Origin of the sequence: Williamsia sp. 1135 (genome assembly GCF_002095395.1) — a bacterium.
Lineage (GTDB): Bacteria > Actinomycetota > Actinomycetes > Mycobacteriales > Mycobacteriaceae > Williamsia.
This window is the reverse complement of record NZ_MJEI01000101.1, coordinates 57469-170514: the sequence shown is the minus strand read 5'-3', so window position 1 is coordinate 170514 and position 113046 is coordinate 57469. Positions and strand designations below refer to the sequence as shown.

Below are 113046 nucleotides of genomic sequence, written 5' to 3'. Positions count from 1 at the left end.
CGGACTCGAGGTGGCACTCGGTGCCGACCGCCGGATCGCCGGGGACAACGCCAAACTGGGAGTGCCCGAGATCTTGCTCGGCGTGATTCCCGGTGGCGGCGGCACCCAGCGTCTCGCTCGGCTGATCGGCCCCGCGAAGGCCAAGGACCTGGTGTTCACCGGGCGCTTCGTCGGTGCCGCAGAAGCACTGGAGATCGGGCTCGTGGACGAGGTCGTTGCACCGGACGAGGTCTACAACGCTGCGCTCAAGTGGGCGTCGAAGTTCAGCGGCGCCGCGAGCGTGGCGCTCGCCGCCGCCAAAGCCGCCATCGACGAGGGCCTCGACGTCGATCTGGCCACCGGACTCAAGATCGAAGAGCACGTCTTCGCGGCACTGTTCTCCACCGACGACCGGAAGATCGGAATGGCATCCTTCGTCGAGAACGGCCCGGGCAAGGCCCAGTTCACCGGCAAGTAGCCTCCCTCTACGGAAAGTGGTTGTAGACCCATGACTTCGTCTCCCAGCGATCCCGCTCCCAACCCGCACGCGAGTGCCGATGAGGTGCAGGCCGCGCTCAAGGACACCAAGCTCGCCCAGGTGCTCTACCACGACTGGGAAGCGGAGACCTACGACGACAAGTGGTCGATCAGCTACGACGAACGCTGCATCGATTACGCTCGCGGCCGATTCGACGCGGTCGCCGGTGACCAGCCGTTGCCCTATGGGCGCGCCCTGGAACTCGGTTGTGGCACAGGCTTTTTCCTATTGAATCTCATGCAGGGCGGGATCGCTGCCAAGGGGTCGGTCACCGATCTCTCGCCCGGCATGGTCAAGGTTGCCCTGCGCAACGCCGAGAACCTCGGCCTCGACGTCGACGGCCGGGTCGCCGACGCCGAGACGATTCCGTACGAAGACAACACCTTCGACCTCGTCGTCGGGCATGCGGTCCTGCACCACATCCCCGACGTCGAGAAGTCGTTGCGTGAGGTGCTGCGTGTTCTCAAGCCCGGCGGCCGTTTCGTGTTCGCGGGTGAACCGTCGACGATCGGCGATTTCTACGCCCGCTGGCTCTCGCGCGCCACCTGGGCCGCGACCACAAACCTCACCAAACTCGGTCCGCTGCAGGACTGGCGCAGGCCGCAGGCAGAACTCGATGAATCCTCTCGCGCCGCAGCACTGGAAGCCGTTGTCGACATCCACACGTTCGACCCCGCAGATCTCGAGACGATGTCGCGGTCGGCGGGCGCCGTCAACGTCAAGACCGCGACCGAGGAGTTCGCTGCCGCGATGCTGGGGTGGCCCGTTCGCACCTTCGAAGCCGCGGTGCCGCCCGAGAAACTCGGTTGGGGCTGGGCCCGGTTTGCCTTCGGCGGCTGGAAGCGGCTCACCTGGGTGGATGAGAACATCCTGCGAAAAGTGGTGCCGCCCAAGTTCTTCTACAACGTGATCGTTACCGGCGTGAAGCCGGGTTAGGCCTGGTCAGAACCACTGCCGGTCTCGTCCGTCCGCAGTGCGTCCGCAGTAGATTCGAGGTACATCTTCGATGACGCCTTGCGGGTCCGGTCCTCGGCCCGCGGCCACAGGTGCGAGTAGGTGTTGAGGGTCGTGGTCGCGTCCTTGTGGCCCATCGCCCGCTGGACGGTCACGACGTCGCAGCCATCAGCGATCAGTCCACTGGCGTAGAAATGCCGGAGGTCGTGCAGGCTGTAGTCGCCGCCATTCTTCTTCCGCAATCGGCCGAATCGGGGCTCGACGACATTGGCTGTCCAGGGACCGTTCGCGTTACTCCACAGCCACCGGTCGGCGTCGTCGCCGGGGGAGTGGATTCGCACGTGCTCGGCCAGCTCGGCGATCAGCTCCATCGACACATAGACCGTTCGGACACTGCCGTACTTCGGAGCCCGTATCTCGCCGGGCTGACTCTGGCGTTCGACGCGGATCTCACCGCGCAGGAAATTGATATCCGAGACCCGGAGCCCGCACGCCTCACCGAGACGGAGGCCGGCGAACGCGCACACCGCGACGAACCCTCGCATCACGTCATGGTGCTCGGTGCACGCTGCCATCAGCTTGCCGACCTCGACGGGCGTCGGGATCTTCATCGTGTGCTCGGATTTGATGATGCGCGGCAACTTCACGTTCTGCGCCGGGTCGCGGGCCAGGAGGCGATCGCGCTCGGCAGCCCGGAGCACTGACCGCACGTTGTTAAATCGCGTCTTGATGGTCGACGGCAGCAGCTTCTTGTCCTGCATCGACTTCACCCACGCCTCGACATGCGACGGACGCAGCTCCATCAACGGCAGATCGCTGAACGTGACGCCGTTCGCCGCCAGGTCCATCGCGGTCATCGTGCCCGTCACCCACACCTGCCGCTGAGACCACTCGCGGTAGAACGCCGAGAAGGTGATCGATCCACGCTTCGGGTCGACGTAGTTTCCGGTGATGTGCGAAGCAGTGATTTCGTCTAGCCACGCCTGGGCGTCGACCTTGACGCGGAAACTCTTCGAGTGCTCTTGGCCGGCCTCGTCGACATATCTTGCCCGCCAACGGTTTCCCTTTCCGTAGCTCGCGGTACGGGTCTTCTTGTCGGTCTTCAGCCAGCGGTCTTCGACGCCAGCGCGCCGGTTACGTTTCTGGATCATCTGAGGGCTTTGGCTCTAGTCCGATCACCAGTGCATCGAGAAACGCTGAAACGTCAAACGCTGCGTTGTAATCCCATCGCCAGTACGCGGGTTTTCGTGCCATCTGTTCTTCTCTGCCGGGCAGAGATGAGATGTATTCCAGGAAGTATGCAGCGAACTCGGCGCGCGTCTTCTCGTCCTCATCCTCGTTTGGCGCCCAGGTACCGATGGCCATGAAGAGGGCTTCAAGATATTGCGAAACAGCTTCTCGCGCATCGTAATAGGTCGCAGTGGCAAGTTCTTGCCAACCTTGATTGCTGATCTTCTCGTCTGGTCCGTAGCTGACCATACTGATATCGAAATGAAGAAAATCGGCAATCTGCATGGCTTCCACGAGCTTTGGCTCCCGTTGTCCGGTTTCCATCCTCGTGATCGCCGCCTGGTCGACCCCTATTCCGAGGGCCTGCAATTTCTCTGCCAACGCGCGCTGACTGAGACCAATACGCGTCCGGTGTTCTCGAAGGACGTCCCCGAAGGTTTGATTCACACACAACATCGTAGGTGCTTGACAGCATCACCAACAAGTGCCAACCTGATGATGATTCACTCACTGAATCGTGATGCAGCCAATGAATCTAACGGAGGCCACTGACATGACAGAAGAGTTTCTTTCCACCAAGCAGGTCGCGGAGCGCTGGCCGTTCCTCATGGAGGCCACGCTGAGGTACTGGAGACATACGAATGAGGGCCCGAAGTCATTCCGTGCGGGCCGTCGGGTGGTGTATCGGCGCAGCGAAGTTGAAAGCTGGTTGTCAGAACAGGAGGCCGTGACCAGTCGCGGTGGTGCGGCGTGACCGAAGCCTCTATGACCCCCGAGCAGATGGGCGCCGCCGCCGTGGCGTTTGGGCTCAAATGCGACGACTGCCTCGGGCACCCTGATGTCGCCGAGGGTCGGGTGGCTGGCGAGGCAGGGCCGATCCGACTTCTGTACTTCCGCCACGATCCGACGTGCCCGCGCGAGGTGACCCTCAATGATCAGTGACCTCGCACCCCAGATGTCCGAGACTCTGAACTCGGCAACAACCGTGGGCCTCAGCCTCACAGTTGACGAAAGAAATGCCCCCGGATCTGCAGCAACAGAGTCCGAGGGCGATCACCGCAATCCCCTGATGGAGGAACTGAACGATGTCATCCCATTATACAAGACCCACCGACAAGCACCGGCGGTCGCATCTCGGCGACCTGGAGCGCGATGCGGCAATCGACCTGCTCGCGACGATTCAGCCCGAGTGCCTCGGCGACCTGTTGGATTACGCGCGAGCGATCGAGCACCGGTCCATTGTTGGACCGATCTTGATGCCGACCCGGCCGTCGGGGTTGTCTCCGCGCACCCGCGCTCGGCGCCGGAACGGCGGTGCGTGATGACCAGCACGCAACCGACCCACTTCGCGCCGATCCTGCCCGGCAAGTTCTCGATCAACGAGGTCGACGACTTCCTCGACAACAACTATCAGCGGGCGCTCGGGATCGACGCCATTAAGCGAATCGTCAAAGCGCTGAACAAGCTAACGTTTACCGACGCAATCGCTCGAATGACCGCGCTCGATGAACAGGTCCGGGCTGAACTCGACGCCCTGCCGCAGACACCGGCGGCAGTCCACCAGCTCCGCACCCTTGCCCCGCCCGAGGACCTGGTCATCGATATCGACCCGTATGGGACCGCAGAGCACCCGTGGTTCACCAACCGGCCAGCCTGGTCGGACCCCGGCAACGATCATCTCGACCTCGACGACGGAACGACCTGCCGATCGCGGTCGTTTTGGAGCTCGGAACAGTTCTCGATCCCGTGCCCTCGATACGCCAGTAGAGTCGCCAAAGGCAAGCACCAATTCGCTTGTCTCACAACAGCACTCGTGCAACCGATAGATGCTGCAGAGCCGTACATCACGCTTGACCGGAAAGGGTGGAACACCACGACCGGCGAGCCAATCCACCCTATCCATCACAAGTTCGAACTCAATGAAGCTGTGACTTTCGCTCACCTGCTACTGAGTTTGGTGGACCTCGCGAGCGGAGATGATGTCGGTGAGTGAACCGATTCGCTTGACGTCCACCGTCGACGGCGAACCCTTTCTGTCGACGGATGCTCTGTCGTTGCTGCTCGGTGTGGACGAGGGCCTGATTGCTGAGCGGTTCAAGCAAACCGACCCCTCCACATCCGCCGGAGTCATGCTCCTCCCCGAAGCCTGGATGAAACAGGGACGACGGCGGGCACGCGAGGCGATGGCACACACCGGATCGAACGACATGCTGTCCGCGCTCCGCTACTGGGCGCGAAAGAAGGGCCTCGACGTGATTCTCACCGAGGACCCCGAAGGTGGTGATGCGCACCAGGTTTGATCCAGACGGTTTTCATGCAGGCCCGTTCCGAAAACAACTGCTGAAAAACCAAAGCGGTGGGGGTGCGCACTAGTGCGCACCCCCACCGAGAAAGCCGACACCATCACATGTCCGTTACCCAGAATCCCACCAGCCCGTGGCTGTTGCAACCCGCCCCGCCCTACCGCCCGCTACCCCCCAGCGGCGAACGCCGCCGCGCAGCCGCCGCGCAACGAATGCCCGCAATGGACTGCTCATGCCGAGATCCATGGACCTGCCGCCACAACCGCGACGACGACAGCGACGCCTACCTCGACGGCTGGATCGACGCCGCCACACACCTCCTGGACGCCGGCGTCTGCCCCGTTGTCCCCGTTGACATCGCCAGGCAGCTCTGGCGCCGCCGCGAACGCAGTGGCCGTGAACTGGTCAACGAACTCATGGAAAGAGGCGCGATCCCGCAATGACCCTGTCTCTGCCCGACGACGCCTCGCCCGCAGACTTGGAATACGCCCAGCTCGACGACATCCACCGCGGCCAGGTGAGAATGGCCTACCGACTTGCGCGCAGGTTCGCCGGTGAGCTGCTGCACGTCAGCGGCATCGGCTGGCACACCTGGGACGGCCGACGGTGGACCTGCGACGACGACGGGACCGCTCGCCGCGCCGTCCTCACCGTCCTCCGCGACGCCCTGGCCAACGCGCTCGGCGACAAAGAGCTGAATGCGGACGTCCGGAGATGCGAATCGGCGGCCGGGATCTCCGGGGTGCTCGATGTCGCGTCAGCTTTAATGCCATTCGCTGCGACCGTCCGCGATCTCGATAGCGATCCGTACCTGCTCAATTGCGCGAACGGCACGCTAAATCTCCGGACAATGCGGATGTGGCCACACGACCCCAGTGACCGAATCACGAAAGTGTGTGCCGCCAGATACGATTCAGACGCCAAAGGGGCTGACTGGTCAGGGTTTCTCGCACGTGTATTACCCGACGTCGACGTCCGCGACTACCTGCAGCGATTGGTCGGCGTTGGTCTGCTCGGCCTGGTACTCGAGCACGTTCTTGCGATATTGACCGGCACCGGCGCCAACGGCAAGGGAACGTTCTACAAGGCGGTCAACCACGCTCTCGGCGACTACGCAACCACTGCCGAACCCGATCTGTTTATGCACCGCCAGGGTGCCCACCCGACCGGCGAAATGGACCTCCTCGGCGCCCGGATGGTCGTCGTATCAGAGTCGGAGAAGGACCGCCGACTGGCAGAAGCGACGATGAAACGGCTCACCGGTGGCGACACAATCCGTGCCCGCCGCATGCGGCAAGACTTTATCGAGTTCACCCCGTCTCACACGCCTCTACTCATCACGAATCACCTACCCAAGGTGTCCGGCGACGACCCCGCGATCTGGAGACGACTGCGAGTTATCCCTTTCGACGTCGAGATTCCACCAGCTGAACGCGACAAGCACCTCGACGAACAACTACAAGCTGACGCCGACGCGGTCCTCCTATGGGCCATACGGGGCTATGAGTCCTACGCCGAGCGCCAGAACCTGGCCGAACCACCGAGCGTTCTCCGGGCGACTGAGGCCTATCACCAAGACTCCGACGCGATCGCACGATTTATCGCCGAGGAGTGCGTGACATCCAGCCCGGCAGTCAAAGCCACAACAGCCAAGTTGTTCGAAGCGTGGACCCATTGGGCCGCGAGAGATGGCAGCGAGGCACTCAACCAGAAAGCATTCGGTCTGGCGCTCGACAGACACGGCTATCCGGTCACAAACCGCACAGCCGCTGGACGGTGGCGAAGCGGGATCGGCGTCAGGAGTGACGCCCACGAAAGCGATGACGCATGACGCAAATGACGCACCATATGTATCGCACTACACGCACGCGCCTATGGCGTCATACTTTTCGTCTGTCATTAGCGTCATTCGTGCAGGTCCAAGGTTTCTGCGATGGCTGACGACGAAGAGACACCCTTCCGGCCCGTAAAGCAATGGCCGCCGTACCGGCCACGCAACGTGGCCAGCTTCAAGCCACCGTCTGCCTACCCCAAGTGCAGTGTGTGTGGTCGCGCGATGATGTGCGGTCAGCGAGGACACCACCTCTCATGCGCAGGGGTTACATCGGAAATGCGACCCAGCGAATGGACTGGATCATGATGCGCCGCGTGCCCTCGCTTGCCGGCTATCTCGGTCCGATCCCAGACCTCGCGCTGGCCCAGTGCATCGGCCTGGGCGGACTCTTCGATCCCAGGGGGCAGAACGAATCCCGATCAATCCGTCGACGCGCGGCACGGACGTGCGCTCGATATCTGTCGACGCTGCCCCGTCGTCGAGGAGTGCGCGCGGTGGGCCAGTGCTCTCCCACGCAGCAAATCCCCGGGCGGAGTCGTCGGCGGCATCCGCACCGTCAGTCGGCCAGTCGGTCGACCACCCACATCCGAACAACAGAAGGAGACCCCGTGATCGAGGACATCGGTCGTCGGTTCCGAGCAGCCTGCCCTGACGTGAGCCGATTCGGTCGCCGCGGCGACGAGTGGCCCACCCACCGCGCGAAGTCCCGCGGCCGGCGCCTACGCGCTTCGCTACCCGACGAGACACCGCCCATGATCGGCATCGTATGAGACGGCTGCTGGTCACGATCGACTCCGATGGCGAGGTCGCGTTTTCGATGAACTTCCTGTCCCTGATGATCGGCGTACCGCTGGCTGAGTTCGCCGACCACTACGCCGAAGATGCCACCCAGGTTGCCGAGTGGCCAGAGGAGTGGAAGCAACGCATGCGCCGGAGATATCAGGAAGGTTCCGCCCACACGAACAGCGACAACCTTCTTATCGCGTTCGATTGGTGGGCCCGCCGCGCAGGCCACTACATGGTCGCCGAGGGCGCCGACGTGTTCCTCGATCCGCTTCCCTGATGGCCGAGCTGACACCGCGCCAGGTCGATGCCGCTCTGTATGCCGTATCCGACATGGTCGCCAGGCGGATGCTGGAGCGCAAGGAAATACCGATCGATGTGATTCTGTTAGAGCGTCTCTTGCTGGGCATTTCCGGTACCGGAAGGGGAATCAGTTGCGCTGAAACAGAATTGGTTGCAGACCCCTTGATCGGGCCCGACGAAGCGGCAGCAATCCTCGGATGCACACCGCGTCGAGTCAGACAGATCCATCAGGATCTCGACGGCGTTCAGGTCAACAGCTCGTGGGTCTTTCGGAGGCGAACAGTCGCCGAATACGCGACCGCGAAGGCTATTCGAGATGTCCGAGACCGACTACTTGCGACTCGGGATGGAACAGACCATCCGGGAGCTGTCGACTGAGGAGTTCCTCAACCTCGTCCGTCGGGTAAGACCGCCATCTGAGCGTGAACTATTCACCGCCGTAACCTCTTCCGAGGTGCGCGCCTGATGGCGATCGAAATTGGAACTGCTTATTTAAGCATTGTTCCAGAAACTAGTCAGATTCCCCGCGGGATCAACGCCGCTCTGGGGCAGGCGTCCCGCGGCGCTGACCGGGCAGGACAGGACGCTGGTAACCGGTTCGCGAATGGACTGCAGGGCGCCGTCCGGAAAGTCGGCCCGAGCATGCTCCGGCTGGCGGGCATTGGTGGTCTGACCGCCGCCCTGGGTGCGGTCGTATCGACCGGCAACACGTTCACGAACTCGATGAACACCATGCAGGCGGTGTCGCGGGCGTCTGCGGCGCAGATGCGTGATGTGTCCGAGGCCGCGAAGGACCTCGCGAACGACACCAGCTTGCCGGCCACTTCGGCGACCGACGCGGCATCGGCGATGGTGGAGTTGGCCAAGGGTGGCTTCACCGTCGAGCAGTCGATGAAGGCTGCGCGCGGGACCCTGCAGCTTGCGGCCGCCGCGCAGATCGATGCGGCCTCAGCTGCCACGATCCAAAGTCAGAGCCTGCAGGCGTTCGGTCAGAACGCCAGTTTCGCGGGCACTGCCGCTGACATCCTTGCGAACGCCGCGAACGCGTCGTCCGCTGAGATCACCGATGTCGCCGCCGCTCTGCAGCAGTCGGGCACCGTAGCGAACCAGTTCGGCCTGTCGATGCAGGACACCGCGGCCGCGATCGCGATGATGGCGAACGCCGGTATCCAGGGCTCGGACGCCGGTACTTTGCTGAAGTCCGCGCTCCTGGCGCTCACGGACCAGGGCAACCCGGCTCAGGGCGCAATCGAGGAGCTCGGCCTCACCGTCTACGACGCGCAGGGCAAGTTCGTTGGTCTGTCGAAGCTGTTCGGTGAGCTCGAGACGGCGTCGAAGTCGATGTCGGCTGAGCAGTATCAGGCAGCGACCGCGACCCTCTTCGGGTCGGATGCCATGCGTATCGCTGGTATCGCCGCCCAGCAGGGCTCCGAAGGCTACGACGCGATGGTCGACGCCATGGGTCGTCAGGGGTCGGCCGCCGAGGTTGCCGCCGCGAAGACCCAGGGCCTCCCGGGCGCTTGGGAGCGGTTCAAGAACTCGATGGAGACTGCGTCTCTCGGGATCTATGACGTCATCGACGGTCCGCTGATCGGTGCCGCTGATGGTGCTTCTGGGCTCGTCAACAAGCTCATGGAGATGGCGACCACTGCGGGCCCGAAGGTCGGTAGTTTCTTCGCTGGCATCGGCTCCGACATCGCTGGGGCGTACCGCACCCTGGCTGAGTCCGGGAAGATCGAGGAGTGGGGCACCCGCATCGCGGGCATCTGGGCTCAGCTCTCTGAGGCTGGTTCCAACCTTGGCCCGATCATCCTTCAGTTTTCCGAAGTCGCCGCCAAAGCGGCTGGAGCGATGGGGTTCGCGGCGTGGGAATCGTTGCTCGCCGTTGTCGAGGCCACCACCGCGATTCTGAGTGTCGGCATTGTGCCAACCCTGCAGCTGGTCGCCGATCTCGCGAACAACAACCAGGGTCTCGTCATCGGGCTTGTCGGTGCGTTCCTGTTGTTCAAGATGGTCCCTGCCGTAATTGGCTCTGTCCGTAGTTCGTTCGCTCCCCTGACTCAGCAGATCCAGAACGCAAACGCGGCGACCGCCGGTATGCGTGGGTCGCTGACGTCGATGGCTGGTGACTTCCGGAACCTGCGGCCGCAGATTGGCGCGTACGGCGCAGCGATGCAGTCGCTGACCAACAACTCGCAGACGTTCCGCAACATGCAGGCCGCGTTCATCAACTCGTCGACTGCAGCGGGTGGTTTCGCGGGTGCACTGCGCGCCGGTGTTGCGCCAGCTATGGCAGCGATGCGAACGGGCGCAACGAATCTCGTGAACACCCTGGGCGGAATGTCTGGCGTGATGATCGCGGCGGCCGCCATTCTGGCGATCACGATGGTGTCGTCGTACCAGAAGTCGAAGGCGGCGTCGGAGGGCTACAACAAGTCGGTCCAGGACCTCGAGGCGAGCCAGACCGCGTTCACGCAGGCTTTGATGGATTCGCGTGGCGCGGTCAACGATCAGGTTCTCGACAAGGCCGGCGCCAACATCGACGCCTACCTCGCCACCCTTGATGCTGCGGAGCAGAAGCGCGGCTCGTTCATGGACACCCTCACCGCCAACCCGATCGACGGTGGCGTGTTCTCAAAGGTCTTCGGCGGCGATGTCGAGAAGACCAAGATCAACGAGACTGCAGACGCCTACGGGCGGATGGCCGACGCAGTCCGTGGGCTGGGCTACGACAACGACCAGCTCGAGGCGAAGCTCACCGGCGGAACCGCCACCTGGGCTGACTTCTCTGCGAAGCTCCGCGCGACCGGCGAGGACGGCAAGAAGGCCGCCGACGGAATGCAAGAGTTCCGCGACAACTTCCTCTCCGACCAAAACATGGCGAAGCGCCTCACCCCCGGATTCTCCGAGTTGTCTGCGGCGATGGCCGAGTTCCGCGACGAGACGGCATCTGCGGAGGACAAGGCGTCGGCGCTCAAGCGGGCACTCGATGCGCTCAATCCTGCTGCTACAGCACAGGAGTCGATAGCTCGGCACAACGAAGTGATCCGCCAGATCACCGCGTCGACGAAGGAAGCGGCCGACGAAACCCAGGGCCTCGGCAACGAACTCCTCAAGGCGAATGGCGAGATCAACACCACCACCGGTAACGGCGGCGAGTTGTTCGACGAGCTGATGAAACTCCGTGATATCACCGCGGAGGTGGCCGCTAACAACGGCAACATGGGTGAGGCCTGGCAAAAGAACGAGGAAGCGTTCGCTCTGCTCGCCGGGAAATACAAGCTCACCGCCGACCAGATCCGTGCGGCCGGCGAGACCATAGGCCTGGACAGAACCACCGTCGACATGTTCGTCAGTCTCCAGGGTGCCGACGAGGTGACCCAGCAGCTGGGGTTCGTCAAAGAGATGTTCGACAGCGTCCCCGGCCAGAAAACCATCGAGGTCCAGTCCGACCAGGTCACCGAAGCAACCCGGGAGAAGTTGCGTCAGTTGGGTTTCGAGATCACCACGATGCCCGACGGCAAGACCGTCAAGATCGAAGCAAACGACGGTGCGAGTCCGGCACTTGCCGCGGTCATCAACAGACTCGTCGCTATGGGCAACACCACCGGCGTTGCGAACCTCGACCTGAATAAGACCCAGTTCGACCTGAAAGACTCGGCGGCGCGCGCGCAGCTGCAGGGCCTCGACACCACCGGTGTGAGCCCCGAAGTCGGCCTGACGATTCAGAAGCTGTTGGACGGCAAGTCCGTATCGATGTCTGAGTTGCAGGTTCTCGATCAGACGACGTCGAACCCCAAGGTCGACATGGCGATCGACATCATTCTGCAGAAGCTGGGGATCGTCAACGGCGAGATTGATAAGACTGCCAAGCCTCGGCAGGTCATCCTCACGCCCACGTATCAAACGGACCCCAATCTCAGCTACAACACCGGGACATCCATCGCGAATACTCCGGGCGCTGCTGCGGAGTTCCATGCGATGGGCGATGTGGTTCAGGGTCTTCCGCATAACGCACAGATCCTGCGCGCTCAGAAGACGTTCGTCACCGCAGGAGAGCGATCGACTGGTGGCGAGGCGTACATCCCGCTGGGCCTTCGCAACCGTGATCGGTCGCTCGATCTGTGGCGTCATACCGGACAGCTCCTCGGCGCCCAGTTCCAGGAGTTCGCCGACGGCGGTATCCGGGTCGACGACTTCGACAAGCTCGCAGAAGGTGGGCTCGGTGCGTCTCGGCCGTTGCAGGGCGCTCCGTACGACTGGGCAGGCGTCAACTGGGGCGACTGTTCGGGCGCCATGTCCGCATTCGCGCGGCTGGCAGCAGGACTCCCGATCTTCGGTGGCCGGTTCTCGACCGCGACCATGGCGGGCGATCTGGACGCGATGGGCGCTGCATCTGGTAGCGGCGGACCTGGAGACCTGCGTCTCGGCTGGTACAACGGCGGTGAAGGCGGTGGTCACACCGCTGGCACGCTCCCGTCGGGTAAGCCCGTCGAAATGGGTGGCCCGCACGGCGGCGGCGCATATGGCCAGGGCGAGGGCGTCGACAACCCGAACTTCACCGACTTCCGGCACTTCAAGGTCGGGCCGTCGTGGACGGATCCCGGCGCCGCACCGGGTGGGTTCGTTATCCGTCCGGACGGGACGATCGGCCCCGCGGGTAACGGCGACTTCAGCGCTGGCGGCGGATCTGGTTCCGGACTCTCGGGCAGCGGTGAGCAATCCCCGGAGCAGAAGATCGCCACGTCAATTTCCGAGAACCTCGGGACCGCGGCCAGCGCACTGGTCAAGGGATACACCTCGGACATTCTCGGCATGTTCGGGCTGTCGGACTCGCCGGGCTGGCTGGGCGCTGCGAGCAAACTTCAGGAAGCGAACCAACCCCGGAGCGGCGGCACCAGCCAGACGACCTCGACCGATCCAGGTACGAAGCTGCCGAAGGAGGGTGAGGACCTCGGCGGTACGTCGGCTCCGCAAGCAGCTGGACCACCCGCCTTGCCGGCAGCGGCGTTCACCCCGACCGGGGATGCGATCAAGGATGCGGTGAAGCGAGCGTTCGCGCCGAAGGGCTGGGCCGACGGTCCCCCGTGGAACGCCACCGACTTCATCGTCACCAAGGAATCGGGCTGGAATCCGCTCGCCCGGAACCCGCAGTCAGGTGCGTTCTCGCTGTTCCAGTTCCTGGGTTCGACTAAGGACCAGTATCTGCCGGACGAGAACCCCGATCCGTACATCCAAGGTCTCGCGGGTGCCAGGTATATCGGTGACCGCTACGGCGATCCCGAGAAGGCGAAAGCCGCGTGGGACATCCAGGGCTGGTACGCGAACGGCGGAACTGTCGGTGGACGAAAAGGCAAGGACAAGAACCTCATTGCTGCCACATACGGGGAGAAGATCACCAACCTTGAGAGCTCGCTGCGCGCGGGTGGCGTACTCGATGCGATCAACTCCTCGCCCGAAATCGCCGGACGAATCCAGAACCTGTTCGCAGGGACACCAGCCCCCGCACCCGCGATGGCAGGAGCGCTCGCTGGCGGCGAACGGATCGTCACCGAGCAGCACAACCACTACGAACAGATCAACCACAACCCCACGTACCAGTCGGAATCCGAAGCGCACCAACGCTATATCAAGTTCCAGAGGATTCAAGCGATGCGGCACGGGGGCTGAGTCATGGCGTTCAACACCGCAACCCCAGGCTGGTCGGAGCGGATCTCCCGGCACGTCAACGACGATGGCTCCGTCGTTCTGCCGGCCCGCATCGCAGCGTGGCTCGAGGAGCAAGCCGGGCTGACCACTGCCCACGAACGGCGCCTCGCGATGCGCGACACCGACCCCTTGGCCTATGAGGTACTCGCCGCTCTGCACCTGTCCGCACTCGCACACCGTTCCGGAACCGGAACAAAACTGGCCGCAGTGCCTGCCCAACCGTCACCCTCAGAGTGTTGGTTGACGACAACCGAAGCAGCCCGTCAGCTCGGCATGACCGACCGCGGTATCCGCAAATGGATCACCACCGGCCGACTCCCCGCCCAGCGACACGGCAACCGGTGGCTCATCAACCGCACACACCTACCCGTCAGCCAGACAGCAGCGTAAGGAGCACAACCAGATGGCCAACCTCGCAGCATGGGCGCCCGCACAGAAGCGCGTCGCGAGCATCCAGGACGAACTGAACAAGAAGCTCGACACCATCCGCGACGACCGCCGGTATTCCGAAGCCGGCCGGGAATCACTCATGGCCCGCGCGGTCATTGAAGCCAAGCAGCGCGTTAACCAGATGCGCAACGAAGCCGTCACCGAACGCGAAAACTCACGCCGCGATCTTCAACGTCGACTGTTCGGCATCTCCGGAAACCCCGACCCCCAATCGATGATCGCCCTGCGCGACGCCCAGGACCGCGCCGACCAACTCGAGAACATCGAGGCGGCACAGCGCGTCTACAACCGAGCCAGCGAATCCGGCGATACCTACCTCGCCCAGGCTGTCGCGCAGGTCGCCGTCCGCAAGGGATGGCGAGACGTCGTCGACGCCTTCTCAACAGACACCGGACAGAGTGAACTACTCGAACAACTCAGCGATCTTCCCACCGGAGACGGGGTCAACCTCGCAGACACATCCGTGTTCAGAGTCAGCAAGCCACGCGAACTCGCAACCTGCTCGGACATTCGACTTGAGTTCCTCGCGAAACAGACTGACGACGACGGTGATAGCTCGGACGATGGGAGTGAGTAGATGGGTCCACATGCACGTAAACGCGAAGTGACCGCTGCGATCCGAAGGCTCGGATCGGAGGGGCGAGAAGAGCGCGTCAGCGCAGCGCTCGCGCCGTCAGGGATCGGGTCGCTGCATTCTGGTGCCTCAACCAGTTCACGGTTCAGCTGCGACTACCAAACCGTCAAGGAGCGCGCAGCCGACGCACTACGCGAAGCCACAAGCGCAGGCCGCGGCGGCACACCACAGACCGACTGGTGGCGCGACTAGAGTGCTGAGCACCGTACAGGTCGGCGGCATAACCGCAGGTCAGAGAGGGGTGGGGGGAGGCCCCCGTGCCCCCCTCGACGACCGCACGGTAGGCATAGGGTCTGCCAGTCTGTGCATTGCAACCGAAATTCTCGGGATCGGGGTCTGAAAATGGGGCCCCGTCGACCTCGCACGGCCGCTGGGCGGCGTCTCCTCGACGACCTCGATGAGGCCTTGAACGACTCTGCGAAGGAGTCCAAGAAACTGCTCGAGTGGTCCGAAATCGAGATCAAAACCCTCGATATGCTGGGACAAACGGTCGATCGGGCTGAAGATCTACGTCGGGTGTTCGATGCGGAGCGCAAAGGTGAGGGCCGACCGGCGATGTTGGTAAAGATCAGTGCGGAGATCCGTTCGTTGGACCGCCAGATCAGCACGTTTATGGCGGAAATTCAGGTCGATTCGGGACCCAAGGTGTCCTCGCGCCATCTGAAGGCGGCAACGGCGCGTTGGGACCCGGCGCGCCGGGCCGGTGAGTACTGATGCCGCGTGAAGTTCGAGGGAGAACATTCGGCGATACCCGGGAGTTCACGACTGCTGAGATCGATCAGATCGCCGAGTTGACTGCCGAGATGTGGCCGTCGGGTCCGCGCCACGACGGGCTTACGTCATCGATCGCTGACCGTGCACTCGACGAGATCTTCGCGGCCGCCGGATGGCTCCGAGGGTTCCGGCTGTGGCCGCTGGGCGGCGGAGCTCACGATCCGGAGCGCGCGTTCGACGAGGAGGTCCACGGCGACCGCCACCCGATCACGCAGCGGTCCCGTGGGCGTCGTCGTCGATGACAGCCGGGTGGTGGTCGATCAGGTTTGCGGGGTCCCCGGAGAACCTCTCACGGCGGTTGCGGTCTTCATCACCGCAACTCGGGTTCGCGCTGAACCGCTCTCAGCCTTCGACTTGCCGGCGGAGGTTGTCGAGGTGATCTTGTGCTTCGGACACTCGCTCTGAGGCGGCGTCGGCGACGTCCTGCTTCTCGGTGAGGTCGTCGGTGATCGCTTGGGCGTTCTTGACAACGTCGTGTTGGCCGCGTCGAGCTGCTGCCGCCTGGGTCGCTTTGGCTTTGGCAATGATCGCGTTGGCATGACACGAATCGTCTCACGACACCCGACGCGCAGTCCGAACGATTGATCTGCGTTCATATCGGACGCTTGGAGATCTGCAGCACGCTATGTTTTGCGCATGCAGGATATTCAGCTCGACGACGACGGCAACTTTCGGTGCGCCGCGTGCGGTGGCAGAAACTTCAGCGAGAAGCGGACCCGTCGAGCCAAGGTGATCGGTGTGACCGCCGGCGTTGCGACGCTGGGTGTCGCGGGGGCTGCTGCTCCATTGGTGGCGAAGAAGAAGCTGTATTGCCAGGCGTGCGGCACCTACAACCAGATGGGCAACGCTAAGCCGTACAAACCGACGACGGTTCCTCCGACGCAGGGCGCGGCATCCAAGCCGCGGAGTGAACCAAAACAGAACACCCCTATGGACACGCTGCTGACAATGCTGGGGATTGTCGCCATAGCCGCAATAGGACTGGCTGTGTCCATCTCGTCCGGCTCAGTGGCCTGGGCGATCATATGTGGTCTCGTGCTGCTGCTGAGTGGCTTCGGTGCATTCGTGACAGCGATCAACATGCGCGCCGCTCCGCCGAAAAAAAGTCGTCCGGCGACGCCACGGCCCGCACCGAAAAGGACACCCACGGAGGATGATCTGGGTTCCTCTCGGCAGGGCAAGTACCTCGAGGTGAAGAAGCGACCCCCGCCTCGCCCGAAGAGCGTGGACTAGACTCACCGCCTTTGAGGGCGGTGCTCACCAGAGGGTTCTCGCGCACTTTTCACTGTCAACCGTGAAAAGTGTCAGGTTTTTACCGGAGCCGGGAAGAACCTGAGCATCCGCCAGGCGGATATCAGGTTTGTTCCTGAAAAGGCGCTTCGAGGAGAGTTCGGAAGGGTCGCGTTTGAAACGCGCCCCTCGCAACCGCTGGCGGGCACTCAGCGCCGCCGTCCGCAGTGCGTCCGCAGCTGGCCTACAAGCCGCCAACTGCAACCAACGCAGCTAACGCCCCTGACCTGCCCCGATCGACGCTTGTCCGAGACAGCCAACGTCACAAACGTCCAGCACGTGATTCTTCTACAACGTGATCGTCACCGGCACGAAGCCGAACTGAGATCGGTCCGAAGGCACAGAAGAAGACCCCCACCATCTCCGGTGGGGGTCTTTTCTTCCCGGCAAGCGATCAGACGTCCTCGACTGACAACGCATTGGAGACGAACGCCTCGACGCGTTGCCTCAGCCCCGCCACCGCTTCGGCCCGCAACCCATCGAGGTCGGTGGCTTTGTGGAAGGCCGGCGGAAGTCGACGAGCGTTCCGTGGACAGCTGAAGTCCTCACACACGAGGACGCCGATCGTATCGCCGCGTCGCCCGGCCTGTCCCGCCCGACGAGTCGAGAACATCACTGCCACGCTGGTGAGGTTGACGTCGCGGCACCAAGCGCACATCGCTCGCCTCTTCGGTACGGCGTCAGCCTGCGTCAACAGCAGCGTCACGAGGTCGCCCTGGTGGGGCACACAGATGTACCCGCGGCGCGGGATCTTGCGGTCCCGCCATCCGTAGAAATCGAGTGCGTCGAAGTCGGTCTCGTCGAAATCGGCCGGAAAGGTGACCCGCTTGATCTCGCTGCGCGTCGCGCCACGAAATGAGTCGATGATCTGTTGGTGAGTGAGGTGCTGCATGGTGCATCCATCCCGGCAAGCATCTGCTGATGCGCGATACCTGCCATTGGAGAGCCGCGTCCGTGACGCGGTGAGTCGAATCCCCGACGGCGTCGGGGCGAGGACATGGCTACGCAGCCGACCGTTGGGGTCGGCTGCGGGGCGCAGTCATCTCGATGCGGCGCGCGGGGCGCCGGCACCTGCTTCGTCTCGATGGATCACGTGGCCACCGTACCGCGGGGCAGGACGATGATGCATCCCGATTACCGACGGCTGCCGGCCATCACAGGAGCATCGAATCGGCGTAGACAGCCATCGCGTCGCGGTAGTACGCCGCCAGCCCGAGGGCGATCTTGTCGTACGTCGCGGTGAACCGCGGATCGTCGACGTACATGTCTCCCAGGCACTTGAACGCTGTGGCGTCCGGGGTCCACATCGTGCAGATCGTCCGGTAGGCGGCATCGATCTCTGCCTGGACCGCGGGGTCGCCGACTTCGGTTCCGGCGCTCATGAGTTCGGCCATGCGGATCATCGCGGCGGTCTGCTCGTGTTGCAGCCGCTCGATGTCCGCGGGTGTCATCGCAGCTGTACGGTCCTTCGACTCCTGCCACTGTTCGGGCCAGCGTTCCCTGGCCTCGTCGTCGTACTCGGTGGGGTCGAACCCCTCGAAGAGATTCTCCGGTCGGTTGATATGTGACATCTCGCTGTCTCCTGAATGTTTTTCGAGTTCTTCGATGGTGCGCGCAACGGTGTGCGCCACCAGCGTGAGCCGGTCGCGTTCACGCAGCAATCTCGCGTGGTGGCCGCGCAGGGCCTCGACCTGGTCGGACTGCTCGTCGAGTATCGCCTGGATCTCGGCGAGCCCGAGATCGAGTTCCCGCAACACCCGAATCTGCTGCAGCCGCAACAGATCATCCGATTCGTAGTAGCGGTAACCGTTGCTCCGCACTCCGGCGGCCGGCAGCAGGCCGATCTCGTCGTAGTGACGCAGGGTCCGCGATGTGACCCCGGACATCCGGGCGACCTCCACTATCGACCACGACATCTGCCACCTCCACCTGAACTCGGCCGGTATCTCCGACCCATCATGACGCTAGAGGTTGACGCTGCGTGAACGTCAAGCCCGAAAGTGGTGGGTTCTGGCGAACGCCACCAGGGAAAACGCTCGCCAAAACCCACCAAGATCGGGTCAGCAGGTGGTCAGTACCTTCGCCATCGCGTCCTTTTCGGCAGCGGTGACCCAGAGCCCGTAGCGGGCTTTGACGTCGATCTGCCTGCTGACGTACGTGCATCGGTAGGTCTTGTTCGGCGGGAGCCAGGTGGCGGTGTCGCCGTTGCCCTTCTGCTGATTGGTCGGCCCGTCTGTGGCCTGCAGGTTGGTGGGGTCATTGGCGAAGTCGGTGCGCTTGGCCTCGTCCCACTGGGCGGCGCCCTTCTGCCAGGCGTCTGACATCGCGACGACGTGGTCGATCTGCACTGCGGGAGAAGTCTTTTCGCCACGGAGGAAGTCAATGGTCTTACCCGAGTAGGGGTCGACGAGGACTCCGGAGAGCACCACGCACCCCCGGGACCCGGGTTTGACGGTGATGGCTGAGAGGTCGCGGCGCAAGATGTCGTTGCGGGTGTCGCACCCGTTGTGGCCGTCGGGGACGTTGACGTCGTCGGTCCAGGCCTGCCCGAACTCGCTGCGTTCATAGCCGGTTTTCGGGGATCGCCCCTTGACGACGAGCGTGTCGAGTTGTGTCCGCGCAGAGGAGGGCGACGAGAGCGGGGGAGGGGCAGCCGATGTCGTCGGTGACGCGGCCTCGTCCTGGTCGCCGCCTCCGACGTTCAGGCCGACCCAGGTCAGAGCTCCAATGACGACCAGTGCGATCAGCCCCACGGGACCGGCGGCCCGGCCCCGCAGACGGTGGGATCGGGGTTTGCGTCGGTTCACGTTCTCCTCTTCGGTGGCATCGATACTGTTATACCTGTGGGCTACGACTTCACGATCGACGACGTTGCGTTTCTGCGTTCCGAATCCGGGCGCAGTGCTTTGGAATTCGCTGATTCGCTTGCATTGCAATCCGACACGATGCTCGCCGACATCGAGAAGCTCTCGCGCCGGTTTCCCGACCATCAGGCGGCGTTGGTGGAGACCATCATCTGTCGTCGGAAGGCGGCCGGAAAACTCAGGGATCCCGGACGGCTGTTGCTGACGAACGATGCGCTGCAACAGGCCACTGCATATCCGGTCGCCGAACACCGCGCCGCCGAGATCGCGGATCGGTACCCGGGTGCCACCGTGCATGACGTCACCTGTTCGATCGGCGCTGATCTCGGAGCCCTCACCGTCCAGGACGGTATCGGGCGCGTGATCGGTAGCGACCTCGATCGCGTCCGCCTGGCGATGGCGGCCCACAATGTTCCCGGCGCGACTCTGGCTCGCGCCGATGCACTCACGCCGACGAGTGACGCCGACGTCGTCATCGCCGATCCGGCCCGCCGCAGTGGTGGCCGACGCAGCTTCCGCCTCGAGGACACAGAACCGCCCCTGCTGGACGTGCTCGCCGTGTACGCGGGCCGGCCGCTGGTGGTGAAGTCGGCACCCGGGATCGACTACCGGCTCCTACGCGACCGCTACGGATTCGCGGGTGAGGTGCAGTTGGTGTCGTTGAACGGTGGTGTGCGAGAGGCCTGCCTGTGGTCGGAACCACGGACCGGGGTACGCCGCCGTGCCACGGTGATCCGCACGGGAGGCGCAGGTTTCGAGATCACCGACGCCGCCGACGATTCGGCGGATGTGGATGACGTGGGTACCTGGATCATGGATCCCGACGGCGCCGTCATCAGAGCCGGACTCGTTCGTCACTTCGCCAAGATGCACGGTCTGTGGCAACTCGATCCGCAGATCGCCTACCTCAGCGGCGACGAACTCCCGGTCGGAGAGCGTGGCTGGCGGGTGATCGAGCAGATGGGGTTCTCCGAGAAGCATCTCAAACGCCGCCTGGCCGAATTGGATTGCGGGACTGTCGAGATCATGGTGCGCGGCGTCGACCTGGATCCCGATCGACTGCGTAAACGACTCAAGCTCAAGGGGTCCCGATCGCTGGCAGTCGTGATCACCCGCATCGGCAGGGCCGGGGCGATGTTCATCTGCGAGGCCGGGGTGCGGCAGACCTGACTTCGCGCCCGTGTGCGCGAAGGCCGGGGCTACTGCTGCTTCGGCAGGTCGTAGAAGTAGACCTCGCCCAGGTTGGTGGCGGTGGCGACCTGACCGGACGCCGACACTGCGACCCCGGTGGTGAAACCGACCGAACCCGGAATGGCCAGTTCGCGGTTGGTGGTTCCGTCGGCGGCGTTCAGTTCCATCAGGGTGAGCTCGTCCTCGCCCTGTTTCCGGACCACGGTCCAGGCGGTGCCGTAGTTGGTGAGGGCCGAGAGGCTGACCGACCGCAGATCCGTGCGCTGCCACACCGGAACCGCTTTGTCGCCTTCGTCTTTGAATGCTCTGACCGGTGAGTCGAGGACTCCGGTGGGGATGAGCAACCCGTCTGGTGTGATGGTCATGGTCGCGAACCCGTAGTTGTCGACGAAGTAGTCCCACTTCGGGGTCCCGGTCAATGCGTCGAGGGCGTATATGCTGCCGAGCCGGTTGAAGACGTACACCGTGCGACGGTCCGCGGACAACGTCGGCGGGCCGATGACACCGCCGGGGATCTCGGCCTGCCACGATTCGCGGATACCGCGCCCACCGTCTTGCTCGGCGTATTCGTAGCCGCGCACCTGGGACGCGATGGCACCCTCGGGCCAGTAGTTCAGATAGAAACGTTCCCGGTCCGAGTCGACGGCGGGCGGTGCCTGCACGGGGCAGCGGGGGCCGCCGGACACGCAGTCACCGAGGCCGTACAGCGGCTGATTCGGGTCGGCATCCGGGCGCAAGGCGATGCCCGGAGCCGCGAGTTTGCCGGTCTGCGAATCGAACAGCAGGATCTGGCCCAGGTGACTGGTCATCAACACCAGTCCGGGTGCCGCGAACTTCGCCGAGAGCGGCACTCCCACGGTGCCGAAGCGCCAGCGGACGTCCCCGGATCCGGTGAGCCCGAAAAAGGTACCCGCCTCACCGAGGTAGATGTTCTCGTACTGATCGACGAGCATGGCATTGAGCTGAACACCGTCGGCGAGGTGCTTACAGAAGTTCTTCCGGCCGGCGCGAGGGTCGAACAGGAATGTGTTGCACCCCGACTCGGTGCCGGCGGTGACGCCGACACTGGAGCGTCCGGAGATGGTCAGCGGAGCCGAGATCGGTCCTCCGACCGGCCGCGACCAGGACAGCGTGAGTTCATCGCTGACCTCGGGATAGACGAAGTTCGAGTTCTGGGCGTTGCCGCCGAAGCTCGACCACCCTGCACTCGGGATCGAACGGACGTCGTCGACGCCGTCCGAACAGGAGCTGATCAGCACCGCGAGCAGTGGCACCAGCACCAACAGGGCGCGTGTGGTGGTCCGGCGGCGCATCGTGCTCCTCATCGTCACTCGCACTTCTCTTGATCGCCCGTGAGCCTATCGCGAACGACCAGCACGACCCGGTAACGGTGTCGATTAGGGTTCCTAGACATGACGAGCATGTGGAATGCCCCGCTGCATCGCCGGTGGCGGGCAGGCCGGCGCCGAGACAAAGCGCAGGCCAGGTTCCTGACCCGGGAGTCGTTGCACTGGGTGATCGCCAATCGGGCGTACTCGCCCTGGTACCTCGTGCGCTATGCGCGACTGCTGCGGTTCCGGCTTGCCAATCCGCATGTGGTGCTGCGGGGAATGGTGTTCCTGGGCAAGGACGTCGAGATCCACGCGACCCCGGAGTTGTCGCGGATGGAGATCGGGCGCTGGGTGCACATCGGTGACGGGAACTCGATCCGATGCCACGAGGGCTCCCTCAAGATCGGCGACAAGGTCGTGTTCGGCGAGAACAACGTCGTCAACACCTACCTCGACATCGAGTTCGGCGCGTCGACGCTGGTCGCCGATTGGTGCTACATCTGCGACTTCGACCACAAGATGGACGACATCACCGTCGCGATCAAGGATCAGGGGATCGTCAAGGGTCCGGTCCGGATCGGTCCCGACACGTGGATTGCCGCGAAGGTCTCGGTGCTGCGCAACACGGTGGTCGGCCGTGGGTGCGTGCTCGGTTCACACGCCGTCGTCAAGGGCGTGATCCCCGACTTCTCGATCGCTGTCGGCGCTCCGGCGCGAGTGGTCAAGAACCGCAAGGACGACTGGGCCACCAACGCACAGGAGCGCGCAGAACTGGAACGGGCCCTGGCCGACATCGAGCGCAAGAAGGCTGCTGCTAAGGGAGAATGATGTCGACCGGCTTCGCCGGATCTCGTTCGGGCAGCGGACGTTCGACGATGTTCGGCCGTCCCAGTGGACGGCGGATGCGGCGTTTGGCGCCGAGATAGACGCCGGCCGTGCGCTGGGCGACCTGATTCCACGCGAAGCCCTCCGCGACACGATGGCGTGCGGCGATCGCGCGATTCTGCGCGGCCTCGGGGTCGGTGAGGGTACCGCGGATCGCGGCGGTCAATCCGGTGACGTCGCCGGGGGCGAAGCTCATGCCGGTGACCCCGTCGGTGACCGCCTCGCCGAGCCCGCCCGCGGTGGAGGTCACCAGCGGTGCCCCGGTCGCAGCTGCCTCCAGTGCGACGATTCCGAAGGGTTCGTACCGGCTGGGGAGCACGATGGCGTCGCACCGATGCAGCAGTGTGGTCAGACCTGTGCGGTCGACGCTTCCGACGAAGCGGACCGCCCGCGAGACACGATGCTTGCGTGCGACCTCCTGCAGCCAGGCCAGCTGGGTTCCGTCCCCGGCGACGGTGAGCGTGGTGCCCGGGTGTGTCCGGCGAACGCGGGCAAGCGCCGCGATCGCGTCTTGCAGGCCCTTCTCGTATTCGAGCCGGCCTGCGAACAACAGCTCGGGGCCACTGGTATGTCGGGTTCGCGCGGCGAACGGCCAGGCGTCGATGTCGATGCCGTTGTGGATGGTGTGGATTTCGGCGAGCTCGGGCCCGAAGAGCCTGTTGACCTCATCGTGCATCGACACAGAACACGTGATCAGAGCGTCCGATTCCGCGGCGAGCCACCACTCGACCGAATGGACCTGCTTGTTGACCCGACCGCTGACCCAGCCGCTGTGCCGGCCGGCTTCGGTGGCGTGGAAGGTACTCACCAGGGGTACGTCGAAGTGTTCGGCGAGTGCGATCGCCGGGTGCGCCACCAGCCAGTCGTGGGCGTGTACGACATCGGGGATCCAGGGCCCTTTGACACCAAGGTTTTTCGAGTCGCCGAGCTTCAAGCCTGCGCGGATGAGCGAGTGGCCCATCGCCAGTACCCAGGCCATCATGTCCTCGCCGAACACGAAGTGCGGAGGATCCTCGGCGGCTGCGATCACCCGGACGCCCTCGGAGACGCGGTCGCTGCCGGGGTGGCTCAGACCATCGCTACCGCTGGGCTGGCGGGAAAGCACCACCACATCGTGGCCGGCGCCGGCCAACTCCACCGCCAGGTGATGGACATGACGACCGAGGCCGCCGACGACCACCGGCGGGTACTCCCACGACACGATCAGGACTCTCATGCAACCCCCAGCCGGCGGGCGTCGAGGCCGGGGAAAAGATTGTCGGCGACGTTCCAACGCGCCGAGAGGTTGTCCGCCAGCGGTTCTCGGCCGCGGTCGGCGGCATCGCAGATCTCGCGGGTCGCGTGGGCGTGGGTGTAGAGCCGGTTGCGGGCGTAGTCGGCGGCGGTGTCCTTGGAGACCATGAACGGCCAGTCCGACGACGCCGTCAACAGTGCCTCGCGCAGAATCTGATCGCTGACCCGGTCCCGGGCCACCAGGCCGCGGTCTCCTCGCTTGGTGACGGTGGCCAGCGCGCTCTGCACGACCTCGGCGTTGATCTGCACCAGGTCCGCCACCTGGGGGCCGTTCCACACGCGCCAATCCTTGCCCGATCCCCAGGACGATCTCTGCAGGGCAGCAGGTGCGCCGACGTATCCCTGTTCGCGCGCTGCCCCGAGCGTGCCGACCCGGATACCGGCTTCCGGGAGCGCACGCAGCACCGCCTCGAGCCATTGCGGCCCCTCATGCCACCAGTGCCCGAACAGTTCGGTGTCGAAGGCGGCGACCACCAGCGCCGGCCGGCCGATGCGCGCACTCTCGTCGATCAGACGGGCGCGGACGCAGTCCACGAAGTCGGCGGCATGGCGCTCCAGCGTTGCCTGTGCGCGGTCCGGTTCGTACGGCTTCTTGTCGGACCCGCTGACGCCGCGCCCCGTGACCCGGGCTGGTTTGAGTCCGAAATGATGGTCGTAGGTGTGGAAGTCGCGGTACGCCGCGTGGCCCGGGTAGCCCGATTTCGGCGACCAGACCCGGTAGGACACCTGCAGGTCGCGTCCGAAGGCGACGACGTCGCTGTCGTGCACCGGTCGGCCCAGCGAGGTGTCCCCATGGAGCGCAGGGCCATCGACCATGAAATGACCGACGCCCGCCCGCTGGTAGTCGATCTCCATGCCCGGCGCATAGGCACATTCCGGGGCCCAGATCCCGCGGGGTCCGGAGCCGAAACGCTGCGCTCCGTCGGCGAGACCCTCGCGCAGCGAGAAGTCGCGCAGTCGTGGATCCAGCAGTGGTCCGAAGGGATGCGCGAGTGGACCGCCCAGGAGCTCGATGGTGCCAGCGTCGAGCATCGAACGGACCAGAGCCGAGCCACCGTGGCGCCAATGGGTCTCGAAATCGGTGAGTGCCGCTGCCGCGGCGCGGTATTCACGTCCGCCGAGGGCGTTGATCGTCGATGCCGGCCGAGCGTCGGTGCCGGCTTCGTCTCCGGCCACCGCGGCCTCGCTCGCCCGCACTTGCCAGTCGCCCAGCCACTGGTGCATCGCAGAGAGGCAGTGCGGGTCGTCGAGCTGGGCGGCGAGAACAGGGGTGATACCGAGGCTGAGCTGGTCGGTGAATCCATCCGCGGCCAGCCGGCGCAGTGCCGCAAAGACAGGTTGATACGACCCCGCCCACGATTGGTAGAGCCATTCCTCGCCGACCGGCCACCTGCCGTGGTTCGCGAGCCAGGGCAGGTGAGAGTGCAGTACCAGAGAGAACATCCCCGGAACTGCGTGCCCATCTGTGGTCAAGGCTTCACCGCGACGAACAGCAGATCCAGACTGGCGTCGAGGTCGGAATCACTGATGTCGAAGTCTGCGGTACGGATCGCGGCGACGTCGGCGGTGAGCTCCGGCGGCCACGGCTGCCCCGACAGCGCGCGCTCGATCTGGGCGTCGATGAACGACCCGCCCCAGGCCGCATCGAGCTCCCGCAGAACTGTGCCGTGCGACACACCCAGCATCTCGGTCACGGCGAATCCGGGGGTGGTCAGGAGCTCGCGCAACTCCGCCGGATTCAGTTCGCGGGTGTGAAACGGATTGAGCGGGGTGTCGCGGCCGGGGGAGAAGGTGATGCGGTTGGGGGTGGAGATGAGCAGCTCCCCGCCGGGGCGCAGCACCCGCAGGCATTCGGAAATGAAGGCCTGCTGGTCCCACAGATGTTCGATGACCTGGAAGTTGACCACGGTGTCGACGGAGGAGTCGGGCAGTGGCAGATCGATCAGGTTGGCCTGGTGGATCGTCAGATGTGAGTAGCGGCTACGGGTGTGTTCGACCGCCGAGAGGTCGTAGTCGACGCAGGTCACGGCGGTCGCGACGGCGGAGATGAGGTTCGCTCCGTACCCTTCGCCCGATCCGGCTTCGAGCACCGTACGGTCGCGGCACCGTTCGAGGATGTACTCGTATGCCACCTCATGTCGCCGGAACCAGTAGTTCTCCTCGGCTATGCCGGGCACCGTCCTCTCGCCGGTCAATGCAAGCGTTTCCTGCTCTGTTTGCACTGGCTGCGGCGTTGAAATGGTGTCGTGTGATCCACGCGGTCCTCTGGCCATGAGGGGAGCCTAGTGGGCGGCGAACGAGACCTGAAGCAGCAGCTAGAACCGGAGTACAGAACTCGGGAAGAATGGCGCGAATGTGACGCACTTCATTGCGCGCGTAATCTGGTGTTCGACCTGGCATTAGGCCGCGCTAAGGTGGTTAAGACCCCGGAGTACTTACCGCTTAGTAAGTTCCTTTCGGTAAGTTGTCCAGAACCCTACGCAGGAGGTCGACGAAGACCCATGACAAACATTGTCGTTCTGATCAAGCAGGTCCCTGACACCTACTCCGAGCGCAAGCTCAGCGATGGTGATTACACCCTCGATCGTGAAGCTGCCGACGCCGTTCTCGATGAGATCAACGAGAAGGCCGTCGAAGAGGCGCTGAAGATCAAAGAAGCAGGCGAAGGCGAGGTGACGGTGCTCGCAGTCGGACCCGATCGCACCACCGATGCCATCCGCAAGGCTCTCTCGATGGGCGCCGACAAGGCGATCCACATCAAAGACGACGCGATCCACGGCAGCGATGCGATCCAGACCGCATGGGTCATCGCCCGCGCCCTGGGCACCGTCGAAGGTGTCGAGCTGGTCATCGCAGGCAACGAGGCGACCGACGGCCGCGTCGGCGCCGTGCCCGCGATCATCGCCGAGTACCTCGAACTGCCGCACCTGACCCACATGCGCAAGCTCAGTGTCGACGGCGACAAGCTGTCCGGTGAGCGCGAGACCGACGAGGGCATCTTCCACCTCGAGGCCACTCTCCCGGCCATCGTCAGCGTCGGCGAGAAGATCAACGAGCCTCGCTTCCCGTCCTTCAAGGGCATCATGGCTGCGAAAAAGAAAGAGGTTCAGGTTCTTTCGCTCGCAGACATCGGTGTGGAAGCAGAAGAAGTCGGACTGGCCAACGCCGGCTCGACGGTCACCAGCTCGACCCCGAAGCCGCCGAAGACCGCGGGCGAGAAGGTTGTCGATGAGGGTGACGGCGGCACGAAGGTCGCCGAGTACCTGGTCGGTCAGAAAATCATCTGACGGCCGGCCACACCACCCATCGACCACAGTCCCAAGGAGTAACCACCATGGCTGAAGTACTTGTCCTCGCTGAGCTGGACGCCGAAGGTGCCCTGAAGAAGGTCACCTCTGAGCTCATCACCGCTGCCCGTGCGCTGGGCAGCCCGTCGGTCGTCGTCGCGGGTAAGCCCGGGACCACCGACAGCATCGCCGACGCACTGAAAGAGGCAGGCGCAGAGAAGATCTACGTCGCCGAGTCCGATGACGTCGCCGGCTACCTGATCACCCCGCAGGTCGACATCCTCGGCACCGTCGTCGAGCAGGCATCGCCCGCCGGCGTGATCGTGGCCGCGACCGCGGACGGCAAAGAGATCGCCGGCCGTCTGGCCGCGCGCCTGGGTTCAGGCGTGCACGCCGACGTCATCGAGGTGAAGGAAGGCGGCGCCGGTGTGTACTCCATCTTCGGTGGCGCCTTCACCGTCGAGGCAACCGCCGGCGGCGACGTTCCCGTGTATTCGGTCCGTCCGGGTGCCGTCGAGGCCGCACCGCAGGCCGGAGCCGGCGAGCGCGTCGATGTCGAGGTGCCCGCAGCGCCCGAGAACGGCGTCAAGATCACCAAGGTCGAGCCCAACGTCGGTGGCGATCGCCCCGAGCTGACCGAGGCCACCATCGTGGTCTCCGGTGGCCGCGGTGTCGGCAGTGCCGACAAGTTCTCGGTCGTCGAAGATCTGGCCGACTCGCTCGGTGCCGCTGTCGGCGCATCGCGCGCCGCAGTCGACTCCGGGTACTACCCGGGTCAGTTCCAGGTCGGTCAGACCGGCAAGACGGTCTCGCCCCAGCTGTATGTGGCGCTCGGCATCTCCGGTGCCATCCAGCACCGCGCAGGCATGCAGACCTCCAAGACGATCGTTGCGGTCAACAAGGACGAAGAGGCCCCGATCTTCGAGATCGCGGACTTCGGCATCGTCGGCGACCTGTTCAACGTCGCGCCGCAGCTGACCGAAGCGGTCAAAGCACGCAAGTGACACCGCTCGGCTGCTGACAGCCTGAACAGTCGAACGACCCCCTGGCCCCCGGCCCGGGGGTCGTTTGCTGTTCACGCACCTTGCATCGACACGTCACGCCGCCGCTGCCGCGAGGTACATCCGGGTCGATACACCTGTGCCTATGAGGACTACCGCAGAGACCACCACTGCCGGAGACGCAGCGCAGCGGAGCTCGACCAGAATCACTGCAGCACTCGTATCCGGCTCGACCTACAGCCTGTTCCTGAGCACCGACCTCCACGACATCGACCTGATCACCCGCCTGCGCTATCGCGTGTTCGCCGGCGAACCGGGCTTCGCCGATTCGATGGCGGCGGTCACCGACGGCCGCGACACCGACCGATTCGACGAACACTGTGACCACCTGATCGTGCGCCACAACCTCACCGGAGAGGCGGTCGGCTGCTACCGGCTGCTGCCACCGCCCGGCGCGATCGCCGCGGGAGGTCTCTACACCGCAACGGAGTTCGACCTCGCCGAGCTCGATGACCTCGCTCCACAGACGGTGGAGATGGGCCGGGCCTGTGTGGCGGCCGAGCACCGCTCGGGTGCGGTGCTGGCGCTGATGTGGGCCGGCATCCTCGTCTACCTCGAGCGCACGGATTACCGCTACCTGATGGGCGCGACGTCGGTCCCGGTCCTGCGGGACGTGGACGGCGGGATCGCGGGGTCCCAGATCCGGGGGATCCGCGACTTCGTCTCCGACCGCCACCGCGGGCCCTGGCAGGTTCACCCCCATCGGCCGGTGGTGCTCGACGGCAAGTCACTCGATGAGATCGTTGCACCCGCGCGGCTGGCGTTTCCGCCCCTGCTGACCGGATATCTGCGCATGGGTGCCTGGATCTGCGGGGAGCCCGCCCACGACCCGGACTTCGGGGTCGCCGACTTCCCGACCGTGCTCGACCGCAGGCGGGCCAACACCAGGTATCTGGAACGACTGCGCCAGATCACGGCAGGCGCGCGATAGTGGGCGCGTGCGCGACGCACAGCTGGTTCCCGTCCAGCTCGTGCGACAACAGTTGCCTCACCGACGAGTCGGTGGCCGGCCGGGTCCGGCAAGGATGGCGGGTGTTCGCTCTGCTGACCACCGCGGTTGTGGTGCTGTCGGTGGGTATGGCCATCGGCCTGCTGCCCCGCAGCGCCCGCGCACGCTACGTCCGGACCGCCGCGCACCTGCTGATCACCTCGCTCGGTATCCGGATCGAGGTCCATGACGATCGACCGGACCACCTGGATCACCCGGACCACCAGACCGGTTCGGGCCCCCGGGATCGATCGGACCACGGTCTGATCGTGTCCAACCACATCTCGTTCCTCGACGTGCTCGCGATCGCTTCGGTGAGGCCGGCACGTTTCGTGGCCAAGGCGGAACTGGCGACCTGGCCGGTCATCGGCCCCATCACCCGCAGGCTCGCGGTGATCCCGATCCGGCGGGAATCGTTGCGCGAACTCCCCGCCGTCGTCGACACCGCGCGCGGTGGTCTGCTCGCCGGGGACAACGTGGGCGTCTTTCCCGAGGGCACCACGCGGTGCGGGCGGGGCGGTGGCCGTTTCCGGCCCGCGCTCTTCCAGGCGGCGGTCGATACGGGTGTCCCCATCTACCCGGTGGTGGTGAGTTTCCACACATCCACCGGCGAGCTGAGCACAGCTGCGTGCTTCATCGGCGCCGACGACATCGGCGACACGATGCGCAGAGTCCTGGCGGCGAAGGGCCTCGTCGTCCGAATACAGATGTGCGAGCAGCAGCTTCCCGGGGACGACCGTCGTGAGCTGGCGTTGCGTTGCGAACGAGTCGTGTTCGGCCATCCGGTTGCGCTGACCTCGGAGGACACCACCTCGGTGGCCCTCGCGGCTTGATCCGGGCACGGCAGCTACCAGCGGGAACAGAACCACCTGCAGATGTGGTTATCCTTGGTTGGTCATGTTCTCAGCCGATCGAAGCCCGATTTACCTCGACCACGCCGCCGCGACCCATATGGTTCCCGCCGCAGTCGTGGCGATGAACCAGATCCTGGGCACGGCCGGCAACGCTTCCTCGCTGCACGGATCTGGTCGCCGAGCGCGCAGGCAGCTCGAGGAATCTCGCGAATCGATCGCCGCGTCGCTGGGTGGGCGTCCGTCCGAGGTGATCTTCACCGGCGGTGGAACAGAGAGCGACAACCTGGCCGTCAAGGGAATCTTCTGGGCGCGCAACAAGCCCGACGCCGCCCGCCCGAATGGCAGGCCGCGCATCATCGCCTCCGCCATCGAGCACCACGCCGTGCTGGACCCGGTGCTGTGGCTGGCCGACTCTGCAGGCGCCGAGGTGACCTGGCTGCCTGTCGACAGTCGCGGACTGGTCGATCCCGCGGACCTGCGCGCCGAACTCGCCGCTCACGCCGACGAGACGGCTCTGGTCAGCGTGATGTGGGCCAACAACGAGGTCGGCACGGTCCAGCCGGTCGTCGAACTCGCCGCGATCTGCCGTGAGTTCGGTGTGCCGATGCATTCGGACGCCATCCAGGCTGCCGGCCACCTGCCGATCGATTTCACGGCGAGCGGCCTCTCGGCGATGAGCGTGGCCGCCCACAAGTTCGGAGGCCCTCACGGCATCGGTGCGCTGATGCTGGGTCGCGATGTCGACTGTGTACCCCTGCTGCACGGGGGCGGACACGAACGCGATGTCCGGTCCGGTACTCCGGATGTGGCAGCTTCGGTCGGAATGGCTGTAGCGCTTGATCATTCGGTTCGTGAGCTGACGACGACGATGCCTGCTGTCGCGACACTGCGGGACAAGCTTTTCGACGTGCTCACGCGGTCCACGGATGACTGTGTGATCAACGGGCCGCTCGGCGATGACAGGTTGCCCGGGAACGTGCACGTCTCGTTCCCCGGCTGCGAGGGTGATTCGCTCCTGATGTTGCTCGACGCCAACGGCATCGAGTGTTCCACCGGGTCGGCGTGCACGGCGGGGGTGGCGCAGGCCAGCCACGTGCTGACCGCGATGGGCGTTTCCACCGCCCGCGCCCGCAGCTCGCTGCGGTTCTCGTTGGCCCCGTCGACGACCGCAGAGGAGATCGACGCCGTCGGAGCGGTCATCGGCGAGGTGGTGTCGCGGGCACGGGCGGCAGGAATGGCGACGGCTATGGCGGGAGAGCGCTGATGCGGGTACTAGCGGCGATGAGTGGCGGAGTCGACTCTGCCGTGGCGGCAGCACGTGCCGTCGACGCCGGTCACGACGTGGTCGGCGTGCATCTCGCCTTGTCCACCGCCCCGGGCGCCCTACGCACCGGTTCACGAGGTTGTTGTTCGCGCGAAGACGCCGGAGACGCCCGCCGCGCCGCCGACGTGCTCGGAATCCCTTTTTACGTATGGGATTTCGCCGACCGCTTCAAGGACGACGTGATCGACGAGTTCGTGGCGGCCTACGCGGCCGGCCAGACCCCGAATCCGTGCCTGACGTGCAACGAGAAGATCAAGTTCTCGGCATTGTCAGAGCGCGCGGTCGCGCTGGGTTTCGATGCCGTGGCCACCGGACACTACGCACGGCTCGAGGACGGGGAACTGCGCCGGGCCGTCGACGAGGACAAGGACCAGTCCTACGTGCTGGCCGTGTTGACCCCGGAGCAGCTCTCGCGCGCGATGTTCCCGATCGGTGACACCCCGAAGGACCAGATCCGCGCCGAGGCCGCAGCTCGCGAGCTGTCGGTGGCGAACAAGCCCGATTCCCACGACATCTGCTTCATCCCGACCGGCGACACCCGAGCCTTCCTCGGTGCCACCATCGGTGTCCGGCCCGGAAAGGTGGTCGACGCCGACTCCGGTGCCGAACTCGGCGACCACGAGGGTGTGCACGGATTCACGATCGGTCAGCGCAAGGGGCTGGGTATCGATGCCCCGGCCGCAGACGGCAAGCCTCGCTACGTCACCGAGATCGACCCGGATTCCGGCACGGTCACGGTGGGATCGTCTGAGCACCTGCAGGTCTGGACGATTGTTGCGCGCCGTGCCATCTGGACCTCGGGCACGACGCCGACCGAACCCTTCGAGGCGATGGTGCAGGTCCGCGCACATGGTGGGCTGGCTCTCGCCGACGTCGAACCGATGAACGGCGACGGCACCGACGGCGTGGAGGGGCCGGCATTCCGGATCAGGCTCCGCAGTCCGTTGACCGGAGTCGCCCGTGGACAGGCGGCGGTGCTCTACCGGCCCGACGCCGACGCGGGCGATCTGGTGCTCGGCAGCGGCCGGATCGCGGTCACCGGTTCGGTCCCTGGCGAACTCGCCACCAGCGCGGGCAAGTGACTTCCATCCCGGTGGGCACCGGGACCGGCGTCGGGTCGATGCCGGGGCTCGACCCGCTTCGAGCTGCCGAGATCAGCGTAGGCGAGTGCGAGTTCGCGTTTCTTCCCGAGTTACCTGCGCGTGGGCTCGGCGCCGACATGGTCGGTCGTGCGGCGGCACTGCTCGTGGACATGCCGATGGACTATGCCGCGTCGGGGTACCGACTCTCGACCAGGCAGTCGGTCATGGGCAGGCGGAGTCGTGACTTCCTCAGCGCCGACCTCGACGCGTTCGAGGAGGCGTGGGAGCGGGCGGGCCTGCGTGGCACCGATCGGACGGTGAAAGTGCAGGCCTGTGGACCGTTCACTCTCGCCGCGTCGGTTGAACTCACCAACGGGCACAAGATCTTGCACGACCGTGGGGCCTGGACCGATCTCGTCGATTCGCTGGCCGAAGGCCTTCGCGTGCATGCCGATCAGGTCCAGAAACGGACGGGTTCCACGGTGGTCGTGCAGATCGACGAGCCGATGATCAGCCGGGTGATCGAAGGTTCGGTGACTCCGCTGACGCGGTTCAACATCATCAACCCGATCCCCGAGCAGGTGCTCGCCGAACAGTTCGACAACTTCATGACCGTGGTCGACAGGCCTGTGATCCTGCATGACTGCTCGGCGAACGTTCCCTGGAATCTGCTGGCACGCACTCGTTTCACCGGCGTCAGCGTCGATCTCGCGCAGATACGGACGGCAGACCTCGACGGCATCGGTCAGCTCCTCGACGAGGGCCGGGACGTGATCATCGGGGCAATACCCGGTACCGCCCCGGACCCCATACCCGCGGCAGAGCAGGTCGCTGCCTCATGTGCAGAACTGACCGATCGGATCGGTCTGTCGCGCAAGGTGCTTGCCGAGCATGTCGTCATCAGTCCGGCCTGCGGACTGGCGGGTGCGGACGAAGAGTGGGCCAAGACGGCTCTCGCGCTGTGTTCGACTGCGGCGCAAGGGTTACTGGCGGACCCGACCGCAGTCTGAACCACTGCCGGGAACATTTCGCCGCCGGGTCGACTCTGACCTGTATGAGCTATTACGAACGGACCTGCGGTCGCCCGTCGAGGTGCAGCCCGCGCCGCCGGTCAGGCGGCCGAGCGCTTTTTGTACCAGAGCCACCCTGCTGTCACCAGTATCGCGCCCACCAGCGAACCGATGATGCCGCTGGGCCGGAAATCGAGGCCGTCGCCGGCGATGAGGCTGATGAGCAGACCGCCGATGAATGATCCGACGAGGCCGGCGACGATGGCCAGACCCCAGTTGATCCCACCTTCGGGTCTACCGACGATGAGTTGGGCGCCGGCGCCGATCAGCATGCCGAACAAGATGAGACCGATGATGAGCATGCGAGGAGTATATGCAGGTGAGGTCGCGTGTCCTGCCGCCGCCACACCCATCGATCAGCGAAGTTCTGCAGGTCGCTCTCCGTCATCGAGACGGGCGATCAGCTTTTTCGGAGCGATCAGACGGTAGCTCGCGTCGAGCAGTTCTGCGACCTCCCGCCAATCCGGTTTCTTCGACAAGTCCAGACCCAGCCAGCCGTACGGACCCACGTACGCCGGATAGAAGAACCGGGCATCCTGCTCCAGGGCGGCGCGGTCGGTCTCCTCGGCCTTGAACAGCAGGGAGGTCTCGAACTGTGGCCCTCCCTTGACCCCGCCGCCGTACATCCCGAACATCTTGCCGCCGCGAAAGGTGGGCCGACCGTGTGCGACGACCTCCGTCGCGTCAGGAAACGCGAGCGCGACCTCGCGAAGCCGGATCAAGACCGGGTCGTCGTCGGAGAACATGATCGGGTGCGGCATGGGACCAGCGTAAAAGACCTCGGATGATCTGTCGGTCCACTCGACTATCTTGGTTGAGTGGCCGACAGTGCAGATATCACCGAAGAGACGCCCGCTGAACCGACGCCGTCCGCGGCCAGGGAGACGTGGTCGAAGCTGGCGGAAGAGCTGCGTGATCACCAGTTTCGTTATTACGTGAAGGATGCGCCGGTCATCACCGATGGCGAGTTCGACACGTTGCTGCGCAACCTCCAGGCGCTCGAAGAGCAATACCCGGAGCTGGCGGTCGCCGATTCGCCGACCAAGCTGGTCGGCGGTGGTTTCGCGACCGAGTTCAAAGCGGTCGACCATCTCGAGCGGATGATGTCGCTGGACAACGTTTTCGACGCCGACGAGATGCGGGCGTGGGTGGCCAGGGTGGAGGCGGACGCTGGGACCGGCCTTGACTACCTCTGTGAACTCAAGATCGACGGGGTCGCACTGAGCCTGGTGTACGAGAAGGGTGTGCTCGTCCGCGGCACCACCCGCGGAGACGGACGAACAGGGGAGGACGTCACCCTCAACGCCAAGACCATCGACGACGTCCCACATCGTCTCTCCGAATCGGACGAGTACCCCATCCCCGACCTGCTCGAGGTCCGCGGCGAGGTCTTCTTCCGGGTCGAGGATTTCGAGGCGTTGAACGCGTCCCTCGTAGAGGCCGGCAAGGCGCCGTTCGCCAACCCGCGCAATTCCGCCGCAGGTTCCCTGCGGCAGAAGAATCCGCAGATCACCGCGCGGCGCCGACTCGGCATGATCTGCCACGGGCTGGGCCGGCTCGAAGGGATGACGCCGAAGACCTTGCACGACATCTATCTGGCACTCGGGGCGTGGGGGCTACCGGTGTCGAAGCACACCACCAAACTCGTTGGCGCCGAAGCCATCTTGGAGAAGATCGAGTACTGGGGCGAACATCGCCACGACGTCGAACACGAGATCGACGGCATTGTCGTCAAGGTCGACGACTTCAGCCTGCAACGTCGACTCGGATCCACCTCGCGAGCGCCGCGCTGGGCCATCGCCTACAAATACCCGCCCGAGGAAGCGACCACGAAGCTGCTCGACATCCTGGTCAACGTGGGCCGGACGGGCCGCGTGACCCCGTTCGCCTCGATGACTCCGGTGTTGGTGGCCGGGTCCACCGTCTCGATGGCAACGCTGCACAACGGATCCGAGGTCAAACGCAAAGGCGTGCTGATAGGTGACACCGTCACCATCCGCAAGGCGGGCGATGTCATCCCGGAGGTGCTGGGGCCCGTCGTCGATCTGCGCGATGGCACCGAGCGCGAGTTCGTGATGCCGACGCACTGCCCCGAGTGTGACACCGAGTTGGCGCCGCAGAAAGAGGGTGACGCCGACATCCGTTGCCCAAACAGTCGATCCTGCCGGGCGCAGCTACGCGAGCGGTTGTTCCATATCGCCGGCCGCGGTTCGTTCGACATCGAGGCGCTGGGTTACGAGGCGGCGTCCGCCTTGCTGACCAACAATGTCCTCGACAACGAGGGTGATCTGTTCAGTCTCACCGAGGACGACCTGCTCAAGACCAATCTCTTCACCACGAAGGCCGGGGAACTCTCAGCCAACGGCAAACGGTTGCTTGCCAACCTGGCGGCAGCCAAGAAGGTACCGCTGTGGCGAGTGTTGGTGGGTCTGTCGATCAGGCATGTCGGGCCGAGTGCGGCGCGGGCGCTGGCCACCGAGTTCGGCAATCTCGCGGCGATCGAGTCCGCGACGGTCGAACAGTTGGCTGATGTCGAAGGTATGGGAAACACGTTGGCGCAGAGCGTCGTCGATTGGTTCGAGGTGGATTGGCACCGGGAGATCGTCGAGAAGTGGCGGGCCGCGGGGGTGCAGATGGAAGATGAGCGTGATGCATCCATCCCGCGCAACCTCGAGGGTTTGAGCATCGTCGTGACCGGGTCACTGCAGGACTTCTCGCGCGACGGAGCAAAAGAAGCGATCCTGGTCCGCGGCGGCAAGGCGTCCGGGTCGGTGTCGAAGAAGACCGCGTTTGTCGTCCTCGGTGAATCTCCCGGCTCCAAGGCGGCCAAGGCGGAGCAACTCGGGGTGCCGATCCTCGACGAGGACGGATTCAAGAAGCTGCTCGCCGAGGGGCCCCCGGCGGCGGAGCCGGACGCCGCGGACTCGGACGAAGAAACCGAAGACGCGGACAAGACGGTCGAGGACTAGGGCTGGGCCAGCACCGTCGTCACGATTTTCGAGAGGTAGCCCAGGCGGGTGATCTCCGAGGGGCGGAAGTCGGGCCCACCGGGACGGCCCAGGAGCAGTGCCTTGCCCGGCGAACCGATTGGTGCTGCGGCCAAGCGGGTGTCCATGTCCCGCCATAGTGCGGGCACCCAATCCGATTCCGGATCGAGTTCCTGAGCGTGGGTGATCGGCAGCCAACTCGCATCGGTCACTTGGGTTTCGGGAGCACTGGAGCTGCCGAACAGTTGAATGGCGCCGGCGCCGCCCGAGGTGATGATGGTCGCCCAGGCCACGCGCAGTACACCTGGAGCTGCGTCGACGAGCACCTGCAACCGTTCGCGGCCCGCACCGGCGATGTCGTTGACGAGTTCGAGTTCGCGATGGGTCTCGAGGACTCCGGTGTAAGGCCGAATCGAATCGACCCGGACACCGTCCACCTTCTCGGCCGCGGTGATCAGGGTGTCGGGTAGGGCGCCGCGCGGTACCTCCACGACGATGTCATCGACCGCGTAGCCCTCGCCGCGCTCGACGACATCGAGCGACAGGATGTCGGCACCGATGGAGCCGAGCGAGACAGCGAGCAACCCGAGAGATCCGGGGCGGTCTTGGAGGTAGACGCGCAAGAGGTATGACACGCCGGATATTGTCGCACCGCGCGCTCACCCGCGCCGCGCGCCCGGTCGCGACCGCCGTCGGACCCGGTCAGAACTCGCTGGGACCGGGGACCGTTCCGGGCAGGGGTTCGATGGCGACAGCGGTTCCGTATGCGCAGACCTCGATGCCGGTACCGCCGAACTCGGTGGTCTCGAAACGGAACGCTGTGACCGCGTTGGCGCCGCGTTGCTGGGCTTCGTTTGCCAGGCGCTGCAGCGCTTCCTGGCGGCAGTCGTGCAGCAGCTGGGTGATGCCTTTGAGCTCACCGCCTGCCATGGCCTTGAATCCGGCGCCGATGTTCGAACCGATGTTTCGGGAGCGAACCGTGAGGCCGAAACACTCGCCGAACGCGTAGTTGATCCGGTAGCCGGGGATCTCATTGGATGTGACGATGATCATTCGTCGACCCTACCGAGCAGGCGCGATGTCGGCAGGGTTATGCACTCGCACCCAGAAGGCGGGACCATGACGTCATGGTTACCGAACGCAGTCCACAAGACTCCGGTGATCCGACCGAGCAACAGTCGAATCTGCCCGATCGGCAGGACGATTCAGATGTGACCACATCCGTTGCCCGACGGATCGAACCAGAGCGCGAACACGACTTTGTCGCCTGGACCGATGCCGGCATCGCGCTGGCCCGGACTTTCCCCGGATTCCTGGGTGGCGGCTGGGTCCGCTCGTCCAAGATTCGCGACGAGTACTACGTGATGTACCGATTCGAGACCCACGCACAGGTCGACGACTGGGTGTCCTCGCCGGTCCGAAAGGCGTGGTTGTCGCGCGGGGAAGGCATCGCCGTCGAGTACGCGACCCATCGTCTGTCGGGTATCGAGGGTTGGTTCGAGCCGCAGTCGACGTTGACGAACGCGGTTCGGATCCTCAATGCCCCGCCGCCGCGCTGGAAACAGGCGATCACCATTTGGCTGGGCTTCTTTCCGTTGAGCCTGGCCATCAACTTCCTGGTGATCGCTCACCTGGGCGCCCTGCCGTTGGTGGTCAAGACCCTGATCGCGACGTTGATCAACACACCGCTGATGGTCTACCTGGTCCTGCCGTGGATCACCGCCCGGCTCAAACGGTGGTTGTGACCGGACGGCCTGCCGGGGGAGTGCGCTCGGCGACTAGTCTGGTTCGGGGTCCGGCCCACGGCCGTGAGCCACTCCACCGACTTTAGAAAGGGTGCATCTGCGTGTCTGCCATCTCGCGCGATGAGGTTGCGCATCTGGCCCGGCTGTCGCGGCTGGCGCTGACCGACGACGAACTCGACCACTACGCAGGACAGCTCGATTCGATCCTGTCGCACGTCGCCAACATCTCCGAGGTCGCCGCCGCCGACATCCCCGGAACCGCGCACCCGGCCGATCTGGCCAACGTGCTGCGGCCCGATGTCGTTGTTCCAGGCCTGACTACGGAAGAAGCGCTGTCCGGCGCGCCCAACGTCGAGCAGGGACGATTCGCCGTACCGCAGATCCTCGGAGAAGACGAATGAGCGCCGCTACCCGCGAGTCCGGTGCCATCACGGGACAATCCGCCGCCGAACTCGCCGAGAAGATCCATTCCGGCGACCTTTCCGCTGTCGAGGTCACCCAGGCCCACCTGGATCGCATCGGCGAGGTGGACGGTGAGCTCCACGCCTTCCTGCACGTGAACTCCGGTGAAGCGCTCACCGCTGCCGCCGAGGTCGACAAGGCTGTCGCGGCCGGACAGCCGCCTGCCTCGCCACTTGCGGGTGTTCCGCTCGCGCTGAAGGACGTGTTCACGACCACCGACGCACCGACCACCTGCGGCTCGAAGATGCTCGAGGGTTGGGTGCCCCCGTACGACGCGACGGTCACCGCACGGTTGCGTGCCGCCGGGATCCCGATCCTCGGCAAGACCAACATGGACGAATTCGCGATGGGGTCCTCCACGGAGAACTCGGCGTACGGCGTCACCCGGAACCCGTGGGACACCACCAAGATCCCCGGCGGATCCGGTGGCGGCAGCGCTGCGGCGCTCGCATCGTTCCAGGCTCCGCTCGCGATCGGCACCGATACCGGTGGTTCGGTGCGTCAGCCCGCGTCGGTCACCGGCACCGTCGGCGTCAAACCGACGTATGGCACGGTCTCGCGCTACGGCCTCGTTGCCTGCGCGTCGTCTCTGGATCAGGGCGGGCCGTGTGCACGCACCGTGCTCGACACTGCGCTGCTGCATCAGGTGATCGCCGGACATGATCCACGTGATTCGACGTCGATCAACAAGCCCATCGCCGACATGGTTGCGGTTGCGAAAGCCGGTGCGGCCGAAGACCTCTCCGGTGTCAAGATCGGGATCGTCACCGAACTCCAGGGCGAGGGCTATCAGGCCGGCGTGCTGAGCTCGTTCAATGCTGCCGTCGAAACCCTCAAAGAGCGTGGCGCGGAGATCGTCGAGGTCTCGTGCCCTCACTTCAGCTATGCGCTCGGCGCGTATTACCTCATCCTGCCGTCGGAGGTGTCGAGCAACCTCGCGCGGTTCGACGCCATGCGGTACGGGCTGAGGGTCGGCGACGACGGCAGCCACAGTGCAGAACAAGTGATGGCCTTGACGCGGGAAGCGGGCTTCGGTGCAGAGGTCAAGCGGCGCATCATGATCGGAACGTACGCACTGTCGTCGGGGTACTACGACGCGTACTACGGCCAGGCCCAGAAGGTGCGGACGCTGATCGCCCGCGACTTCGCCAAGGCCTATGAGTCGGTCGACGTCCTGATCTCACCGACCACCCCGACGACCGCATTTGCGATCGGCGAGAAGGTCGACGATCCGCTGGCGATGTATCTCTTCGACCTGTGCACCCTGCCGGTCAACCTCGCGGGAAACTGCGCGATGTCGGTGCCGTCGGGCCTGTCGGCCGACGACGGTCTGCCCGTCGGATTGCAGATCATGGCCCCGTCTCTGGCCGACGAGCGGCTCTACCGCGTCGGTGCCGCCTACGAAGCAGCCCGAGGCCCGATCGTCTGACCCCCCGTACCCCGAAGATGGGGCCTTTTGGCGCTGCCCACCTGGGCATATGGTCGCCAAAAGGCCCCATTTTCGGTCTATCGGGGGCAGCTGGGAACGGTGAGTCCCTGCTCCGTGCCGTACTGATGCCCGTGGCCGGCGGGGTACGACAGCGCACCGATCAGGTCGGCGCTCGCCTGGACGAAACTGGCGACCGGAGACCACGGCGGCCTCGGCAGGTCTGAACTGGTTGCCGGCGGCATCTCTGGTGGGTGCCACAGCAGTCGCGGCGACCATCGCACGACGGGATCCGAGCCGTTGGCGACCACGGTGGTCCTCGCTGCTGCGAGTGTGGCCGAACCGGCAGGTGCGCCGACCAACACCGTGTGGCAGATGGAGTCCGGAGCGCGGCGCTCCGCCCATGACCGGGCAGCGTCGGCACCCACGGCGCCGAGGCTCTGCCCGTAGACATAGATGTTGGGCCGCAATGATTCCGGAGCGGTGCTGACGGTGTGCACGAGCGCGGACACCAGCGCGACGGCGCTCGCGCGGGCCGGTTCGGGACTGCTCAGAAAGGCCTGCCAGGACGGGATGTCGCTGTACTGCAGCGCGATCACGCTGACGTCGCCCCCGAACCGCGTCTCGAATCCCTTCATCGCGTCGCCGTCGACCCAACCCGATCCGGTGGGCACCGCGACCACCACCGCGCCGCGCTCCATACCTCCCGCGGTCTGCCAGTGGTGCACGGTCGCCGCGGCGCGGTCGTCGAAGTCGCTGTCGGCGCCCTCGAGTGAGCCGTAGATCCGTAAGGAGGAGGGTTGCGCGTCGGCGCTGACAAAAGTGGTCGCCACCGCGTCGACGGGGTTCGCGCCTGCGGGTGAAGGCATCGCCGTGAGCGCCACGGCTGCGGCGAGCACCGCAATCGCGGCGCGGCCCCGGCGACCCAGCGTGCATGCTGCCGCGATGACCACCGACGGGGCGAGCGCGGTCAGAATCCACGCCGCGCCGACCGGCCGCATATCGAGTGCGCCGCGGAGATCGTTCTGCCACAACACCATAGCGGTGAAGAACGCGACACCGAGGGTGCCTGCGACGGCGGCCACGATCCGTCGCGATCGGTCGCCGCACGACCGCCAGTGACCCGCGATCGCGCCGAGCAGGGCGCCCAGGCCACCGAACGCGGCGAGCAGCAGTCCGGCGAACAGACCGGTGCGCGGTAGTGAGCCAGGCGCCAACGCAACAGCGGCGCCCATCAGCGCACCGATGCTGACGAGGGAATGAGGCCACCGCTGCGCGCTCATCGCAGGCCTGCCAGCGACATGATCTCTTCGCCGCCGCGGGCGAAGGTCGATGCGATGATCGCCGGCGTCGACTCCTTCGCCACCGGAGCGTTGTCGCGCTGGCGCCAGGTGTTGAAGGCAACGCCGGCATGCGCCAGATCGGCTGTCCAGTCGCAGACCGGGTTACTGCAGGTCTGATGCATTCTGTCGCCCAGCATGCGGTCCAGGGCGACGCGGGCCCATCCGCCCAACGGCGTGCCGTTCCTGGCGGCGAGCCGCAGCAGGTCGTACCCGAAGTCGTGGACCTTGCACGGCGCCTCGAATCGGCCGGGCAACGGGACCGGCGACGAGCAATCGCCTGCGGGATCGGTGGGCGCGCCGTCGACCAGGACCGGGCGGTAGCCCATCTCCGCCTCGAAATCCGCGGGTAGAACCGACAGGGCGACCGCGGGGTCGGGGCCGACGAGAGCGGCCACCGCGGCACCCGCGGGCGTGTGCAGGTCAGCGGCGTCGGCATACGGACCGGCGGCCGACGCCACCGCGGACGCCGGCCACATCCCGAGTCCGACCACGAACGAGATCGCCAAGCTGGACAACAACATTCGACTTCGTGCTGCGTGCATGAAGCCAATCTAGGAATGAATGGCACGAGCCCACATCGGTCGGATGTGGGATCGCGGGCCGACCTGCCGGCGTGAGGTCGGCCGCGGGTGTGCGCCGAAAGTCAGACCGTCATCTCCCTCTCAGGTATGAGGACCGATGAGAGTTCGGTGGCTACCGTGAGCGCAATGAGACTGTGGAATGCCGCCACCGATTACGTGGTCGACGAGGCGAAGAAGTTGCCGATCGCCACCGAGCCCGCGGTCGCACACTTCCTGGGTCAGAAGATCAACCTCTTCTTCACCCTCGTCGCGCTGATCATGTACTCGATTGCCTGGCCGACCCTGGCCGTGACGCACGAGGTGCAGCCGGCCATGTTGCCGATCATCTCGGCGTTCGCCGCCTTGCCGATCATGTTCGGATGGTCCAACCCGACCCTGGGGTGGGCCATCTCGGTGATCTCGGCGCAGGTCATCGGCCTGACCGTCGATCGGATCAACGATTGGAACTACACCATCCAGGTGGTGCACCTGATCGAACTGCTGGTGCTGACGGTGTTGGCCTACTTGCGGGCACCACTGCGGTTGTTGCCGGTGTTCTGGGCGGTCTCGTGTCTCGTGGTCTACATAGCGGCGCCGCCGGAAGCCGAGGACGGCTGGGTGGTGGGGCTGACCATCGCGGCAGTGATCTGCGTCTTGATCCGGATCATCCTGCGGTCCCGTGCGCAGTTGGCCCAGCAGACCATGCTGAAAGACACCGAGAAGTCGAAGAACGCTGTTCTCGAAGAGCGGACGCGGATCGCCCGAGACCTTCATGACGTTGTGGCGCACCGGATGTCGGTGGTGGTGGTGCAGTCGCAGACCGCGAAATACCGGATCGACGGCGTGGGGGAGGCCGCAGCTGCCGAATTCGACGCCATCGCCGATGTTGCACGAGAGGCCCTCGACGAGGTCCGGGTCATGCTGGGAGTGCTTCGGCTCGAAGATGATTCGCCTCGTGCGGAAGCGTATGCACGCAACCCGAACCCCGGGATCGCGGACATCGACGGCATCGTCGCCGCGACCAGGGGGGCCGGTGTCGACGTGAGTTATCAACCGTTCGACTCCGGTGCGCACGTCGGGGATGCCTGCGCGCTGGTGGCGTACCGCATCGTCCAGGAGTCGCTCGCGAACGTCACCCGCTATGCCGCCGGTGCCCGGGTCGACGTCGTCTTGTCGGTATCGGGCGACGATCTCGACGTGGTGGTGTCGAACACCGTGCCGACCGCCAGTCCCATCAACCTGGAATCGGCTGGCGGTCAGGGAATTCCGGGAATGCTCGAACGCGCCAAGGCCGTCGGCGGAGTGCTCTCGGCGGCACCGCAGCCCGACGGGGGCTTTGTGGTCCGGGCCCGACTGCCGCTGCGGGCCGTCGGCACACCCGGACTCGGGCAATGGGGTCCCGTCGCCGAGTCGGCCTGAAAGTAGGGTGGGGGCGTGTCGATCACGGTCTTCATCGCAGACGATCAAGCGATGGTGCGGCAGGGCTTCGGTGCTCTGCTGGGCGCGCAGTCCGACATTTCGGTGGTCGGTGACGCGGCGGACGGTCAGGCGGCGGTCACCGCGATCCGTCAATTGCACCCCGATGTCGTGTTGATGGATGTCCGGATGCCCAAATTGGACGGTCTGGCCGCTGCTGAGCAGCTGTTGACCGGCCCTGCCAAAGTGCAGAGCAAGATTTTGATGCTGACCACGTTCGACATCGACGACTACGTCTACCAGGCACTCCGGATCGGCGCCTCCGGCTTCATGTTGAAGGATGCGCCCGCGGAGGAGCTCGTCCGGGCGGTGCGGGTCGTGGCCGCGGGGGAGGCGCTGCTCGCGCCGTCGGTCACCCGCCGGCTCATCGCCGAGGTGACCAGCAGGCGCAGGCCCCGCAGAGCGGAACCCGGCGAGCTCGCCGGCCTGACCCCGCGTGAACGTGAGGTGCTCGAACAGGTCGCCGAGGGCAAGTCGAACGCCGAGATCGCCGGGCATCTGTTCGTGGCCGAACAGACGGTCAAGACCCATGTCAGCAACGTGCTGTCGAAGCTGCATCTGCGCGACCGCGCGCAAGCCGTGGTGTACGCCTATGAAAACGGAGTTCGCTGACCACCTCCGACGCCGGTAGCTCAGCCAGACCCGGCGATGAGTTGCACAATTGAACATGGCGGTGCAGATGCCCGCCCGACCCGAACGATGATCGTCAGACGAGGAGCGGGACACCACATGCGCATAGGAGTGCTTACTGGCGGCGGCGACTGCCCGGGCCTGAACGCGGTCATCCGCGCTGTGGTCCGGACCAGCGAGGTGCGGTACGGCTCGGCGGTGGTCGGATTTCTCGACGGCTGGCGCGGACTGCTCGAGGACCGGCGCATCCATCTTGCCGCCGACGATCGCAACGACCGGCTGCTCGCCAAGGGCGGCACCATGCTCGGCACCGCGCGGACCCACCCCGACAAGCTCCGGGCCGGCCTCGATCAGATCCGCCAGACGCTCGACGACAACGGCATCGACGTCCTGATCCCCATCGGCGGTGAGGGGACGCTGACCGCGGCCACCTGGCTCTCGGACGAGGGAGTACCGGTGGTCGGTGTGCCCAAGACCATCGACAACGACATCAATTGCACCGACGTCACGTTCGGCTTCGACACCGCGCTCACCGTCGCCACGGATGCGATCGACCGCCTGCACAGCACGGCGGAATCGCATCAGCGCGTGATGCTGGTCGAGGTGATGGGACGGCATGCCGGCTGGATCGCACTGCATTCCGGGATCGCCTCGGGCGCACACATGATCCTGATCCCCGAACAGCCCTTCGACGTCGAAGAGGTCTGCCGGCTGGTCAAACGCCGATTCCAGCGCGGTGATTCGCACTTCATCTGCGTCGTTGCCGAGGGTGCCAAGCCCAAGGAGGGCACCTTCTCGATGGCCCAAGGTGGTCTCGACGAGTTCGGCCATGAGCGGTTCACGGGCGTCGCGCAGCAACTTGCCATCGAGATCGAACGCCGGATCAACAAGGAAGTCCGCACCACCGTGCTCGGCCATGTCCAGCGCGGCGGCAAGCCGACCCCCTACGACCGGGTGCTGGCGACGAGGTTCGGTGTCAACGCCGCCGACGCCGCGCACAACGGCGACACCGGGATGATGGTCAGCCTGCAGGGCCCGAACATCGGACTCGTCCCGATCGGTGAGGCGACCAAGGAACTCAAGCTCGTCCCACAGAACCGGTACGAGGACGCAGCGGCCTTCTTTGGCTGACCCCACCCCCCGATCTTGGTGGGTTTTGGCGATGCCGACCTGGGGTTTTGTTCGCCCGAACCCACCAATTCCGGGCTGCGGGAGCCGGTTAAACTCGTACCATGACGGACTTGCTCGACTATGACGACGTGATCGCGGAGTTCGACCCGGTGATGGGCATGGAGGTGCACGTCGAGCTGGGCACGAACACCAAGATGTTCTGTGGTTGCCCCACCGCGTTCGGCGCCGAGCCCAACACCCAGGTGTGCCCGGTCTGCATCGGTCTGCCCGGATCGCTGCCCGTGGTGAACGAGAAGGCCATCGAGTCAGCGATCCGGATCGGGCTCGCGCTGAACTGCTCCATCCGGCCGTCGAGCACGTTCGCGCGCAAGAACTACTTCTACCCCGATCAGCCCAAGAACTACCAGATCTCGCAGTACGACGACCCCATCGCGCACGACGGTCACCTCGACGTCGTCTTGGATGACGGCACCACGTGGCGCGTCGATATCGAGCGCGCGCACATGGAAGAGGACACCGGTAAGTCCCTGCACATCGGCACCACCGGGCGGATCTCCGGGGCCAGCCACTCACTGCTCGACTACAACCGGGCGGGCGTGCCGCTCATCGAGATCGTCTCCAAGCCCATCGAAGGTGCGGGCGCCCGAGCTCCCGAGGTCGCCCGGGCGTACGTCACCGCTCTACGTGACCTGCTCAAGTCACTCGACGTGTCGGATGTGCGGATGGATCAGGGTTCGATGCGCTGTGACGCGAACCTGTCGTTGATGCGCAAGGACGCCACCGAGTTCGGTACCCGCACCGAGACGAAGAACGTGAACTCCCTCAAGAGCGTCGAGGTCGCGGTGCGGTACGAGATGCGCAGGCAGGCAGCGCTTCTGCTCGCGGGAACCGCGATAGTCCAAGAGACCCGGCACTTTCAGGAGACCGACGGATCGACCTCCGCGGGCAGGCGGAAGGAAACCGCGGACGACTACCGGTACTTCCCCGAACCCGACCTGCCGCCGGTGCAGCCCGCGGCGGACTGGATCGAAGAGATTCGTGCCACCCTGCCCGAGTTGCCGTGGCTGCGCCGGGCGCGGATCCAGCAGGAATGGGGCGTCTCCGACGAGGTGATGCGCGACCTCGTGAACGTCGGCGCGGTTGACCTGATCATCGCCACCGTCGACGCCGGTGCGCCGGTCGAGGCGGCTCGCGGATGGTGGGTGTCCTTCCTTGCGCAGCAAGCCAATTCCCGCGACACCGAGCTGGCTGATCTACCGATCACCCCGGTCCAGGTCGCCAAGGTCGTGGCTCTCGTCGAGGAAGGCAAGTTGACCAACAAGCTTGCCCAGCAGGTGGTCACCGCGGTCCTCGACGGCGAGGGCGAACCCGAGCAGATCATCGCAGACAAGGGCCTGGAAGTGGTGCGCGACGATTCTGCCCTGCAGAAGGCCGTCGACGAGGCCCTGGCCAACAACCCCGACATCGCGGAGAAGATCCGCAGCGGCAAGGTCGCGGCGGCCGGCAAGATCGTCGGCGACGTCATGAAGGCCACCCGCGGCCAGGCCGACCCCGGCCGCGTGAAAGAGCTGGTGCTGGCGGCCTGCCAGTAGCTCAGACGTTGGTGTCGGCGGGACCCTGCGGCATCGGGATGATGATCACGCGATCATCGGTGGGGCCCGCGGTACCGGTCTGCTTGTTCACGGTGCCGACCTGGAAGAGCCCCGCGGGAACTGCGGTCAGGCGCCCGAGCGCGCCGTAGCGCCGCTCCAGCACCGTCATGGGCTCGGCCGTGGTGGGCTTCTCCTCCGTCGGCGCGGTGATGGCCTGTAATCGCTGAGTCCTCGTCTGCGACACCATGATCACCCCGTTGACGGCTGCGCAGCCTGCGGTCTCGGGCTTGTCGGGCCACGTCCACAGCGTGCGTCCGACGCCGGTCGGGCTGATCAACTGCAGGCGATCCTCCGCAGGCGCACGGTCGCTCAGGTACAGGGCGCCGGTGACCACGTCCGGACACAGCGCGGGGTTCTGGCCGAGGCCGCTGGTGAGCACCCTCGGGGGAGTGTTGCCACCCGACGACAGATCGGTCACCGACAACAATTTCCCGGCCAGTGAGCCCGGGTCTGCGGCGGCAGCGGGATCGCCTGCGTCTCCGGTGGCCACCAGCAGTTCGCCCGGACTCTTGAAGTGGATCGTGCCCATGTTGCCGGTGTCGCCCTTGGGGATACCGGTGAGGATCGGCTTCGGCACGTCGCCTGGGGCCAGGCGTACCACCCGGTTGTCGGTGGGGGTGGTGATGTACGCGTACATCAACTGGTCCTGCGCGTAGTCGGGGGAAGGTGTGAAGTCGAGCAGACCGCCGTCACCCGAGGCGTCGACGTCGAACGAAGCGATGTCCACCGTCGGTCCACCCCGTTTGGTGCGGACGATCTTGCCGCTCGTGCGCTGGGCCACCACGGTCGACGTGGCGTCCGCGCTGGCTGCGATCAGACCGCTGGTCGCGTCCAAGCAGGTGGCGATCACGGTCGGGTCCGGATCAGGGCAGGGGCCCGTCGGGGCGCCGGGATCCGCGGGCGGTGTGCTCGGCGGCGTCTGTTCCGGCTGCTGCATCGGGGGATTGATGTTCGTGGAGAAGTCGCCGGCCTCCCGGTTGCGGTCCTGCTCGGCGAATCCGCCCGAACATCCGGTCACCACCACGGCGGCCGCCACCAGCATGATCACGATCCGCGCGATCGCAGACCGGTGGGGCGTTGTCATGGCGTCCACACTACTGATCTGGTGGGGCGAGACGTCTGATCGGGCGCGCCGTGCCCAGGGCAAGGATGCGTTCGACCGACATGCCTCTAAGGTCACTAGGGTGACCGAACGAGATCCCGACGGCCAAGGGTCGAGCCCATACGACGAGCCCACCGAACAGATCGAGTTGCCCGTGACGCGGGCAAACGAGCCCTACCCGGCCGAAGGTGAGACCGGCGCCTACGGATACGCCCCGTACCGGTCGAACAAGGCAGGCCAAGACGAAGCGGCCCGATTCGACGACGATCTCGAGGAGACCGAGCAGATCCCCACGCTGCGCAAGCAGGCGGTGAGCAATTCTCCCGGGCCGAGTTCTCCAGGGCCCAATCCTCCCGGAGCGGACCCGTTCATCCGCGACGACGTCGCCGATCAGGACACCGACGTCGTCGGCGCCCCCTCCGCCCACACCACCCGGATCCCGGCGGGGGTCGTCGACCGCGACGACTTCCACCGCGAGCACGGACCTGCGCCGCGCTACGACGACGACGACGACTTCGCGCTGCGGGGCCCTGCCGAACCGGAACCCATCGAGCCACTCGTCACAGAGATTCCTGCCCGCCGCGGCACCCTCGATCTCGGGTTGTTGCTGCTGCGCGTCGGAGTCGGTCTGATCGCGATGGCACACGGAAGTCAAAAGCTGTTCGGCTGGTGGAATGGTCCGCGGCTCAGCGGTTTCGAGGACTACCTCCTGAACGCCGCCAACACCAACATCGGGTTCAGCTCGGACGCCGCGAAGCCACTGGCGATTCTCGGTGCGCTCTCGGAGACCATCGGCGGACTCATGTTGGTACTCGGGCTGCTGACCCCGATCGCGGGTTCGGCGGTGCTGGGCGTGATGACCATCGCGGCGGCCTACAAGGCCACTCTCGCCGGCGGCGTCTGGTTCTTCGCCGCCGACCCCGACTTCACCGGCGGCGGCATCGAGTACGAGTTGTTCCTCGGTCTCGCTGCCGCGGTCATCATCCTCACCGGGCCGGGCCGCATCTCCCTCGACTTCGGGCGGGGCTGGGCGACGAGACCGTTCATCGGTTCGGTCGCCTGGTTGGTCGTCGGCATCGCTGCGCCGGTGGTCATCTGGTTCCTCTTCAACGGCACCAACCCGTTCGAGTCACCGGGCAACCCCGTCCCGTAGTCCGAAAGTGGTGGGTTCTGGCGACCGTGACCTGCGGAAACACTCGCCGGAACCCACCAAAATCGGGTCAGTCGACCTGGCGGACCGCACCCTTGTCCGCCGAGGTGGCCAGCTTGGCGTAGGCGCGCAGAGCCGTGGTCACCTTGCGTTCGCGATGCTCTCTCGGCTGCCACGGCCGCTCGGCGGCATCCATCTTCGCGCGACGGTCGGCGAGCACCTCGTCGTCGACGAGAACCTCGAGTTTGCGGGTCTTCACATCGATCAGGACCTGATCGCCGTCTTCGATGAGCCCGATGACCCCGCCCGCGGCGGCTTCAGGGGAGACGTGTCCGATCGAGAGTCCTGATGAGCCCCCGGAGAACCGGCCGTCGGTGACGAGCGCGCACCTCTTGCCCATGCCGGTGCCCTTCATGAACGCGGTCGGGTGCAGCATCTCCTGCATTCCGGGACCGCCCGCCGGGCCCTCGTAGCGCACGACCAGGACCTCTCCGGCCTTGATGGTCTTGCTCAAGATCACTTGCACGGCCTCGTCCTGCGACTCCACGACGCGGGCCGGTCCCTGGAAATGCCAGAGGTCCTCGTCGATGCCTGCGGTCTTCAGCACGGCGCCGTCGACGGCGAGGTTGCCCTTGAGCACGCACAGGCCACCTTCGACGGTGTAGGCGTGTTCGAGGTCGCGGATGCATCCACCCGCGGCGTCGGTGTCGAGAGAATCCCAGCGATTCTCGGTCGAGAACGGCGTCGTGGTGCGCACCCCTCCCGGAGCGGCGTGGAACAGCTCGAGCGCCTCGTCGGTGGCGGTGCCACTGCGGATGTCCCAGTCGTCCAAGAACGTCGCGAGGGTCGGCGAGTGAACGGTACTGGTGGTGTCGTCGATGAGACCCGCGCGGCGCAGCTCGCCGAGGATGGCCGCGATTCCGCCGGCCCGATGAACGTCTTCCATGTGGTAATCGGAGTTGGGTGACACCTTCGACAGGCACGGGACCTTGCGGCTGATGTCGTCGATGACTCCGAGGTCGAAGCCCTCGACCTCACCCTCCTGTGCGGCGGCGAGCACGTGCAGGACGGTGTTGGTGGATCCACCCATGGCGACATCGAGGGCCATGGCGTTCCGGAAGGCGGTGGGGGTGGCGATGTTTCGGGGGAGCACCGACTCGTCGTCATCGCGGTAGTAACGCAGAGCCGCCTCGACGATCACCTGGCCTGCCTTGGTGAACAGTCCCCGCCGCGCTTCATGCGTGGCCAGTGTCGAACCGTTGCCCGGTAGCGCCAGACCGAGGGCCTCGGTCAGGCAGTTCATCGAGTTGGCGGTGAACATGCCCGAGCACGATCCACACGTGGGGCATGCCGCGAGCTCGACTTCGCGGAGGGCGGCCTCGTCGACGGCGTCGTTGGCCGACGCGGAGATCGAGGTGATCAGGTCCGAGGACGGATGGACGGTGCCATCGACCACCACGGCCTTGCCGGCCTCCATCGGTCCGCCGGACACGAACACGGTGGGGACGTTGAGCCGCATCGCGGCATTGAGCATCCCGGGGGTGATCTTGTCGCAGTTCGAGATACAGACCAGGGCGTCGGCGGTGTGCGCGTTCACCATGTACTCGACGGAGTCCGCGATGATCTCGCGGCTCGGAAGCGAGTAGAGCATCCCGTCGTGGCCCATCGCGATCCCGTCGTCGACGGCGATCGTGTGGAACTCGCGGGGCACTCCACCGGCGGCCCGAACCGCGTCGGCCACGATCTCACCGACATCCTTGAGATGGACATGGCCGGGCACGAACTGGGTGTACGAATTGGCAATAGCGACAATCGGTTTGCCGAAGTCGTCGTCGGTCATGCCGGTGGCGCGCCAGAGTGAGCGCGCTCCGGCTGCATTGCGTCCGACGGTGGTTGTGCGTGACCTCAACTGCGGCATGGCTATTCGTTCCTCGACTGACTCGGGCCGACTCCGCCTCTGGGCTGCGAGGGGGAGAACTTGCGCAGTTCAGGCTACTCCGAGCCCTTGTCGATGCCCTTGTCGGCCGGGTCGGTTGGCTTGGTCGAGCTCGGCTGGGTCTCGTCGGCGTCGATGCGCTCGGCGTCAGGACTGTCGATGGCGTAGGGGTCGGGAATTCGGCCCCGGCTCGCGGCCGACAGCCGCGGTAGATCGCGGAAACTGATCGCGGGCAGGATGAGGTGCGATTTGTCGTCGAGTACGGCGCGGACGGCACCCCACCGCGGAAACTGCAGTCCCGAGATCTGCTCCCACGTGGCCGACCTGCGCCCGCGCAGCGTCACCGACGTCACGCCGTCTTCGGTCACGATGGTGCGCAATCGTCGTACCCAGATGGCGACCACGATCGGTAGCGCCAGCGTCCAGCCGAGGTAGGGCAGTGACACACCTGCCAGTACGAGCGCGGACACACCCATCATGAAGACGGCGAAGTACGCGATCGGGTGGATACGGAACTCCGCGGGCAGCTCGATGACTTGTGGCTCAGACACGGCCTCATTGTTTCATCCCGCCGAGGCTGTCTCATCATGTGGGATGTACGGTGACCAAGTTTGACTCACCGCAGCACACAGTCCTAGCCTGACTCACTGTGATGCAAAAACAGATTCTCGTACTCGGCCGGCGCGTCAACGCCTGACCGAGTACAACGAGTACTCACAAAGCATCGACGCGCCACCCTCGCACAGCACCTGCTGTCGGGGGTTTTTTGTTGTCCACCGACGCACGCGGCCCCAGGCCGCGGCATCAGAGCAGAGGGAAGTGCAGTGAGCGCACCAGCAGCACGCACCCAGCCGGGGTCGCACCCAGGCGGTCCGGGATCGCAGCAGGCCAAAGGGCCCGCAGCCCCGCGGCGCCAGTCGGGTAACGGCTCGCCAGTACCTACGGCCGCGGCCGCGCAGCGGCGCACGGTAGCACCGGAACGTGTCAGCGGCGCGAAGGCGGTCGTGCGCGCCCTCGAGGAGCTCGGCGTCACCTCTGTATTCGGTATTCCCGGCGGCGCAGTGCTGCCGGTCTACGACCCGCTCCTCGACTCCGAGCAGGTCCGCCATATTCTCGTCCGCCACGAGCAGGGCGCGGGTCACGCGGCCACCGGATACGCGCAGGCGACCGGTCGGGTCGGAGTGTGCATCGCGACCTCGGGCCCCGGTGCCACCAATCTCGTGACCCCGCTCGCAGATGCCCAGATGGATTCGGTGCCCATCGTCGCGATCACCGGCCAGGTGGGTCGGTCGCTCATCGGGACCGACGCTTTCCAGGAGGCCGACATCTCCGGCATCACCATGCCGGTGACCAAGCACAACTTCCTCGTCAACAACGGCGCCGAGATCGCCAAGGTGATGGCCGAGGCCTTCTACATCGCCGAAAGTGGTCGTCCCGGTGCGGTTTTGGTGGACATCCCCAAGGACGTGCTGCAGGCGCAGACCACGTTCTCGTGGCCGCCGCAGCTCGACCTGCCGGGCTACCGGCCCGTCACCAAACCGCACGGCAAGCAGGTTCGGGAGGCAGCGCGGCTGATCGCGGCAGCCACCTCTCCGGTGCTGTACGTCGGCGGCGGTGTCATCAAGGCCAATGCCTCAGAACAACTCCTCGAACTCGCAGAACTGACAGGCGTCCCCGTGGTCACCACCCTCATGGCCCGCGGCGCTTTCCCGGACAGCCACAAGCAACATCTGGGAATGCCAGGAATGCACGGCACCGTCGCCGCGGTGGCCGCGTTGCAACGGAGCGACCTGCTGATCACCCTCGGCGCTCGCTTCGATGACCGTGTCACCGGCATGCTCGACTCGTTCGCCCCTGATGCCAAGGTGATCCACGCGGACATCGATCCCGCAGAGATCGGCAAGAACCGGCATGCAGATGTCCCCATCGTGGGCGACTGCGGCGCGGTGATCTCCGAACTGGTCGAAGCGGTGCGCGACGAGCGCGCCACCACGACCGCCGCGCCCGACCTGAGTACCTGGTGGTCGTACCTCGACGGAATCCGGCGTACGTACCCGCTGAGCTACGACCGTCCGGCGGACGGTTCGATGTCGCCGGAGTTCGTCATCTCGGCGATCGGCAAGGCTGCCGGACCCGACGCGATCTACTGTTCCGGTGTCGGACAGCACCAGATGTGGGCGGCGCAGTTCATCTCGTACGAGAAGCCACGAACCTGGCTCAACTCGGGTGGACTGGGCACCATGGGATACGCGGTGCCCGCCGCCATGGGCGCCAAGCAGGGCATGCCCGACACCGAGGTGTGGGCCATCGACGGCGACGGCTGCTTCCAGATGACCAATCAGGAACTGGCCACCTGCGCCATCGAAGGCATCCCCATCAAGGTCGCCGTCATCAACAACGGCAACCTGGGCATGGTCCGGCAGTGGCAGACCCTGTTCTACGAAGAGCGGTACTCCAACACGAATCTGTCGACCCACAACACCGAGACATCGGTGCGCATCCCGGACTTCCTGAAGCTGGCCGAGGCGCTCGGCTGTGTCGGATTGCGTTGTGAGCGCGAGGAAGACGTCGATGCTGTGCTCGCCGAGGCGCGTGCCATCAACGACCGCCCGGTCGTGATCGACTTCGTCGTCGGTGCCGACGCACAGGTGTGGCCGATGGTCGCTGCCGGCACCGGCAACGACGAGATCATGGCGGCCCGTGGCATCCGTCCGTTGTTCGACGACGATGCCGAGGCGTCCACCGAGCCCGGTCAAGATCCCCAGGCTTCCGCAGGCAATGTCCGCGGGGTCGAAGCGGTCGGTTCGCTGCGCGAATCCGACGAGAAAGGCGAGCAGCAGTGACCACCACCCATCACACCCTGAGCGTGCTCGTGGAGGACCGGCCGGGTGTCCTCGCCCGGGTGTCCTCACTGTTCTCTCGTCGCGGCTTCAACATCGAGTCGCTCGCCGTCGGCGCCACCGAACTCAAGGGTGTCTCGCGAATGACCATCATGGTCTCGGTCGAGGACTTCCCACTGGAGCAGGTCACCAAGCAGCTCAACAAGCTGATCAACGTGATCAAGATCGTCGAGCAGGACCCGGAGACCTCGGTCGCTCGCGAACTGATGATGATCAAGGTGCGGTCCGACGCATCTGCGCGCGGAGAGGTGATCGAAGTCGTGAACCTGTTCCGTGCGAAAGTTATCGACGTGTCGCCCGAATCGATCACCGTCGAGGCGACCGGCACCCCGGACAAGCTCGAGGCGCTGCTGAAGATGCTCGATCCGTACGGCATCCGGGAGATCGCCCAGTCGGGCATCGTCGCCCTGGGCCGCGGACCGAAGAGCATGTCGGCAACTCGCTAGATATCGAAACCAAGTACTGATCCCTGGCCAAAGAGGGCCGGGAGATTCACCGAAGAAGGGAAGTCAAGTGGCAGTCGAGATGTTCTACGACGACGATGCCGACCTGTCGATCATCCAGGGCCGCAAGGTTGCGGTCATCGGATACGGCAGCCAGGGACACGCGCACTCGCTGAGCCTGCGTGATTCGGGCGTCGAGGTCGTGATCGGTCTGCGCGAGGGCAGCGCATCGCGCGCCAAGGCCGAGGAGCAGGGCCTCAAGGTGCTCACCGCAGCCGAGGCCGCCGCCTGGGCCGACGTCATCATGGTGCTCGCCCCGGACACCTCGCAGGCCAAGATCTTCAAAGACGAGATCGAGCCCAACCTCAACGACGGCGACGCGCTGTTCTTCGGCCACGGCCTGAACATCCACTTCGACCTCATCGAACCGGCCGACAACATCACCGTCGGCATGGTCGCCCCCAAGGGCCCCGGCCACCTCGTGCGTCGCCAGTACGTCGACGGCAAGGGCGTGCCCTGCCTCATCGCGGTCGATCAGGACCCCAAGGGCAACGGCGAGGCGCTGGCCCTGAGCTACGCGGCCGCCATCGGTGGAGCCCGCGCGGGTGTCATCAAGACCACGTTCAAAGAAGAGACCGAGACCGACCTCTTCGGCGAGCAGGCCGTGCTCTGCGGCGGCACCGAAGAGCTCGTCAAGATCGGCTTCGAGGTCATGGTCGAAGCCGGCTACGCGCCCGAGATGGCGTACTTCGAGGTGCTGCACGAGCTCAAGCTCATCGTCGACCTCATGTACGAAGGCGGCATCGCCCGCATGAACTACTCGGTCTCCGACACCGCCGAGTTCGGTGGCTACGTCTCCGGCCCTCGCGTCATCGACTCGGGCACCAAAGAGCGCATGCAGGGCATCCTCAAGGACATCCAGGACGGCACCTTCGTCAAGCGACTCGTCGCCAACGTCGAAGGCGGCAACAAGGAGCTCGAAAGCCTGCGCAAGCAGAACGCTGAGCACCCCATCGAGGTCACCGGCCAGAAGCTGCGTGACCTGATGAGCTGGGTTGATCGTCCGATCACCGAAACTGCTTGAATTGCAGTAGCTTTCAAAACAGCCCCGGGCGTTTGCTCGGGGCTGTTTTGTTTTCGGCTCACGCGCTGTGTTGGGCTTGGGTGCTCGTCTCACCAGCTGTGTCTTTTCGCTCCGCTTCGCTACGCGGGGCGTGCGGCCCTTTATCGCGTGCTCTTCCTCAGTCGACTCAGTCGCTGCGCTCCCTCGCTCCCTCGTCCAGAGCACGCGGGCCGCACGCGGGCGGTGCCAGCTTTCAAGCCCTTCGCAGGGGCCCATTTCATGCCAACGTGAAGCCTGTGATCCCTCGGGCTTTTAAAGCCCTCATGATGGGGCCGATGTTGGTTCCCTTTTCCGGGCCCGCACAGGCGACTTCGAAGTACGCATTCACCATGCCGACGAGGCGTGTGCCGAGAACTACCGGGGCACCCGAGTCGCCCTCGATGACACACATCTGCGATATGTGGACCTCGTGGCCCGAGATCCAGACGACGCCGCAGGTGTGTCCGGTGGTCCGGCCGTCCTTGCAGGCGATGTCGGGGAAGTGCGGCGGCGCCATCTGAACCGAGTCGATGGTCACCCGGCCCACCGTCCGAAGGGGTTCGACGCGGCGTTCGTCGAAATGGATCAGCGCGTAGTCGAGGTCGGTGTCGACTTCGGCGATGACGCCGAGTGGGTGCTTCGGTGGCCACAGTTCCGAGAGGACCGATTGCCCCGGGTCCCCGCAGTGGCCGGCGGTGAGACCAATGAGGTTGCCGTCCTGATCATGGCCGATGGTGGTCAGCGTGCAGATGGCTGCCGTGCCGTCCCACTGCTCGATCACGATTCCGGTGCCGCCGCCGAGTGGTGCCTTCGCCTGGGAGGGGATCGCGGTGGCCGGGGCGATCGCGGAACCGGTCAGCACGGCGAGCGCGCCGATCATTGCCACTACCGCCCTGCGAACCATTGGTTTCTCGATTCCCGACGCCGAGCCCCCGAAGGAGCGGGGGTGTGATGACCGTAACGGAGGCCGGAGGACATCGCCGGTTGTCCGGGCCGGTAGCCGGACAAGAACCCGATCAGTAGACGCGGAACCCTTCTACGCCGCGTTTGGGCAGGTCCGTCAGGATCGGCTTGATGTTGGTGCCGGTCTCGGGGCCGATGCAGCCGACGAAGTAGTACGCGTTGACCATGCCGATCAGTCTGTCGCCGACGACGACCGGACTGCCGGAGTCTCCCTCGGTGACGCAGATCTGACTGATGTGCTCGGCGCCGTTGGAGAACCAGGTGACCCCACAGCTGTTGCCGGTGGTCCGGCCTTCCTTACAGGCGATGGTGCCGAAGTTCGGGGGAGTGGTCTGTACGCCGCGGATGGTCACACTGCCGACCGTCCGGGTGGGGACGACCTTGTCCTGGTCGAAAGAGATGATCGCGTAATCGAGTTTGTGGTTGGAGAAGGTGATGCGGCCGAGCACGCCGCGGTTCTGTTGCTGTTCGGAGGCGACGCGCTGTCCGCCTTCGCCGCAATGCGCTGCTGTCAGGCCGTACAGGCCGCCCTTGTTGTCATAGCCGATGGTCGTCAGCGTGCACGCCGACGCACTGTTGCCACCTCTGAGGACAAGGATTCCCGACCCGCCGCCCAGCGCCACCTTCGACGGAGCCGCGGTTGCGGTGCTCACCCCGCTCAGCAGGAGTACGACAGTCGCGAGTGCTGCGCACAGAGCGAGCAGTTTCCTGAGCATTCGATCCCCATTCGTCTACGGGCGTCCTCGTGGATCGCGGCGCTTACGGTCGAACTGCGCTGCGTTCCGTCCCCCGGCCCGGTTGCAATATAACGGTAATGCATGTCACAGACAGGCGGTTTACCTCGGAGCGAATCGTTACGCGGCATCGGCGCAGGTCCGCGCGGTCGGCGAGCAAGAGGCCGGGGGTGAAGGCACCGCAGGCGGCCACTAAGCTGATCGCTGGAGTTGCCACCATCGTGAGTCCGGCGTAATGCGCCGGACATTGCCTGACCGCAGGAGAAAAACCGTGAGCCCCACCGGCCGCCCAATCGTCTTGATCGCCGACAAACTGGCACAGTCCACCGTTGCCGCCCTCGGTGAGGATGTCGAGGTGCGCTGGGTCGACGGGCCCGATCGTCCCAAATTGCTCGAAGCGGTGAAGGACGCCGACGCCATCCTGGTTCGTTCCGCAACGCAGGTCGATGCGGAGGTCCTCGCGGCCGGACCGAACCTCAAGATCATTGCCCGCGCGGGTGTCGGCCTCGACAACGTCGACGTCCCGGCGGCGACCGAGCGCGGTGTCATGGTCGTCAACGCCCCGACGTCGAACATCCACACGGCCGCCGAGCACGCGGTGAGTCTGCTGCTGTCCGCGGCGCGTCAGATCCCCGCCGCCGACGCCACCCTGCGCGAGCACACCTGGAAGCGTTCGAAGTTCAACGGTGTCGAGATCTTCGGCAAGACCGTCGGCGTCGTGGGCCTCGGCCGTATCGGCCAGCTGTTCGCGCAGCGTCTGGCTGCATTCGAGACCAACATCATCGCCTACGACCCCTACGTGTCGCCGGCGCGCGCCGCGCAGCTCGGCATCGAGCTGGTGACGCTCGACGAACTGCTCGAACGCGCAGACATGTTCTCGGTGCACCTGCCCAAGACCCCCGAGACGCTGGGTCTGATCGGTGCCGACGAACTGGCCCGCACGAAGAAGGGCGTCATCGTCGTCAACGCCGCGCGCGGCGGACTGATCGACGAGCAGGCCCTCGCCGACGCCATCAACTCCGGACACGTCTTCGGCGCAGGCCTCGACGTCTACGCCACCGAGCCGTGCACCGATTCGCCGCTGTTCGAACTCCCGCAGGTCGTGGTGACCCCGCACCTTGGCGCGTCGACGTCCGAGGCGCAGGACCGCGCGGGCACCGATGTCGCGAAGAGCGTGCGGCTGGCGCTGGCGGGCCATTTCGTCCCCGACGCCGTCAACATCACCGGCGGCACCGTGGACGACGAGGTCGCGCCGTGGCTCGAACTCGTCCGCAAGCTCGGTGTCCTCGTCGGTGCCCTGTCCGGTCAGGTGCCGGCCAACCTCACCGTCGATGTGCGCGGTGAGATCGCCGTCAAGAGCGTCGACGTCCTGGGGCTCTCCGCGCTGCGGGGTCTGTTCTCGGCGGTCATCGAGGAGCCGGTCACGTTCGTCAACGCTCCGTCGCTGGCTGCCGAGCGTGGCGTCACCTCAGAGGTGACCACCGCCTCCGAGAGCCCGAACCACCGCAACCTCGTCGATCTGCGCGCAGTGTTCGGCGACGGCACGGTCCTCAACGTGGCGGGCACCCTCTCCGGGCCGGCCGAGGTCCAGAAAATCGTCAACATCAACAGCCGCAACTTCGACCTGCGTGCCGAGGGCCTCAACCTCGTCGTCTCGTACGGAGATCAGCCCGGCTCGCTCGGTAAGATCGGCACCCTGCTCGGCAACGCCGGGATCGACATCCAGGCTGCCGGCTTGTCCCAGGATGCCGAGGGCGAAGGCGCTACGATCCTGTTGCGCGTGAGCCAGCAGATCCCGGACGCCGTCATCACGGCCATCGGTGAGGCCGTCGAGGCCACCCTGATCGAACAGGTCGACCTGTCATGAAACTCGCAGTCATCAAAGGCGACGGCATCGGCCCCGAGGTCATCGACGAGGCGTTGTCTGTCCTGGATCAGGTGCTGCCCGGCGTCGAGACCACGGAGTTCGACCTGGGCGCACAGCGTTACCACCGCACAGGCGAGCTCTTGACCGACGAGGATCTCGACGCCATCCGCGGCCACGACGCAATTCTGTTGGGCGCCATCGGCGACCCGTCGGTGACGCCCGGCATCCTCGAGCGCGGGCTGCTGCTGAAGATGCGGTTCGCCCTCGATCACCATGTGAACCTCCGTCCGAGCAAGCTCTTCCCGGGTGTCGCGTCGCCGCTGGCGGGCAATCCCGAGATCGACTTCGTCGTCGTCCGCGAGGGCACCGAAGGCCCGTACACCGGCAACGGTGGTGCCATTCGCGTCGGCACCCCGCACGAGATCGCCACCGAGGTCAGCGTCAACACCCGGTTCGGTGTCGAACGGGTTGTCCGCGACGCATTCGCGCGTGCGCAGAGTCGCCGTAAGCATCTGACCCTGATCCACAAGACCAATGTGCTCACGTTTGCCGGGTCGCTGTGGAAGCGGGCAGTCGACGAGGTCGCGGTCGAGTTCCCGGATGTCACCGTGGCCTACAACCACATCGACGCGGCCACCATCTACATGGTCACCGATCCGGGTCGCTACGACGTGATCGTCACCGACAACCTGTTCGGCGACATCATCACCGACATCGCCGGTGCGGTCAGCGGCGGCATCGGCCTCGCGGCGTCGGGCAACATCGACGCCACCGGCACCAATCCGTCGATGTTCGAGCCGGTCCACGGCAGCGCACCGGACATCGCCGGTCAGGGCAAAGCCGATCCGACCGCAGCAATACTGTCGGTCGCGCTGCTGCTGCGTCATCTCGGCCACGACGCCGAGGCAGACCGGATCGATCAGGCGGTGTCCGCCGACCTGGCGAGCCGCGGCGACACCCCGGTGACCACGACCGAGACCGGCACCAGGATCCGCGCCGCACTCGGCTGAACCCCTCCGAACCGAATTCGCGCCACCTCCGTGCGTTCGCGCCAGCTGCAACTGGCGCGTTCGCATGCAGGTGGCGCGAATTTTTTGGAGACGAAGCGAAGCGGAGCTCAACCTGAGTTCGGTCACTCAGGACACGGTGACCGCGGTCTTTCGTTCTTCGTCCGCCGGCACCAGACCGATCGCGACCGCGGGTGCGGCTGCTGAGAGCAGGAACGCCGCCGGGTAGCCGAACGCGCCGATCGCCAACCCGAATACCGGGGTGGACGCCGCCATCCAGAGGTACTGCCCGGTGTTCTGTATGGCCAGGCCGCGGCCACTCCACTGCGGACCGGCGAACTCGGCGATGGCCGTGAACGCCAATCCGTTGTCCGCCACCGTGATCACACTCGCGACCACCATGACGAGGGCGGCGGTCGGGCTGTCGAGCCAGTCGGTGAACGCCAACAGGCCCACCGATGCCGTTGCGCCGATGGCGATGAGCCGGATGGGTTTGGTTCGAGAGCCCCATGAATCCGACCATCGGCCTGCCGCGATGCGACCGAAGGCGCCGAGCACCTGGCTGATCGTCACCAGGACGCCGGCGGTCAGCGCCGACCACTCGTGCTGCACGATCAGCCATGCCGGAACGAACGTCCAGAGCATCGATTGGGGGATCGACAGCAGGATGCTCACCCCGTGCACTCGCGGCAAGAAAGTGCTTCCCCGGTAGGGGTTCGGTGACGTGATCGCCGATCCATCGGCCATCTTCTCGCGGGGCGGGTCGATGATCACCGCCGCGACAAAGATCGTGGCGAGGATCGTCACAACAAAGGGAACAGCCAAACCCGCTGTCACGCCGTATTTTTCAGCCAGCACGGGCATGGTCAGGGCGCAGACCCCGATACCCAGCGGCTGTGCCATCTGCCGGACGCCCATGGCCGTACCGCGACGCTCGGGCGGGAACCAGCCGACCACGATCCGGCCACCGGCGCCGTTGGTTGCCGCGGACGTGATGCCGGCGACGAGCAGCAGGGCGCCCAGGACGAACTCTGACGCGTCGAGTGCGTCTGCCAGGCATGCCGATCCGGTCGCGACGACCGTCAGGGTCAGCGACAGCAACAGGATTCGGCGTTCACCGAAACGGTCCAACGCGAATCCCCACGCAATCGTCGACAGCAGCAATCCGACCATGGGTACTGCTGCCAGAGTGGATGCCTGGGCCAGCGACAGGTCTTCGGTCCTGTGCAATTCCGGGATGAGGAACGCGACTCCGCTGACGACACAGGTGGTCGCCATCGCGCCGAGGAGGGAGGCTGCGAGCATCACCCAGCGTCGGGTGTCGGTGGGCATGATGCGAACCTCCTCAGATCTCAATATGTGGAATACGATGACCACATTCTAAAACACCCCACCGGTTCGGCCAAGCCGGTCTCCCGCAGGTTGAGACACCGCTGGTGCGATAGTGTGGCGACCATGCGTCTAGGTCGAATTGCCAGCCCCGACGGGGTCGCCTTTGTCAGTATCGAGGGTGAGGACGGTGCCGAGACGGCACGTGAAATCGCCGAACATCCCTTCGGTACACCCACCTTCACCGGGCGGAGTTGGCCCCTCGCCGACACCCGGTTGCTGGCGCCGATTCTCGCCAGCAAGGTGATCTGTATCGGTAAGAACTACGCGGCTCATGCTGCTGAAATGGGTGGCGAGGCGCCGGAGAATCCGGTGATCTTCATCAAGCCGAACACCTCGATCATCGGACCACAGGTACCCATCCTGCGCCCGAAATCCTCCGATCGCGTCGACTACGAGGGCGAATTGGCGATCGTGATCGGTCGGCCGTGCCGCGACGTGAAGGCTTCGGCGGCCAAAGACGTCATCCTCGGGTACACCATCGGCAACGACGTCACCGCCCGCGATCAGCAGAAGGCCGACGGGCAATGGACGCGTGGCAAGGGGCACGACACCTTCTGCCCGCTGGGCCCATGGATCGAAACAGAGCTCGATCCCAGCGATCTGGAGATCCGCACCGAGCTCGACGGTGAGGTCAAGCAGCGGAGCCGTACGAGTCTATTGCTGCACGACGTCGGTGAGATCGTGGAATGGATCAGTGCGGTCATGACGCTCTTGCCCGGCGACGTCATCCTCACGGGAACCCCGGAAGGTATCGGACCGATGGACGCCGGTCAGAAGGTCAGTGTGACGATCGAAGGTATCGGAACACTCACCAACCCGGTCGCCGATAGGGGGTAGGGAAGTGCGTCAGCAACCCAAAACCGCTCAGGTCAACGGTATTACGATCAGCTACGAGGACTCCGGCGAAGGGCCGCTCGTGGTGATGGTGATGGGCACCGGCAGTCCAGGCCGCGTATGGAAAGCCAATCAGCAGCCGGCCCTGGTCAAGGCCGGGTATCGAGTCGTCACGTTCGACAACCGCGGTATCGCGCCGTCGAGTGAGTGTCCCGCTGGATTCACGATCGCCGACATGGTGGCCGACACCGCTGCGCTCATCGAGCATCTCGGTGCTGGTCCTGCGGCCGTGATCGGAACCTCGTTGGGCGCCAAGATCACCCAGGAGCTCGCTCTCGCCCGGCCCGATGTCGTGAACTGCGTGGCGATGATCGCGACGTACGCGCGGAGCGGTCCCCTGCAGGAGTCGATCTCCGTCGGGGAGCGCGAACTGTACGACAAGAAGATCACGCTGCCGCCGCGCTATCACGCCGCGATCACCGCGCATCTCAACCTGTCCCGGCACACGCTCGACGACGACACGAAGGTGCGCGACTGGCTGGACGTGATCGAGTTCTCCGGCCAGGAGGTCACCGCAGGCGTACGGGCCCAACTCCAACTGCACGAGGGCGAGGCGAACCGGACTGCCGCGTACGCAGGGATCTCCCGGCCGGCGTTGGTGATCGGTTTCGCCGACGATCGGACGCTGCCGCCGCACCTCGCGAAAGAGGTCGCGGATGCGATACCCGGTGCGACATACCGGGAAGTCGCCGAGGCCGGGCACTACGGCTATCTGGAGCAACCGGACGAGGTCAACGCGTTGCTCATCGACTTCCTCCGGGCGAACGTGAGGTGAGTGCGCCCGGTCGGTGAAGCGGCGGGCCGTGGGCGATAGCCTGGGCATCATGAGTGATTCGCAGGTCCGCGTCCGTTTCTGTCCGTCCCCGACCGGCACCCCGCATGTCGGGCTGGTGCGCACTGCGCTGTTCAACTTCGCGCACGCCCGGCACACCGGTGGCACGTTTGTCTTCCGCATCGAGGACACCGACGCCGCCCGCGACAGCGAGGAGTCGTACCAGGCGATTCTCGATGCCCTGCGCTGGCTCGGTCTGGACTGGGACGAAGGGCCCGAGGTCGGCGGACCCTACGAGCCGTACCGGCAGTCGTTGCGCAAGCCACAGCACCTCGAGGTCGTCGCGAAGCTCCTCGACGCCGGTGAGGCGTACGAGGCGTTTTCGACCGCCGAAGAGGTCGAGGCCCGGCACCTCGCCGCAGGCCGCAATCCGAAACTGGGTTACGACAATTTCGATCGGGAACTGACGGCCGAGCAGAAGCAGGCGTATCGCGACGAGGGCAGGCCCGCCGTGGTGCGGCTCCGGATGCCCGACCACGACATCGAGTGGGATGACCTCGTGCGCGGAACGACCACCATCAAGGCAGGCACCGTTCCCGACTTCGCGCTCACCCGCGGCAACGGGGATCCGTTGTACACGTTGGTCAATCCTGTCGATGACGCCCTGATGGACATCACCCATGTGTTGCGCGGTGAAGACCTGCTCTCCTCGACCCCGCGCCAGATCGCCCTGTACGAGGCGCTCACTCGCATCGGGATCGCCAAGGGGACACCGCAATTCGGCCACCTCCCATTCGTGATGGGGGAGGGCAACAAGAAGCTGTCCAAGCGGGATCCGCAGTCGAACCTGTTCCATCACCGCGATCGCGGGTTCATCCCCGAGGGGTTGCTCAACTACCTGGCACTGCTCGGCTGGGGTATCGCCGACGACCACGACATCTTCAGCCTCGACGAGATGATCGCCGCCTTCGACGTGCGTCAGGTCAATTCGAACCCGGCACGCTTCGATCAGAAGAAGGCCGATGCGATCAACGCAGAGCATCTGCGCAGACTCACGCCAGCAGACTTCGCGGGTCGCCTGCGGGCGTTCCTGATCAACGCCGGGCAACTGAGCGAGCCCATCGATGACACGCAATTTGCGGTGATCGCAGATCTGGTGCAGACACGCATTCAGGTTCTCGGCGACGCGTGGGGACTCATCGCGTTCCTCTACGTCGGCGATGCCGATTTCACCGTCGACGAGGCAGCCGCGCGTAAGAACCTCGGAGCGGATGCGGGGCCTGTACTGGACGCGACCATCGAGGCGCTGTCGGCAGTCGATCAGTGGGCCACTGAGGGCATCGAGAGCGCCCTCAAGGACGCGCTGGTGGACAAGCTCGAACTCAAGCCGAGGAAGGCATTCGGTCCGGTGCGGGTCGCGGTGACGGGGTCGCACATCAGTCCGCCGCTGTTCGAATCCCTGGAGCTGCTCGGCCGCGACCGGACCCTCGCCAGGCTCCGGGCCGCACGCGCGGACATCGCCTGAAAAAGGGCTTCTGACCTGGCGATTGTTGGTTCAGCCGAGGGGTTTGATACTCTTCTTCTCGGCACTTTTCGCCGCAGCGCGAGCGGGTGAGAAGTACTTATTGGGGTATGGTGTAATTGGCAACACAGCGGTTTCTGGTACCGCCATTCTAGGTTCGAGTCCTGGTACCCCAGCGACTACAGCGTAAGCTGAGTCAGCTTGGCCCCGTCGTCTAGTGGCCTAGGACGCCGCCCTCTCAAGGCGGTAGCGCGGGTTCGAATCCCGTCGGGGCTACAACAGAGAGACCCTCTCCTGCACTGCAGGGGAGGGTCTCTCTTTGTCTGCTCTACAAGTCCCTGAGCGGCCACGGTGGCCGAGCGGAGGCGATCAGCTGAGCGGCCTCGGAATGTGTACATCTGATTCTCACGGTCACGATTGTGGGCGAATTCGGCAAATCGCCTGTGGCGCAACTTGGTTAGCCCTGATCACGAGTCGTTGACGCGGACGACCCTGTGTGACAATTCCGCGCATGAAGCTCTCGTTCAGGTTGTTGGTCGTTGCCGCAGCGATCCCGTTGCTGGCCGCGTGCGGCAACACCACTGATGAACCACTGGCGCTCGGTGGGTCATCGGCCGGTGTCATCGTCACGACGCCCGAAGAGCTCGCCCAGCAGTTCGCAGATGAGCTCGCCTTCGACAAGGCGATCTGCCAGAACACCGCCGCTCGCGGCGATTGCCTGGTCGGTCGCGACACCGTCATGCACGCGATCCGGTCGAGTGCGGAAAACCTCGAGCCGTCGTTGCTGCGTTCCGAACTGTTCGAATCCATAGCCGGCTGGGACATCGCATACGACGAGTGGAAGGCGGCGGGCTGCACCAACAGCTCGATCGAACCCGAATGCTGGACGCTGCCACTCGACGGGCAGTGGACCGAGGTCCGGGCTCAGCTGGGTTTCTGATCGTGTAGGGGGTCGGTCCCGGTCCGGGTTGAACCAACGCCGTGCGGTGGCGCAGGATTGGGCGATGACCAAGAAGCTGACAAAAAACGAGTTGCTGGCCGAACTCGACCTGAAGGTCGAGTCGGTGTCACCGGACATGGCGTCGGACGAAGCCGGTAATGAGACGTCGGACACCTCGGCCGAGATCCGGTCACGTGACGCGCAGGTGCGACAGTGGCGCGATCAGGTGAAAGCGGCCGGCGACGACGATCCGATCATCGACGAGATCGCGGCGAAGCTGGACAGCTGACCCTCGTCACCAACGGACAACGCCCCGCCCATCGATCGATGGGCGGGGCGTTGTGGTGAGACGGTGTCGACTTATTTGACGTCGAGGAACTCGGCAGTGCTACCGGCGATGGGGATCTCGGGGAGCCCGAGCTTGCGGTGGTCCCAGCTACGGGTGCGGTCGGGGACGACGCGAACGGCGACGCGTTTGTTCATCATCTGATCGACGAAGGGACGGACCTCCTCGCTGTACGGACCGTTGTAGCGTTCCCACACGCTGATTCCACATCGGAGGATGGAGTCCGGGTCGTCGAGGATCTCGGCATTCCCTTCGATGGACACCCCGCGCAAGGTGTCGTAGGTGTGACCGTCCTCGATCATGACGGTGCACGTCGGGTTGCGCCGGATGTTCACGGCCTTCTGAGATTTTGCCTTGGTCTCGAACCAGATCTCGCCGTCGATGACGGCGTACCACATGGCCACCAGGTGTGGCCGGCCCTGAGCCGACACCGTCGCCATGGTGGCGGTGCGGCTGCGGACGATGAACTCGGTGATCTCGTCCTCGGCCATGACGATCTTGCCGCGCTCGTTGGTTCCCACAGGTGTCCTTTCGCCTCCGATGTGTGATCTCGCCGCGTAGACGGCTCACACACCGATCGTGTTGTGATCTTTGCTACTCACCCTAGTGCCGCAGCCGGTCGTCGTTGCGCTGCCTCGAGGCCGCGGCAGCGAACCGTCGCTAGAGCCGCTTGTTGATGGCGTCGGCCGCGGCCAGGAGGTCGGCAGCCCATCGTGATCCGGGTCGGCGGCCCATGCGGTCGATGGGCCCGGACACCGAGATCGCCGCGATGACCTCGCCGCCGTTGTCGCGCACGGGCGCCGAGACGCTCGCCACGCCCGGTTCGCGCTCGCCGGCACTCTGTGCCCAGCCGCGCCGCCGGACCTCGAGCAACGTGCGTTCACTGAAGCCGTTCTCGCCCAGAAGGAGCCGTGCGGTGGCCGGGTCCGCCCATGCGAGCAGGACCTTGGCGCCCGACCCGGCGTTCATCGGCAGTCGTGCCCCGACGGGCACGGTGTCCCGCAAACCGGACGGTGGTTCGATCGCTGCGACGCAGATCCTGTCGGCGCCTTCCCGGCGGTACAACTGCACGCTCTCCCCGGTGATCTCGCGCAACCGCGGCAGTACCAGCGCCGCCGCCTCGCGAACGGTATCGGTGGCCCCGGCCGCCAGCTCGCCCAGAACCGGTCCCGGACACCACAACCCGGAGGTGTTCCGGGAGAGGAGCCGATGCGTCTCGAGGCCGACGGCCAGACGATGTGCGGTGGCGCGCGGCAGTCCGGTGCGCGCGCAGAGCTCGTTCAAGTTGCACGGACCCTCGGCGACGGCATGCAGAACGGCCACGGATTTGTCCAGAACACCGATTCCACTGGCTACCGGAGATGCGGTATCATTTCTCACAAGCCGATACTATGCTCTCGCATACTGAGATGCCAGCCCCAACTCGGTACTTCAAGAAAAGTGGTGATCACGATGAGCGAACGTCCGTTGACCTTGGCCGAAAAGGTTTGGGAAGAACATGTGGTGGTGCGCGGTGAGGGAGACGGAGTCTCTCGCAAGCCGGACCTCATCTACATAGACCTCCACCTCGTCCACGAGGTGACGAGCCCGCAGGCGTTCGACGGTCTCCGCCTCGCGGGCAGGCCGGTACGGCGTCCCGACCTCACGATCGCCACCGAAGACCACAACGTGCCCACCGTCGACATCGATCAGGTCATCGCCGACCCGGTGTCGCGCATCCAGGTCGACACGCTGCGCCGCAATTGTGAAGAGTTCGGAATCCGTCTGCACTCCATGGGCGATGCCAGTCAGGGCATCGTGCACATCATCGGCCCGCAGTTGGGGCTCACCCTGCCCGGGATGACCGTCGTCTGTGGCGACAGCCACACCTCGACCCACGGTGCGTTCGGCGCGATCGCGATGGGGATCGGCACCTCAGAGGTCGAGCACGTGATGGCAACGCAGACCCTGTCCCTCCGGCCCTTCAAGACCATGGCCATCACCGTCGACGGTGAACTGCCGCCCGGCGTGACGAGCAAAGACCTGATCCTGGCGGTCATCGCTCAGATCGGAACCGGTGGCGGACAAGGCTATGTGCTCGAGTACCGCGGTTCGGCCATCGAGGAGTTGTCGATGGAGGCCCGAATGACCGTGTGCAACATGTCCATTGAAGCGGGTGCCCGCGCCGGACTTATTGCACCCGATGACATAACCTTTGACTACATCAAGGGCCGCCCGCACGCGCCCACCGGAGCCGACTGGGATGCCGCCGTGGCCAACTGGCGGGAACTCCGCACCGATCCCGACGCCGAGTTCGACGCCGAGGTCCACATCGATGCCTCGGCGCTGACCCCGTTCGTCACCTGGGGGACCAACCCCGGTCAGGGGGCGCCGCTGGGTTCGACGGTGCCGGACCCCTCGGAAATGGCCGATGCGGACAAGGCTGCGGCCGCTGAGAAGGCGCTGCAGTACATGGATTTGAAGCCGGGAACGCCGCTGCGTGACGTCCCCGTGGACACGGTTTTCGTGGGTTCGTGCACCAACGGCCGGATCGAGGATCTCCGGGCGGTCGCCGAGATCCTGGAGGGTCGTCGAGTCGCCGAGGGCATCCGGATGCTGATCGTGCCGGGTTCCACCCAGGTTCGGGTGCAGGCCGAGGAGGAGGGGCTCGGCGCGATCTTCGACGCGGCCGGAGCCGACTGGCGGCAGGCCGGCTGCTCGATGTGCCTCGGAATGAATCCGGATCAGCTCGCCCCCGGCGAGCGCTGCGCGTCCACCTCGAACCGCAATTTCGAAGGGCGGCAGGGTAAGGGCGGACGCACCCACCTCGTCTCACCTGCGGTCGCGGCCGCGACCGCCATCCGTGGTCGCCTGTCCGCGCCGACGGATCTGCCCGATCCCGTGACCACGGTCTGAAACCCCGGCGACAAGGAGAAACAACGATGGAACCGATCAACAGCCATACCGGTATCGGCGTCCCCCTGCGCCGGGGCAACGTCGACACCGACCAGATCATCCCCGCCGTCTACCTGAAGCGAGTGACCCGCACCGGGTTTGAAGACGGCCTGTTCGCCGCCTGGCGCAACGATCCCGACTTCATCCTGAACACCCCGCCGTACGACCGTGGCTCGGTCTTGGTCGCCGGTCCCGACTTCGGTACGGGGTCGTCCCGCGAGCACGCCGTGTGGGCGTTATCGGACTTCGGGTTTCGGGTGGTGATCTCCTCCCGATTCGCCGACATCTTCCGCGGCAACGCCGGAAAAGCCGGTCTGGTGGCCGCTCAGGTCGAACAATCCGACGTCGAGTTGCTCTGGAAACGGCTCGAGGAGCAGCCCGGACTGGAATTGACGGTGAGCCTTGAGGATCAGACGGTCACCGCTGCGGACTTAGTGGTGCCCTTTGCAATTGATGACTACACAAAGTGGCGTCTGATGGAGGGTCTGGACGACATCGGACTGACATTGCGGCAGGTCGAAGCCATTTCTGAGTTCGAAAAGGTAAGGCCCGTATGGAAACCAAAGACCCTCCCGATACCCGTTTCCGGGGCCTGAGAGCGGGCCCTCCCGTAACCTGTTAGGCGGCTTACCTTTCGCCACGCCGAGCGAATTTGGCGTCGGACGTGGACGTTTTGCGATTTGACGTTTACCGTGTCCTGTAGCTGGCCCAAAGTGGGCCAACAGTCTGCGGAGGTTGAATCCATGAACAAGGCAGAGCTTATCGAGGAACTGACAACGAAGTTGGGGACCGATCGGCGCACGGCGACAGACGCCGTCGAGCACATCGTAGACACGATCGTGCGCGCGGTGAACAAGGGCGAAAGCGTCACCATCACCGGTTTCGGCGTTTTCGAGAAGCGGCGGCGCGCTGCGCGGGTTGCTCGCAACCCGCGCACCGGCGAAACCGTCAAGGTTCGTCCGACCTGGGTTCCGGCGTTCCGTCCGGGCGCTCAGTTCAAGTTGGTCGTGGCCGGAAAGCAGAAGCTGAGTGCTTCGGGCCCGGCGGTCAAGCGTGGCAGTGCAACTGCATCGGCTGCCCCGGCCAAGAAGACAGCAGCCAAGAAGGCGGCCCCGGCCAAGAAGGCGGCACCGGCCAAGAAGGCCGCTCCTGCCAAGAAGGCAGCACCGGCCAAGAAGACCGTGGCGAAGAAGACCGCCCCGGCCAAGAAGGCCGCTCCTGCCAAGAAGGCAGCACCGGCCAAGAAGACCGTGGCGAAGAAGACCGCCCCGGCCAAGAAGGCAGCACCGGCCAAGAAGGCCGCCGCTCCTGCCAAGAAGACTGCAGCCAAGAAGGCTCCGGCGAAGAAGGCTCCGGCCAAGAAGCGCTGAACCTACACATCACAAGCCCCGGCGGACCTTCCCTCTGCCGGGGCTTGTTTTGTCTGTCCGGCTTCGTAGCCGTCCTGGTCAGTGGCGGGTAACCGATTTCAGTGGTCGGACGAGGCAAGCGGACTGTCGACATGGCTCGCCGCGACCAGCTTCCCGTCGAGGAGTGCGAGCACCCAAAAACTCCCCTTGCGATTTCGTGCCGCCGGGAGCTTGAGTTCGTCGTGCGCCGCCCACCACTTCAGGAGCGGCGGAATGACCTTGCCCTGACTGCAGACCACGTGGGTACCGGTGGCCTGTCCGATGTCGCGGATTCGGCGTCTCCCACTCTTTGCATCGTCGGCGAACGCCTCCTCGGACAGTGTCGGTTCGTCTTCGATGACGACCCCGAGTTCGTCTGCCAAGGGTGCAACCGTCTGGCTGCACCGCACCCGATCTGCCGAATGCACTGCCGTCGGACCGAAGGCGAGCAATTGCGAGAGCAAGGCTTCGGCTTGTGCCCGGCCCACCTTGTCCAACGGCCGCAGCCGATCGTCGCCGTGGTACCGAGACTTGCGGCCCGCTTTCGCGTGTCGCACGAGCAGCAGGACGTCGAGTCTCGCGGGCAGTTTCCGGAATGTGCCGAGGACCTGTCGGTCGAGTCGGTACGACAGCATGTCTTCTGCCGAATCGGCTGAGAGCCAACGCAATTCGTCGACCTCGTGATTGGGTACGAACGACCCTGCGGTGACCTCGGCCGACCAGTAGTGCACGTGTTTGCGGCCCGGACCGCGAAGGTCGTAACTGACCCTGCGCAGGTGACGACCGAGTTGCACCTGGTAGCCGGTCTCCTCGCCGATCTCGCGAACGGCGGCGGAGATCAGCGTTTCTCCGGGTTCGACCTTGCCTTTCGGCAGGGTCCAGTCGTCATATCGCGGACGGTGCACCAGAGCCACCTCGACGTCGCCGGCCGGGGTCTCGCGCCACACGACCCCGCCGGCCGCGTACACGACGGTGGCAGTGCGTCCTGCCGATTTGCTCACTGGATCAGGTCGGCCCGGCTGCGATTACGGCGCATCATCTGGCGCTGATGATCGCGCACATCCTCGCCGGCGGCGGGCGAAGCAGTCCAGCTTCCGTTTTCGCCGAGGACCCAGCATCGGGTCGCGGGGTTCATCGCGGAGGCGAATACATCGTCGAGTTCGCGGGTCAAGCGCGGATCGCGAACCTGCGCCATCACCTCGACTCGGCGATCGAGGTTGCGGTGCATCATGTCGGCGCTGCCGATCCAGAACTCATCGAGTGATTGGAAGTGCAGCACTCGCGAATGCTCCAAGAACTGTCCGAGGATCGAACGCACGGTGATGTTCTCGCTCATCCCGGGTACGCCGGGCCGCAGCGCGCAGATACCGCGAACGACCACCTCCACCGGGACGCCTGCCTGCGACGCACGATAGAGCGCGTCGATGACCTGTTCGTCCACCAACGCGTTGGCCTTCAGCCTGATCCGAGCGTCGGAGTGTCCGTTGCGGTGTCGCTCGCTCTCGGCGAGAATTCGCCCGACGATTCCCGCCCGGACCCCGTGCGGCGCAACCAGTAGGTTCCGGTACGCAACTTTTCGTGAGTAGCCGGTGAGGGTGTTGAACAGATCGGTCAGGTCGGCGCCGATGTCGGGGGAAGCCGTGAACAAGCCCACGTCTTCGTACAGTCGCGCGGTTTTCGGATTGTAGTTTCCGGTGCCGATGTGGCAGTACCGTCGAATGGTCGAACCTTCCCGCCGCACCACCAGACATGTCTTGCAGTGTGTCTTGAGACCGACGAGTCCGTAGACGACGTGCACGCCGGCCTGTTCGAGTTGTCTGGCCCACTTGATGTTGGCCTGCTCGTCGAAGCGCGCCTTGATCTCCACCAATGCGACAACCTGTTTTCCGGCCTCGGCCGCGTCGATCAGCGCGTTGACGATCGGTGAGTCGCCCGAGGTCCGGTACAGGGTTTGCTTGATGGCGAGCACGTTGGGGTCCGCGGCCGCCTGCTCGATGAAGCGCTGGACGCTGGTGGAGAAGGAGTCATAGGGATGGTGGACCAGGACGTCACCATCACGCAGGGTGGAGAAGATGCTCTTGGGGGTCTCCCGCTCGCCGAAGGCCGGATGAGTGGCCGGCACGAAGGGAGGGTCTTTCAACGCCGGCCGGTCGATACCGGCGACCTGGAAGAGGCACGAGAGGTCGAGCAGTCCGGGCACCTCGATCACGTCACCGGGATCGACATCCAGTTCTCGCAGCAACAATTCGAGCATGTGCTCGGTCATGTCGTCGGCGACCTCGAGCCGCACCGGGGATCCGAAGCGGCGCCGGGCCAATTCGCGTTCGAGCGCCTGTAGCAGGTCCTCGTCGCGGTCTTCCTCCACCTCGAAGTCGGCGTTGCGGGTGATACGGAAGGCGTGATGCTCGACGATCTCCATGCCGGGGAACAGCTGATCGAGGTGGGCCGAGATGAGGTATTCGAGCGGCAGCAGCACTGCTTTCGCCGGTGTCGTCGCCGTCTTCGCGTACCGATCGCGGTATTGCGCGGGCATCAGTCGATCGACCCGGACAAACCGGTCGACATTGTCTGGGACCTTGACGCGGGCGAAGTGCTCGCCGCCTTCGCCGACGTCCTTCACGGTGACAGCGAGATTCAGGCTCAGACCGGAGATGTAGGGGAAAGGGTGAGCGGGGTCGACGGCCAGGGGAGTGAGTACCGGGAAGATCACCTCATGGAAGTACTCGTCCATGCGCTGACGTTCTTCCTTGGAGAGCGCGTCCCAGGTGACGACGTGAATGTTGTTGTCGGTCAACGCCGGTCGGACTGAATCGAGGAAGACTCCGGCGTGCCTTTCGGCCAGCACCTGCGTGCGCTGGCCGATCAGGGCCAATTGTTCGCGCGGTGAGAGTCCGTCGGCGGAGCGTACCGAGAGGCCGGTTTCGTGACGGCGCTTGAGCCCCGCGACGCGGACCATGAAGAACTCGTCGAGGTTGGACGCGAAGATGGCGAGGAACTTGGCCCGCTCGAGGAGGGGCAGTGAGGTGTCCTCGGCCAGCGCCAGTACCCGGGCGTTGAAGTCGAGCCAACTCAGTTCTCGGTTCAGGTAACGATCTTCGGGCAGATCCGCGGTCTCCGTGGGCGTCGCCGTTGCGGCGGGCGGCGCGGTGGGCATCGACGGCGAAGGTGACGGCGGGGGTGACGCGCTCTGACTGCTCGGTTCTGCTGTGCTCACGTACCCATCATGGACCATCCGCAGGAGCGGTGGCACCGGGTGTTTGAGTTTGTTCACGCAATTGCAAGCGCGAGACGACCAGTGAGGTCGCGGGGCCCAGGCCGATGTCCTGCGCGGCCAGCAGATCATCGACGGTATCGACGTCCATCCGAAGATCGGGCCACCGGTCGACACCGGTGGTGAGGTCGACGGCGCCGCGGCCGCGATGCTCGGACGCGGAGTTCGGCCCGAACCGTAGGACGTCGGTGCCACCGGGCCCTCGAGTGTTCAGGAACAGGGCGGTGGTTCCCGTTCCGGAGTGGTCGGGGATGTACGACCGGTCGTGCTGTGCCGAGTGGTCGACCGCGGCTTTCAGGCTCGCCGGGCGAGCGGCCGGTAGGTCTGCCTGCAACACGAGGATTCGATTCCCCGGCCACAGGGTCAGGGCGTGCTCGATGCCGATGGCGAAAGCATCGTTGAGAACCTCCCCGTCGTCGACGACAGTTCTGGCGCCGGCGTCGAGCGCAACTGCGGCCACCGAGGTGTCGGGACTCACGATGACCAGCTGATGCAGACCCGCGGCCCGCGCGGCGCCGATCGTGTCGGTGAGCATCGCAAGCACCAGTGCGCGCCGGTCGTCCGCTGCGATGATCGGAGTCAGCCGCGTCTTGGCTGCGTCGAGTCGTTTCACCGCGATGACAACTGCCACCGCCCGCTTGTCCATGGTCTCCATCATGGTCGTCGGCGAGGGGCGGGGGAAATTGCACCCCTGTCCGGCGGCGCTCTCGTGACACTAGGCTTGGGGCGTCCGGGTGAGATTCGGACATGTTGCGTACGGAACAGAGGTGGTGGAGTTATGCGGGCGGTCGTCATGGGCTCGGGTTCATGGGGCACGGCGATGGCCAAGGTCCTGGTCGATGCCGGGACACCCACGGTGTTGTGGTCACGGCGAGCTGAACTGGCAGCCGCGATCAATGAGACGCACACCAATCCCGATTACCTGCCGGACGTACCTCTTCCGGAGGCCCTGCGTGCCAGTGCCGATCTGGCAGAGGCGCTCGAGGAGGCCGAGTTGGTCGTGTGCGCGGTGCCGTCTCAGTCCCTCCGCGGGAGCATGGAGGCCTGGTTACCGCATCTGAGCGATACCGCGACGTTGATGTCGCTGTCGAAGGGTGTCGAGACCGGCACGCTACTGCGTATGTCGGAGGTCATCGCGCAGGTGACCGGGGCACAGGACGGCCGGGTGGCGGTCTTGTCCGGTCCGAATCTCGCCCGGGAGATAGCGGTGGGTCAGCCCGCCGCGACTGTGGTGGCCTGTTTGGACGAGAATCGGGCGAAGGAAATTCAACGCGCCTGCAGCACAAGGTATTTCCGCCCCTATACAAATACCGATGTGGTCGGATGTGAGATCGGTGGGGCAGTGAAGAACGTGATCGCCCTGGCGTGCGGGATGGCATCTGGAGTGGGCCTGGGCGAGAACACCCTCGCCTCGATCATCACTCGTGGACTGGCCGAGACCATCAGACTCGGGGTCGCACTCGGGGGTCGTCCGGAAACGCTGGCGGGACTCGCGGGAGTCGGCGACCTGGTCGCCACCTGCTCGTCACCGTTGTCACGCAACCGCACCTTCGGCAGTCGGTTGGGTGAGGGCAAGACGTTGGCGCAGGCTCAGGACGCCACCAACGGCCAGGTCGCCGAGGGGGTCAAGTCGTGCACCTCGGTGCGAGCACTGGCTGAAAAGCACGGGGTGGACATGCCATTGACCGAAGCCGTCCACCAGGTGTGCCACGAGGGACTCACGGTCACCGAGGCGATCTACTCTCTGCTGGGCCGGCGTACCAAGCCCGAGTAGGACGATCCACCCGGCGGGCCGTTTATCCGAGATCGATCGGTGCCGTCGGCAAGTCCTGGTCGATGAGGGTCGAAATCTGTTGGATGGGGCCGTTGCCCACATTTTCAGGCAGCCAGATCGCGACGTAGGGGCGATGGTCGACGGCGTACCACAGGAAGCCTTTGGCCTCGGTCTCCGCCGAGACAAGGAACCACTGCACGGGATCGACGACCTGCAGCCCGGAGGTGGGGGAGAGTGATTCGGGTCTGTCCACGCCGCAGCGGACCTGTACGGGCCCGGGCACCTGATCTCCGGGAGGCCAGCTGACCATTCCGTCGTCGCCGGTCTCACGTTTTCCGAATCCCTCGAAGGTCTCCGGGAGAGCCGCGATCAATTTCGCGCAGTCGGGGGAGGTCTGCTCCGGCGCGGCCATGGCCTTGAGCGGTGTGTCCGCTGACGTCACGTCGTCGGATTTCAACACCGCGTAGGTGATGAAGCCCACGATCACCATCACCGGAATGGTGATGATGCTCGCAATGACTGCCGGGCTCAGACGCCGGGTGGAACCTTCGCTCACGGGTGCCTCGGGCTGCCGGTGACGACCGGGCACGTCAGGGTTCTGGTGATGCCGTCGACGTTTTGAATCTGTGGCACAACCTGTTCGGTCAGGTGCGCGGCGTCGGTCGCGTCGACCCTGACGATCACGTCGTACGGGCCGCTGACCTCCTCCGATGAGGCGACGCCGTCGATACCGGCGATCGTCGCTGCGGCCACGGCAGCTTTACCGACCTCGGTTTGGATCAGTATGTAAGCCTGAACCACGGCGTTCCTTTCGTTCACGACGGTGATCAGCCGGTGGCTGACCCAAATACACTGGCACATATTCTCACCGACAACGGTGCGCAGTGGCGAATCAAAGGGACAGACGAGATGGCCGAGAGGGTGGTGAGAGCAGTGTCGGACGATCCGGTCCGCACCGTCGGTGACGTCGGTGAGCTCGAACTGATCGATCTCATCGCCGGACCTGAGTCGGTCGACGGCACCGACACCGGAGTTCTGGTCGGCCCCGGAGATGACGCAGCGGTGCTGGTCGGTGGTGGCCCGGTGGTCGTCAGTACCGACGCTCTCGTCGAGGGGCAGCATTTCCGTCTCGACTGGAGCACGCCGATACAGGTCGGGGCGAAGGCGATCGTGGCCAATGCCGCCGACGTCATGTCGATGGGCGGAAGAGTGACCGGGTTCGTGGTCTCGCTGACCTGTCCGAAGGACCTCGGGGTCGACACCCTCGTAGGCCTGCGGGACGGGATGCGCACGGCGGCCGCGAGGTACGGCGCGCACGTGGTCGGCGGAGATCTGACCGCAGGATGCCAACTCGTCATCGCGGTGACCGCGATCGGAGCAATGGACTCCCGCTCGCCTGTGCGCCTGTCGACTGCGCGGGAGGGCGACGTGCTCGCGGTGTCAGGACAATTGGGTGCCTCCGGCGCCGGACTCGATCTCCTGCTCGCCGGCAAGGCCGGATTTCCCTCGCTCGTCGCCGCGCACTGCGAACCGTCGCCGAATCTTTTCCTGGCAGCAGGAGCGACGAGTGCCGGTGTTCATGCGATGACGGATGTCTCCGACGGATTGCTCCGTGAACTCCGCACCATGGCACGGCAATCGGGCCACGCCATGAATGTTGATCCGACCCGGGTCCCGGTGCTGCCCGAGTTGGCGGACGCTGCCGCTGCGCTGCACACCGATCCGCTTCGGTGGGTGCTCGGTGGCGGCGAGGATCATGAATTGCTCGCGAGTTTTCCTCCCGATGTGGTTCCGGTCGGGTGGACGGTCATCGGTACCGTGGAACGCCGAAGTGGAGGTCCGGCGGTGGTTGTCACAGGTATCGACGATGTCGACCTCGATGCCGGGTGGCGCACGTTCTGACGCTGCGGGCTCCTCGCTCAGGTACTCGCTCACAAAAACTTCGCCTATGAACGCTCCCGCTCGCTGAACTTGGTCCCGCTCGGTCCGTAGAGCGAGCGGGACCAAGATTGATGAGCGGGACTTACTCGAGCCCGGACTCGGGCTACCGATACTGTGATCGTCATGGCGATCTACGCACTTGACGACCGAGAACCGCAATTGGGCGAGGGTGCCTACGTGCATCCCGACGCGGTGGTGATCGGCAACGTCACACTCGGCGCCGGCGTCTCCGTCTGGCCGGGCGCGGTCTTGCGCGGTGACTACGGCATGATCACCGTGGGCGATCGCACGAACATCCAGGACGGCACGGTCATCCATTGCACCCCCATCGATCCGACCGTCATCGGCGCCGGTTGCGTGGTGGGGCACAACGCGCACATCGAAGGTGCAGTGATCGGCGACAACTGCCTGATTGCGTCAGGATCAGTGGTACTCAACGGTTCTCGGATCGGTGCGGGAGCGATCGTCGGTGCAGGCGCAGTGGTGCCGTTCAAGTTCGAGGTACCGGAGAGGGCAATGGCGCTGGGCGTGCCCGCGAAGATCCGAGCGGGTTTCGAGGTGCCGGAGGGGCATATCGAGATGAACGTCGAGATGTACGCGCAGAACGCCATCTACTACCAGACCGCATTGCGTCGGCTCGACTGAGCGGCAGGAGAATCATGCCTGACCCACAACCCCTTTCGGCACTCATCGACCCCGGATGGGCGAATGCGCTCGAACCGGTGGCGCCGGACATCGCCAAGATGGGCGAGTTCTTGCGCGGTGAGCTGGCCGCCGGCCGCACCTATTTACCCGCGGGTGCGAATGTGCTGCGCGCGTTCACCAATCCGTTCGAGGATGTGCGAGTGCTCGTCGTCGGCCAGGATCCGTACCCAACGCCCGGACACGCTGTCGGATTGAGTTTTTCCGTGGCCGAGGACGTGCGCCCGGTGCCACGCAGTCTGGGCAACATCTTCACCGAGTACTGCGACGATCTCGGCTATCCACGGCCGTCCAACGGTGACCTGACGCCGTGGGCGAAGCAGGGCGTGCTGCTGCTGAACAGGGTGCTCACCGTCGCGCCGGGGGCGGCCGCAAGCCATCGCGGAAAAGGGTGGGAAGCGGTGACCGAGTGCGCCATCAAGGCGCTTGCTGCCCGTGATCAGCCGCTCGTCGCGATCCTCTGGGGTAAGGATGCTGCGTCTCTCAAACCGTGGTTGCCCGGGGTGACCACCATCACCTCGCCCCATCCGTCGCCGTTGTCGGCGCGCCGTGGATTCTTCGGATCGAAACCGTTCTCACAAGCCAATGCCGCGCTCAGAGAGCGCGGCGGTGTGGAAGTCGACTGGCGGCTGCCGTGACCGAGTCCGGTTACCGGACAGCGTGAGGATCAGTTGCCGTTGAGGCTCGAGTAATCGGGTGAGCGCTTCTCGATGAAGGCGTCGACACCCTCGATGCCTTCCGGAACTCCGGACAGGGCCGAAATGGACCGCGCCTCGGCGTCGAGTTGTTCGGCAAGCGTGGCGGTCGGTGAATCGGACAGCAGTGCCCGCGTTGCGGCGAGGGTTCGCCACGGTCCGGCGACCAGGTCGGCGGCGGCCGCCTGAGCGGTGGCGAGCACCTGCTCGTCCTCGACCACTCGTGAAAGCAGACCGATCTCCAGGGCTTCGGTGGCGCCGAGGATGCGGTTGGTCAAGATGATGTCGCGGGCGCGGGCAGTGCCGACGACGCGGGGAAGCGACCATGTCAATCCGCCATCAGGCGTGAGCCCGATACCGACATACGCCGGGCGCAGTTTCGTGGCGGTTCCGCCGATCGCGACATCACAGTGGGTCACCAGACTCATGCCTGCGCCCGCAGCCCATCCCTGGATCGCGCCGACCACGGGGAGGTTGGCGCCGATGAGTGCTTTCACGAATTCGTGGAAGTCGCCCGCGAGACCCGAGAGGAAGACCGGCCGATCAGGAGCGGCCGCGAACGAACGCACGTTGCCACCGGCGCAGAAGTTCGCGCCGGTACCTAGCAACAGCACCGCCCCGGCCTTGATCTCGCCACGCGCGACCTTCAGCAAAGCCTCGGTACCGCGGTTGAAACAGTCGCGATCCAGCGAGTTACCGGCCTTCTCGGTGGCCACGGCGATACGCAGCACACCATCAGCGGTGAGTTGCACCGAGTCGGACTCGGAGGCAACGCTCAGCTGTGAATCAGGCACGTTGTTCAGCCTCGGGAGACTTTGCCGGCCTTCAGGCAAGAGGTGCACACGTTGATGCGCTTGCGGTTTCCGGGGGCGACCTGCGCGCGAACGGACTGGATATTCGGGTTCCAGCGCCGGTTGGTGCGCCGGTGTGAATGCGAGACCGACTTACCGAAGCCGGGGCCCTTGGCGCAAACGTCGCAGACGGCAGCCATCGTCGAACTCCTTCAATGAGAAAATAGTGGTCATGGCCTCTCGGTATTCGGCATGCACCGGTGTCCGATAGGCAACCCTGCAAGAATAGCGGCTCCCCGACGATGATCAAAATGGTCGAGTCTCGCTGCGCTGCGAAGCAGTGCCCGGCCGCCGGCAGATTAGGCTGTGCGTCAGACCACATGGAGGAGGGCGGGCAGGTGACAGAGCAGGTTGGGGCTCCCGCGATGGACCCAGGTCTGCTGCGCGATTGGATCCACGGCACCGTGTCGAGCCTGGACGGCGTGCGCGGCGAGATCAACGATCTGAACGTCTTCCCAATCCCGGACTCCGACACCGGTAGCAACATGCTGCACACGATGATGGCGGCGGCCGACGCCGTCGATCAACTCGATCCCGATGCCGATACCGCGCACGTGGCGCGGGCGATGGCCGACGGGGCCGTCTCCAAGGCGCGGGGTAATTCGGGGATCATCCTCTCGCAGGTGCTGGTGGGACTGGCCGACGCCGCCGAGGTGAACCAGCTGGACGGGAGCGTCTACTTCAACCGGCTCTGGGTCGCCGGCCTGCGTCTGGGTTCGCTTGCCGCGACCCGCGCCGTCAGTGAACCCCGAGAAGGCACCGTGCTGACCCTGCTCCGCCGCGCTGGTGAGAACGCTGCGCAGCACGCCGATGCCACCCCGGCGGACCTGGCCCGTGCGATCGCCGATGGCTGCGCCGACGATCTGGATCTGACGCAGGGGCAACTCGACGTCCTCGCGCAGGCCGGTGTGGTCGATGCCGGCGGCCGCGGACTGTTGGTCCTGTTCGATGAGTTGGTTCGGGTACTCACCGGCGTCTCCGCACGACGGCGCCGGTATCAGGGCGCGCTGGCCGGCGGCGGCGACCGATTGGGGCACGAGATCGGCGAGCCCTGCGAGAGCGACGATGAGATGGATTTCGAGGTGATGTATCTCCTGGAAGGAGCTGTGGCCGAGCAGATCTCGACTTTGCGAACCAAGCTCGACGGGCTGGGAGACGCGGTGGTCATCGTCGGGGACAGCGCTGACGCCGTGGCAGGCGAGAAGTTCTCCATCCACGTCCACACCTGCGAGCCGGGTCTGGCCGTCGAAGCAGGACTCGCACTGGGGACGGTCAGCGACATAAGGATCAGCTGTTTCCTTCTCGACGCTCACCGCGGACAAGAAGAGAAGGCAGGCCACCCGCCGCGCCGGAAACGCGCGGTCGTGGCCGTGGTGACCGGTGACGAGGCGGCCGAGTTGTTCGAGCAGGAGGGCGCCGTGGTGGTCCGGGCGGACTCGGGCGGGGCCGGCGAACTGGACGCGGACGCACTGGCCAAGGCCATCATCGAGGTCGACAGCGCACATGTGATCCTGATGGGCAACGGCGCGCTGCCGGCCCAGGATCTGGTCGCCGTCGCCGCGGCGGCCCGATCACGTGAGCGCTCGGTGGTGATCTTGCCGGGTGGCTCGATGGTGCAGAGCCTGTCGGCGATGGCGGTGCACGATCCGAGTGAACTGCCGGACGACGACGCGTATGCGATGGCGGAGGCCGCTGCCGCCACCAGGTTCGGTGCGGTGGTCACCGCGACCGAACGGACCCTGACCTTCGCCGGCACCTGCGAGCCCGGTGACCAACTCGGCCTCATCGGTGACGGGGTGCTGGTCATCGACCCTGAAATCCTGGGCGCGGCAGCAGGTCTGATCGATCTGTTGCTCAGTACCGGCGGAGAGATGGTCAGCGTGCTGGCCGGCCGCAATCTCGAGCCGCGTATTCTCGAACAGCTCGAGGAGCACGTGAACAGCACCCACCCGGGCGTCGAGTTCGTCAGCTTCCCCGGGGGACAGGTAGGCGAGTTGCTGCAGGTGGGTGTCGAGTAGTGGTGACGCAGTAGTGGGTTCACAGGAAGGTCGGGTCACCGCGCCGTCGGCGACGCTGTCGGATTCGTTGGAGTCGATACTCGGTCCCAAGGCTGCCGACATGCTCGATGAGCAGATCCACGTGCAGACCGTCGGTGAACTGCTGCGGTACGTGCCCGATCGCTACGTCAAACAGGGCGACCTGTCGGGGGAGCGCAAACCCGAACCCGGGGAACGGTTGACGGTGGTCGCCCGGGTCGAGGACAACAAGACGATCCCTATCCGCAACTCGCGCAAGAAGATGGTCAAGCTCGTCGTCTTCGACGGCAAGTTCCGAATCGCCGTGACATTCTTCAACTCACCCTGGATCGCCGCCAAGCTGCCGAAGGGCTCGCGGGTGATGATGGCGGGGGAGGTCAAGTACTTTCGCGACGAACTCCAGCTGACCCATCCGAACTGGCTCAAGCTGCCGGAGGACGGAACATCTATCGAGGCAGACGACGCCGTCGGGTCGGTGCTGATGCAGGGTATCGCCAAGGCGTTGGCGACCGACGCCGGCGACGGCGACAGCTCGGACGGCACCCTGGATTTCTCCGACTTCCTGCGTGATGTGATCCCGGTTTACCGCGGGACGGCCAAGCTGCAGGCGTGGACCATCTGGCAATGCGTTCGAGCCGTTCTCGGCGAACTCGCGCCGATCGAGGATCCACTTCCTGACGACGAACGGACCCTGCGAGGACTGATCGGATCGGACGAGGCGCTGCGCAAGATCCACGTTCCGGAAGGTCAACACGACATCGATCAGGCCAGTGCCCGACTGAGATTCGACGAAGCACTGGCGCTCCAACTCGCGCTCGCGCAGCGTCGGCATGTGGATCGGGGAGCGACGGGACCGTCGTGCTCGCATGTCCCGGACGGTCTCGAGGACAAGCTGCTGAGCCGGTTGCCCTTCACACTCACCGACGGCCAACGTGTGGTGATCGATGAGATCACCGCCGACCTGCAGCCCCCGTACGGTGGGGACGCCGCCACGGTCGTGTCGCCGATGAGCAGGTTACTGCAGGGCGAGGTCGGTTCGGGTAAGACGTTGGTTGCTCTGCTGGCGATGCTCAGGGTGATCGACAACGGTTATCAGTGTGCGCTGCTCGCACCCACTGAAGTGCTTGCAGCGCAACATTTTCGAACCCTGGAGACGATGCTGGGTGGGCTCGCGAAAGAGGGTGAGCTCGAGGGGGAAGAGGGTGCGACCCGGGTCGCCCTGATCACCGGATCGATGAAGACGGCAGCCAAGCGCACCGCTTTGCTCGAGACCGTCACCGGCCAGGTGGGCATTCTCATCGGAACCCACGCGCTGCTGCAGGACAACGTCGACTTCTTCAATCTGGGTTTTGTCGTCGTCGACGAACAGCACCGCTTCGGGGTGGAACAGCGCGACACCCTGCGGTCCCGCGGCCGGGACGGTGTGGTGCCCCACCTGTTGGTGATGACCGCGACCCCCATCCCTCGGACGGTCGCCATGACGGTCTTCGGCGACTTGGAGACCTCAACCCTTCGAGAACTACCCCGGGGCCGCCAGCCGATCACCACCAGCGTGGTGCCCCGCGGCAATCCCAAGTGGGTGCAGCGGGTCTGGCAACGCGTCGGCGAAGAGGTCGAGGAAGGCCGCCAGGTCTACGTGGTGTGCGCACGCATCGGAGACGACGGGACGCCCGCAGGTCAGCGGTCGCAGCAGAAATCGTCAGAGGGTGCGGCCGAGCCGGCGACGGCCGCGGTGGACATGTTCAAGACCCTCAGCGAGGGGCCTCTCGGGGGGCACCGCATCGAGTTGCTGCACGGCAGGCTCTCGCCTGACGAGAAGAGCGAAGTGATGGCGGATTTCACCGCCGGACAGGTCGACATCCTCGTCTCCACGACAGTCATCGAGGTGGGCGTCGACGTCCCGAATGCCACCACCATGGTGATCGTCGATGCCGACCGATTCGGGGTCAGCCAGCTCCATCAGCTTCGTGGTCGGGTCGGCCGTGGTGGGCTGCCAGGATTGTGCCTGCTCATCACCGCATCCTCGGAAATGTCGCCGTCGATGGAACGGCTGCAGGCGGTTGCCGCGTCCAATGATGGGTTCGAGTTGTCGTATGTCGACCTCCGACAGCGAAGGGAAGGTGATCTGCTTGGTTCGCTCCAGTCCGGGCAGACCTCCTCGCTACGGTTCCTCTCGCTCCTCACCGACGGCGACCTCATCGAGGACACGCGGGCGCTTGCGGACGAGGTCGTGGGCGGCGACCTCACGCTCGTCGAACACAAGCCGATGGCGGCCCTCGTCGACTCGATCCTGGGTCCGGTACGCCTGGCGTTCCTGGACAAGTCCTGACGGCGTAGGTCTCTCGGGCCGCTGGTGGCTGCTGCTGTCGGTCTTCGCCGTCACCGCGACTCTCGCCGCGGGAGCGGAAGTGGTGTCGCACGAGGGAGGGGCGCCTTCTGCTGATGCACGACGAATGCTCGGGGAATTGGCGCTCGTGCCGGTCCTGGCGCAGCGCCCGGACGCGGCCGACTATGAGCGGAGTGCGTTCGGTCAGGCGTGGACCGACAACACCGACGCCGCCGGGGCGAACAACGGGTGCGACACCCGTAACGACATCCTGAACCGCGACTTGAACGACAAGATCCTCGCGGCGGTGGACAGTTGCACGCGTGGGGTCGCCTCGGGCGAACTGCGCAGTCCCTACAGCGGTCGCTGGATCGTGTTCAAGCGCGGCAAGGGTTCAGGTGCGAAGGTGCAGATCGACCACATCGTGCCGCTCGCGTACGCCTGGGCCATGGGTGCACGTACGTGGGATGCGGCGCTTCGGCAACGTTTCGCGAATGACCCTGCCAATCTGGTGGCCGTCGACGGTGAAGCCAACCAGGACAAGAGCGACTCCGCACCGGCGCGCTGGATGCCGGCCAACTCAGGCTTCCACTGCCAGTACGCGGTCCAATTCGTGACGGTGCTGCGGACGTACGGCCTCTACCTCGACCGGCCATCGGTGCCCGTGCTCCGGCGCGCACTCGAAAGATGCTGAGCTGGAACACAAACCCGGTCGGAGCGGGTCAGCCGGTCGTGGTGTCGAACGAGACGGCCGCCTCGCCGGTGTAGACGAGGAAGGTGAACGTCTCTTGCAGGTACAGGCTGACCGTCGAGGCGTCGTGGGAGTCGTAACCGATCGAGACATCCTGTCCGATGGTCAGATCGAAGTCGCCGCCGCGGGTGCTGAGGAGGAAGGCGGAGTCGATGGCAGGGGCCCAGATGATGTCCCCGTCGATCACGCGCTGCAGGTGCTGGATGATCGGATACCCATGGTTGGACGTCTCGTTCACCTTGAGCCAGACCTCGGCGCTGAGCGCCAGGGAGTACGGGCCCGCCACGGACGACAGCCGAAGTCGGCTCAGCGCCTGGCTGATCGCTTCGGGGTACTCGCGCACGTCGTCGGGGAGCTTGATGGGGTCACCCGGTGATTCGCTGCGGATACCGGTGATGCCGGCGGCCTGGTAGCCCTCGAACACGGCCCGGTCCTCGGCCTGGGCCAGTGTCCGGGCGGCGTCGATCACCGGGTCCCAGTCGGAGTCCTGCGCACCGCGATCGACGTTGTCGACGGCGTCTCGACTCACGATGAACGGCACCTTGAACTCGACGATGGATTGAGAGGTGCGGCTACTGGCCTGGATGCCCGCGACCGGCGCGTCGATGGGGTTGCGCTTGCCGGTGGTCACCGCGGCGAGTTCCAGTCCGAGAGGGCCGTTCACGTCCACGATGCGACGGGCGGCACTGTTGCGCTTGAACGATCGCGACGCCTCTTCTTCGATGGCCTCCCAGGCCGCCGTCGAGATGGGTGCTAGTTCGCGGTGCAGGTTGTTCATTTTTCCTCCGTCGTCAGCTGGCGACGCCGGTGTAGGGCGCCGATACGCAACGAACCCATGGTGGGTGCGGGTGGTGTGATGTCCGAGTCGGGCTCGACTGTGACATGGGCGGCTTCGCCGCGGGCTTCTGCGGTCGCGCCGCGGAACTCAGGTGGGTCGTCGAGAAAATCGATGGTGGGCACGAAATAGCGGCTGCCCGTGACTGCGGTGGAGAAGTCGAGGAGCCGGTCGTAGTTGCCTTCGGGCTTGCCGAGGAACATGTTTCGCAGCATTTCGTCGGTGACGTCGGGGCCGGCGGAGTAGCCGATGAAGTACGTTCCGTATTCGGCCTGCCCGACCCGCCCGAACGGCATGTTGTCGCGCATGATCTGCACCTGCTCACCCGCGTCGTCTTCGATGACGGTCAGCGCCGTGTGCGAGTTCGTGGGTTTTGTGTCGTCGTCCATCTAGATGTTGTCCGACTTCGACCTGCCGATGGACTGTTCCTGTTCTTCGGTCGTGAGCGCATTCCAGGCCGGCATGTTGTGCAGGTACTTCTGCACCAGGACATAGCTGCCGCCGGCGAAGTCGGGGTCCTCGTCGCCGGCGGTGACCGCAGCGACGGCTGCGGGGCCGTCCGGATTCTCGGTGCCGTCGACGAAGCCGATGATGTCGCGCATGTCGAAGTAGCGGAACCCGTGGACCTCGTCGACCACGCGGGCGGCGTCGCTCAGTTGCGAGGCGATCTGCGTGGCCAGTTCGAAACAGACATCCATGGTGCGGGCCCTGATGTGGAACAGCAGATCGCCCGGGGTTGCCGGTGCGCTGTGCACGGCGCCGTCCAAGGGCACGAACGGTGCGAGTCCGGTGGGGCGGGGCCCGCTGAACAGTCGGTCCCACGCGCGCGATCCGATCCCGACGACGCAGGTGGGCCGGGCGTCGGGGGCGCGCGAGGCCACTGAACGGATCAGGCCGGTGACGCCGGAGAGGAAGTCCCACGTGTCAGACTCGCCACCGGGTTCGATGGTCGCCACCAGGAAGATCGCAGCCTCAGTCAGCGGCGACAGGATCGGCTGTGGGGTCGGGCTGTCGATGGGTGAGATGAGCTTGACCTTCCGCCTGCTGTTGGACGTACTCGACAACATTATCTTCTTCGCGGCGCCCGCCGCCCCGCACCGCTGACCGCGGGTCGACTGCCTGCAGATCCCGTCGTGCCCGCACACGGGTCATTCGCCCCAACTCTGCTGGCACGCAGCCGCAAAGATCTCGTCAATACTTCACTCCCGACCTGTCGTCGCCGAATCGGACTGCGTAGAACGGAGCGGTGATCATTGATGAATGGTTCGGCGAGCACGATGTCCCCGTGGATTTCAGGGGTGGACGGCGATGACCCTCACCGCGATCCTGCCAACCCTGCGCGCGAGCATCCCCGATCCTCTGGACAAGGCCTTGTGGCCTGCGACCACGCTCGCAACCTTGACCGACGTAGTGATCGACGACGTGTCGATGTGCCATCTGGTCGAATTGTCGGGTACTCCTGCGGTCTACCGAAGCCGTACGTCGCCCGGAGTTGTCGTGGTGATGCGGGTGCTGGATGCGGCGACCACAGGCCACCGAACCCGTTCGCTGTCTGTCGATCCGATGATCGAAGGCGTCACTCCGATGTGGTCCGAACTCCGGTTGATCGGCCGGGTGTCGACGGCAAGAGTCGAGGCGACCGCTGTGTGTGAGGTGTCCGGTAGCCGATCTGGTCTGGTGATGTTGCCCGCTGACATCTCTCCAGGTGACATCGTCGTGGTGCCCTGCGCGGTGGACGGCGAGGATCTGCCTCGTCATCGATTCTCGGAGCCGGCGGATTCGGCGGTGGCGACATCGGGTGGCGGGTTAGGTTCGATGCATCCCGTGTCGGAAGGTGAGTAGATGTCGGTCAGTCCAGACGTGTTGGTGAGCCACGACGGCCCGATCACCACGATCAGCATCAACCGGCCGCAGCGTCGCAACGCTGTCGATGGCCCGACCGCGCAGGCTTTGGCCCAGGCGTTCCGTGACTTCGACAATGACGACGGAGCAGCCGTCGCAGTTCTTCACGGCGAGGGCGGAACCTTTTGCGCAGGAGCCGATCTGAAGGCGATCTCCTCAGGCGAGAGTGCGAACCACGTCGATCCCGACGGTGACGGGCCCATGGGGCCGACCCGAATGCGGTTGTCCAAACCGGTCATTGCGGCGATCGCCGGGCACGCGGTCGCGGGCGGTCTCGAGTTGGCGCTCTGGGCGGATCTGCGGGTCGCGGACGAAGATGCCGTTCTCGGAGTCTTCTGCCGTAGGTGGGGCGTCCCGTTGATCGACGGTGGCACCGTGCGACTGCCGCGCCTGATCGGGACGTCGCACGCGATGGACTTGATCCTGACAGGCCGGGAGGTTCGCGCGGACGAAGCGCTTCGGATGGGTCTGGTCAGTCGTGTTGCGCCGCAGGGTGACGTGTTGAGGTCGGCGAAGGAGCTGGCTCGCGAGATCGCCGCTTTCCCACAGACATGCCTGCGCCAGGACCGGTTATCGGTTCTCGAACAGGAGGGGCTCGACGAAACCGCCGCGATGGACAATGAGTTCCGGCGTGGCATGACGTCGTTGAGCGCCGATACCGTCGCCGGAGCGTCGCGCTTCGCGGGCGGTGCGGGTCGGCACGGGTCGTTCGACGCGTAGTCCGTCGATCAGGAAATTCGCGCCACCTGCACGCGGACGCGACAGTTGCAACCGGCGCGAACGTACGCAGGTGGCGCGAACTCACTGCGGACGTCCACGACACGTGAGCGTCGGTCACTGAGAACTCAGATGTCAGGACCACCTATCCTGGGACGATGAGTGCTCCTACCACCACTCCTGCTGACGTCGAGCAGATCGTGCGCACGCAGGCCACTGCGTCGAAAGCCGCCTCCCGTGTCCTGGCAGGCCTGACCACTGACCAGAAGAACCGCGTACTGCACGACGCCGCCGAGGCGTTGCTCGCACAGACCGGATCGATCCTCGCCGCGAACGCCGAAGATGTGGCCCGTGCTGACCTGGCGGGCACCGAGGCGAGCCTCATCGACAGGCTGCGTCTGACCGCAGATCGAGTCGAGGGAATCGCGGCCGGACTCCGGCAGGTTGCCGCGTTGCCGGATCCGATCGGCGACGTGATCCAGGGCAAGACGCTGCCGAACGGGATGCAACTCCGGCAGGTCCGAGTCCCGCTGGGCGTCGTGGGCATGGTCTACGAGGCCCGCCCCAACGTCACCGTCGATGCCTTCGGGATCGCGCTGAAATCGGGCAACGCGGCGCTGCTGCGGGGATCGTCGTCGGCCGCGAGTTCCAATGCCGAGCTGGTCCGGATTCTTCGAGACACCCTCACCGCCGCAGAACTTCCCGCGGACGCGGTGCAGTTGCTGCCGTCCGAGGATCGCGCGAGTGTCACCCACCTCATCCGTGCGCGCGGTCTGGTCGACGTCGTCATCCCGCGCGGTGGCGCAGGGCTGATCAAAGCGGTCGTCGAGAACGCGACCGTGCCCACCATCGAGACCGGTACGGGTAACTGCCACATCTACATCCACGCTGCTGCCGACCTCGACATGGCCGAGGATCTGGTGATCAACTCCAAGACCCGTCGCCCCAGCGTCTGCAACACCGCTGAAACGGTGCTGGTCGACCGGGCCATCGCCGAGACTGCGCTGCCGCGGCTGACCCAGGTGCTGCAGAGCGCCGGAGTGATCATCCACGGCGACGAGCCCGGCATGGTCCCGGCCACCGAACAGGACTGGTCCGACGAATACCTGAGCCTCGACATCGCGGTGAAGATCGTCGGCGGACTCGACGAGGCGGTCGACCACATCGATCGCTACGGGACGAGCCACACCGAGGCGATCATCACCGACGATCTGGCCGCCGCGACCGAGTTCACCAACCGCGTCGACGCAGCGGCCGTCATGGTCAACGCCTCCACCGCGTTCACCGACGGCGAGCAGTTCGGATTCGGCGCCGAGATCGGCATCTCGACCCAGAAATTGCACGCCCGCGGACCCATGGGTTTGCCGGAACTGACATCGACCAAATGGATCGCGTGGGGCAACGGGCAGACCCGGCCGGTGTGACCGACAAAGTCCAGGGCCAATCGATCAATTCTTAGGAGAACCAATGGGCGTACAGCCTAGTTTCACCGACGTGCCAGGCGTGCGCGAGACACTGGCCGGAGTCGGGTATCTGGCCGATGAGGCCACGTCGACATCGGTCTTCTTGGCGGACCGGCTCGGTAAACCGCTGCTCGTCGAGGGACCTGCCGGCGTCGGCAAAACGGAACTCGCCCGGGCGATCTCGCAGTCCACCAACGCCGATCTGGTGCGGTTGCAGTGCTACGAGGGCATCGACGAGGCCCGGGCACTCTACGAGTGGAACCACGCCAAACAGATCCTCGCCATCCAGGCGACCGGTCAGCGCGGCTGGGACGAGACGAAAGCCGACATCTTCTCCGACGAGTTCCTGCTCCCGAGGCCGCTGCTGAAGGCGATCTCGCAGCCCGGCCCCACGGTGCTGCTGATCGACGAGGTCGACAAGGCCGACGTCGACATCGAAGGTCTGCTCCTCGAAGTGCTCAGCGACTTCGCCATCACCATCCCCGAGATGGGCACCGTGGTCGCCGACCGCCGTCCCATCGTCTTGTTGACGTCCAATGCGACGCGCGAGCTCTCCGAAGCGCTCAAGCGCCGCTGCCTCTACCTCTACATCGACTTCCCCGATGCAGCCCGCGAGCGCGACATCCTCGCCAGCCGGGTCCCCGAACTCGACGAATCGGTGGCCAAGGAACTGGTCCGGATCATCGGGGTACTGCGCACGCTCGACATCCGCAAGAAGCCGTCGGTCGCCGAGACCATCGACTGGGCACACACGTTGCTTGCGCTGGGGGTCGGGGAGAAGCCCGGGTCGACAATCGACGAAGGCGTCATCGCTCGCACGCTCGGTGTGGTTCTCAAACACCGTCCCGATCTCGCGACCGCCCTCAAGGAACTGAAGCTCGGCTGACGCTCGTGAACACCCCGATCGTGAGTTCTCCGTTCATCACTCAACTCACCGGCTTCGTCGACGACCTGCGGGGCCGTGGAATCGTGGTGGGCCCGGCAAACCTGATCGACGCCGGACAGGCGACGTCGGTGCTGGATCTTCTGGATCGCAACAGCTTTCGCGAAGGCATGGCGTGCACGTTGCTGCACGACAATGGTCACCGTCGGGTCTTCGACGCGGTTTTCGATCTGTGGTTCCCGCTCGGCATGGGGGAGCGAAGCGGTGATCAGGACGACGCCTTCGCTCTCGACGCCGATGGGAACGTCGACATCGAGGCAGTGCGCGAGCGACTGGCCGAACTCCTCGCCGACGATTCCAAGGAGGCCGAGGCCGAACTCGCCTCATTCGCCGCAATGGCGGTTGCGCAGCTCGGCAGCTACCGATCCTCGCGCGGTCCGGCTTTTTCGACCTATCAGGCGATGTCGACGATCAACCCCCAAACCCTCATCGCACAGATCGCCGCCGCCATGGCCGGCTCGTCCGGTGTCGAGGACCGATCGGGAACCGAGCCGGTCTTCCGGCGCGCCGCTGCCGATCGCGTACGCCAATTCCGCTCGCTGATCGAGAGTGAGACCAAACGACGGATGGCCCAGCGCAACGGCCGGGAGCAGGTGTCGCAATATGCGGTGCCGAACCTGCCGGAGCGGGTCAACTTCTTGTCCGCCGGCGCCGCCGACCTCGCAGAGGTGCGCCGCACCATCGCACCGCTGGCGCGGTTGCTCGCCGCCCGACTTGAGGTACGGCGGCGACGCGCGCACCGTGGATCGATCGACGTGCGCAAGACACTGCGGGCTTCCATGTCGACGGGAGGCGTCCCGATCGATCTGGTGCGACGCAAACCCCGGCCGGGCCGCCCTGAGCTGGTGGTCCTGTGCGACGTCTCCGGCTCGGTGGCCGGGTTCTCGCAGTTCACCCTGCAACTCGTCTACGCCCTGCGGCAGCAGTTCTCGAAGGTTCGCGTGTTCGCGTTCGTCGACACGGTCGACGAGGTGACCGAGTTCTTCGACGGCCCTGACCTGGACTTCACGACCGCGGTGCGGGAGATGCTCAGCCAGGCCAGGTTGATCACCCGTGACGGTCACTCCGACTACGGGAACGCCTTCAGTGGCTTCGCGAGCGACCACCTGGATGCTCTCACCAGGCGCGGGGCGCTGCTGATCCTCGGTGACGGCCGGAACAACTATCACGATCCGAAACTCGATGCGCTGACCGAGATGGTCGACAGCACCAGACATGCCTATTGGCTCAATCCGGAGGCCGCCCGCAACTGGGATACGGGCGATTCGGTGGCCTCCACCTACTCCGGGGTGATCGACATGCACGAGTGCCGCAATGCGACGCAACTCGGCAAGGTGATCGCCAACCTGCTGCCCGTGTGAGCTGATCAGTAGACTCACTGCTCATGCCCGACACCACACCCGATACCCGAGTCTCGCGTGGTCGGCGCATCGGTGTGATGGGCGGGACGTTCGACCCCGTTCACAACGGTCACCTGGTGGCTGCGAGTGAGGTCGCGGACCGGTTCGACCTCGACGAGGTCATCTTCGTTCCCACCGGACGACCGTGGCAGAAGTTCAAGGCCGACGCAGGCGTGAGCCCGCCGGAGGACCGCTACCTGATGACGGTCATCGCGACGGCATCCAATCCGCGATTCTCGGTCAGCCGAGTCGACATCGACAGGGACGGGGACACCTACACCGTCGACACCTTGCGTGATCTGAAGGCCGTCAATCCCGACGCGCAGCTGTTCTTCATCACCGGCGCCGACGCGTTGGCGTCGATCCTGTCGTGGCAGGACTGGGAAGCGCTGTTCGAATTGGCGAGCTTCGTCGGGGTCAGCCGGCCGGGCTATGAACTGGGGGCGGCGCACCTCGAGCGGCACCTGAAAAAATTGCCGCCCGATACGTTGCACCTCATGGAGATCCCGGCGCTCGCGATCTCGTCGACAGACTGCCGCAAACGTGCTGAAGGCGGACGTCCGGTTTGGTACCTGGTACCTGACGGGGTGGTGCAGTACATCAGCAAACGAAAGCTCTACCAATCGAAAGGCATTTTGTGACAGCGTCATCCGAGGCGGTCTCCATCGCCACCGTGGCCGCCCATGCGGCGGCCGAGAAGTTGGCCACCAACGTCGTCGTGATCGACGTGTCGGAACAGCTGGTGATCACCGACTGTTTCGTGATCGCCTCCGCCGACAACGAACGTCAGGTCGCCTCCATCGTCGACGAGATCGAAGAGAAGCTGCGGGACGCCGGCACCAAACCGGTTCGCCGCGAGGGCACCCGTGAGGGGCGCTGGACGTTGCTCGACTACATCGACGTCGTCGTCCACGTCCTGCACGAGCAGGAGCGCGAGTTCTACGCCCTCGAGCGACTGTGGAAAGACTGCCCCGTCATCGACATCCCCGGCATCGAGTCCAAACCCCTCAGCAGCTTTGACGACGGCAGCGACGACGCGGCAAACCGGGAGGACGTTGGTGAGTGAGTCGCTCCGTCCCGACGGCCACGACTCCAGCGTCGAGCGGATGACGCCGGTCGTGCGACGTCTGCTGCTGCTCCGGCACGGGCAGACCGAGTACAACGCCGCCAGCAGGATGCAGGGGCAACTCGACACCGACCTGTCCGCGCTCGGCATCAAGCAGGCCGAAGCCGCGGCGAAGGTGCTGGCCGGTCGTGAACCGCGCCTGATCGTCTCGTCTGATCTGCGCCGCGCCCGCGACACCGCGGCAGCTCTGGCCGCACAGGTCGGGCTCGAGGTCGGCACGGACAAACGTCTGCGTGAGACCCACCTGGGGTTGTGGCAGGGCCTGACCCATCACGAGGTCGACGATCAGATGCCCGGTGCCCGGCGTATCTGGCGCGATGACGCGACCTGGCGGCCCCCGGAGGGCGAGAGTCGCACGGACGTCGCCACCCGCAGTGTGCCGGTCGTCGAGGAACTGGTCGCCGGACTGGGAGATTGGGGTCGCGGCGACAACGCCGACGCGCCGGTGGTCCTGGTGGCGCACGGCGGAGTGATCGCGGCGATGACCGCAGGCCTGCTGGGACTGCCGATCAGTCACTGGCCGGTGTTCGGGGGACTGGCCAACACGAGCTGGGTCCAACTCAGCGGGCACGGCGCCGACGACGAGACGACCTGGCGGCTCGACGTGTGGAACGCGTCCGCCGAGGTCGCGGACGCTGCCGTGCAATGACGGCACCGAAGCGTGATTCGCTGTTGGTGTTGTCGGACTCGCTCGCCTACTACGGACCCAAGGGTGGGCTGCCGGCCGACGACCCGAGGATCTGGCCGACGCTCGTCGCAGATGAACTCGGTCTCGAACTCGAGTTGTTCGGTCGTATCGGCTGGACCAGTCGGGACGTGTGGTGGGCCCTGACCCAGGACCCGCGGATCTGGGCCGCGGTCCCACGGGCCAAGGCGGTGGTCTTCGCGTTCGGCGGTATGGATTCGCTGCCCTCGCCCATGCCGACCGCCCTGCGGGAGCAAATCCGGTACATCCGGCCGCCGTGGCTGCGGCAGCGGGTACGTGATGGGTACGGCTGGCTGCAACCGCGGCTGGCGCCCACAGGATGGCCGCTCGCCCTGCCGCCGGCGCTGACCGGTGACTATCTGGGCAAGATCCACGAAGCCCTCGTCGCGATCCGTCCAGACCTTCCGGTCGTGGCCTGCCTACCGTCCACACACCGGAGTCCGTACTACGGAAACGTGCATTCGGGCAGGCCGAAAACTGTTGCGGCCATGACTACCTGGGCCGAAGATGCAGGGGTGCCGCTGATCGATCTGCTACCGCCGACCGCGGCACACTTCGATCGCGGAGAAGGTAACCCCGATGGCATCCACTGGGGATTCGGGTGCCACCGCGACGTCGCCGATCTTGTGCACGACGTCCTCGCGAGGACCCTGGCGTCTACCGTGGTGTCGTGACCGTCGTCATCGTCACCGACTCCTCGGCCCGCCTGCCTGCAGGGATCCGCGAGCGGTATCGCATCGAACAGGTGCCCATGCATGTCCTGACCGCCGACCGCGATCTGCTGGAGGACGTCGACGAGATCGGTCCGGAGATCTTCAACGATCCTCAGACGACCACGTCCGGGGTGACCCCCGCCGACCTCGAGGTCGCGTACGAGAAGGCGATCGAGGCCAGTGACGGCGACGGGGTGGTGGCCGTGCACCTGTCCCGGCGCTTCAGCGGTACCTGGGGTTCGGCCCGATTGGCCGCAGAGAAGTTCCAGGGACGCATCCGGGTCGTCGACTCCCGCACCGTCGGGCTAGGTGTCGGCTTCGCCGCCATCGCCGCGGCGCAGACCGCGGAGTCCGGTGCGGACATGGACCGCGTCTACGAATCGGCGATCAGGGTCGGTTCGACCACCGAGTGTCTGCTGTGCGTCCAGCAACTGGAAAATCTGCGTTCGAGTGGTCGCATAGGCGCGACCACCCGCCTGTTCGCATCCGCGTTGGCCATCAAACCCATACTGCGGGTCGTCGACGGTTCTCTGGTGCTCAAGGAGAAGCAGCGCACGATGTCGAAGGCCATCGCGAAGATGATCGACACGGCGGTCGAGGTCGCGCAGCGTCGGCCGGTCACCCTCGGGGTCCAGCACTGTGAGGCTCCCGAACTGGCCGCGGAGATCACCGAGGCGCTGCGGTCAAAACTCACCATCGAGTCGTTGGTCGAGTCCGATCTCGGTCCGGTCCTGTCCCGCCACGTGGGTTCCGGTGCGGTGGGCATCGCACTGACAACCTCACTGGGCCCGATCGACCTCGCCCCCGAGTAGTCCACAGTTCCGAAGTAGTCCACAGGTAGGGACCGGCATCCCGTATCAGCTGCCGTCTGGAGCGGAACGGCTCGCTAGGTTTTCGGCTATGAGTAGCAACCTGGACCGGTTGGCGGAGTCGGAACCGGAGCCGACCGGACCGCCGCAGCCCTCCACGCCCGACGCTGCCGTTCCCGCCTGGCTCGGGTCTGCGCAGTGGCTGCACGACAGCCCAGGGGACGACTCCGCCGCGGAACGCAGGTGGAGTGATGAGTCCATCGACGACCCCTTCGACCCCGAGTACCCGGACCCGGACGGACCGCTGCGCCGTCGGTGGCGGTCGACGCCTGCCGCGGCGATCGGTTTGGTGATCGTCGGCGTCCTGGCCACCCTGGTGGCGCTTTACACCGCCTTCGCCGACGGTGCGAGCGGCGCGGATGTACCTGTCGCATTCCCCGAGACCGCAGGCGCGGCAACGAGTTCGACGGCGAGCGTTCAGACAGCAGATCCGCCGGCAGAATTGGTGATCAGCGTGGTCGGACTCGTGCACCGGCCAGGATTGGTGCGACTGCCACCCCAATCTCGCGTCGCCGATGCGCTCGCAAAGGCAGGCGGTGCGAAAAACGGAGCCGACATCCTCAGCCTGAATCTTGCCCAGCCGCTGCGCGACGGGGATCAGGTTCTGGTCGGTTTGGCCGACCCGGCCGGTGGACCCCAGGTGCGTAGCGCTGTGGTCGCGGTCGATGGCGCCGGGGGAGCGCCGCGTCCGAGCGTCGGCACCACGACGGGTTCGCTCCCACCATCGGGCGCCGGCCAGGCGCGGGTCGACCTGAACACCGCGGCCGAAGCCGAGCTGGATACCCTGCCGGGAGTGGGTCCGGTGACCGCGGCCGCGATCATTGCCTGGCGAAACGCCAACGGCCGGTTCACGTCTGTGGATCAGCTGGCCGAGGTGGACGGCATCGGTCCCGCGCGTCTGGAGAAACTCAGGGACCGGGTCACGGTGTGAGCGCAGCCGTGGTGCCGGGCGCCACGACGCTAGATCTGCGGCTTGTTCCGGCGGCCTCGGCCGCCTGGCTCATCACGGTGACAGGAATCCTCGCACCGGTGAGCATCACGGCTGGACTTGCGCTGGTCGCGTCGCTCGTGACGATCGTTGTGGTGGCGTCGCTGGTGCAAGGTGCCAGAACGTCGATGATGCCCGTTCTTCTCGGAATCGGCGGCGTTGTCGCAGGTTTCGGCTGGGCCCTGGTGCTCCGTCAGCACCATCTCGAACTGAACCCGTTGGCGGACAGCACCATTCTTGGAAGCAAGGTCACGGTAGGGCTGCGGGTGACCGACGATCCGAGGGCCATGGCGCGCACGGATCGGGTGGTGATCGCGGTCACCGTGACCTCGGTTCGCCGGCAGGAGGTGTCGAAGGCGGCGGCGACGGTGCTCGCCCCTGCTGACGGCTGGATGGATCTGGTCCCGGGGCAACACCTGTCGGCGCTGGTGACAGTGTCGGAGCCGCGCCGACCAGACCTCACTGTCGCGACGCTGACTGCCTCGGGGCCGCCGTCGCAGGTGCGCGCTCCACCCTGGTATCAACGGGTCGCGACGTACGTGCGAGGCCAGTTCCGGGAGCTGGCCTCCCGTGCGCTCGGAGCGCCGGAATCAGGCCTGCTCCCGGGATTGGTGCTCGGCGATGTCTCGGCGCTCGACGAGCAGGTGAAGGAGGACTTCCGGACCGCAGGACTTTCGCACTTGACCGCGGTGTCCGGTGCCAATTTCGCGATCATCATCGGGGCGCTGTTGCTGACGGTGCGGGCGCTCGGGGCGGGGCCGCGCACGGCGGTGGCCGTGACGGGGGTCGTGATCGTGATCTTCGTGATCCTGGTGCGGCCCAGTCCCAGCGTGGTCCGTGCGGCGGTGATGGGCGCAGTCGGGTTGGTGGCGCTGCTGGTCCGCAGGCGTGCGCAGGCCATGCCGGCGTTGTGCGCCGCGATCGTCATCCTGCTGCTGGTGTGGCCGGCGTTCGCGGTCCAGCCGGGGTTCATCCTGTCTGTCGTCGCCACCGCTGGACTGATCGTCATCGCGCCGGTGATCGTCGAATGGCTGCGGCGCCACCATGTCCCGCGGGGGTTCGCCGAAGCCCTCGCGGTGGCGTTCGCGGCGCAACTGGTGACCACACCCGTGGTCGTGTTGTTCAGTGGCAGGCTCAGTCTGGTCGCCGTGGTCGCGAACCTGGCCGTGACGATCGTCGTCGCGCCCATCACCGTGCTGGGCACCACAGCGGCGGCTGTCAACCTCGTCTGCCCGCCGGTGGCGTTCCTGTTGGTCCGGTTCATCGGTCCCGAACTGTGGTGGATGGTGTTCGTCGCGCAGAAGTGCAGTTCGCTACCACTGGCGACGGTGACCCTGTGGTGAGCGCGGGGTCGCCTGCTCGTGGTGCGGGTGGGGGTGTCGCCGGGTTCTGGCACCATGACGACTGTGAACAGCGTGCATCTGGTCCTCGGCGACGACGAATTCCTGGCCGAACGTGCGACGGGTGGCATCGTCGCCGCAGTCCGGGCGACGGTCTCCAACCCAGAGGACATCCCGGTGACGAGACTGCGGGCGGGAGACGCGACGGCGCCCGAACTGGCGGAGTTGCTGAGCCCGTCCCTGTTCGCCGAGGACCGAATCATCGTTCTCGAGGCCGCAGCTGAGGCGGGCAAGGAACCTGCCAAGCTCGTCGCCGAGGTGGCGGTCGGCCCGCCCGAGGGCGTCACCCTCATCATCGTGCACTCAGGTGGTGGCCGGGCGAAGTCGATGGTTGGCGCGCTTCGGAAGAGCGGTGTCGAGGAACATGATTGTGCAAGCCTCAAAGGCAGTGCACGTGCCGACTTCGTCAGAAGCGAGTTGCGCCGGCATGGGGTCAAAGCGGGGCCGGACGTCATCGAGAAGATCCTGGAGTCGGTGCGAGCCGACCTGCGTGAGTTGGCGTCGGCCTGCAGTCAGCTCGCGGCCGACACGGACGGCAAGGTCGACGTGGCGGCGGTCGCGCGCTACTACTCGGGGCGTCCCGAGATCACCGGCTTCGAAGTGGCAGACAAGGCGGTGACGGGCGATCGGGCGGGCGCCCTGGAGTCGCTGCAGTGGGCGCATCATCACGGCGTCGCGCACGTGCTCCTCGCCGATGCCCTCGCCGAAGCGGTGCACTCCATCGCCCGCGTCCGTGGTGTGGGTCGCATGGATCAGTACGCCGCCGCCTCAGAACTGGGCATGCCGCCGTGGAAGGTCAAGAAGGTGCAGGGGCAGGCGTCGGCATGGGATTCGGATTCGATCGCCAAAGCGATGTCCGTGGTGGCCACGCTCAACGGTGAGGTCAAGGGTCAGGCGGCAGACGCCGACTACAGCCTGCAGCGAGCGGTCGCGGCTGTCGCTGATCTGCGTCCGTCGCGCCGGCGATGACACCAGTTCCCCGAAGTCGGAGGATCTGCCATTCCCTCCGACTGTTGTCAGTTCCTCCGGTTGGAGCGGGAGGATGTGGCCGATGTCGGAGGAAGTGCGACATCCTCCGATTTCAGCAGGCGCGGGAGTAGCCGCACGACAAACGCCGAACACCCCGGGTGACTGCGTGGGAGTCTCCGGGGTGATCGGTAACTGTCAAGTTATGGGTGCCCGGTCACGGGCAGGTAGATCAGAGCTTGTTGAGCGAGAGAGCCATCGCCGACTTCTTGTTGGCGGCCTGGTTGGCATGGATGACGCCCTTGCTGGCAGCCTTGTCGAGCTTCTTGCCGGTGCTGACCAGGAGCTCGGAAGCCTTGTCCTTCTCGCCGGCGGAAACAGCCTCGCGGAATGAGCGGATCGCGGTACGCAGCGACGACTTGGTCGACTGGTTACGCAGCTTTGCAGCCTCGTTGGTCTTGTTCCGCTTGATCTGGGACTTGATGTTTGCCACGCGTGTATTTTCCTTAACTTCAAAGACAATGGTTTCCCGCGAGTCGAGGCCGGAGACAGAGCTCGACCGTTGACTCAGCGCCAGCGGATAACGTTACCAGTCGCACCGATGCCGACCCAAATCCCGACTCTGGCGACCCGGGGGATCTGAGGCAATCCTGCGCTCGGGACTGCCGAGAGCAGCCACTTGCGGCAACATGTGTCACATGAGTGCCGCAACAGCAGCAGGGTCGAAGCGCGCCGCGGGTGCGCGTGCCACGACCGCCAAGGTGTCAGGTGAGACGAAGAACGGCAAGAAAAAGCCTGCCAAGGTTGCCGGGTCGCAAAGTGGAGGGAGCACCACCCCGGCGAAACGCGGCCCTACCAAAGCTGACGGCCGGCCGGCCGCGGCGTCGGGAATCTTCAACGGTTATGCCACCGGTCCGTACGGGGCCGCCTACGACGAGATGTTCGATCACGCTGATGTGCGCGGTCCGTACAAAGGGATTCACAAGGCACTGGGCAGCTATGACGGGGCTGACCTGGAAACCCGGGTCGACGCACTGGGTCGCGCGTTCATCGACCAGGGCATCACGTTCTCCCACTCGGGACAGGAACGTCCCTTCCCGCTCGACGTCGTCCCGCGAGTGATCTCGGCCGGCGAATGGGCGAAGCTCGAACGCGGCATCACCCAGCGCGTGAAAGCTCTGGAGATGTTTCTGGACGACGTCTACGGGGAGCAGGAGATCTTGCGCGACGGGGTCGTTCCGAAACGACTCATCACCTCGTGTGAGCACTTCCATCGCCAGGCGATGGGCATCAAGCCGCCCAACGGTGTGCGTATCCACGTGGCCGGGATCGACCTCATCCGCGACGAGCACGGTGATTTCCGGGTGCTCGAAGACAACTTGCGTTCACCGTCAGGCGTTTCTTACGTGATGGAGAACCGTCGCACCATGGCCCGGGTCTTCCCGGATCTGTTCGCCTCACACCGGGTCCGGGCGGTGGGCGACTACTCGACGCACCTGCTGCGCGCACTCCGGGCCTCGGCGGCCTTCAACGAGGCGGACCCGAACATCGTGGTCCTCACGCCCGGTGTGGCCAACTCGGCCTACTTCGAACATTCGCTCCTCGCCCGCCAGATGGGCGTCGAGCTCGTCGAAGGTCGAGACCTTTTCTGCCGCGACAACGTCGTCTACATGCGGACCACCGAAGGTGAGCAGCGCGTTGACGTCATCTATCGCCGCATCGATGACGACTTCCTCGATCCCATGCAGTTCCGCCCCGACTCCATGCTCGGCGTGGCCGGATTGCTCAACGCCGCGCGCGCAGGAAATGTCGTGATCTCCAGCGCGGTCGGCAACGGCGTCGGCGACGACAAGCTGACCTACACCTACGTGCCGGAGATCATCGAGTACTACCTCGGCGAGAAACCCAGTCTCGGCAACGTCGACACGCTGCGCTGCTGGCTCGACGACGAGCGCGAGGAGGTTCTCGATCGCATCGACGAACTCGTCGTCAAACCCGTCGAGGGTTCGGGTGGATACGGCATCGTGTTCGGCCCCGACGCCACGGCCGACGAGCTGAACGTGCTGGCGCGCAAGATCCGACTCGATCCGCGTGGCTGGATCGCCCAGCCCGTGGTGCAGCTGTCGACGGTTCCGACGAAAATCGGCGGCAAACTCGCGCCGCGGCACGTGGACCTGCGGCCGTTCGCCGTCAATGACGGTGAATCGGTGTGGGTGTTGCCGGGTGGACTGACGCGAGTCGCCTTGCCGGAGGGTTCTCTCGTGGTCAACTCCAGCCAGGGTGGCGGATCGAAGGACACGTGGGTGCTCGCGTCCCGGACGTCGGCCGAGGAGCGTGAACTCTCGGGCGAAGAACTGGTGAGCAGTGATGCCTTGCAGGCCCCGAGTACCCCGACCGAACAGGGCCCGGACACCTCGTCGCAGCAGGAACAGCAACAGCAACAACAACAGCAGCAGCAGGGTGGTGTGCGCCGATGATGCTCGCCCGTAACGCCGAATCGCTCTACTGGATCGGGCGCTATGTCGAGCGCGCTGACGACACCGCGAGGATCCTCGACGTCGCAGTACACCAACTGCTCGAAGACGCCACCGTCGATCCTGACCGTCGCTGTCGACTGGTGCTGCAGGTTCTCGGGATGGAACTGCCGCCCGAGGACGAGGAACTCGACGCGTGGTCGCTCACCGATCGAGTCGCCTATTCGAAGAACAAGCCGGGTTCCATCGTCGACAATGTCGGACAGGCACGCGAAAATGCCCGTGGTGCAAGAGAAGTCACCTCAAGTGAGATGTGGGAGTGCCTGAACACCACCTACAACGGTCTCGGTGACGCCGAACGTGCAGCTCGCAAACTGGGCCCCTACGAGTTCCTGGCGTACGTGAAGAACCGGGCCGCGATGTTCGCCGGTCTGGCAGACGCCACCCTGAGCCATGACGACGGATATCGTTATCTGCTCCTCGGTCGTTCGGTGGAGCGCGTGGACATGACGATCCGAATGCTGTTGTCGCGTGCGGGGGACCGGTCGGGCTCACCGGCGTGGGTCACCGTGCTGCGGTCGGCAGGTGCCCACGACACCTATCTGAGGACGTATCGCGGTGCCCTGGACGCCACGAGGGTCGTCGAGTTCATGTTGCTGGACAGACTCTTTCCGCGGTCGGTCTTCCACGCGATCAGTCTGGCCGAGCAGCAGCTCCTCGAACTGGACAACCGGCCGAGCCGGGTCGGCGCGCAGGCCGAGGCGCAACGTCTGCTGGGCCGCGCCCGAAGCGGCCTCGAGTTCATGCAACCGGGAATGCTGTTGGACGACTTGCAGCCACGGCTGATCGACCTCCAGGAAACCTGCCGCGAGGTCAGCGAGGCGGTGACCGCCCAGTACTTCCACGTGTCGCCGTACGTCGCGTGGGCCGACGCCTCGGCGAGCGATTCCGTCGACCGATTCATCGAGGAGAGTGAACTGTGAGCTGGCGCCTGAGGGTCGTGCATTCCACCGGTTTTGCCTACAACGCGGCAGTGACCTCGTCGTACAACGAAGCCCGGCTCACGCCACGCAGCGACGCCCGGCAGAACGTGATCATCAACCGGGTCGAGACGATCCCGGCGACGAGGTCGTACCGCTACACCGACTACTGGGGAACCGCCGTCACCGCATTCGACCTCCACGCCCCTCACGAAGAGCTCGAGGTGTCCGGGTTGTCGGTGGTCGAGACCGAGCCCGACGAGATGCCGACCGAGGAAGAACAGGTCGACTGGGAGGGCCTCGGCGCCTACGCGGTGCTCGATCGTTACGACGAGGTGCTGAGCAACACCGGATACGTCCCGAACAGCAGGCAGCTGGCGCAGATCGCGAAGCGTCTGACCAAGGGCATGAATCCACAGGATGCGGTCCTGGCCGTCTGTCAGTGGGTGCATCAGGAGATGGAGTACGTGCCCGGCACCACCGGCGTGCACACCTCGGCGGTCGACGCCTGGAAAGAGAAGAAGGGCGTCTGTCAGGACTACGCCCACCTGTGCCTGGTCCTGTTGCGGAGTCTGGGAATTCCGTCCCGCTACGTCTCCGGGTACCTGCACCCGAACCGCAAGGCGACGATCAATCGGACGGTCGAGGGCCAGAGTCACGCCTGGATCGAGGCCTGGACCGGCGGGTGGTGGGGCTATGACCCGACGAACGACGTGTCGATCTCCGAGCAGCACGTGTCGGTCGGTGTCGGTCGCGACTACTCGGATGTCACGCCGCTCAAGGGCATATACACGGGCGCCGGCGCCAAGGATCTCGAGGTGAAGGTCGAGATCACGCGGCTGGCCTGAGCGCCAGCAGTGGAATCTGGTTGGGTTTAAGGCGGCGCTGCCGGTCGGCGGTCTGTCAGTGTCGTGTAATGACCACTGCAGCAAAACAATCCGTAGTTCCCTTTTGTCGTGTCCGCCACCGGCACCGGGGTCGCCCAGCATCTGGTGACATCAGGTAAGGGCCACGAGTTCAGAACTGACGCCTACCCGGCTTTCGGTGGCAAGGACGAGGCCCCGAGTCCGCTGTTCTACGCTCTCGGTGCCCTGACCTCCTGCAACCAGGTGACTGCGTCGCTGGTCGCGAAGGACCTTGAATCTCGTTGGGCGAGTTCTCATTCGAGGTCCAAGGTGATCTCGACACCGCGGTCTTGGTGCAGGGCGCCGACGGCAACGCAAACTTCGACAAGGTGACCGTGCGGGCCACCGTCGAATCGGACGCGACCGAGCAGCAGTTCGCCCAGTTCGTCGCCGAAACCGAGCGGCGCTGCCCGGTCAGTCAGTTGTTCGTCCGCAGTGGACTGGAGTTCGTCAACGAGTGGACGCAGGCTCCGCTGGCCTGATCGCCTCGGCTCATTGCCAGTTGTAGCTACGCCGCAACACGTCGGCGACGCCATCGAACTGACCGCGGGGCAGGATCGCGCCCTCGCGGCGCATCCCGCTCTCCGGGATGTCGAGGACGCGGTCGAGCCTGACGAAGCTCTCGCGATGCTCGCGATCCCAGTCGCCGGTGCCGATGCTGACCCAGTTGCTGTCGTCGCGGCGATGGCCCTGGCTCGAGAGCATCAACCCGAGGACGTTGGCGCCGTCGCGGCCGACCACCAATACGGGGCGATCCTTGCCCTGGCCGGCGTCTTCTTCGAATTCGACCCAGGTCCAGACGATCTCGCCCGGATCCGCGGCGCCGTCCAGGGCGGGGGAGTACTCGATGCGGCGGGCCCGGTTGCCGGTGGGTGCACTGCGTGACGGTGCCGGCGGGGCCGTTCGCCGGGATGGCGCGCTGCTCGACTTCGTCATTTCCCGAAGTAGGCGCGGACCGTGTTGGCGGACCAGTGACATCGCGAGCGAGGTGAATTTTCCAGCCATTCCGACAGCCTATGCACCGACCCCGAAGAACTCGATGACGGCGTCGGCGGTGATCACCGGCGCGCCGGAACGGTCCGGCTTGAGGTCGTGGCCGACCTTCGGCAGGTCGATCAGGCGGGTCGGCGCCTTGATGAGGGCGAGTGCGGCGGTCAACTCGTCGGTGGAGCCGAACGGATCGCTGACCCCGTGCACCACCAGCGTCGGACGACTGATCGACGGCAGATGTTCGGTGCGCAGGCGGTCGGGTTTGCCGGGTGGGTGCAGCGGAAACGACGTGAGCAGCAGCCCGTCGGCGATGTCGGCGTTCTCGGCCACCGCCATCGAGGCCTGCCTGCCGCCGTAGGAGTGTCCGCCGACGATGAGCGGACCGGTTGATTCCTCACGAAAGGCCTCACACGCGGCGACGATCCCGGCGCGATCGGCGGCGGCGCCGGACGGGCTCGGCGGGCCCTTGGGTCGTTTCTGCCGGTAGGGCAGATCGATCCGCGCCGTCGCCACACCGCGGTCACTCAGGGCTTCCGCCATCGCCCGCAGGATTGTCGCATTGTGGTTACTGCCGGCCCCGTGGGCCAGCACAACTACTGCGACGGCGTCCCCCGCCGGTCGATGCAGTGCCCCGACCACGCCTTCGGAGTCCCATTCGATGACGGCCATGTTCTCACGCTAACCCGTGTCCGGACGCACCGAATAGCAGGCGCGGGCCCGGGTCATGAGAAACTGAGGGTCACGCGTTCCACACGAGGAGTGAGTTCAATTCCCAGGCTTTCCGATACCACGTTCACTGATCCGGCCAAGATCAGGAACTTCTGCATCATCGCCCACATCGATCACGGCAAATCGACGTTGGCCGATCGGATGCTCCAGGTCACCGGGGTGGTCGAAGGCCGCGACATGCGAGCTCAGTATCTCGACCGCATGGACATCGAGCGCGAACGCGGCATCACGATCAAGGCACAGAACGTCCGGCTGCCGTGGAACGTCGACGGCACCGACTATGTGATGCACCTGATCGACACCCCCGGACACGTCGACTTCACCTACGAGGTGTCGCGTGCCCTCGAGGCGTGTGAGGGCGCGGTGTTGCTGGTGGACGCTGCCCAGGGCATCGAGGCGCAGACCCTGGCCAACCTGTACCTGGCCCTGGACAAAGACCTGACGATCATCCCGGTCCTCAACAAGATCGACCTGCCCGCCGCAGACCCCGACCGCTACGCCGCGGAGATCGCGCACATCATCGGCTGCGAACCCGGCGACGTCTTGCGGGTGTCGGGTAAGACCGGCGTCGGCGTCACCGAACTGCTCGACGAAGTGGTCCGGCTCATTCCTCCGCCGGTCGGCGACTCAGACGCCCCGGCGCGCGCGATGATCTTCGACTCCGTCTACGACACCTACCGCGGTGTCGTGACCTACGTCCGCGTCGTCGACGGCAAGATCGTGCCACGCGAGAAGATCAAGATGATGTCGACGGGAACGACACACGAGTTGCTCGAGGTGGGCATCGTCTCACCCGATCCGAAGCCCTCGAAGGGCCTCGGTGTCGGCGAGGTCGGCTACCTCATCACCGGTGTCAAGGACGTTCGTCAGTCCAAGGTCGGTGACACGATCACGTTGGCGAAGAACGGTGCCACCGAGCCGTTGACCGGCTACCGCGAACCGCGTCCCATGGTCTACTCCGGCTTGTACCCGGTGGACGGTTCCGACTACCCGGTGCTGCGCGAAGCGCTGGACAAGCTCCAGCTGAACGACGCCGCACTGGCTTACGAGCCGGAGACCTCGGTGGCTCTCGGGTTCGGTTTCCGCTGCGGATTCCTGGGGCTGTTGCACATGGAGATCAGCCGGGAACGGCTGGAGCGCGAGTTCGGGCTCAACTTGATCTCGACCGCGCCGAACGTCGTGTACCGCGTGGAGATGGAAGACGGCGCCGAGCACGTCGTCACCAACCCGTCGGACTGGCCGGAGGGCAAGGCCCGCAACATCTACGAACCCATCGTGAAGACGACCGTCATCGCGCCCAGCGAGTTCGTCGGTTCGATCATGGAACTGTGCCAGTCCCGCCGCGGTGAACTCGGTGGAATGGATTACCTCTCGGAGACGCGCGTCGAACTGCGGTACACGCTGCCGATGGCAGAGATCATCTTCGACTTCTTCGACTCACTGAAGTCGCGCACCCGCGGTTATGCCAGCCTCGACTACGAGGAGGCGGGTGAACAGATCTCGAGCCTGGTGAAGGTCGACATCCTGTTGCAGGGCGAGGCGGTGGACGCGTTCAGCGCCATCGTCCACAAGGACGGCGCCGCCGGATACGCCAACAAAATGACGACCAAGCTCAAAGAGCTGATCCCGCGCCAGCAGTTCGAGGTGCCGATCCAGGCGGCCATCGGATCGAAGATCATCGCCCGCGAGAACATCCGCGCGATCCGTAAGGACGTGCTCGCCAAGTGCTACGGCGGCGACATCAGCCGTAAGCGCAAGCTGCTCGAGAAGCAGAAGGAAGGCAAGAAGCGGATGAAGACGATCGGCCGCGTGGAGGTCCCGCAGGAGGCGTTCGTCGCCGCGCTGTCCTCTGACGCTGCAAGCGACAAGCCGAAGGGCAAGTAGCGACACTAGGATCGGCTTCATGTCTTCGAACCCGGTTCTCGCCCCGAGCCCGCATCTGCACGGCCTGCCTGATTTCCCGTCGATCAGCGACGACGACTTCTTGCCTGCTTTCGACGAGGCGATGGCCGCACACCTGCGGGAGGTCGAGAAGATCGCGGGTGACAAGGCGCAGCCGACGTTCGCGAACACCATCGAAGCGCTCGAGACCAGTGGTCAGTTGCTCGCACGGGCGGCCGGCATCTTCTTCAATCTCAGTGGCGCTGACACCAACCCGGAGCGCAACGCGATCTCCACGGTGCTCGCGCCGAAGTTGACCGCGCACGGCAACACCATTGCGCTGCATCCAGGCTTGTTCGCCCGGATCAACACCCTGTTCGAGGACCGGGAATCCCTCGATCTCGACGAGCCGTCACTACGATTGCTCGAGAAGCGGCACCGGGGATCGATCCGCGCAGGCGCAGGCCTCGACGCGGCGGAACAGGTCCGGATGAGGGAGATCTCCGAACGGCTGGCGACGCTGACCACCGCATTCGGGCAACGGATTCTCGACGACAGCAACGACTCGGCGGTCTTCGTCGACGACGTGGACAAGCTCGCCGGCCTCTCGTCCGGACAGATCGCCGCTGCACGCCGCTCGGCGGCCGAAGCGGGGCACGAGTCCGGGTACCTGCTCGCCATCGAGTTGCCGACGAGTCAATCCACCGTGACGTCGCTCGAAGACCCGGAAACTCGTCGACGAGTCTTCGATGCGTCGGTGAACCGTTGTGCGCGAGGCGGTCCGCACGACACCCGGGAGATGGTTCTCGAGATCGTCCGGCTCCGCGCCGAACGTGCCAGGTTGCTCGGTTATCGCGATCACGCCGAGTTCGTCATCGCCGAGGAGACCGCACCGAGCCCCGAAGCAGTCGAAGATCTGCTGACCGACTTGATGTCGTCGGCGATGCGTGCGGGTGGACGTGAACTCACCCGGCTCGCGAAGGACGTCGGTACGGACATCGGGCCCTCCGATCTCACGTACTGGTTGGCCAAGGACGAGCAGCAACGCTCAGCGGTCCCGCTGGGTGGGTTCTCCGACTACCTCGAACTCGACAGGGTGCTCACCCAGGGTGTGTTCTTCGCTGCCGGTCAGCTCTACGGCCTGCGGTTCATCGAGCGTGCAGGCCTGCCGACGTATCACCCGGATGTCCGCGTATGGGAGGTCTTCGATCGGTCGGACACGTCCATCGGTCTGTTCCTCGGTGACTTCTTTGCCAGGCCCAGTAAACGGGGTGGCGCATGGATGAACAATTTCATCGACCAGAGTCTGCTGCTCAAGAGCAGGCCCGTCATCGTCAACGTTCTCAACCTCACGAAACCCGAAGCGGGACAACCGTGTTTGCTCACGATGGACCAGTTGACGACGCTGTTCCACGAGTTCGGTCATGCCCTGCACGGACTCCTGTCCACCGTCCGCTATCCGTCGCAGTCAGGGACTTCGGTGCCCCGTGACTTCGTCGAATTCCCGTCGCAGGTGAACGAGATGTGGGCGCTGCACCCGAAGGTGTTGCAGCAGTACGCCAAACACCATGAGACAGGTGCCCCGATTCCTCAGGAACTGGCGGATGCCGCCCGTGCCAACGCCGATGTGGAGTCCGCGCACGGGACCATCGAGTACCTGGCGGCGGCGATCCTCGACATGGCGTGGCACCGGGTCACGGTCGAAGACGACATCACCGACGTCGAGGCCTTCGAGAAAGCTGCGTTGACGAAGGCCGGAGCCTCGGCCGAGCTCATCCCGCCGCGGTACCGGAGCTCGTACTTCTATCACATCTTCGGCGGTGGGTACTCGGCCGGGTACTACTCGTACATCTGGTCCGAAGTCCTCGACGCGGAAACCGAACAGTGGTTCCTGACCGGTGGCGGCTTGTCGGCAGAACTGGGTCAGCGATTCGCCGAGACCACCCTGTCCCGCGGCGACAGCGTCGATCCGATCGTCGCGCATCAAGAACTGCTGGGTCGCCCCGCCGAGATCGAGCCCCTGCTACGCCGCCGAGGGCTGCTACCCACCTGATCCCGCCGTCGAGCGGGCCGATATCACCGCCGACCGTGCCGATATCACCGTCGAGTGTGCCGAAAGTAGCTCGACGGGAACTAGTTTCGGAAGAGGCCTGCAGCGATCGCGGCCAAAGCAGCGTCCGCCGCTCGTTCCGCATCGGCCGGGGTGAGTCGTTTTGTCGTGGTGAGAAATTGGTAGTAGAGAGGTGCCGAGACCTGTCGGATGGCCGACTCCGAGTTCGTTCCCTCGGGGGCATCGCCACGAGAGATGGCGTCGGTGACGCATGGCGCCCATTCCGCCACTCGGGTGTCGTAGAAGTGCTCCAACGCCGAAGCGGTGACGGGGTCGCACGTTGCTGCGGCGATCATCGCCTTGAACAGCGGTCCCTGGCGTTCGTCTGACAGGGTTCTGTAAACCAGTGCTGCGTTGGCGTGCAGATCGCCTGACAACGAACCGGTGTCCGAGCGGGGCGAGGACTCGGCCGCCATCTCCGACAGCAGGTCTGTGACCAGGTTCGCCGCTGACCCCCACCGCCGATAGACCGTCGTTTTTCCGACACCGGCGCGCACGGCGACGTCGGTGAGGTCGAGTCCCGACAATCCGGATGCGGCCATCACATCGCCCGCTGCGCGAAGGACCGATGCTCGGACGGCGGCGGTTCGCCCGCCGGGTCGGGTGGTTCCGGGTTCGGTCATCCATCGAGTGTAACGGGAAGATAGTTCCTTTAGTGCGCTGGACGTGCTACGTTCGTCTAACGGGAAACATGTCCCATTAAAGGAGTTGTGATGGAGTATCGGCGGGTAGGTCAGTCAGGTCTTGTCGTGTCCGAATTGAGTTTTGGCGCAGGCACATTCGGCGGGGCGGGTGAACTGTTCGGTGCCTGGGGTGACACCGGGGTCGAACAGGCCAAAACAATCGTCGGCCTCTGTATGGATGCCGGGATCACCCTTTTCGACACCGCGGACGTGTACTCGGCGGGAGCGTCGGAGGAAGTTCTCGGCGCGGCCCTGGAAGGCCGCAGGGATGACGTGCTCATCTCGACGAAGGCGAGCCTGCCGACCGGCGACGGCCCCTTCGATGCGGGATCGTCACGATCGCGCCTGATCCGGGCTGTCGAACTCGCGCTGCGTCGGCTTCGGACCGATCGTATCGACTTGTTCCAGTTGCACGCCTTCGATGCCCGGACGCCGATCGACGAGGTGCTCGGCACGCTGGATCTGCTGCAGAGACAAGGCAAGATTCGATACACGGGTGTGTCGAACTTTTCCGGTTGGCAACTGATGAAATCGCGCGCAATTGCTGAACGACAACGATTCTCGCGTTACGTGGCGCATCAGGTGTATTACTCACTGATCGGCCGAGACTATGAGTGGGAGCTGATGCCGCTCGCCGCCGAGGAAGGTGTGGGAGCACTCGTCTGGAGTCCCCTCGGGTGGGGACGGCTGACCGGGAAGGTCCGACGCGGACAACCGATTCCAGAAGGCAGCCGGCTCCACGCCACGGCCGCTGCCGGACCGCCGGTGGACGACGATGTGCTGTTCTCGGTGGTCGACGTTCTCGCAGCCATCGCCGAGGAGACAGGCCGCACTGTCCCTCAGGTCGCCCTGAATTGGCTGTTACGTAGGCCGACGGTGTCGTCGGTGATCATCGGGGCGCGCGACGAGCACCAACTGCGGGACAATCTGGGAGCCGTGGGCTGGGAACTCGACCCCGAGCAGATCGCCCGTCTCGATGTCGTGAGCGCCAGAGACGCCCCGTATCCGTATTTTCCCTACCGACGCCAAGCAGCGTTCGCCCAGCTCAATCCGCCCCTGGTGTGACCGTATGCTCCGATCTTGGTGGGTTTTGGCGATGCTGACCTGCGGGAATGCTCGCCAGAACCCACCAAGATCGGGGCGGGAGTCAGTTTGCGGGGATGAAGGTGCCGTGCCCCTGAGCTTCTTCGGCACGGATCACATGCATGACCGCGTTGATCAAGGCCAGGTGGGTGAACGCCTGAGGAAAGTTCCCCAGGTGGCGACCGGTGTGCGGTTCGATCTCTTCGGCGTAGAGCTTGAGTGGGCTGGCGAACGACAGCAGCCGTTCGCACAGCACCTTGGCGCGGGCCAGTTCGCCGATCTCGACCAGCGCGGACACCAACCAGAACGAACAGATCGTGAACGTGCCCTCCTCGCCGGAGAGCCCGTCGTCGGTTTCTTCGACCCGATAACGCAGGACGAGGCCGTCCTCGCTGAGTTCGTCGGCGATGGCGAGGACGGTGTTGCGTACCCGCGGATCCTCGGCGGGGAGGAACCGTAGGAGAGGTACGAGCAGCAGTGACGCGTCGAGGGCATCGCTGCCATAGCGCTGCGTGAAGATGCCGCGATCGTTGACACCGAACTCGAGGATGTCGGCCTTGATCTCCTCGGCGATCTCGGTCCACTGGAAGACGTAGGACTTCTCGCCGTGGATGGCGGCCAGCTTGGCGCCGCGATCGAGCGCGATCCAGCACATGACCTTCGACGAGGTGAAGTGCTGGGGCGCGCCGCGTACTTCCCAGATGCCGCGGTCGGGCTGGCGCCAATGCTTGATCGCCTCTTCGACCTGAGCCTTGAGGACAGGCCAGAGGGTTTCCGACACCGTCTCCGTGGCTTTGGTGTTGAGGTACACCGAGTCGAGCATGGTGCCCCAGATGTCATGCTGCTGTTGGTCGTACGCGCCGTTGCCGATACGCACCGGTCGCGCGCCGTCGTAGCCGGAGAGGTGGTTGAGCTCGGATTCCTCGAGTGTGCGCTCACCGCCCACGCCGTACATCACCTGCAGCGGATGGTGTTCGCCGTTGTTCGCGCCGGAGACGTCGGCGATGAACGAGAAGAAGTCGCTGGCCTCACGGTCGAGTCCGAGTGTGTACAGGCCCCACAACGCGAAGGTGGAGTCGCGCACCCAGGCGTAGCGGTAGTCCCAGTTGCGTTCACCCTGCGGAGTTTCCGGCAATGATGTCGTGGCGGCCGCGAGCAGGGCGCCGGTCGGGGAGTAGGTGAGGCCTTTCAGCGTGAGGGCGCTGCGCTGTAGATAGTTACGCCACGGGTGGTCGGGGAACCGGCCGACGTTGATCCACTGACGCCATGACTCGGACGTCTCCCACATCATCTGGGCTGCTTCGGCCCAGTCCTGCGGGGCCGCGGGGCTGCCCCAGCTCATCGCGACGAACTCGTTGTCGCCCTCGACCATTCGAGTACGTGCCCGCGCTTCTCGGCCTTCCAGTCCGAGTTTCAGGCTGGTGGTCAACCGGAGTGACTGGGCGTCGCCTTTCACGCCGGTGGCGGTCGCGATCGCCTCGCCGTACGCCGGCCCCGAGTACTCCCATTTGGTGCCACCCCGGTGGTAGTCGAAGGCCGGCTCGCAACTGAGGGCCAGTTCGACGGTGCCGTTCACACAGCGCACTGTTCGGAGCAGAATGTGTTTGGCGTCCCAATCCGTCGGGGTGCGTCGGTGCGTGCGTGATCGCGCCTCGTTGTCATGCCAAGGACCCATCACCAGTGCATCACGAACGATCAGCCATCCGGTGTCGGTCTGCCAGGTGGTCTCGACCATCAGGCTGCCGGGCAGGTAACGACGGTCGACCGGGACGTTGACCCCGTATGGCGCCAGCTTGAAGTGGCCGGCACTGCGATCGAGGACGGCTCCGAAGACGCTCGGCGAATCGGGGCGGGGGAAACACATCCACTCGACCGAACCGTTGCGGGCGATCAGGCAGTTGCACTCGCAATCGGAGAGGAACGCGTAGTCGCCGATGGGTGGGAAGGCGTTCTGTGCCACCGGTGGCGCCGACGCCGGCGACGGGCTGTTCAACGGTGAGTTGCCGCCGTGAGACGCTGTT

Annotated in this window: 112 protein-coding genes, 2 tRNA genes and 2 pseudogenes (2 of these 116 cut by a window edge); 79 read left to right on the top strand and 37 right to left on the bottom strand. The window is 65.3% G+C overall.

Annotated elements, in window-relative coordinates; all coding sequences use genetic code 11:
• Together BFL43_RS20480 and BFL43_RS20475 are read left to right on the top strand one after the other, a co-directional pair.
• Positions 1 to 457, top strand: partial view of an enoyl-CoA hydratase-related protein gene (locus BFL43_RS20480; protein ID WP_084894297.1) — the 3' portion only. The gene continues 332 nt to the left of window position 1, outside the view; 457 of the gene's 789 nt are visible here — the last part of the coding sequence; its start codon lies off the left edge, out of view; the stop codon is at positions 455 to 457.
• A gap of 30 nt (positions 458 to 487) precedes the next feature.
• On the top strand, positions 488 to 1453 hold the full coding sequence (locus tag BFL43_RS20475; RefSeq protein ID WP_084894296.1) for a class I SAM-dependent methyltransferase: 966 nt from the start codon (positions 488 to 490) through the stop codon (positions 1451 to 1453).
• Here the strand turns inward: BFL43_RS20475 and BFL43_RS20470 are convergent.
• Entirely contained in the window at positions 1450 to 2622 is a 1173-nt protein-coding gene (locus BFL43_RS20470) for a tyrosine-type recombinase/integrase (RefSeq protein ID WP_084894295.1), read from the bottom strand. The genes BFL43_RS20475 and BFL43_RS20470 overlap by 4 nt on opposite strands.
• Positions 2606 to 3148 (bottom strand): helix-turn-helix domain-containing protein, encoded by a 543-nt coding sequence (locus BFL43_RS20465; protein WP_168176687.1) that lies wholly within the window; start codon positions 3146 to 3148, stop codon positions 2606 to 2608. The genes BFL43_RS20470 and BFL43_RS20465 overlap by 17 nt, the downstream gene beginning before the upstream one ends.
• A gap of 106 nt (positions 3149 to 3254) precedes the next feature.
• Between BFL43_RS20465 and BFL43_RS20460 the strand changes: the two genes are divergently transcribed.
• From BFL43_RS20460 to BFL43_RS20375, 17 genes are all read left to right on the top strand, one after another.
• Positions 3255 to 3455: a helix-turn-helix domain-containing protein gene (locus tag BFL43_RS20460; RefSeq protein ID WP_084894324.1), complete on the top strand. Its 201-nt coding sequence runs from the start codon at positions 3255 to 3257 to the stop codon at positions 3453 to 3455.
• On the top strand, positions 3452 to 3643 hold the full coding sequence (locus tag BFL43_RS20455; RefSeq protein ID WP_084894293.1) for a hypothetical protein: 192 nt from the start codon (positions 3452 to 3454) through the stop codon (positions 3641 to 3643). The genes BFL43_RS20460 and BFL43_RS20455 overlap by 4 nt, the downstream gene beginning before the upstream one ends.
• 143 nt (positions 3644 to 3786) lie before the next feature.
• Positions 3787 to 4023: a hypothetical protein gene (locus BFL43_RS20450; RefSeq protein ID WP_084894292.1), complete on the top strand. Its 237-nt coding sequence runs from the start codon at positions 3787 to 3789 to the stop codon at positions 4021 to 4023.
• Entirely contained in the window at positions 4023 to 4694 is a 672-nt protein-coding gene (locus tag BFL43_RS20445; protein WP_084894291.1) for a hypothetical protein, read from the top strand. Before BFL43_RS20450 ends, BFL43_RS20445 begins: the two co-directional genes overlap by 1 nt.
• Positions 4687 to 5001 carry a hypothetical protein gene (locus tag BFL43_RS20440; RefSeq protein ID WP_084894323.1) on the top strand — a complete coding sequence of 105 codons (315 nt, stop codon included), beginning with the start codon at positions 4687 to 4689 and terminating at the stop codon, positions 4999 to 5001. Before BFL43_RS20445 ends, BFL43_RS20440 begins: the two co-directional genes overlap by 8 nt.
• Positions 5002 to 5108: 107 nt before the next feature.
• On the top strand, positions 5109 to 5447 hold the full coding sequence (locus tag BFL43_RS20435; RefSeq protein ID WP_240498381.1) for a hypothetical protein: 339 nt from the start codon (positions 5109 to 5111) through the stop codon (positions 5445 to 5447).
• 80 nt (positions 5448 to 5527) lie between these two features.
• On the top strand, positions 5528 to 6835 hold the full coding sequence (locus tag BFL43_RS20430) for a phage/plasmid primase, P4 family (protein WP_240498386.1): 1308 nt from the start codon (positions 5528 to 5530) through the stop codon (positions 6833 to 6835).
• Positions 6836 to 7446: 611 nt separating this feature from the next.
• On the top strand, positions 7447 to 7608 hold the full coding sequence (locus BFL43_RS29055; protein ID WP_168176686.1) for a hypothetical protein: 162 nt from the start codon (positions 7447 to 7449) through the stop codon (positions 7606 to 7608).
• Complete coding sequence (locus BFL43_RS20420) at positions 7605 to 7901, top strand: hypothetical protein (RefSeq protein WP_084894287.1); 297 nt, start codon at positions 7605 to 7607, stop codon at positions 7899 to 7901. Before BFL43_RS29055 ends, BFL43_RS20420 begins: the two co-directional genes overlap by 4 nt.
• Complete coding sequence (locus tag BFL43_RS20415) at positions 7901 to 8302, top strand: hypothetical protein (RefSeq protein WP_084894286.1); 402 nt, start codon at positions 7901 to 7903, stop codon at positions 8300 to 8302. The genes BFL43_RS20420 and BFL43_RS20415 overlap by 1 nt, the downstream gene beginning before the upstream one ends.
• Before the next feature lie 87 nt (positions 8303 to 8389).
• Complete coding sequence (locus BFL43_RS20410) at positions 8390 to 13594, top strand: phage tail tape measure protein (RefSeq protein ID WP_084894285.1); 5205 nt, start codon at positions 8390 to 8392, stop codon at positions 13592 to 13594.
• Positions 13595 to 13597: 3 nt separating this feature from the next.
• Entirely contained in the window at positions 13598 to 14023 is a 426-nt protein-coding gene (locus tag BFL43_RS20405) for a helix-turn-helix domain-containing protein (protein ID WP_084894284.1), read from the top strand.
• A gap of 13 nt (positions 14024 to 14036) precedes the next feature.
• Complete coding sequence (locus BFL43_RS20400; protein ID WP_084894283.1) at positions 14037 to 14660, top strand: hypothetical protein; 624 nt, start codon at positions 14037 to 14039, stop codon at positions 14658 to 14660.
• Positions 14661 to 14909 (top strand): hypothetical protein, encoded by a 249-nt coding sequence (locus BFL43_RS20395; protein WP_084894282.1) that lies wholly within the window; start codon positions 14661 to 14663, stop codon positions 14907 to 14909.
• 213 nt (positions 14910 to 15122) lie between these two features.
• On the top strand, positions 15123 to 15431 hold the full coding sequence (locus BFL43_RS20390; RefSeq protein WP_143695437.1) for a hypothetical protein: 309 nt from the start codon (positions 15123 to 15125) through the stop codon (positions 15429 to 15431).
• Complete coding sequence (locus BFL43_RS20385; RefSeq protein ID WP_084894280.1) at positions 15431 to 15733, top strand: hypothetical protein; 303 nt, start codon at positions 15431 to 15433, stop codon at positions 15731 to 15733. The genes BFL43_RS20390 and BFL43_RS20385 overlap by 1 nt, the downstream gene beginning before the upstream one ends.
• Before the next feature lie 394 nt (positions 15734 to 16127).
• Positions 16128 to 16724, top strand: a complete 597-nt coding sequence (locus BFL43_RS20375) for a hypothetical protein (protein WP_084894278.1) — start codon at positions 16128 to 16130, stop codon at positions 16722 to 16724.
• A gap of 451 nt (positions 16725 to 17175) precedes the next feature.
• Here the strand turns inward: BFL43_RS20375 and BFL43_RS20370 are convergent, their stop codons facing one another.
• The 3 genes and pseudogenes from BFL43_RS20370 to BFL43_RS20360 all read right to left on the bottom strand — a co-directional run.
• On the bottom strand, positions 17176 to 17673 hold the full coding sequence (locus tag BFL43_RS20370; protein WP_084894277.1) for an FBP domain-containing protein: 498 nt from the start codon (positions 17671 to 17673) through the stop codon (positions 17176 to 17178).
• A 262-nt stretch (positions 17674 to 17935) separates the two neighbouring features.
• Positions 17936 to 18697 carry a MerR family transcriptional regulator gene (locus tag BFL43_RS20365; RefSeq protein WP_084894276.1) on the bottom strand — a complete coding sequence of 254 codons (762 nt, stop codon included), beginning with the start codon at positions 18695 to 18697 and terminating at the stop codon, positions 17936 to 17938.
• 147 nt (positions 18698 to 18844) lie between these two features.
• A pseudogene (locus tag BFL43_RS20360) lies at positions 18845 to 19588 on the bottom strand (HNH endonuclease family protein); the annotation flags it as partial.
• Between the two features lie 36 nt (positions 19589 to 19624).
• On the opposite strand from BFL43_RS20360, the gene BFL43_RS20355 reads away from it, so the two are divergent.
• Positions 19625 to 20815: an SAM-dependent methyltransferase gene (locus BFL43_RS20355; protein ID WP_084894275.1), complete on the top strand. Its 1191-nt coding sequence runs from the start codon at positions 19625 to 19627 to the stop codon at positions 20813 to 20815.
• A gap of 29 nt (positions 20816 to 20844) precedes the next feature.
• Here the strand turns inward: BFL43_RS20355 and BFL43_RS20350 are convergent, their stop codons facing one another.
• Positions 20845 to 22149, bottom strand: a complete 1305-nt coding sequence (locus BFL43_RS20350; protein ID WP_084894274.1) for a PQQ-binding-like beta-propeller repeat protein — start codon at positions 22147 to 22149, stop codon at positions 20845 to 20847.
• A gap of 99 nt (positions 22150 to 22248) precedes the next feature.
• Between BFL43_RS20350 and BFL43_RS20345 the strand changes: the two genes are divergently transcribed.
• Positions 22249 to 22995, top strand: a complete 747-nt coding sequence (locus BFL43_RS20345) for an acyltransferase (RefSeq protein ID WP_084894273.1) — start codon at positions 22249 to 22251, stop codon at positions 22993 to 22995.
• On the opposite strand, the gene BFL43_RS20340 is transcribed toward BFL43_RS20345, so the two are convergent.
• The 3 genes from BFL43_RS20340 to BFL43_RS20330 are packed head-to-tail and all read right to left on the bottom strand — an operon-like array spanning position 22982 to position 26618.
• Positions 22982 to 24268 carry a glycosyltransferase family 4 protein gene (locus BFL43_RS20340; RefSeq protein WP_084894272.1) on the bottom strand — a complete coding sequence of 429 codons (1287 nt, stop codon included), beginning with the start codon at positions 24266 to 24268 and terminating at the stop codon, positions 22982 to 22984. The two genes, BFL43_RS20345 and BFL43_RS20340, sit on opposite strands and share 14 nt — an antisense overlap.
• The gene (locus BFL43_RS20335; RefSeq protein WP_084894271.1) at positions 24265 to 25788 is read right to left on the bottom strand and encodes a glycoside hydrolase family 57 protein; all 1524 of its coding nucleotides are present in this window, start codon (positions 25786 to 25788) and stop codon (positions 24265 to 24267) included. The genes BFL43_RS20340 and BFL43_RS20335 overlap by 4 nt, the downstream gene beginning before the upstream one ends.
• 26 nt (positions 25789 to 25814) lie before the next feature.
• Positions 25815 to 26618 carry a class I SAM-dependent methyltransferase gene (locus BFL43_RS20330; RefSeq protein WP_084894270.1) on the bottom strand — a complete coding sequence of 268 codons (804 nt, stop codon included), beginning with the start codon at positions 26616 to 26618 and terminating at the stop codon, positions 25815 to 25817.
• Between the two features lie 228 nt (positions 26619 to 26846).
• Here BFL43_RS20330 and BFL43_RS20325 point away from each other — a divergent pair, with 228 nt between their 5' ends.
• The 7 genes from BFL43_RS20325 (at position 26847) to BFL43_RS20295 (ending at position 33951) form a co-directional block, all read left to right on the top strand.
• Positions 26847 to 27632: an electron transfer flavoprotein subunit beta/FixA family protein gene (locus tag BFL43_RS20325; protein ID WP_084894269.1), complete on the top strand. Its 786-nt coding sequence runs from the start codon at positions 26847 to 26849 to the stop codon at positions 27630 to 27632.
• 47 nt (positions 27633 to 27679) lie between these two features.
• Positions 27680 to 28636: an electron transfer flavoprotein subunit alpha/FixB family protein gene (locus tag BFL43_RS20320; protein WP_084894268.1), complete on the top strand. Its 957-nt coding sequence runs from the start codon at positions 27680 to 27682 to the stop codon at positions 28634 to 28636.
• Between the two features lie 142 nt (positions 28637 to 28778).
• Complete coding sequence (locus BFL43_RS20315; RefSeq protein ID WP_084894267.1) at positions 28779 to 29624, top strand: GNAT family N-acyltransferase; 846 nt, start codon at positions 28779 to 28781, stop codon at positions 29622 to 29624.
• A gap of 101 nt (positions 29625 to 29725) precedes the next feature.
• Positions 29726 to 30514 (top strand): lysophospholipid acyltransferase family protein, encoded by a 789-nt coding sequence (locus tag BFL43_RS20310; RefSeq protein ID WP_168176685.1) that lies wholly within the window; start codon positions 29726 to 29728, stop codon positions 30512 to 30514.
• A gap of 64 nt (positions 30515 to 30578) precedes the next feature.
• The gene (locus tag BFL43_RS20305; protein WP_084894265.1) at positions 30579 to 31799 is read left to right on the top strand and encodes a cysteine desulfurase family protein; all 1221 of its coding nucleotides are present in this window, start codon (positions 30579 to 30581) and stop codon (positions 31797 to 31799) included.
• A complete protein-coding gene (gene mnmA / locus BFL43_RS20300; RefSeq protein ID WP_084894264.1) occupies positions 31799 to 32941 on the top strand; it encodes a tRNA 2-thiouridine(34) synthase MnmA in 1143 nt (380 codons plus the stop codon). Before BFL43_RS20305 ends, mnmA begins: the two co-directional genes overlap by 1 nt.
• The gene (locus tag BFL43_RS20295; RefSeq protein WP_084894263.1) at positions 32938 to 33951 is read left to right on the top strand and encodes a vitamin-B12 independent methionine synthase; all 1014 of its coding nucleotides are present in this window, start codon (positions 32938 to 32940) and stop codon (positions 33949 to 33951) included. Before mnmA ends, BFL43_RS20295 begins: the two co-directional genes overlap by 4 nt.
• Positions 33952 to 34052: 101 nt before the next feature.
• Here the strand turns inward: BFL43_RS20295 and BFL43_RS20290 are convergent, their stop codons facing one another.
• Together BFL43_RS20290 and BFL43_RS20285 are read right to left on the bottom strand one after the other, a co-directional pair.
• Positions 34053 to 34313, bottom strand: a complete 261-nt coding sequence (locus BFL43_RS20290; RefSeq protein ID WP_084894262.1) for a hypothetical protein — start codon at positions 34311 to 34313, stop codon at positions 34053 to 34055.
• Positions 34314 to 34367: 54 nt separating this feature from the next.
• Positions 34368 to 34772: an MmcQ/YjbR family DNA-binding protein gene (locus tag BFL43_RS20285; protein WP_084894261.1), complete on the bottom strand. Its 405-nt coding sequence runs from the start codon at positions 34770 to 34772 to the stop codon at positions 34368 to 34370.
• A 57-nt stretch (positions 34773 to 34829) separates the two neighbouring features.
• On the opposite strand from BFL43_RS20285, the gene ligA reads away from it, so the two are divergent.
• Positions 34830 to 36980, top strand: a complete 2151-nt coding sequence (gene ligA, locus BFL43_RS20280; protein WP_084894260.1) for an NAD-dependent DNA ligase LigA — start codon at positions 34830 to 34832, stop codon at positions 36978 to 36980.
• Here ligA and BFL43_RS20275 read toward each other — a convergent pair.
• Complete coding sequence (locus BFL43_RS20275; RefSeq protein WP_084836643.1) at positions 36977 to 37642, bottom strand: amino acid-binding protein; 666 nt, start codon at positions 37640 to 37642, stop codon at positions 36977 to 36979. The two genes, ligA and BFL43_RS20275, sit on opposite strands and share 4 nt — an antisense overlap.
• Before the next feature lie 58 nt (positions 37643 to 37700).
• Positions 37701 to 38051 carry a YbjQ family protein gene (locus tag BFL43_RS20270; RefSeq protein WP_084836644.1) on the bottom strand — a complete coding sequence of 117 codons (351 nt, stop codon included), beginning with the start codon at positions 38049 to 38051 and terminating at the stop codon, positions 37701 to 37703.
• A 74-nt stretch (positions 38052 to 38125) separates the two neighbouring features.
• Here BFL43_RS20270 and BFL43_RS20265 point away from each other — a divergent pair, with 74 nt between their 5' ends.
• From BFL43_RS20265 to gatA, 3 genes are all read left to right on the top strand, one after another.
• Positions 38126 to 38743 carry an antibiotic biosynthesis monooxygenase gene (locus tag BFL43_RS20265; protein ID WP_084894259.1) on the top strand — a complete coding sequence of 206 codons (618 nt, stop codon included), beginning with the start codon at positions 38126 to 38128 and terminating at the stop codon, positions 38741 to 38743.
• A gap of 101 nt (positions 38744 to 38844) precedes the next feature.
• Entirely contained in the window at positions 38845 to 39144 is a 300-nt protein-coding gene (gene gatC, locus BFL43_RS20260; protein ID WP_206186716.1) for an Asp-tRNA(Asn)/Glu-tRNA(Gln) amidotransferase subunit GatC, read from the top strand.
• The gene (gene gatA, locus BFL43_RS20255; RefSeq protein WP_084894257.1) at positions 39141 to 40634 is read left to right on the top strand and encodes an Asp-tRNA(Asn)/Glu-tRNA(Gln) amidotransferase subunit GatA; all 1494 of its coding nucleotides are present in this window, start codon (positions 39141 to 39143) and stop codon (positions 40632 to 40634) included. Before gatC ends, gatA begins: the two co-directional genes overlap by 4 nt.
• Positions 40635 to 40711: 77 nt before the next feature.
• On the opposite strand, the gene BFL43_RS20250 is transcribed toward gatA, so the two are convergent.
• Both BFL43_RS20250 and BFL43_RS20245 read right to left on the bottom strand, forming a co-directional pair.
• Positions 40712 to 41914, bottom strand: a complete 1203-nt coding sequence (locus BFL43_RS20250) for an alpha/beta-hydrolase family protein (RefSeq protein WP_084894256.1) — start codon at positions 41912 to 41914, stop codon at positions 40712 to 40714.
• Positions 41911 to 42516: a hypothetical protein gene (locus BFL43_RS20245; RefSeq protein ID WP_240498380.1), complete on the bottom strand. Its 606-nt coding sequence runs from the start codon at positions 42514 to 42516 to the stop codon at positions 41911 to 41913. The genes BFL43_RS20250 and BFL43_RS20245 overlap by 4 nt, the downstream gene beginning before the upstream one ends.
• Positions 42517 to 42681: 165 nt before the next feature.
• Between BFL43_RS20245 and BFL43_RS20240 the strand changes: the two genes are divergently transcribed.
• The 4 genes from BFL43_RS20240 to gatB all read left to right on the top strand — a co-directional run bounded on the left by BFL43_RS20240 (position 42682) and on the right by gatB (position 47363).
• Entirely contained in the window at positions 42682 to 43953 is a 1272-nt protein-coding gene (locus BFL43_RS20240; protein ID WP_168176684.1) for a histidine kinase, read from the top strand.
• Positions 43954 to 43968: 15 nt separating this feature from the next.
• Positions 43969 to 44622: a response regulator transcription factor gene (locus BFL43_RS20235; protein WP_084894254.1), complete on the top strand. Its 654-nt coding sequence runs from the start codon at positions 43969 to 43971 to the stop codon at positions 44620 to 44622.
• A gap of 117 nt (positions 44623 to 44739) precedes the next feature.
• The gene (locus BFL43_RS20230) at positions 44740 to 45771 is read left to right on the top strand and encodes an ATP-dependent 6-phosphofructokinase (protein WP_084894253.1); all 1032 of its coding nucleotides are present in this window, start codon (positions 44740 to 44742) and stop codon (positions 45769 to 45771) included.
• A 101-nt stretch (positions 45772 to 45872) separates the two neighbouring features.
• The gene (gene gatB / locus BFL43_RS20225; RefSeq protein ID WP_084894252.1) at positions 45873 to 47363 is read left to right on the top strand and encodes an Asp-tRNA(Asn)/Glu-tRNA(Gln) amidotransferase subunit GatB; all 1491 of its coding nucleotides are present in this window, start codon (positions 45873 to 45875) and stop codon (positions 47361 to 47363) included.
• Between the two features lies 1 nt (position 47364).
• Here the strand turns inward: gatB and BFL43_RS20220 are convergent, their stop codons facing one another.
• Complete coding sequence (locus tag BFL43_RS20220; protein ID WP_084894320.1) at positions 47365 to 48507, bottom strand: PQQ-dependent sugar dehydrogenase; 1143 nt, start codon at positions 48505 to 48507, stop codon at positions 47365 to 47367.
• A gap of 100 nt (positions 48508 to 48607) precedes the next feature.
• Between BFL43_RS20220 and BFL43_RS20215 the strand changes: the two genes are divergently transcribed.
• Positions 48608 to 49678, top strand: coding sequence for a DoxX family protein (locus tag BFL43_RS20215; protein WP_240498379.1), 1071 nt, complete (start codon positions 48608 to 48610; stop codon positions 49676 to 49678).
• Positions 49679 to 49745: 67 nt separating this feature from the next.
• On the opposite strand, the gene ilvD is transcribed toward BFL43_RS20215, so the two are convergent.
• Together ilvD and BFL43_RS20205 are read right to left on the bottom strand one after the other, a co-directional pair.
• Positions 49746 to 51593 carry a dihydroxy-acid dehydratase gene (gene ilvD / locus BFL43_RS20210; RefSeq protein WP_084894250.1) on the bottom strand — a complete coding sequence of 616 codons (1848 nt, stop codon included), beginning with the start codon at positions 51591 to 51593 and terminating at the stop codon, positions 49746 to 49748.
• A 74-nt stretch (positions 51594 to 51667) separates the two neighbouring features.
• Positions 51668 to 52162, bottom strand: a complete 495-nt coding sequence (locus BFL43_RS20205; RefSeq protein WP_240498378.1) for a PH domain-containing protein — start codon at positions 52160 to 52162, stop codon at positions 51668 to 51670.
• A 273-nt stretch (positions 52163 to 52435) separates the two neighbouring features.
• Between BFL43_RS20205 and BFL43_RS20200 the strand changes: the two genes are divergently transcribed.
• The 3 genes from BFL43_RS20200 to ilvC all read left to right on the top strand — a co-directional run bounded on the left by BFL43_RS20200 (position 52436) and on the right by ilvC (position 56038).
• A complete protein-coding gene (locus BFL43_RS20200) occupies positions 52436 to 54454 on the top strand; it encodes an acetolactate synthase large subunit (protein WP_084894249.1) in 2019 nt (672 codons plus the stop codon).
• Positions 54451 to 54957 carry an acetolactate synthase small subunit gene (gene ilvN / locus BFL43_RS20195; protein WP_084894248.1) on the top strand — a complete coding sequence of 169 codons (507 nt, stop codon included), beginning with the start codon at positions 54451 to 54453 and terminating at the stop codon, positions 54955 to 54957. The genes BFL43_RS20200 and ilvN overlap by 4 nt, the downstream gene beginning before the upstream one ends.
• A 79-nt stretch (positions 54958 to 55036) precedes the next feature.
• On the top strand, positions 55037 to 56038 hold the full coding sequence (ilvC, locus tag BFL43_RS20190) for a ketol-acid reductoisomerase (protein WP_206186722.1): 1002 nt from the start codon (positions 55037 to 55039) through the stop codon (positions 56036 to 56038).
• A 256-nt stretch (positions 56039 to 56294) separates the two neighbouring features.
• On the opposite strand, the gene BFL43_RS20185 is transcribed toward ilvC, so the two are convergent.
• Both BFL43_RS20185 and BFL43_RS20180 read right to left on the bottom strand, forming a co-directional pair.
• The gene (locus BFL43_RS20185; RefSeq protein ID WP_084894246.1) at positions 56295 to 56936 is read right to left on the bottom strand and encodes a peptidase S1 family protein; all 642 of its coding nucleotides are present in this window, start codon (positions 56934 to 56936) and stop codon (positions 56295 to 56297) included.
• A 136-nt stretch (positions 56937 to 57072) separates the two neighbouring features.
• A complete protein-coding gene (locus tag BFL43_RS20180) occupies positions 57073 to 57735 on the bottom strand; it encodes a peptidase S1 family protein (RefSeq protein ID WP_084894245.1) in 663 nt (220 codons plus the stop codon).
• Positions 57736 to 58024: 289 nt separating this feature from the next.
• Here BFL43_RS20180 and serA point away from each other — a divergent pair, with 289 nt between their 5' ends.
• Positions 58025 to 59620 (top strand): phosphoglycerate dehydrogenase, encoded by a 1596-nt coding sequence (gene serA / locus BFL43_RS20175; RefSeq protein WP_084894244.1) that lies wholly within the window; start codon positions 58025 to 58027, stop codon positions 59618 to 59620.
• Complete coding sequence (locus tag BFL43_RS20170) at positions 59617 to 60630, top strand: 3-isopropylmalate dehydrogenase (protein WP_084894243.1); 1014 nt, start codon at positions 59617 to 59619, stop codon at positions 60628 to 60630. Before serA ends, BFL43_RS20170 begins: the two co-directional genes overlap by 4 nt.
• Positions 60631 to 60756: 126 nt before the next feature.
• Here the strand turns inward: BFL43_RS20170 and BFL43_RS20165 are convergent, their stop codons facing one another.
• Positions 60757 to 61959 (bottom strand): MFS transporter, encoded by a 1203-nt coding sequence (locus tag BFL43_RS20165; RefSeq protein ID WP_084894242.1) that lies wholly within the window; start codon positions 61957 to 61959, stop codon positions 60757 to 60759.
• A gap of 123 nt (positions 61960 to 62082) precedes the next feature.
• Between BFL43_RS20165 and BFL43_RS20160 the strand changes: the two genes are divergently transcribed.
• The 7 genes from BFL43_RS20160 to BFL43_RS20130 all read left to right on the top strand — a co-directional run bounded on the left by BFL43_RS20160 (position 62083) and on the right by BFL43_RS20130 (position 66436).
• A complete protein-coding gene (locus tag BFL43_RS20160) occupies positions 62083 to 62856 on the top strand; it encodes a fumarylacetoacetate hydrolase family protein (RefSeq protein ID WP_084894318.1) in 774 nt (257 codons plus the stop codon).
• 4 nt (positions 62857 to 62860) lie between these two features.
• Positions 62861 to 63688 carry an alpha/beta hydrolase gene (locus tag BFL43_RS20155; protein WP_084894241.1) on the top strand — a complete coding sequence of 276 codons (828 nt, stop codon included), beginning with the start codon at positions 62861 to 62863 and terminating at the stop codon, positions 63686 to 63688.
• A 49-nt stretch (positions 63689 to 63737) separates the two neighbouring features.
• Complete coding sequence (gene gltX / locus BFL43_RS20150) at positions 63738 to 65210, top strand: glutamate--tRNA ligase (RefSeq protein ID WP_084894317.1); 1473 nt, start codon at positions 63738 to 63740, stop codon at positions 65208 to 65210.
• 101 nt (positions 65211 to 65311) lie between these two features.
• Positions 65312 to 65383, top strand: a tRNA-Gln gene (locus BFL43_RS20145).
• A 27-nt stretch (positions 65384 to 65410) separates the two neighbouring features.
• Positions 65411 to 65483, top strand: a tRNA-Glu gene (locus BFL43_RS20140).
• Positions 65484 to 65718: 235 nt separating this feature from the next.
• Positions 65719 to 66147 (top strand): hypothetical protein, encoded by a 429-nt coding sequence (locus BFL43_RS20135; protein WP_084894240.1) that lies wholly within the window; start codon positions 65719 to 65721, stop codon positions 66145 to 66147.
• A gap of 64 nt (positions 66148 to 66211) precedes the next feature.
• Positions 66212 to 66436 carry a hypothetical protein gene (locus BFL43_RS20130; protein WP_143695435.1) on the top strand — a complete coding sequence of 75 codons (225 nt, stop codon included), beginning with the start codon at positions 66212 to 66214 and terminating at the stop codon, positions 66434 to 66436.
• Positions 66437 to 66507: 71 nt separating this feature from the next.
• On the opposite strand, the gene BFL43_RS20125 is transcribed toward BFL43_RS20130, so the two are convergent.
• Both BFL43_RS20125 and BFL43_RS20120 read right to left on the bottom strand, forming a co-directional pair.
• Positions 66508 to 67014: a PPOX class F420-dependent oxidoreductase gene (locus tag BFL43_RS20125; protein ID WP_084894238.1), complete on the bottom strand. Its 507-nt coding sequence runs from the start codon at positions 67012 to 67014 to the stop codon at positions 66508 to 66510.
• A gap of 139 nt (positions 67015 to 67153) precedes the next feature.
• Entirely contained in the window at positions 67154 to 67873 is a 720-nt protein-coding gene (locus tag BFL43_RS20120) for an IclR family transcriptional regulator (protein WP_084894237.1), read from the bottom strand.
• A 72-nt stretch (positions 67874 to 67945) separates the two neighbouring features.
• Here BFL43_RS20120 and leuC point away from each other — a divergent pair, with 72 nt between their 5' ends.
• The 3 genes from leuC to BFL43_RS20105 all read left to right on the top strand — a co-directional run bounded on the left by leuC (position 67946) and on the right by BFL43_RS20105 (position 70797).
• On the top strand, positions 67946 to 69388 hold the full coding sequence (leuC, locus tag BFL43_RS20115) for a 3-isopropylmalate dehydratase large subunit (protein ID WP_084894316.1): 1443 nt from the start codon (positions 67946 to 67948) through the stop codon (positions 69386 to 69388).
• A gap of 26 nt (positions 69389 to 69414) precedes the next feature.
• A complete protein-coding gene (gene leuD, locus BFL43_RS20110) occupies positions 69415 to 70023 on the top strand; it encodes a 3-isopropylmalate dehydratase small subunit (protein ID WP_084894236.1) in 609 nt (202 codons plus the stop codon).
• Positions 70024 to 70170: 147 nt separating this feature from the next.
• A complete protein-coding gene (locus BFL43_RS20105; protein ID WP_084836669.1) occupies positions 70171 to 70797 on the top strand; it encodes an HU family DNA-binding protein in 627 nt (208 codons plus the stop codon).
• Between the two features lie 98 nt (positions 70798 to 70895).
• Here BFL43_RS20105 and BFL43_RS20100 read toward each other — a convergent pair whose 3' ends face one another.
• From BFL43_RS20100 to cofC, 3 genes are all read right to left on the bottom strand, one after another.
• The gene (locus tag BFL43_RS20100) at positions 70896 to 71816 is read right to left on the bottom strand and encodes a bifunctional NUDIX hydrolase/histidine phosphatase family protein (RefSeq protein ID WP_084894235.1); all 921 of its coding nucleotides are present in this window, start codon (positions 71814 to 71816) and stop codon (positions 70896 to 70898) included.
• Positions 71813 to 73969 carry an RNA degradosome polyphosphate kinase gene (locus BFL43_RS20095; RefSeq protein WP_143695439.1) on the bottom strand — a complete coding sequence of 719 codons (2157 nt, stop codon included), beginning with the start codon at positions 73967 to 73969 and terminating at the stop codon, positions 71813 to 71815. The genes BFL43_RS20100 and BFL43_RS20095 overlap by 4 nt, the downstream gene beginning before the upstream one ends.
• Before the next feature lie 67 nt (positions 73970 to 74036).
• A complete protein-coding gene (gene cofC / locus BFL43_RS20090) occupies positions 74037 to 74732 on the bottom strand; it encodes a 2-phospho-L-lactate guanylyltransferase (RefSeq protein ID WP_240498377.1) in 696 nt (231 codons plus the stop codon).
• 132 nt (positions 74733 to 74864) lie between these two features.
• On the opposite strand from cofC, the gene BFL43_RS20085 reads away from it, so the two are divergent.
• Positions 74865 to 75860: an NAD(P)H-dependent glycerol-3-phosphate dehydrogenase gene (locus tag BFL43_RS20085; protein WP_084894233.1), complete on the top strand. Its 996-nt coding sequence runs from the start codon at positions 74865 to 74867 to the stop codon at positions 75858 to 75860.
• Between the two features lie 22 nt (positions 75861 to 75882).
• On the opposite strand, the gene BFL43_RS20080 is transcribed toward BFL43_RS20085, so the two are convergent.
• Together BFL43_RS20080 and BFL43_RS20075 are read right to left on the bottom strand one after the other, a co-directional pair.
• The gene (locus BFL43_RS20080; protein WP_240498376.1) at positions 75883 to 76416 is read right to left on the bottom strand and encodes a DUF3515 domain-containing protein; all 534 of its coding nucleotides are present in this window, start codon (positions 76414 to 76416) and stop codon (positions 75883 to 75885) included.
• Complete coding sequence (locus tag BFL43_RS20075; protein ID WP_240498375.1) at positions 76413 to 76661, bottom strand: Lrp/AsnC ligand binding domain-containing protein; 249 nt, start codon at positions 76659 to 76661, stop codon at positions 76413 to 76415. The genes BFL43_RS20080 and BFL43_RS20075 overlap by 4 nt, the downstream gene beginning before the upstream one ends.
• 33 nt (positions 76662 to 76694) lie before the next feature.
• Here BFL43_RS20075 and BFL43_RS20070 point away from each other — a divergent pair, with 33 nt between their 5' ends.
• The 3 genes from BFL43_RS20070 to BFL43_RS20060 all read left to right on the top strand — a co-directional run bounded on the left by BFL43_RS20070 (position 76695) and on the right by BFL43_RS20060 (position 79141).
• Positions 76695 to 77762, top strand: a complete 1068-nt coding sequence (locus tag BFL43_RS20070; protein ID WP_240498374.1) for a thiamine-phosphate kinase — start codon at positions 76695 to 76697, stop codon at positions 77760 to 77762.
• A gap of 162 nt (positions 77763 to 77924) precedes the next feature.
• The gene (locus BFL43_RS20065; RefSeq protein ID WP_084894314.1) at positions 77925 to 78446 is read left to right on the top strand and encodes a gamma carbonic anhydrase family protein; all 522 of its coding nucleotides are present in this window, start codon (positions 77925 to 77927) and stop codon (positions 78444 to 78446) included.
• A gap of 14 nt (positions 78447 to 78460) precedes the next feature.
• Positions 78461 to 79141: a uracil-DNA glycosylase gene (locus BFL43_RS20060; protein ID WP_084894229.1), complete on the top strand. Its 681-nt coding sequence runs from the start codon at positions 78461 to 78463 to the stop codon at positions 79139 to 79141.
• Positions 79142 to 79170: 29 nt separating this feature from the next.
• On the opposite strand, the gene BFL43_RS20055 is transcribed toward BFL43_RS20060, so the two are convergent.
• Together BFL43_RS20055 and rpmB are read right to left on the bottom strand one after the other, a co-directional pair.
• The gene (locus tag BFL43_RS20055; RefSeq protein ID WP_240498373.1) at positions 79171 to 79992 is read right to left on the bottom strand and encodes an enoyl-CoA hydratase-related protein; all 822 of its coding nucleotides are present in this window, start codon (positions 79990 to 79992) and stop codon (positions 79171 to 79173) included.
• Between the two features lie 5 nt (positions 79993 to 79997).
• The gene (gene rpmB, locus BFL43_RS20050) at positions 79998 to 80189 is read right to left on the bottom strand and encodes a 50S ribosomal protein L28 (protein WP_084836679.1); all 192 of its coding nucleotides are present in this window, start codon (positions 80187 to 80189) and stop codon (positions 79998 to 80000) included.
• Between the two features lie 225 nt (positions 80190 to 80414).
• On the opposite strand from rpmB, the gene BFL43_RS20045 reads away from it, so the two are divergent.
• The 3 genes from BFL43_RS20045 (at position 80415) to BFL43_RS20035 (ending at position 85105) form a co-directional block, all read left to right on the top strand.
• Positions 80415 to 82067 carry a DAK2 domain-containing protein gene (locus BFL43_RS20045; RefSeq protein WP_206186721.1) on the top strand — a complete coding sequence of 551 codons (1653 nt, stop codon included), beginning with the start codon at positions 80415 to 80417 and terminating at the stop codon, positions 82065 to 82067.
• 13 nt (positions 82068 to 82080) lie between these two features.
• Entirely contained in the window at positions 82081 to 84414 is a 2334-nt protein-coding gene (gene recG, locus BFL43_RS20040; RefSeq protein WP_084894227.1) for an ATP-dependent DNA helicase RecG, read from the top strand.
• 82 nt (positions 84415 to 84496) lie between these two features.
• Positions 84497 to 85105, top strand: coding sequence for an HNH endonuclease family protein (locus BFL43_RS20035; RefSeq protein WP_346425984.1), 609 nt, complete (start codon positions 84497 to 84499; stop codon positions 85103 to 85105).
• A 28-nt stretch (positions 85106 to 85133) separates the two neighbouring features.
• Here the strand turns inward: BFL43_RS20035 and BFL43_RS20030 are convergent, their stop codons facing one another.
• Together BFL43_RS20030 and BFL43_RS20025 are read right to left on the bottom strand one after the other, a co-directional pair.
• Entirely contained in the window at positions 85134 to 85940 is an 807-nt protein-coding gene (locus tag BFL43_RS20030) for a family 1 encapsulin nanocompartment shell protein (RefSeq protein WP_084894225.1), read from the bottom strand.
• A pseudogene (locus BFL43_RS20025) lies at positions 85937 to 87013 on the bottom strand (Dyp-type peroxidase). Before BFL43_RS20025 ends, BFL43_RS20030 begins: the two are co-directional and overlap by 4 nt.
• Positions 87014 to 87305: 292 nt before the next feature.
• On the opposite strand from BFL43_RS20025, the gene BFL43_RS20020 reads away from it, so the two are divergent.
• The 13 genes from BFL43_RS20020 to holA all read left to right on the top strand — a co-directional run bounded on the left by BFL43_RS20020 (position 87306) and on the right by holA (position 99193).
• Positions 87306 to 87839 (top strand): hypothetical protein, encoded by a 534-nt coding sequence (locus tag BFL43_RS20020; protein WP_084894224.1) that lies wholly within the window; start codon positions 87306 to 87308, stop codon positions 87837 to 87839.
• Positions 87840 to 88619: a crotonase/enoyl-CoA hydratase family protein gene (locus BFL43_RS20015; protein ID WP_084894223.1), complete on the top strand. Its 780-nt coding sequence runs from the start codon at positions 87840 to 87842 to the stop codon at positions 88617 to 88619. It begins immediately after the preceding gene.
• 155 nt (positions 88620 to 88774) lie between these two features.
• The gene (locus BFL43_RS20010) at positions 88775 to 90040 is read left to right on the top strand and encodes a glutamate-5-semialdehyde dehydrogenase (protein ID WP_084894222.1); all 1266 of its coding nucleotides are present in this window, start codon (positions 88775 to 88777) and stop codon (positions 90038 to 90040) included.
• A 43-nt stretch (positions 90041 to 90083) separates the two neighbouring features.
• The gene (locus tag BFL43_RS20005) at positions 90084 to 90965 is read left to right on the top strand and encodes a MoxR family ATPase (RefSeq protein WP_084894221.1); all 882 of its coding nucleotides are present in this window, start codon (positions 90084 to 90086) and stop codon (positions 90963 to 90965) included.
• A 20-nt stretch (positions 90966 to 90985) separates the two neighbouring features.
• Positions 90986 to 92383: a VWA domain-containing protein gene (locus tag BFL43_RS20000; protein WP_084894312.1), complete on the top strand. Its 1398-nt coding sequence runs from the start codon at positions 90986 to 90988 to the stop codon at positions 92381 to 92383.
• A gap of 23 nt (positions 92384 to 92406) precedes the next feature.
• Positions 92407 to 93063, top strand: a complete 657-nt coding sequence (gene nadD / locus BFL43_RS19995; protein ID WP_084894220.1) for a nicotinate-nucleotide adenylyltransferase — start codon at positions 92407 to 92409, stop codon at positions 93061 to 93063.
• Positions 93060 to 93488, top strand: a complete 429-nt coding sequence (rsfS, locus tag BFL43_RS19990) for a ribosome silencing factor (protein ID WP_084894219.1) — start codon at positions 93060 to 93062, stop codon at positions 93486 to 93488. Before nadD ends, rsfS begins: the two co-directional genes overlap by 4 nt.
• A gap of 40 nt (positions 93489 to 93528) precedes the next feature.
• Positions 93529 to 94197, top strand: coding sequence for a histidine phosphatase family protein (locus tag BFL43_RS19985; RefSeq protein WP_084894311.1), 669 nt, complete (start codon positions 93529 to 93531; stop codon positions 94195 to 94197).
• Complete coding sequence (gene octT / locus BFL43_RS19980; RefSeq protein ID WP_084894218.1) at positions 94194 to 94928, top strand: diglucosylglycerate octanoyltransferase; 735 nt, start codon at positions 94194 to 94196, stop codon at positions 94926 to 94928. The genes BFL43_RS19985 and octT overlap by 4 nt, the downstream gene beginning before the upstream one ends.
• Positions 94925 to 95779, top strand: a complete 855-nt coding sequence (locus tag BFL43_RS19975; RefSeq protein ID WP_084894217.1) for a DegV family protein — start codon at positions 94925 to 94927, stop codon at positions 95777 to 95779. The genes octT and BFL43_RS19975 overlap by 4 nt, the downstream gene beginning before the upstream one ends.
• Positions 95780 to 95867: 88 nt before the next feature.
• A complete protein-coding gene (locus tag BFL43_RS19970) occupies positions 95868 to 96767 on the top strand; it encodes a ComEA family DNA-binding protein (protein WP_084894216.1) in 900 nt (299 codons plus the stop codon).
• Positions 96764 to 98167: a ComEC/Rec2 family competence protein gene (locus BFL43_RS19965; protein ID WP_084894215.1), complete on the top strand. Its 1404-nt coding sequence runs from the start codon at positions 96764 to 96766 to the stop codon at positions 98165 to 98167. Before BFL43_RS19970 ends, BFL43_RS19965 begins: the two co-directional genes overlap by 4 nt.
• 54 nt (positions 98168 to 98221) lie before the next feature.
• Entirely contained in the window at positions 98222 to 99193 is a 972-nt protein-coding gene (gene holA, locus BFL43_RS19960; protein WP_084894214.1) for a DNA polymerase III subunit delta, read from the top strand.
• A 229-nt stretch (positions 99194 to 99422) separates the two neighbouring features.
• Here holA and rpsT read toward each other — a convergent pair whose 3' ends face one another.
• The gene (rpsT, locus tag BFL43_RS19955; RefSeq protein WP_084836694.1) at positions 99423 to 99683 is read right to left on the bottom strand and encodes a 30S ribosomal protein S20; all 261 of its coding nucleotides are present in this window, start codon (positions 99681 to 99683) and stop codon (positions 99423 to 99425) included.
• A 205-nt stretch (positions 99684 to 99888) separates the two neighbouring features.
• Between rpsT and BFL43_RS19950 the strand changes: the two genes are divergently transcribed.
• The 4 genes from BFL43_RS19950 (at position 99889) to BFL43_RS29570 (ending at position 104031) form a co-directional block, all read left to right on the top strand.
• Positions 99889 to 101667, top strand: coding sequence for a circularly permuted type 2 ATP-grasp protein (locus BFL43_RS19950; protein ID WP_084894213.1), 1779 nt, complete (start codon positions 99889 to 99891; stop codon positions 101665 to 101667).
• Positions 101667 to 102647, top strand: coding sequence for an alpha-E domain-containing protein (locus tag BFL43_RS19945; RefSeq protein WP_206186719.1), 981 nt, complete (start codon positions 101667 to 101669; stop codon positions 102645 to 102647). Before BFL43_RS19950 ends, BFL43_RS19945 begins: the two co-directional genes overlap by 1 nt.
• Positions 102644 to 103492, top strand: coding sequence for a transglutaminase family protein (locus BFL43_RS19940; RefSeq protein ID WP_084894211.1), 849 nt, complete (start codon positions 102644 to 102646; stop codon positions 103490 to 103492). Before BFL43_RS19945 ends, BFL43_RS19940 begins: the two co-directional genes overlap by 4 nt.
• Before the next feature lie 299 nt (positions 103493 to 103791).
• Complete coding sequence (locus BFL43_RS29570) at positions 103792 to 104031, top strand: OsmC family protein (protein WP_240498371.1); 240 nt, start codon at positions 103792 to 103794, stop codon at positions 104029 to 104031.
• Positions 104032 to 104041: 10 nt separating this feature from the next.
• On the opposite strand, the gene BFL43_RS19930 is transcribed toward BFL43_RS29570, so the two are convergent.
• Together BFL43_RS19930 and BFL43_RS19925 are read right to left on the bottom strand one after the other, a co-directional pair.
• Positions 104042 to 104554, bottom strand: a complete 513-nt coding sequence (locus BFL43_RS19930; protein WP_084894210.1) for a type II toxin-antitoxin system PemK/MazF family toxin — start codon at positions 104552 to 104554, stop codon at positions 104042 to 104044.
• Positions 104555 to 104563: 9 nt separating this feature from the next.
• Positions 104564 to 105208 carry an alpha/beta fold hydrolase gene (locus tag BFL43_RS19925; protein WP_084894209.1) on the bottom strand — a complete coding sequence of 215 codons (645 nt, stop codon included), beginning with the start codon at positions 105206 to 105208 and terminating at the stop codon, positions 104564 to 104566.
• A gap of 90 nt (positions 105209 to 105298) precedes the next feature.
• Here BFL43_RS19925 and lepA point away from each other — a divergent pair, with 90 nt between their 5' ends.
• Positions 105299 to 107152: a translation elongation factor 4 gene (gene lepA / locus BFL43_RS19920; RefSeq protein WP_168176683.1), complete on the top strand. Its 1854-nt coding sequence runs from the start codon at positions 105299 to 105301 to the stop codon at positions 107150 to 107152.
• Positions 107153 to 107171: 19 nt separating this feature from the next.
• Positions 107172 to 109202: a M3 family metallopeptidase gene (locus tag BFL43_RS19915; RefSeq protein ID WP_084894208.1), complete on the top strand. Its 2031-nt coding sequence runs from the start codon at positions 107172 to 107174 to the stop codon at positions 109200 to 109202.
• Between the two features lie 80 nt (positions 109203 to 109282).
• On the opposite strand, the gene BFL43_RS19910 is transcribed toward BFL43_RS19915, so the two are convergent.
• Entirely contained in the window at positions 109283 to 109882 is a 600-nt protein-coding gene (locus tag BFL43_RS19910; RefSeq protein ID WP_084894207.1) for a TetR/AcrR family transcriptional regulator, read from the bottom strand.
• Positions 109883 to 109972: 90 nt separating this feature from the next.
• On the opposite strand from BFL43_RS19910, the gene BFL43_RS19905 reads away from it, so the two are divergent.
• Entirely contained in the window at positions 109973 to 111007 is a 1035-nt protein-coding gene (locus tag BFL43_RS19905) for an aldo/keto reductase (RefSeq protein WP_084894206.1), read from the top strand.
• An 82-nt stretch (positions 111008 to 111089) separates the two neighbouring features.
• Here BFL43_RS19905 and BFL43_RS19900 read toward each other — a convergent pair whose 3' ends face one another.
• Positions 111090 to 113046: the 3' portion of a glycoside hydrolase family 15 protein gene (locus tag BFL43_RS19900; protein WP_084894309.1), read on the bottom strand. It continues 56 nt past the right edge of the window; 1957 of the gene's 2013 nt are visible here — the last part of the coding sequence; its start codon lies off the right edge, out of view; the stop codon is at positions 111090 to 111092.

Coding starts and splice junctions, on each gene's coding strand:
- BFL43_RS20475 (WP_084894296.1), top strand. CDS start 488: ATGACTTCGTCTCCCAGCGATCCCGCTCCCAACCCGCACGCGAGTGCC.
- BFL43_RS20470 (WP_084894295.1), bottom strand. CDS start 2,622: ATGATCCAGAAACGTAACCGGCGCGCTGGCGTCGAAGACCGCTGGCTG.
- BFL43_RS20460 (WP_084894324.1), top strand. CDS start 3,255: ATGACAGAAGAGTTTCTTTCCACCAAGCAGGTCGCGGAGCGCTGGCCG.
- BFL43_RS20450 (WP_084894292.1), top strand. CDS start 3,787: ATGTCATCCCATTATACAAGACCCACCGACAAGCACCGGCGGTCGCAT.
- BFL43_RS20445 (WP_084894291.1), top strand. CDS start 4,023: ATGACCAGCACGCAACCGACCCACTTCGCGCCGATCCTGCCCGGCAAG.
- BFL43_RS20435 (WP_240498381.1), top strand. CDS start 5,109: ATGTCCGTTACCCAGAATCCCACCAGCCCGTGGCTGTTGCAACCCGCC.
- BFL43_RS20430 (WP_240498386.1), top strand. CDS start 5,528: ATGGCCTACCGACTTGCGCGCAGGTTCGCCGGTGAGCTGCTGCACGTC.
- BFL43_RS20420 (WP_084894287.1), top strand. CDS start 7,605: ATGAGACGGCTGCTGGTCACGATCGACTCCGATGGCGAGGTCGCGTTT.
- BFL43_RS20415 (WP_084894286.1), top strand. CDS start 7,901: ATGGCCGAGCTGACACCGCGCCAGGTCGATGCCGCTCTGTATGCCGTA.
- BFL43_RS20410 (WP_084894285.1), top strand. CDS start 8,390: ATGGCGATCGAAATTGGAACTGCTTATTTAAGCATTGTTCCAGAAACT.
- BFL43_RS20405 (WP_084894284.1), top strand. CDS start 13,598: ATGGCGTTCAACACCGCAACCCCAGGCTGGTCGGAGCGGATCTCCCGG.
- BFL43_RS20400 (WP_084894283.1), top strand. CDS start 14,037: ATGGCCAACCTCGCAGCATGGGCGCCCGCACAGAAGCGCGTCGCGAGC.
- BFL43_RS20395 (WP_084894282.1), top strand. CDS start 14,661: ATGGGTCCACATGCACGTAAACGCGAAGTGACCGCTGCGATCCGAAGG.
- BFL43_RS20385 (WP_084894280.1), top strand. CDS start 15,431: ATGCCGCGTGAAGTTCGAGGGAGAACATTCGGCGATACCCGGGAGTTC.
- BFL43_RS20375 (WP_084894278.1), top strand. CDS start 16,128: ATGCAGGATATTCAGCTCGACGACGACGGCAACTTTCGGTGCGCCGCG.
- BFL43_RS20370 (WP_084894277.1), bottom strand. CDS start 17,673: ATGCAGCACCTCACTCACCAACAGATCATCGACTCATTTCGTGGCGCG.
- BFL43_RS20365 (WP_084894276.1), bottom strand. CDS start 18,697: ATGTCGTGGTCGATAGTGGAGGTCGCCCGGATGTCCGGGGTCACATCG.
- BFL43_RS20350 (WP_084894274.1), bottom strand. CDS start 22,149: ATGCGCCGCCGGACCACCACACGCGCCCTGTTGGTGCTGGTGCCACTG.
- BFL43_RS20345 (WP_084894273.1), top strand. CDS start 22,249: ATGACGAGCATGTGGAATGCCCCGCTGCATCGCCGGTGGCGGGCAGGC.
- BFL43_RS20340 (WP_084894272.1), bottom strand. CDS start 24,268: ATGAGAGTCCTGATCGTGTCGTGGGAGTACCCGCCGGTGGTCGTCGGC.
- BFL43_RS20335 (WP_084894271.1), bottom strand. CDS start 25,788: ATGTTCTCTCTGGTACTGCACTCTCACCTGCCCTGGCTCGCGAACCAC.
- BFL43_RS20330 (WP_084894270.1), bottom strand. CDS start 26,618: ATGGCCAGAGGACCGCGTGGATCACACGACACCATTTCAACGCCGCAG.
- BFL43_RS20325 (WP_084894269.1), top strand. CDS start 26,847: ATGACAAACATTGTCGTTCTGATCAAGCAGGTCCCTGACACCTACTCC.
- BFL43_RS20320 (WP_084894268.1), top strand. CDS start 27,680: ATGGCTGAAGTACTTGTCCTCGCTGAGCTGGACGCCGAAGGTGCCCTG.
- BFL43_RS20315 (WP_084894267.1), top strand. CDS start 28,779: ATGAGGACTACCGCAGAGACCACCACTGCCGGAGACGCAGCGCAGCGG.
- BFL43_RS20305 (WP_084894265.1), top strand. CDS start 30,579: ATGTTCTCAGCCGATCGAAGCCCGATTTACCTCGACCACGCCGCCGCG.
- mnmA (WP_084894264.1), top strand. CDS start 31,799: ATGCGGGTACTAGCGGCGATGAGTGGCGGAGTCGACTCTGCCGTGGCG.
- BFL43_RS20290 (WP_084894262.1), bottom strand. CDS start 34,313: ATGCTCATCATCGGTCTCATCTTGTTCGGCATGCTGATCGGCGCCGGC.
- BFL43_RS20285 (WP_084894261.1), bottom strand. CDS start 34,772: ATGCCGCACCCGATCATGTTCTCCGACGACGACCCGGTCTTGATCCGG.
- BFL43_RS20270 (WP_084836644.1), bottom strand. CDS start 38,051: ATGATCATCGTCACATCCAATGAGATCCCCGGCTACCGGATCAACTAC.
- BFL43_RS20265 (WP_084894259.1), top strand. CDS start 38,126: ATGGTTACCGAACGCAGTCCACAAGACTCCGGTGATCCGACCGAGCAA.
- gatA (WP_084894257.1), top strand. CDS start 39,141: ATGAGCGCCGCTACCCGCGAGTCCGGTGCCATCACGGGACAATCCGCC.
- BFL43_RS20250 (WP_084894256.1), bottom strand. CDS start 41,914: ATGAGCGCGCAGCGGTGGCCTCATTCCCTCGTCAGCATCGGTGCGCTG.
- BFL43_RS20245 (WP_240498380.1), bottom strand. CDS start 42,516: ATGCACGCAGCACGAAGTCGAATGTTGTTGTCCAGCTTGGCGATCTCG.
- BFL43_RS20240 (WP_168176684.1), top strand. CDS start 42,682: ATGAGACTGTGGAATGCCGCCACCGATTACGTGGTCGACGAGGCGAAG.
- BFL43_RS20230 (WP_084894253.1), top strand. CDS start 44,740: ATGCGCATAGGAGTGCTTACTGGCGGCGGCGACTGCCCGGGCCTGAAC.
- gatB (WP_084894252.1), top strand. CDS start 45,873: ATGACGGACTTGCTCGACTATGACGACGTGATCGCGGAGTTCGACCCG.
- BFL43_RS20220 (WP_084894320.1), bottom strand. CDS start 48,507: ATGACAACGCCCCACCGGTCTGCGATCGCGCGGATCGTGATCATGCTG.
- ilvD (WP_084894250.1), bottom strand. CDS start 51,593: ATGCCGCAGTTGAGGTCACGCACAACCACCGTCGGACGCAATGCAGCC.
- ilvC (WP_206186722.1), top strand. CDS start 55,037: ATGTTCTACGACGACGATGCCGACCTGTCGATCATCCAGGGCCGCAAG.
- BFL43_RS20185 (WP_084894246.1), bottom strand. CDS start 56,936: ATGATCGGCGCGCTCGCCGTGCTGACCGGTTCCGCGATCGCCCCGGCC.
- BFL43_RS20180 (WP_084894245.1), bottom strand. CDS start 57,735: ATGCTCAGGAAACTGCTCGCTCTGTGCGCAGCACTCGCGACTGTCGTA.
- BFL43_RS20170 (WP_084894243.1), top strand. CDS start 59,617: ATGAAACTCGCAGTCATCAAAGGCGACGGCATCGGCCCCGAGGTCATC.
- BFL43_RS20165 (WP_084894242.1), bottom strand. CDS start 61,959: ATGCCCACCGACACCCGACGCTGGGTGATGCTCGCAGCCTCCCTCCTC.
- BFL43_RS20160 (WP_084894318.1), top strand. CDS start 62,083: ATGCGTCTAGGTCGAATTGCCAGCCCCGACGGGGTCGCCTTTGTCAGT.
- gltX (WP_084894317.1), top strand. CDS start 63,738: ATGAGTGATTCGCAGGTCCGCGTCCGTTTCTGTCCGTCCCCGACCGGC.
- BFL43_RS20135 (WP_084894240.1), top strand. CDS start 65,719: ATGAAGCTCTCGTTCAGGTTGTTGGTCGTTGCCGCAGCGATCCCGTTG.
- BFL43_RS20130 (WP_143695435.1), top strand. CDS start 66,212: ATGACCAAGAAGCTGACAAAAAACGAGTTGCTGGCCGAACTCGACCTG.
- leuC (WP_084894316.1), top strand. CDS start 67,946: ATGAGCGAACGTCCGTTGACCTTGGCCGAAAAGGTTTGGGAAGAACAT.
- leuD (WP_084894236.1), top strand. CDS start 69,415: ATGGAACCGATCAACAGCCATACCGGTATCGGCGTCCCCCTGCGCCGG.
- BFL43_RS20105 (WP_084836669.1), top strand. CDS start 70,171: ATGAACAAGGCAGAGCTTATCGAGGAACTGACAACGAAGTTGGGGACC.
- BFL43_RS20095 (WP_143695439.1), bottom strand. CDS start 73,969: ATGCCCACCGCGCCGCCCGCCGCAACGGCGACGCCCACGGAGACCGCG.
- cofC (WP_240498377.1), bottom strand. CDS start 74,732: ATGGACAAGCGGGCGGTGGCAGTTGTCATCGCGGTGAAACGACTCGAC.
- BFL43_RS20085 (WP_084894233.1), top strand. CDS start 74,865: ATGCGGGCGGTCGTCATGGGCTCGGGTTCATGGGGCACGGCGATGGCC.
- BFL43_RS20065 (WP_084894314.1), top strand. CDS start 77,925: ATGGCGATCTACGCACTTGACGACCGAGAACCGCAATTGGGCGAGGGT.
- BFL43_RS20060 (WP_084894229.1), top strand. CDS start 78,461: ATGCCTGACCCACAACCCCTTTCGGCACTCATCGACCCCGGATGGGCG.
- rpmB (WP_084836679.1), bottom strand. CDS start 80,189: ATGGCTGCCGTCTGCGACGTTTGCGCCAAGGGCCCCGGCTTCGGTAAG.
- BFL43_RS20045 (WP_206186721.1), top strand. CDS start 80,415: ATGGACCCAGGTCTGCTGCGCGATTGGATCCACGGCACCGTGTCGAGC.
- BFL43_RS20030 (WP_084894225.1), bottom strand. CDS start 85,940: ATGAACAACCTGCACCGCGAACTAGCACCCATCTCGACGGCGGCCTGG.
- BFL43_RS20020 (WP_084894224.1), top strand. CDS start 87,306: ATGACCCTCACCGCGATCCTGCCAACCCTGCGCGCGAGCATCCCCGAT.
- BFL43_RS20015 (WP_084894223.1), top strand. CDS start 87,840: ATGTCGGTCAGTCCAGACGTGTTGGTGAGCCACGACGGCCCGATCACC.
- BFL43_RS20010 (WP_084894222.1), top strand. CDS start 88,775: ATGAGTGCTCCTACCACCACTCCTGCTGACGTCGAGCAGATCGTGCGC.
- BFL43_RS20005 (WP_084894221.1), top strand. CDS start 90,084: ATGGGCGTACAGCCTAGTTTCACCGACGTGCCAGGCGTGCGCGAGACA.
- nadD (WP_084894220.1), top strand. CDS start 92,407: ATGCCCGACACCACACCCGATACCCGAGTCTCGCGTGGTCGGCGCATC.
- BFL43_RS19985 (WP_084894311.1), top strand. CDS start 93,529: ATGACGCCGGTCGTGCGACGTCTGCTGCTGCTCCGGCACGGGCAGACC.
- octT (WP_084894218.1), top strand. CDS start 94,194: ATGACGGCACCGAAGCGTGATTCGCTGTTGGTGTTGTCGGACTCGCTC.
- BFL43_RS19970 (WP_084894216.1), top strand. CDS start 95,868: ATGAGTAGCAACCTGGACCGGTTGGCGGAGTCGGAACCGGAGCCGACC.
- holA (WP_084894214.1), top strand. CDS start 98,222: ATGACGACTGTGAACAGCGTGCATCTGGTCCTCGGCGACGACGAATTC.
- BFL43_RS19950 (WP_084894213.1), top strand. CDS start 99,889: ATGAGTGCCGCAACAGCAGCAGGGTCGAAGCGCGCCGCGGGTGCGCGT.
- BFL43_RS19945 (WP_206186719.1), top strand. CDS start 101,667: ATGCTCGCCCGTAACGCCGAATCGCTCTACTGGATCGGGCGCTATGTC.
- BFL43_RS19930 (WP_084894210.1), bottom strand. CDS start 104,554: ATGGCTGGAAAATTCACCTCGCTCGCGATGTCACTGGTCCGCCAACAC.
- BFL43_RS19925 (WP_084894209.1), bottom strand. CDS start 105,208: ATGGCCGTCATCGAATGGGACTCCGAAGGCGTGGTCGGGGCACTGCAT.
- BFL43_RS19915 (WP_084894208.1), top strand. CDS start 107,172: ATGTCTTCGAACCCGGTTCTCGCCCCGAGCCCGCATCTGCACGGCCTG.
- BFL43_RS19910 (WP_084894207.1), bottom strand. CDS start 109,882: ATGACCGAACCCGGAACCACCCGACCCGGCGGGCGAACCGCCGCCGTC.
- BFL43_RS19905 (WP_084894206.1), top strand. CDS start 109,973: ATGGAGTATCGGCGGGTAGGTCAGTCAGGTCTTGTCGTGTCCGAATTG.